Genomic DNA, 115,343 nt, shown 5'->3' on the forward strand with positions numbered 1-115,343 from the left:
AAGACCGTTTAACGCAAGCTTGTCTTAAGCTCAAAAGTAATGCTAGCGAGAATTTACATTCTCTATTTTAACACTCACTCGTTGTTCAGTTTTCAAAGGGCAATCGTTGACAAAGCCACGTCATTGCTGACTTTCCTCTTTGTCGTCTTGTGCCAACTTGTTTAGCGGCGACTTTTATAATATAACACATTCGCCCACCACATTGCAAGCATTATTTTCGAAAGTTAAAATCTTCTTTTCTTTCAATCCCGAACCTCTTTTGGCCGGAAGAACAATATAGCATGGATAAAATGAGATTGCAAGTTTTTTTCAACCTTATTTTTTCATCCGCTGCAGAACCTTTTATACTATACCCATTTTCTCAAAAAATAACAACCTCTACTTCAAAAAACCATAAGGTCCGAAGTAGAGGCTGTTGTATAACCTTACATATATCGTTTTACCCTTTAATCACAACGGCTGAAGCACTCGCAAGCTCGCTTTGGAATTCATCATGAATATGTCCATTAGAAGCTAAAATATTGCGAACACCTAAAGTATAGGGGTTTCCCTCAGTATCCGTAACCGTCCCCCCCGACTCTGCAACAAGCAATGCTCCGGCTGCTATGTCCCATGAGTTTAGACCAATTTCCCAAAATCCGCTTAAACGGCCAGATGCAACATAAGCCAAATGAAGCGCAGCTGATCCGGCTATACGAATATTTCGCACCTTGGGACACAAGGCGTTAAACCCCTGCAAATTAACTGGCAAGGCCCCGTCACGATCTGCCGGAAGGCCGGTAGCAATTAAACTTTCTATTAGCTTACTCTCGCCCGAGACGTTCATCGGCTTTCCTTTGACGTAAGCGCCTTTCCCCTTCTCAGCAACAAACAGCTCGTTCGACATCGGGTTGTAAACAACTCCAACAATGACCTCACCCTTGTAAGCCAAGGCGATAGACACGCTGAAGAACGGAAAACCATGCACAAAATTGGTCGTGCCGTCCAAAGGATCTACGATCCACAAATATTCCGCTTCCTTCAAGGCCTCCAGCGCTTTACTGGATGCCGCCGGACCCGGCTCGACCCCTTCTTCCCCAAGGATCGCGTGATGCGGGAAATGGGTTTGAATTAAATTGCGGATCATCTTCTCCGCACCTTTATCTATTTCGGTTACAAGATCCTGCGAGGAATATTTAGTATGTAAGCTGTTGAAATCCCCCAATTTACTTTGGATCCATTCCCCCGCTTTTGATGCCGTATTTATAGCTACCGCCGTGAAGCTCTTGCTTCCGACAGTAAAGGATGGATTTCTTTCATTAGACATTTCAATCAGCCCTTTTTCCTTCAAAGATTATAAATCACAATTTAATCTAAGTATATTGAATATACGTTTTAAAAGCTACAGCGTTTCACCCAAAAATAATTAGGGGTTAACACAAAAGAGCTCCCAAAGATCAAGAATCTCTGAAACGTACTCGAGTATCACAAAAAAATAACATCCACCCCTTCAAGAAGGATGAATGTCATTTAAACCTTTAACCTTTAACATTAAACACCTACAATATGATATCCGTTATCCACGTAAATAACTTCGCCAGTGATGCCTCTGGACAAGTGACTCATAAGGAACATCGCTGTGTCACCAACCTCAGCTACTTCCGTTGTGCGACGTAGAGGAGCTTTTTCTTCAACGGAACGTAAAATGGAGTTGAAATCTTTGATTCCCTTGGCTGCCAAGGTACGAATCGGACCTGCTGAGATTGCATTGACGCGAACATTAAACTGACCAAGATCATTAGCCAAATAACGCACGCTTGCTTCCAATGCAGCCTTCGCAACACCCATCACGTTGTAATTTTTCATTGCACGTTCTGCACCAAGGTAAGTCATAGTCATGATGCTGCCGCCTTCTGTCATTAGCGGATACATTCTTTGCGCCACTGCAACAAGTGAGTATGCACTGATATCTTGGGCTAAAGCAAAGCCTCCACGGGAAGTGTCTACGAATAAGCCTTCCAGCTCTTCCGTTTTTGCAAATGCAATGCTATGTACAAGACCGTGCAGCACACCGAAATGTTCTTTAACAGCCCCGGCCAATGTTTCAATCTCTTCATCAACCGTTACATTGCAAGGAAGTACAACCGAATTAGGAATAGTGTCAGCCAGCTTGCGAACCCGCTCCTCGACTCTTTCATTTTCAAATGTAAAGGCAAGGCGCGCACCTTGCGATGCTAAGGATTGTGCAATCGCCCATGCGATGCTGCGGTCGTTCGCTACACCCATTACAAGTATATTTTTACCGTTTAATAGTTGGCTCATGTAAAAATTCCCCTTCCAAAATAAAATGAGGCTTTAGCCTTCACCCTTTCTCAAGGTACCCCATTTTACCGAATATTTCAAGCAAGAATATATGCAGCTCAAAGTTCAAAGGAAGCTTGCCCTAGAACGTTTACATCAGCCTCTTCTTCCACGTCTTTCATAAGCTGGATGAGCGCCTCATCCTTCTTTTTAGCTTCAATCATAATATCGAGCCTTGGAGTCACAGACGCAATAGACCGTAAAAATCGCATAAGAACGGGAGCATCGATAAAATCGGCATGGCTTCGTACATCCTTATCGTTCTTGGGGCTTGAAACGTGAATTTTGGGAGGCAAGGGATGATCCGAATCCTGTTCCTTTTGACCTTCCCAAGTACTCAATATTCTAGGCCATAAAACTTTTAGATCCTCTTCAAGCGTCTCTTCCTCCGAATGATTAACCTGATGATGATGAATATCAAGCACCATAGGAGCCTTCACAATCTCACAAACTGCCAGCGTCTCTAGTGCTGTGAAGGTTTTATCATCATTTTCCAAAGTCAGCCTTCTGCTAATTCTGCCCGGAAGATTTCTGAACCGTTCAACAAACCGTGCCTGGGCAGTCTCTTTGTTACCATAAGCCCCGCCTATATGAATGTTACATTTAGCTGACTCATCGAGCCCCATTGCCTCCAGCATTGTGACATGCCGATCCAAATCAAGCAATGAATTTCGCAGTACTTCCTCCCGAGGTGTGCTCAGCACGGTAAAATGATCAGGATGAAAGCTAATGCGCATATTGTGCAAACGGGCATATTGTCCCAATTCAGTAAAAGCATCTTGTAGAACCGGCATCGGGTCCCAACCCTCTAGCAGCTCATGGCCCAACAGAGGAATAAGCTTGGAGGAACAGCGGTATAGTTGAATGTCATAAACCCGATTATGCTTCAGCAGCCTGAGTGTATTATTAATGTTATCAACAGCCGTCCGCTCCAGCTTACGAATCGCGGCTTCACGGTTTTCAAGCTTGGCGAAGTTAGTTGCCGTCATAGTTTTAGACGGAGAAGCATTAGCTACAAGCATCGACATTGCGACATAACCAAGACGGACAATCATCCTATCCCTTCACACTCCGCTTCCAAAGTATATGAAAATAGGTTGTCCAATGGCGTCACTAGCTATCAAGGATAAACGGTCGTTCCATTCTCCAGAAAAAGAAAAACACCTTCCCTCTACAAAAAGTAAAGGAAAGGTGATATCGATTTGTGTTATCAACGCAAAAGGCCGAAAAACATTTCATGAGCTAATGCGGTCTGAACACGCGATTCTTCTTCCGTCAATCGGCGCATCAGCTCCATCTCCACCTGGGTTACTTCTTCTCCCTGGAAGTTGATTTCTGCAATAGAAGCAATGATTTTGACAATCGCGATCGCTTTGTTCTCCGGACTGTAGGCGATGACCATTTCTCCTGTCGGGTAAACCCGGAAGCCCTTTTTAACCATTTTGCCGCGCCCATATTCCAGCAGCTCGTATAGCTCTTGCTCGGATTTAAACTTGCACACGGAATTAAATTCGGTTTGAAATCCCATACGTAGTCTCCTTTCTTATGGCACTTTTGATCATATAATTTAAGCATACGTGATGCAGCAGAAGTTCGCAAGTAGTTGGAATTAACCCAAACTATGTATTCAATAAGTGCGAGGCGGATACAACTCTGCCGCTCTTTCACACGAGTCTCATTTAAACATCAAAAGAATATTGAAGCCGCTGTTTTTCTGCATGGCGCTTGACAGCTAGTGAAATTAAGTTATCCAACAGCTCGCGGTACGGCTTGCCGGTCTCTTTCCACAACAATGGATACATGCTAAAAGGCGTAAAGCCAGGCATTGTATTGATTTCATTAATAAAAATTTTGTTATCTTCCTTTCTAAGGAAGAAGTCTACACGCGACAAGCCGGAACCATCAACAGCCAGAAAAGCTTGAATAGCCATTTCCCGAATTTCATCCGACAGCTCCTGAGGAATCTCAGCGGGAATGATCATGGATGATTTACCATCGATATATTTGGCTTTATAGTCATAGAACTCATTAGAGGATACCACCTCGCCTACCACAGAGGCTTCCGGATCATCGTTGCCGAGCACTGCCACTTCCACTTCTCGCGCGTTGATATTCTCTTCAATAATAACTTTACGATCAAACTGGAAAGCTTCCTGAATAGCTCTAATCAGCTCTTCCCGGTTTAAAGCTTTACTGATGCCCACACTGGAACCCAGATTTGCCGGTTTAACAAAACAAGGATAGCCGATAGAAACCTCAACTTCCATTAGGAAGAAAGCTTGATCCTTTTCCCATTGGGTCCGGGTGAAGTGGCGGAACACGCATTGCGGCAAGCCTTCCTGAGCAAAAACCTTCTTCATCATCACTTTATCCATTCCTACAGAGGAAGCTAGTACACCAGCTCCTACATAAGCGATATTAGCCATTTCCAACAAACCTTGAATGGTCCCATCCTCGCCAAATGTCCCGTGCAATAATGGAAATACTACATCGATCTGAGACCCAGGTGTTGAGTCCACAAGCTTCGTATCCTCTGTCTGCTGTGTATTAAAAAAGGGCTGCAGCGCAAACTTCTCTGCCGTCTGCGGTTCATTCTCAAACTTCAGTGCAGCCACGCTTCCCACAGGTCCTTGAAGCTGCTTGCCCGAACGCCACTCCCCTTGCTTGGTAATGTAAAATGGGACCACTTCATATTTGCTCATGTCAAAAGCTTTAATCACAGCGAGTGCAGTTTGCAGCGATACCTCGTGCTCACCGGATTTTCCGCCGTATACTAAACCAACTCGAATTTTGTCGTTCATAAATAACCTCCGAAAATCTATGATAGGTAAGGGCATATAAGTACTGTATAAAAAGTGTGAAGCAAGAATAAACGACCCGTGAATGGAATGACGAATAAGTTTCATACAGGGTAGTAAAGCACAGTTTTAAACTTATACCTTCTATACAACTTATAAAATTCGCAATTCAGAAAGAAAATTGAGCAGGACAAGCATAATCCAAGCGGATTGGAAGAATACTTGCAAGCGTAAGCCTAGCATTATCTCAGCTCGGTTATATGCAGGAAACGGTATATCGTACGCTCTGTCCATGCAGGCGAATCTTTATAAGCCCAATAACGATGGCGACTGTTTATTGTATGAGCATTCATCAAAGGCATACCATTGGCATCCTTGGCTGTGACAATTGCACTGTGACTAAACCGTCCGCCGCCCTCCCAGTCGTAGCTGATAACATCACCCAGCTGAAGTCGATCGGCATGATCCACAATTTCAGCATGAAGTCCGGTTCGACTGTTTAACATATATCCTTGGAGGCTATGAGCAACTGCCCAGCTGAAGCTCCAATGCTCTTGTCCGTTATATTTGCCCTTGTACCACCAACCCAAGTCTCTTTTTCCAGTATAGTTCATTGGCGCCCCGCCTGCAAAGAGGCATTGGGAAACAAAGCTGCTGCAATCCACTTCAAATTCAATGTAAGAGGGATTCGCTTTATCCCACCAGGTTTCGGCGTATTCAACAGCTTGAGCCCGATTGTAGCTGAATCTTCTTCCGGAAGATTCCAAATAGGGGACAACGTCATAATTCAAATAGGGCAATGAGGGAAGGCGTATCCCGCGGTTCACGTACGGCTCACCCGCTTCCATCTCCGCCGAACTTCCGTGATTCGGTGTATTTATAGGAAACGAATTTTCCACACCAACGAGTTCGATACGCGTTATATGCCATTTCTCATCAAATTGCTCAAGCGTTATTCTCTCGGTTTCAACACGCTGCTCTTCAAGCTCGGTATTCCCTATAGCTCCAACCGAATTGCGTTTGAGACGAATATCGGCCGTAACTTGGTGCTGCTGAACAGATGATTGTACAATGGTTAGCCGGGTTTCATTTTTAACAGGGAAATAGCGCCGGTCTTGATCCGAATGTGCAGTTCGAGCCAACCGTTTGATTTGTTCTTGCAGAAATTGTGTATCCGTTACGAACGGAAGCAATGGTTCGACGGAATAATCCATGTCCATTTGATTTTTGTGGTGAACATAATCATAGAGTGTTGTTTTCCATGACATGCGGGCTACCTCCAATTGGTTGGTTTGCAGACAGGATAAAAGGTTTCGCCGTCCCTCAGCACGAGTCGTTCACCAAAGTTATGCGAAACAAAAGAAACGAAAGCTTAACCTTCAAATTAAATAACAGATACTCCTGTCCATACGGGGCTATCGATTATTCCAATATATGAGGGAATGTGGGCAAAAATGATTGAATATAACCTTTACGAAGCGTCTCGCACGATGTATACTTAGTGTATAGTAATTATGAAATCGCGTTTCACTGTATGAAACAACCAAGATTTCAGCTGATACTACATTTTTAAGGAGGAAACGAAAACCATGGCTAACAAAGATCAGTACTCCGTACGCAAATCACTGGATGTTAACGGTAAAAACTACCATTACTACAGTTTGCCCGGACTTGAGGCGCAAGGCCTCGGAAATATTAACGCATTGCCTTTTTCCATTAAAGTCCTTTTGGAGGCGGCTGTTCGTCAATTTGACGGCAGAGCGATTACTTCCGAGCATGTAAAACAAATTGCTAACTGGACAAAAGAACGCGAAGACAAGGAAATTCCTTTTATTCCTGCGCGTATCGTTTTGCAAGATTTCACAGGTGTTCCTGTAGTTGTTGATCTTGCTGCCATGAGAGATACTATGAAGCGTTCCGGCGGCGATCCAAAGCGTATCAATCCACTCGTACCCGTGGACCTTGTTATTGACCACTCTGTAATGGTTGATGCTTTCGGATCTCCAGACGCTTTAGATATAAACATGAATTATGAATTTGAGCGTAATGAAGAGCGTTACCGTTTCCTTCGTTGGGCACAAACAGCTTTTGATAATTTCCGCGCTGTCCCTCCTGCTACCGGTATCGTTCACCAAGTTAACTTGGAGTATCTGGCGTCTGTTGCAGCTACTAAAGTTGTCGACGGCGAAACTGTAGTATATCCGGATTCATTGGTAGGTACGGATTCTCATACAACTATGATCAACGGCCTTGGTATTGTGGGCTGGGGTGTTGGCGGTATTGAAGCCGAAGCCGGTATGTTGGGTCAACCGCTTTACTTTGTAACACCGGAAGTTATCGGCTTCAAGCTGACTGGCAACCTGCCTGAAGGTTCAACTGCAACCGACTTGGCACTAACTGTTACCCAAATGCTTCGCAAAAAAGGCGTTGTAGGTAAATTCGTTGAGTTCTTCGGCCCTGGCCTTAGCAACATTAGCTTGGCTGACCGCGCTACAGTAGCTAACATGGCACCGGAATACGGCGCAACTATCGGCTTCTTCCCGGTTGATGCTGAATCTTTGAATTACATGCGCAGCACAGGTCGTGAAGAGGATCAAATCGCGCTTGTTGAAGCTTACTATAAAGCACAAGGCATGTACCGTACTGATGCAACACCAGATCCAATATTCAGTGACGTGATCGAGCTTGACATGTCATCCGTTGTACCAAGCTTGGCTGGTCCTAAACGTCCGCAAGACCGTATCGAATTAACATCAATGAAGGAATCCTTCAACTCCATCATTCGCACACCGATTGAAAAAGGCGGCTACGGCTTAAGCGACGAGAAAATTTCAGAGACGGTTGAAGTGAAGCACGCTAATGGCGATGTTAGCCAAATGGGCACAGGCGCTGTTGTTATCGCAGCTATCACAAGCTGTACTAACACATCCAACCCAAGTGTTATGATCGGTGCAGGTTTGGTAGCTAAGAAAGCGGTAGCGCTTGGTCTGAAAAAACCTGCTTATGTAAAAAGCAGCTTAACTCCAGGATCTCTAGTTGTTACTAACTACCTGAAGAATGCTAACCTGTTGGAATCTCTTGAAGCTCTGGGCTTCCACGTAGCAGGATACGGCTGTGCAACCTGTATTGGTAACTCCGGTCCACTGCCAGAGGAAGTTGGAGAAGCTATCTCTAACAACGATATGACTGTTGCCGCTGTATTGTCCGGTAACCGTAACTTTGAAGGCCGCGTTCATGCCCAAGTAAAAGCAAACTACTTGGCTTCTCCACCGCTGGTTGTTGCTTATGCATTGGCAGGAACGGTTAACATCGATTTGGCTAACGATCCAATCGGTTATGATCAAGCGAACCAACCTGTTTATTTGAAAGACATTTGGCCGACAAACGCTGAGATTCAAGAAGCGATGTCATCGGCAATGAGCCCTGATATCTACCGTGATAAATATTCCAATGTGTTCCGTGCCAATGAGCGTTGGAATGCAATCAATGTACCGGAAGGCGAGCTGTACGAGTGGGATGAAAAATCCACCTATATCGCTAACCCTCCATTCTTCGAAAACTTGGGCGCGGGCATTGCCGATATGGCCGATATCCGCGGCGCAAGAGCTATGGCATTGCTTGGAGATTCCGTAACAACGGACCATATTTCCCCTGCTGGTAACATTAAAGCAGACAGCCCTGCCGGTAAATTCTTAATCGAGCATGGTGTAAAGAAAGAAGATTTCAACTCGTACGGTTCACGTCGTGGTCATCACGATGTAATGATGCGCGGAACTTTCGCTAACATCCGTATTCGTAACCAAGTGGCTCCAGGCACTGAAGGCGGCGTAACCACTTACCTGCCAACTGGGCAAGTTGAGTCCATCTATGATGCTTCCATGAAATATCAGGAGCAAGGTACGAACCTGGTTGTTATCGCAGGTAAAGAGTACGGTACAGGCAGCTCCCGTGACTGGGCAGCAAAAGGTACATTCCTGTTGGGAGTAAAAGCCGTAATCGCAGAAAGCTTCGAGCGTATTCACCGTTCCAACCTCGTGGGAATGGGCGTTCTGCCGCTTCAATTCTCCGAAGGCTCCAGCTGGAAAACACTAGGCATTACTGGAACAGAAACTTTCGACATCACTGGCTTGACCAACGATGTTCAACCAGGTCAAAAGGTTCCTGTCACAGTTACACGTGAAGACGGAAGCAGCTTCCAGTTCGAAGCTATCGTTCGTCTGGACAGCATGGTGGATGTGGACTACTACCGTAACGGTGGAATTCTGCAAACGGTATTGCGTCAAATTATGGCTTAATTTCAATTGAAAAAGCGCCCGAGAAAGGGCGCTCTTTCATTAATTCGAAGGCAACTGAGTTAATCAGTTGTCTTTTTTTGCGATCTATTAAACGCATTAATTAAATCATCCAGCTCCATTGAGTATCTAAGACTCCCAGGGTCTGTATGACCATGTGCTTCTGCATATTTATTTAATTGCCGGCGTTTCTCATAAATGGCCTCCTCAATGAGTATGGACTCATCTTCCTCTCGGGAATAGCGCGGCTTTCGTTGCGTACTAGACAACAAACCTGTGATCATAACACTCGTCATAGGAGAAACCTTTGCCTTTAGATTATTTATCATTTCATATACACTCCTTCTCATTATGTTGATCAATCGTTGAGAAGAAGCATATATCGCGGGGGTTCACCCGGTGGCGGCCTTGACCATTGATTTATACCCGATAACTGGGATCCTCCATAATCTTTGTTCGTTACTTTCGGAGGATTCTGAAGCATGTTAACCGGAAAAAGAAATACCGGGCTTCCAGCCAGTTCCCCGCTACCAGCGCCTATTAATGCACCGCTGCCAGCTGGACCATTTCCTTTTATAAAAGTAAACGGCAACACAAACCAGCGATTCGTGAAAGCTTTACGTACGGGTGTCGGCTCTGCAGTATTGGACTCGTTCCTATTAGCCTGTAGAAATTCGCGATCCGAGAGTCGTCCCACAGGGGAGACAAGCGGTATTTCCAGTTCAGGAATCGGAGCTAGCATTCCTTCCCTACCGGCTTCAGGACTATCGGAATGATTTGCCTGAGTCGCATGGGTTGAGTAGGTAGGTTCTACCTTAATGGCTGCTATAGGAACATTTTCGTGCAAGGTGGAAGGCGGACCAGCCCCAGGGCCAGGACCCCTCTTTATAAAAGTAAACAAATCCCTAGTTTCGCTCGCTTCCTGCCAGCTATCAGCTCTGTTCCCTCCATTTCTGTTCCCTCCATTATTGAGAGGAATCTCTGTCAGGTTAACGATAATACTATCCGGTGTATTCGGCACTTGGATAACTACAACGGACGGTGCTTCAACTTGAATGGGCGGAATCACGACCGCTGGAGGCTCGACCTGGATCGGAAGAACCCCGATTGGCGACAATGGCACTTCTGCTTCAACCACAGGCGTCTGTACCTTCACGATCGGCGTGTCCACTTTTATAACAGGCAGGCTGACCGTTGCCTGCGGTATCAGATCGGATGAAACGATCATCTCAACCGAAGGGACGTCCACCTTAACCAGAGGTGCATCTAGCGAAATCGCAGGTGCCTTTAGCTCCAGATTGGGAAGTAGACCACTCTCCAAGGTCTTCCTCTCTGTGGCAGGTATCATCGCTCCCACTGGCTGAATGCTCACAGGGGCGCTTTGCACCTGTACATCTATAAGCGGCGTGTTCACTTGAACGGATGGAGTTTCAAGCTTGATTTGCGACACTTGCCCTAGCCCAGTTAGCGGCACTTCCGCTGCCGCTTCAGGCGTCTTTACCTGGACGGCAGGCTGGTCCACTTTGATAGCAGGCAAATCCACCGATGCTTGCGTCGTGCGGTCTGTCGAAACCTTCACCTCCAGCGAAGGAAGCTCTATCTTTACCAGCGGTGTGTCCAGCGAAATTGAGGGTGACTTCACCTTCAGATCGGGTAGCCGACTATCATTCCCCGCAGACGGGGAAGAAGGCTGCTGCGCATCCTGTGCCGGTGGTGACGCCGGCGCTGACGGAGCTTGCGATGCCGTGGCCGGCGATGGTGACACCGGCGATGACGGAGCTTGCGATGCCGTGGCCGGCGATGGTGACACCGGCGATGCCGACGCTGGCGATGCCACAGGAGATGTCGGTGATGCATCTACAGCTTTGGATGGAGGAGTAGACACCTTCTCCACTATGTTTGTAATTGAATTTAAAAGCCCGGCCTTCACTTCGAGGGGATGTATGATCTCCAGGATAAGCACCAGGACAAATATGATTAGTATGTTCCGAAGCTTGATCATTCCTTTTGCTCCTGCTAATTTGTTCGCCAGCATGTAAGCTTCACCTCCTTCCCAATTATCTGAGGGGGATGATATATTATTAATTACTGCATAAGTTCAACATTGAATCACATGTTATCTTATTTACCTATTGCATGCGCCATAGCATCGGCAGACCGCTCTCATCAGCGCAGGCATTCGACAATATAACAGGAAAAGCTCAAGCTAATTTCTCCAATATATGCCTTGCGGGCTCATCTAGCTGGAAAAACTCAAGTTAATCTAGCTGAATATCCCGTATGAAGACTAAACGCGCCGAAATAACAGGACTAATTCCAGATAAAACCCATACAAGGCTCAAAATAACTTAAATAGATGGAGCATTTCCTGTTACTTAATACCAGATAGACAGATACAGATAGAAATACAAATACAGATCAAATACTAATAAGGTCCCAAACTTTATTTTCAGTTTATAGCTTGTTTCTACACCAATTACTTGATAGTAGACGAAATCCGCTAAAAACACTGTCGTATTTTAGTGCAGCAGAGAAAATGATAGAACTAGTCCCAAATACCTGCGCAATTTAAATAGAATTTTGCCTTCGCCTAGGCAAAAGCAAAAAAATAAAGCCGGCTTGCACCCCTTATCGGGATGAAAACCGGCTTTATTTCAACATCTTGCCCATGCGCCGCGCCGCTTCCATCAGCACTGGCGCATGTGCCTTCATCTTCTCCAACGTCAACCGGTTGGAGGGACCGCTCACAGCAAGCGCGGCTACCAGCCGATGCGAGCCGTTCAAGATCGGCACCGCCACGGCAGCGGCGCCAGGCTCACGCTCCTCGACGCTTGTCGCGTAGCCTAGCGTCTTCGCCTCAGCGAGTTGCTGCATAAAGGAGCTGCGCTCCAGCCCCTGCGGCCAAGCCGGGCCTTCCGTCAGCACCTCCTGCACCTCCTCCTCGGCGAAGGCTACAAGGATCTTGCTCGATGCGCCAACGTACAACGGCATCCTCGCCCCAATAGGCGCAACACGTCGGATAGCCTGGTTGCTCTGTACAGCTTGTACACGGACACGCTCCAAGCCGTCTCGCACGTATAAGCTAATCGTCTCATCAAGCTGATCGCGCAGCCCCTCCATGTCCGGCAGTAAAATCTGCGCAGGATCATCACTATGAGTCAAATTAGCCGATAGCTCCCAAATACGAAAGCCCAGCCGATATTTATCCGATGAAGGATCCCTCAGAACGAATCCTTTACCCTCCAACGAAGCAAGCAGCCTATGCACTGTACTCTTATGAAGCGATACCCTTGCCGAAATTTCAGTTAAGCTTATATCTGAAGAATCGGTAAAACAAAGTAAAATATCTAAAGCGCGTTCTACCGCGCGAACCGTCAGTTTACCATCTTCCATCGACATTTCCTCCAACAATCAGTTTCACTTGATGAAACTCAGTTACATATAGTATAACTCATGCCAATAACACCGTAAAGGAATATTATTTAAAACTATCCGGCCTCTTTTGATTCTTCAACAATTATTATGTTTGGGTAGAAAATAATGGCCCAGCTGCTCCATTTATCCTTTTCTGAAACACTCTCTGTTACAGTTAGATTACAGCCAGTTTACATTTTTCGCGGAGGATTGACGCACCTGCCGCCCACATCTTACTATAGAAATAAGAACATGATTTTTATCCTTAACTAAGTCCCTCATTTTATTCATTACCTACTACCTATATATATTTTTAGACATCTAAGATCATGAGGAGGGATCCCGATGGAACCGGAACCACTTACTTCTATCCCGCTCCATACAGCACAAACCCAGATTGAAAACGTTATCATTAAACCCTCCATTGCCCGTCGCAGAATCAAACAGCTGCTTATTGCAATGATCTCATTTATGCTGCTCTGCTTCAGTCTAATCCTGGGATTTCATGCTTACATTGCCTGGACCTTAGCACGGCCGCATATTGACCCGCTTCGTTCCAACCCAGCTTTATCATTTGGAGCAGCGTATGAAAATATTCAGTTCCCAAGCTTGAATGGCAGCTCGAATCTATCCGGCTGGTTTATCCCTTCTGAAACCTTGGCTGAAAAGAGTAAAACGATTGTATTCTCACATGGCTACGGCGGAAATCGCGAAGAAATATGGGTTCCCTTATACAGTTTGGCCAAGGAATTGCATAAGCAAAACTACAATGTCCTCATGTTCGATTATGGTTATGTTCAGCCGAAGGAGAGCGTAACCGGCGGTATTCGCGAATCTCAAGAACTACTTGGCGCTATCAAATACGCGAAAGAACATGGATCAGGAGAAGTTTATGTTTGGGGTTTCTCTATGGGAGCAGGAACAGCGCTGCAAGCCGCCCTTCAAACTGAAGATATTGACGGTATGATATTAGACAGCACATTCATTCTTGAACCGGATACTCTCTACCATAACATGATTCAGGTGGCGAATTTACCTAAGTTTCCTTCCCAACCACTTGTGCATTTGTTCTTCCCGCTGCTCAATGGGGTCAGCCTGAACCAGATTCCTTATGATAAAGTAAAAGAAGCCAAATACAGCATGCCAATCTTTTTCATTCACAGTAAAAACGATGAACGCGCACCCTTCGAAATGGCACAGGAGGTATTCCGCAATCAGCCTGACAATTCCGGTTCACAGCTATGGCTGCTGACTAAGGAACGACATGAACTGATTTTTAAAGGTAATAAAAAAGACTACTTATCCTTAACGCTGGGATTTTTGAATGGATTATCTGCCACACCATCCAGCAGTATGGCACAAGCCAATTAAGCAGCCGTTCTCTCTAATGTAAACCAAGCAAAAAAAGATCACCCTTCCAAGTGGAGAGTGATCTTTTTTGCTGTTTCCAACACTTACTTCAACTTCATCGTAGGGATTAGCTCCGAGAAAAATTTGAATTGATCCTCGGCATACTTCGTATACTCGGCAGGCGCTTTGTAGGATAGTGTAAATCCACGCTCGGCTGCGAATTTTTTGAAGGCTTCCGAATTAACCGCTTCCTTCAAAGCATCAGCTAATACAGCTTTAACGTCTTCCGGTGTACCCTTTGGAAGCACAAATCCGCCCCAGCCTGCGATCTGTACATCAATTCCTTTTTCTTTCAACGTTGGAACGTCCGGAAAGTTTTTATCGCGTTGGTTGTCCATAATTGCAAGCACTTTCACTTTTTTGGACTCAATTGCACTTTTCACTTCCCCCGTGCTAACCGTTACCGCATCCAAGTGGCCACCCATCAAAGCCGTTACCGCAGGAGCCGCTCCGTCAAAAGGGATATCACTAAAAGTTACACCTGCTTTAGTTGCAAATGCTGTTGATGCCACATGCCAAATTGAACCAGCTCCGGAATTTCCTACTTTAATTTTGCCTGGATTCTTTTTGGCGAATTCGATAAACTCTTCCACCGTGTTGTAAGGAGCGTTAGCTGTAACCGTTAATGCTGCCGGAATTACGGTCGCTTGTGCCAGCATGTCAAACTTGCTCGGTTCCAGATCAGAAAGCCCCAAAGCTTTATGCATTACGAGCTCAACAGGAGCATAACTGAGTGTATATCCATCTTTTGGACTTGCTTGTACATAGGATAAGCCTACACCGCCAGTACCCCCTGATTTATTTATAACCACAACGGGCTTCTTTAATTTTTCTTCCATACCTTTAGCAATAATACGGGCTGTGCTGTCCGATGCGCCTCCAGGAGCAAATGGAACTACTAACGTAATTTCCTTCTCAGGAAATGCCGCCTTTTTCGGTTGATCTTTTGCTTGCCCGCCTGCCGCTCCTCCTGTTGCCGCTCCGCCTTGTGTGCCGCATCCTCCCAATAATAATGCCAATGATAAGCTTGCACCCAAAATTGCTTTTTTCATATTGAATTTCCCCCATCGTGAATTAAATTTAATTAAGATTTATCTTACATTTCGACATCTCCGGCAAACTTGGACTTCCTGTTCTTTATTTCCGCTGTAACACTAAAAATTAATACAATGAAAGCCAGTATCAGCAAGGTTGCAGAAATGGGGCGGGTGAAAAATTGAAGAAGATCTCCTTCAAATAGCTTGTACGATTGCAGCAAAGAGCTTTCCATCAGCTTGCTTAACACAAACGTCAACACGATTGGGGCCATCGGAATATCCAGCTTTTTCATCACATAACCTACAATACCGAATACAAACATAACTCCGACATCCCATAGATCATTATTGACGGTATAGGCACCTAACACCGATATAATAAGAATGACCGGATATAGAAGCTTTGGGGGTACCATTGCAATTTTGGCCCACATGCCCGCCATTGGCAGATTCATAAATAAGAGAAATAAATTACCTATAAACATACTGGCGATAATAGCCCAAACGAAATTCGGGTTAGTCTGGAACAGTACAGGCCCTGGAGTCAAACCATGCATAATAAATGCACCTAATAAAATGGCAATGGTCGGCGAGCTCGGAATGCCCAGGGTGAACAACGGTATAAGGGCTGAGCCGCAATAAGCGTTATTAGCCGTTTCCGGCCCCGCTACCCCCTCGATAGCACCTTTACCGAATCTCGATGGATCCTTGGCAATTTTCTTCTCCAATGAATAGGAAAGCATAGTAGGTATAACCGAATTGGTACCCGGTATCAAGCCTGTTATAAACCCAAGCACCGTTCCTCGACCGATGGAGTTGGCCGTCCCTTTCCATTCACTGCGTTCAGGCAGCAGCCCCTTCACTTTGGCCGGTCTCTCCGAGGTCGCCAGGTTCTCCATACCGATCAAAATTTCTGAAAGACCGAACAGTCCCATAGCAACGGTTACTAAATCCAAGCCATTCAATAGAAACGGTTGATCAAAAGTAAACCGGATGGCTCCTGAAACCGGGTCCATCCCGATGAGGGATAATGTCAGTCCGAGGAACGCCGCAATCATGCCTCGCACTAGCGATTTCCCCATCAAACCAATGACCATGATCAATCCAAAGGACATAAGAGAGAAAAATTCCGGCGGCCCAAACCGCAAGGCAAATTCCGCAAGGGCAGGACCAATTAACGCCAAGCCGATAATGGAAACGGTTCCCCCGATAAATGAACCAATTCCCGCCACACCGAGAGCAACACCGGCTCTCCCTTGTTTAGCCAACGGATGTCCGTCTAGGCAGGTAATAACAGAAGCCGCCTCGCCCGGAGTATTAATCAGCACCGATGTAATAGTGCCTCCGTACATACCGCCATAATAAATACCTGCAAGCATGATGATCGCGGATACTGGCTCCATCCCAAACGTGATGGGTATCAAGAGTGCGGTAGCCGTTGTAGGACCCAGCCCAGGCAGCACACCTACAAACATCCCTACGGTGACGCCAATTAAACAATAGAGTAGATTCCAAAGTGTAAGCGCTGTCTCAAATCCTGCTATAAGTTGTGAAAAAGCATCCATCGTTTACACCTCACCATCCCCACACATTTACTGGAAGCGGAATACTGAACGCTGACTTAAATATCACAAACAAGAGGATGGATACTAAAAGAGAAATGCCTAGCGCTGAATACCACTTGTACTCACGAGCAAACAACATAAACAGCAATACAGTGCCTGCGGTAATAAAGCCGACATAATTGACAATAAGCATAAATACTACAACCGAAGCCAGGACGGAGAGAACATTCCCCAGTTCTCTCCCCTTTGGAAACACATCGGCAAAACGTATAACAACCTTTTTAATCGACTGCCATATGTAGATCAATGAAAACAGCATAAGAATGGCAATCAACCATCTTGGAAACATTCCCGGCCCAGGTCCGAAATTAGTCTGATACTTCAGCGACAATGACTGCCAAAAAAGGACTGCAGCGAAAAGGAATACCGTAACACCTACCCATACCCCCGCATTTTGCTTGCCCATTCCGATTCACTTCCTTTGACGATTATGCGAATAACTCGCTTGCCTCTTCATTCAACTCTTGCAACGCTGCTCCGAGGGCTTTTACTTCTTCAGGGGTGAGATCCAACTGCGGCGCTCTCATGAACCCAGCCTCAATTCCTCTTAATTTGAGAGCTTCTTTATAATAGGACATATTGCTTCCATTTTTCAGCAGTTCACAATATTTAATCGCAATACGCTGCATCTTTCTTGCTTTGATGATGTCATTTTCTATAAATGCGTTATAAACAGCTACAAAAGGCTCCGGATATGCACATGAAACACCTGACACCACACCATCACAACCCATGGCTAATCCCGGAAGAAATAATTTATCTGCACCAGGCACAACCGAAAACTTGCCTTCATTTACTGCTAGATATTCGTTAACACGCAAATAATCAGGATAGCTGTATTTTAAGCCAATTACGTTCTTGCAACGATCTGCCACACGCTGTGCCACTTCCGGTTTAATATCATTTCCAGCTAATTGAGGGATTCCATACAAGTACATCGGAAAGTTATCCGGCACACTCGAAGCTACATTGACAAAATAAGTTTCCAGCTCCTTATCATTTGCAAGAAAGAACACAGGGGAAACCACGCCGATACCGTCTGCGCCAATTTCATAAGCATGTTTCGAGAGGGCGATTGTATCTTCCTCATTCATAGCTCCTGTATGTATGTATACGGTTACACGTTTGTTCGCTTTTTTTACAACCGCTTCAGCAACTGCTTTTCTTTCTTCCACAGACATTCTCAGCATTTCGCCCGTTGTTCCAAGCGGATATAAACAGTGTACTCCTTTTGAAATCAGAAACTCGGCGATTTGTTCAACCTTTCCCAAATCTACCTTTCCATTCTCATCGAATGGAGTCACCATAGCTGTAGTCACACCGTATAAATGTTTCATTTTCTTCATCTCCTAGTTTTAGTTAGTCTCTCTTGCGACAGCATTGTGTTCCTATTCAACTCCACTTTTTGCCTTAACCTTTGAAAATCAACGACTCTTTTAGTATAACGTTTCATTAATTAAATAAGATTATTCAATTAATAAACAACCGTAACGGGGTATATCACTACCATTCCATGCTGGATAGGAGTAACACCCATTTAATTTAGTATAACGTTTCACTACATTTGTATTATAATTTGTTTCCCCTTACATTTCAATACCAAAAATACTAAAATAGTTCAGGGGAGGTTAACGCCAGCAGTAACCAATCTACTGTTGAGGTCTTGAACATGATCCTCGAATTAGCAGCTCTGGTCTTATAACAATTTGTTTGGGTTCAAATGATTCTGTCATGATGAGCCTATTTTTAAGAATAGCCGCCGCCTCGACTCCAATTCTTAATAAAGATTGAGTAATTAAGGTTAATGGTGGCTGCACAAGCTCCCATTGCGTGCTATCACCAAATGCAATGACAGAAATTTCCTCCGGTATTTTGAGTCCTTGTTCTTGTATAGCTTTAAGCATACCTACGGTCATTGTATTATTACAGCAATAGATGGCTGTTGGTCTCTCAGGCAGCAGCAGCAATTCAATAGTTGCCTTATACGCCTCGTCGGCTTTAAATTTTCCAGCTACTATTAAAGACTTGTCTTTGGAGCATTCCAGTTTGTCTATGGCCGCGAGCGCACCTTCCAGCCTCTCTTTTCCGATTGAAATATTTTCTGTACCGTGTATGACGCCAATCCTTCTGTGACCCAAAGAATGCAAATAAGAAACAGCTTCGTACGATCCGTAATAATTATCATCAACAATAATATCACTTGTTATGCCGTCTACCTTCCTATCGACAATAACTACAGGGATCTTGTTGTTAATAACGGATTGGATCATATCGACGTTGCCGCCTGTGGGAACAAGAATCAATGCATCTACTCTCTGCTCCAATATTAGTTGAAGCACCTCACGTTCGGTAGTCACATCTTCATTATGGCTCATAATCAACATGTGATAATTCATGGATCGAACTCTATCCTCGATAACTTTGGCCAAAGACATCATATAAATATTAGAAATATCCGAAACAATAACTCCGATTTTGTTCGTCTTCAAAGCTTTTAAACTTCTTGCGTTAGCATTTACCTGATAGTTTAGCCGTTCTATCGTATCCTGCACCTTTTTCTTAACTTCGACACTGACGTAGTCTTTATTATTTAAAACTTTCGAGACTGTCCCAATGGATACTCCCGCGCTTTTAGCAACATCTACTATTGTAGTTTTTTTCATAAAAATCCTCCTGGCAATAACAAACACAATGACTAAGATTATGTTTTATTATAGTATATAGTCTTAGCATAGTTTTAGCCAAGGTTGCATCATAAAATAATAGACATACTTGTTGAAGCATGCTTTTATCCTAAATAATTAACAAAACCCTTTAAAAATAACGCTCCCACAGTAGCCCCCGGATCTTGAAGACCGATAGATCGCTCCATATATCTGCCCGCCCTACCGTGCTTGGATTGCATGGCAATTGTCTTTGTAACACCACCCTCAGCAGCCTCGTAGCCTTTGCAAATGATTTCTTTTAACGAAGCCTGTTCCCGATTTGCTAAGCTCATCGCTTCTGCAGCCGGTACTAATGCATCCAGTATCGTTTTATCGCCCATCTGCGCTTTACCTCTATCGCTTATCCCTTTAATCATAGCCTCGATAAACAGGATTAAATCCTCGCCCGATAATTCTGTCTTTCCCGATAGCGCTTTGCCGCCTCTCAATAAAGCTGTTGAGAATAGAGTGCCCATCGTTGAGGCTACCGTTTCTCCCATAACAAGTGCACTTTTAATAAACAACCCGCTAATATCCTCATCTGCAATAGCCGGAATATTGGAGACGATTGCCTTAAACCCCTTGGACATCGTCAATCCGATATCGCCATCTCCCAATGCTCCATCAAGCCTGCATAATTCGTCTTTATTGTCATCCATGATCTTGCTTATTGTTTCTAAAATTTGAATCAAATCCGCTTTCTGAAGAAGCTCTTTCATCCTTATTCTCCTTTCAACTTACTATTGCTAAACTTGTACGCGAAATGGGGTATTGAATGGAACATCAATCAGTTCTTGAAGCTCGTCATCCAGATGCAGAATTGAAACGGAAAGGCCGGCCATCTCTAAAGATGTGGCAAATTCGCCAATATATCGGCTGTAAATCTCGATTCCATATCCTTCAAGCAAGGTATGAACAGCTTTGTAAACAATGTATAATTCCTCCAGTGGAGTCGCACCCAAACCATTGATCAGTACGGATACCTTCTGTCCTTTCTCAATAGGCATGTCCTGAAGAATCGAGGAAACCAGCGTTTGAGCGATTTCGTCGGCAGATTGAATGGTTCCGCGCTGGATGCCCGGCTCACCATGAATCCCCATCCCCACTTCCATCTCGCCTTCACCTATGTGGAATGTCGGATGTCCCACTGCAGGCAATATGCACGGACTTAGCGCCACGCCCATGGTACGAACTCTCGCATTAGCCTTTTCTGCAATTCTTTTAACCTCATCCAAGTCAGCGCCTGTCTCAGCTTTGGCTGCGGCAAGCTTATACAGATAGAACATCCCAGCGACACCACGCCGCTGCTGTTCATGATTCTTAGGCATAGAGGCAACGTCATCTGTTGCGACTACGCTCTCTACACGGATATTTTCCAAGTCAGCCAGTTCGGAAGCGGTATCAAAATTCATAACATCGCCGCCGTAATTACCGTAGATATACAGAACCCCCTTGCCTCCATGGATAGCACGAGTCGCATCCAGCATCTGGTTGGGGTTGGGCGATGCAAAAATATCACCTACAGCCACTCCGTCTAACATTCCTTTTCCTACGTAGCCCAAGAACAACGGGAGGTGTCCGGAGCCGCCCCCAGTAGCAATAGCAACCTTACCTTGCACGGGTGCATCCGCTCTAACAAGTGCGCGATTATCTTTTCTAACGCTTTTTAATTGATCCGAATGAGCGAGCAGCAATCCTTCCAGCATATCATCAACTACATTCTCGGGATCATTAATAAATTTCCTCATACTACTCATTCCTTTTCCTCCGATACATTCTTGATTAGTATAACGTTTCACTAATTGGGTAAATTCCATGAGTACTCCATAGTTGTCCTAAAGCCGTACAAATCGTCTCGCTTGTTGAACTGCTGTAAGAATAACCGCTCAACCCAGCTGTCCCTCAAAGAATATCAGGTCGACCAGATTATTCTACATGAGTGGATAAAAACTCATACTTCCTTATCAACGAACAAATATGGCAGAAGGTGTAGGATAACGTTTTACTATTTTGATTATAAATTGCCGTTGTTTTTTTATCAACCTCTATTTCTTTTAAAGTATAATTTACTACTGCCACGAACCTTTTCTATAATCGAGCATTAAAAAAAGGAAGAGGAAACAGGGCTGCAGCCGCCATATCGAAGCCATGCTTTCAATGAATTGATCATTCAATAAAAACACGTCTATCATGGCGGCCCTCAACATACCCCATATCCTTTTCCTCTGAGTACACTTCCCTGTATATTCTGGATTACCGATTAAATCTTACAAAACCAGCTTCCAATCCAGTCTGATCACCAACCTCAGCCTCGGTCAATAACACTTCCTTGGCTAGTTGTGCCGGATCAACGATAAAAACTCGGATCTTGATGCAGAGTCCGTACGGAATAAACCGCGAACAGCGGATGTAACCGTCTTGCTGCCAGGCTTTTTAACTCCCCGAGCGCACATGCACAAGTGTTCACCCTCTACAACGACCATGCAGCCGTGAGGAGACAGCTCTTGATCCAGGATGTCGGCAAGCTCCGAAGTGATTCGCTCTTGCACCTGTAGCCTGCGTGTGACCGCCTCAACGAGGCGAGCAAACTTGCTAAGTCCTGCAATTTTCCCGCTCGGTATATATCCAATATGAATTTTACCGAAAAAAGGAGCCATATGATGCTCACATTGACTGTAGTAGACGATGTCTTTGACAATAACCAGTTCCTCATGCTTTTCGTCAAACGCTACGCCCAAAATATCCTTGTAGTCTGCTTCATAACCAGCAAAAATTTCTTCGTACATCCGGGTAACTCTGGCCGGTGTATCCAATAAGCCTTCCCGGTCAACATCCTCACCGATCAGCCGCAATATCTCACGCACATGTCCTTCAATTAATGCGCGGTTTGCCTCAACGCTAGTGTTCTTATATTCTTTTGCCGGCATAACTTTACCTCCTAAGAGCCTCGCTCTGGCGAAACTCACTTCGTAAGCATTTTCTTAGTTTTGGCATAAGCTAAAAGCTGTAAACTCGCATCTATTAACGGAATTTTTGTTTTTTCATCATTTGTTGAGCTTTGTTTAACTGCTGCTTGTTCATGTTGTAGCCCATTTTTTTGGCCATCTCCTGAAGCATTGCCGGGTCGCTTTGCATTTTCTCAAGCTGTTTACGCAAATAGTACACTCCTGCAAAAAAACCGCCTACTGCACCAACAATCAAAGTTATAGCCGAAGTAATATATATCCACATGTTTGGATTCCACCCCATTCAATATTTATCATTGTATCATCATAGCAAATCAACGGTCCGCATTCAAACAGGTCTTTATTCCATTTCACTACGTTAAAACGTTATCAATGAATACGGTTGTCGACTTGGCAAGATCGACTTCCTTGACCTCCAGGTCAGTCCCCGACTCCGCCTTTACAATTCGAACTACCGGACGGCCCGGAAGCCCTCTGTGCTGTCCAACCACCACACCGGTTTCCTTAGTGGATAACCGAACTGAAGCACCCGTTGGATAAACAGATACGGTTCTCAAGAAGTGAATTACAATCTCCCGATCCAATTGTGTACCGGCCAGAGCCGTCATATGCTCGCAAGCTTCATGAGGGAGCATGCGCCGGCCAAGCGATAAATCGAACAGCAGGTTATCGTAAGTATTGGCAACCGCTGTGATCTTGGCATACAGGTGGATCTGATCCCCCTGCATCCCCCTTGGAAGCCCGGTGCCATCTACACACTCATGATGCTGAAAAGCTACGTGAGCGATCAGCAAGCTGAGCTCGCGTTTATTTTTCAGTACCTCAAATCCGCGCCAAGTATGATGCAGCTTAATATCCTCTGCTTCGTCATCTGTGATTTTCTCAACTTTGCCTATATCATGCAGCATAGCCCCTATCGCCAGCTCGCGCAATTGGGTAGCGGGGAGTTCCATCTGAATACCAATCATCACCGACATCATGCTTACATTAAGAGCATGGACATACATTTCGTTATCCTTGGTTCTAATGTCGGATAGCTGAACCAATACATCCTTGTTTCTCATAACTTCTTCCAGCAGACTGTCTATGCTGACATTCAGATTCTTGGTGTTAAAGTCCTTGCCAGAGCGAATAGAATCGAAAGTGTCGCCCATACGCTGTATTACAGCACGCTTCGTCTCTTCAGAAATGATATCGATAATTTCAATATCCTCAAAAAGCGGGTCCTTAATATAAACCATTGTAACCCCGATGCGTTTTAATGTTGTGATCATATAAACCGTTAGCTGAACCCCTTCCGACAACAATATGGCGCCGTTACCGGAAAAAATCGTCCTTCCCAAATGCTGCCCCTGCTCGACATTATCAACGTGTACGTACCTCATCGGGTCCTCTCCTTAGAGCTTCTTTAGTCTAGATCTTGTAGCCTTCATGCTGCAGTAAAAAAGTTTTGACATTCAGTCCCCCGCCATACCCTACCAAGGACCCGTTTGCCCCTATAACACGATGGCAGGGCACAATAATCGGGACAGGATTTTGGTTGTTAGCACCGCCAACAGCTCGAACAGCCTTAACGGAATCAACCGCTTGCCCAATGTCCTTATAAGAACATACGACGCCATAAGGGATACGGCTCAACGCCTGCCACACCTTTACCTGAAAAGGAGTCCCTCTTAAATCCAGCTCCAGCTCAAACTGTGTTCGATCCCCAGCAAAATATTGCTGCAGCTGCTCCATTGCTTCCCTTAGCAGCGGCATGTCCAACTGCCACTCAAGCGTTTGGAACCAACGTTCAGACCACTTTTGAAGCTTGGTCTCCACATCGGCAAATCGTCCAAACTCAACATGACAAAGCCCTTTCTCGGTGGCACCAAGTACAAGCGGGCCAATAGGTGATTCCACTTCAGTGTAGCTCATATGTGCCATAGGCCTTCTCCATCTCCTTACGCACGACCACGTCCTGCTCTACCGCTAACCGCTCATTAAGCGCAGCCGTTGCCAGTTCGCCCCCGATTCTTCCTAACGCCCATGAAGCTGCCGCACGAATCTCCGGCCGTTCATCCCGTTCCAAAAGCCTGATCAACGCGGATACTGCGCTCTCATCTCGAAAATGTCCCAGAGCCAATATAGCATTGCGCTGAATCGGCTTTCTCCCCCTCCAAGCCGCAGAGCTTGAGCCAAACCGCTCCTTAAATTCACGATTGCTCATCTCAAGAAGGGGAAGGAGCAGAGGCTTGGCCTGCTCAGGATCAGGCTGCAGCTCAGGCTGATGCGTCCAGTTCTTCCCTTTATTCTTTGGACATACGATTTGGCATGTATCACAGCCATATAGCCGATTGCCAATCTTCTCTTTCATTATATCATCTTCGATATGACCTTTGGTTTGCGTAATGAATGAAATACAGAGCTGGGCATTAAGCTGTCCGGGACCTACCAGAGCTCCCGTCGGACAAGCGTCAATACATAATGTACAATCGCCGCAGCTTTCCGTTACTGGCGTATCGGGCTTTAGAGGGAGATTGGTAACCATTTCCCCCAAGTAAACCCAGGAGCCGTACTCTGGTGTAATGATGGAGCAATTCTTGCCGCTCCAGCCAATGCCCGCTCTCTCAGCAACAGCCCTGTCTACTAAAGCGCCGGTATCTACCATGCTTTCCATGCGAGCATCGGGAAGCCGCTCGCGTATCCAAGCCTCCAGCCGCTGCAGTCTGTTTCTAAGCACATGGTGGTAGTCCATCCCCCAGGCCGACCTTGATAGAATGCCGCGGTAAGCCCCCTTCTCCGAACGCGGCGCGTCCTTAAGCTTGGACGGATAGGCTATAGCGATCGAGATGATAGACCTAGGTTCAGGCAAGCTAAGCGCAGGGTCCGTCCTTTTGTCCAGATCGGGCTCCTCGAAGCCCGACTCAAAGCCCCGCTCACGGTGGCGAAGCAGTATATGCTTCAGTTCACCGAAAGGGTCAGCACTGGAGATCCCAATCTTATCGATGCCTAAATCTGCGGCGGCCTTCTGCATATCAACCTTCAACTGATCCCAATCTATGCTGCGCCATTCTGCTGCAGTCTCCGGCATTGCAAGTATCACCTCGCCTGTTTATAGCTCTCTAAAGTTTTTCAGCGGCCAGACGATCAAGTCGGCCCGCCCTTCCACCTGCTCCACCGACACAGCGCCGAAACTACGGCTGTCATAGCTGGCCAGGCGATGTCTGTTATCCCCCATAACAAACAAGCAGCCCTGCTGAACGGTATAAGGATCGAAGCGCCCGTCCTCAATCAGAGAATCCGTGTAGGCCTCCTGTATTTCATCGCCGTTGATGAACAATTTTCCCTGCCGTATCGTCACTTCATCCCCTGCAATTGCAACGACACGCTTCACCAGATAAGGGTGATCCGTCTCAATTCCTTCAGGCTCTTTTACAACAATAACATCCCCCCGCTGGGGAGGCCCTGTAAAACGTGCAGCCTTATTAATAAACAGCCACTCCCCTTCCTCCAAGGTAGGCTTCATGGAAGACCCCTTCACGGTGGAAAGATGGAAACCGTATTGATGAATGAGGATAACAATGAAAAGGGCTATCACTATCGATTTCATCCAATCCCATACCTCCGCCAAAAATCCGGTAGAGCTATCATCCATCACTTTTTCCTTGGCCAGCTCTTCATTCGATTTCCTCGGAGCAAAAAAATTCATGCTACGCCTCCGTCCCTCGACCTTTCCACTTTTCCCATTCACGAAAGTAGTAATGGATCAATTCCTCATGAAAGGGCGCGCTATTCTTCTCAATTCGTTTCAACAAGTCCCTTAAACCTTGCTTCACCTTACTATCAACGATGCCGGGGTAGTGGTAACTTTGCTTGTGCCTCTCGTATTCCTCTTGATCAACGATGTGCACATCCCCGCTTGGCATCCGAATTACGTCCAAATCATAATCGATATAGGTCAGAACATTGCCTGTAACATAAGGCGGAGAAGCAATATTGCAATAATAACGCACTCCGGATTCCTCCAGAAGCGCAACGACATTAAACCATTGCTTTGGAATGAAAAAAGAAATCCCCGGGATTCGGCTAACCCATTCTTTTCCATCTGCTTCTACAATTTTAGTCTGACAGTTGATGAAAACTTTCATCGCTTCAAATTTATGCGTTTCATGCAGCAGCGTATCGGGAACAAGTGCATTTTCGAGCCACATTCTATGCAGATGTCCATCATGCTTGAAGCTTTTTATTATATAGGAAGAAAAAGTCGACATAGAGGTCCAAACCCTTCTATTTTAACATGCCCACGTACTGCAATCACTGATTGGCAGTTTTTACCGATAGCAGCAAACGACAGACGCGTCTTCATTAAAAGGCCTGGATAAAGAAGCCCGTTCATACTAGCATAAACTTATGCAGGACGGCTTTCAAGAGCCAAGACAATTCGATAAAACAAAAATTCCATGGATACGAAAAAACGAGGGCCAATCTCTACACAAATTAATATTCATTGAATAACAAAAAAGCACAGCCTCTGCATGTGCGAGTTGGCTATGCTAGTCTAAGCACCTTATTCCGTATAGTCTTGCTGCAGCTGTTAGCCGTTTACGATACTCAGGCGATGAGCCGTACGTGAAAAATCGGTAGCTTGATACCCAGCCGACTCATACACCGGTAAAATCATCTCGTTATGTACATCTACTGTAATCATAATCCGGCGTACTTTTCTTTGCACAAAACGTTGTCTCATGGACTCAATTAATGCTTTGCCGATCCCTCTGCGTTGAAATTGCTCGCTTACGGCAATGCGATAATAATAACCTTCGTGGTTGTCGATCGTTCCTACGATAACACCTACGATTTGTTCGTTTTCGATAGCGATAAGTACAAGCTCACTATCCCAGGAAAGTTGTCTTGCAAAAGCTTCCATAGTTTCCTCATAACAGGCCTCAGTCAACACATTGTTGAATAGCTCTGTAACGGAAACATAATCGGACAATTGGAAGGAACGAACAAGCATCTTCTGCATTCTCCCCGCAACTATAATTTTTATGCATTAAAATAAAATACGACAAATATCGCTATATTCCTGCTCAATTGTCTAAAAAAGTGTGAAAAACTTAACAATAATTTAAAATGCTCATGAAAGCGCTCTATATTAAGCGTTTACATTCATTTGTAGAAGGCTTTTTTGCTGTATTTCTTATATTTTTAACATCAGCAGAGTAATTCCTAGGTATTTATACTTATTTTCATTTAGAAGGAACTGTTTTGCATAAAAATATCCAAGTAGTGATATTTTACTATAGGAGGTTGTCCACACAAAGTCCCTTGTACTATTTAGAGAGATGGCGGATACAGCAGGCGGCACTCTATGAAGCCCGCTTCAACTAATGCTGACACTTAAGGAGGTATATTTAAATGGCCAATGCAACAATCGACTCCGACATTCGGCGTATTCACGAGCTAAATGATGTAGAGTCCTCTGCCTGGACGAACGAGGAGCTTCACTATCACCAACGCGTAATGAGCGATCTGTCCCCTTGGCTTAATGCACAGGGAACAGCTATGCTGAGCCAGATCATTCAAGAAATTGTAAAAAGAGATTGAGCATTGAAGCTGCTTTGAAACATGATCAATCGGACACTTTATATACATACATGTTGCTTTTATATCAAAAATAAGGGATAATATGTATTGCAATTACATATCCATTAGGAGGGATTTACGAATGGCACATCAATTACCAGCTCTGCCTTATGCAAACAACGCTTTGGAACCTCACATCGACGAAACAACGATGATGATCCACCACGATCGTCACCACAACGCATATGTTACAAACCTGAATGCAGCATTGGAAGCTTATCCTGAGCTTCAAGCTAAAAGCATCGAAGATTTGATCGCAGATCTTAACAGTATACCGGAAGGTATTCGTGCAGCTGTTCGTAACAATGGTGGCGGTCATGCTAACCACTCCTTGTTCTGGGAAATTATCGGACCTAACGGCGGCGGCGCACCAACAGGCGCTTTAGCTGATGCTATTGCTAGCGAGCTTGGCGGTTTTGACAAATTTAAAGAAGATTTGGCTAAAGCAGGCGCTACTCGTTTCGGAAGCGGCTGGGCTTGGCTTTCTGTAACTCCAGAAGGCAAACTTGTTGTAAGCAGCACTCCAAACCAAGACAGCCCGATTTCGGAAGGCAACACACCGATCCTCGGTTTGGACGTTTGGGAGCATGCCTACTACCTGAAATATCAAAACAAACGCCCTGACTACATTTCAGCGTTCTGGAACGTTGTAAATTGGTCTGAAGTTGGCAAACGTTACGATGCAGCTGTAAGCAAATAAGTTAAGAATTAGTAAAAACCAGAAACCCGGGATCCTTTGATCCCGGGTTTTTTTTGCCTAAAAATTAATTTACTTGCCCAAAATTTAACTAAAATGACGAAAATGGTCTTTTTTTATCCAAAAATGTTTCGAAAATCACAGAAATAAGTCCTATACTGTGAAACAATGGGAAGTATGCTCACATGACTTATGGCTCATAGCTTGTGACATAATAACTAGAGTGTAAAGGCGGTTTGGTTCGATGAGACTAATTCCAATTTCGTTGATACGTCCTGGCATGCGGCTCGGCAAGCCAATTATGTCAGAGGAAGGGCGAACATTGCTCGGCTATCAGGTTGAGCTTTCTCAGGGCCTGATTAATAAATTAAAGCAGATGGGCTACCAGCAGCTATATATTGAAGACAACCGGACCGATGATATTTATATCGAGGATGCTATCCGTGAAGAAACAAGAGCTGTTGTAAGAAGCCAATTGATCCGTACTTTCCAAATGCTGCAAAGCTCCAGAGCACTGACGGCAGGCGACAGAAATGCGCTTTCCAAAACTGCGCTGCAATGCATCGGGCAGGTTAATGATGATCTACGGCTGCATACTCGCCCATCGGATGACACCATTATGCTCATGCTGATGAATCGGAGCAGCTTCTCTATCTTCGAGCATTTTTTCCAGAATGCGCTCAATGTGTGCGTCTATGCCTCGAGAATCGGAATGATCGAAGGGTATAACCGGGAAGATTTGGAAGCGCTAAGTTTGGGTGCTATGCTTCACGATATCGGCAACACTCAAGTGCCTCAAAATCTTCTGCTCAAAGCATCCGCACTCACAACTGTGGAGTTCGAAGAAGTAAAGAAGCATACCGAGCACGGCTTCAATCTATTGAAAGAAACCCCTGGCGTTCCGCTGCTTTCGGCTCATTGCGCCTTACAGCATCATGAGAAAATCAACGGTACAGGTTATCCTTTCGGACTGTCTGGAACCGGCGTACATCCCTTTGCCCAATGGGTTGGATTGTTGGATGCGTACGACGCCATGACGAATCCTCGGCCTTATCGTGCATCATTACCTCCAGATCAAGCTATTGAAGTCCTTTTCACAGGAGCCGGTACGTTGTATGATATGAGTAAGGTGGAATTTTTCCGAAATAAGGTGGCTATTTATCCGGTCGGCCTCAGCGTTCGCTTAAGTACCGGCCAGTTGGGCATTGTGTCCAAAATCAACCCGACGTTCAAACAACGGCCTGTGGTTCGGATTTTGACAAATGAGCATGGCATGGACTTACGGCATCCGGAAGAGATTGATCTCTCGAAACACCTTCACATCATGATTTTTCGCATTGGGGAAGATGCACTGGTTCAATAAGTCCGGAAAAGAGATGAAGCTTTATGCGTAACCTTGTACCTTTATTACAGAATGTCCCGATTTTTCAAGATTTAACAACTGGTGAGTTGGAAGCCATTGCCCCATTGTTCGTAGAACGCACTTTCAAGAAAGGCACGATCTTATTTTTTGAAGCCGACTTGGGGGATGAGTTTTTTCTGATTGAATCAGGTGTCGTCAAAATTTATCGAATCGATTATGCAAAAGAAATTATTCTTGCTTTGTTCCGTGATGGTGATTTTTTCGGTGAGATGTCCCTGATCCAAAAAGGATTAACTCGTTCAGCCACTGCTGAAACTCTTGAGACAAGTACAATCTACACCTTGGTCCGCTCAGAATTTTACCAATTTCTGGAACGAACACCCAAGCTTAGCCTGAGACTGCTCGAAGCAACTATGGAACGACTGCGCAAAGCCAATGAGCAAATCTACGACCTAACCTTTCTCGATGTCAGGATGCGTATCATTAAAGTCGTTCACCGATTGGCTGAGGAGCACGGTGTTATCAAGCAGGGCAATTTGATGATCAACATGAAGCTGACCCACCAACAGTTGGCTAACCTGGCCGGAACCGTTAGAGAATCAGTTACCAAGGTACTGCAGGAGCTGCAGGAGGATCAGATCATTACGATTCAGAAAAAGATGATTTACATTAATAATCTGGAAGCAATGAGAAAGCTGTTCCCCCCTCCTACCTCATGACATTTGCTTTTCTTGAAAATAACGGTTTAACAGCTTTAAGAACACGTTAGGAAAAGCAAACTGCTCCATCATCGACGAATCCACCCATTGATAACGAGAAGGCATAAGCATGCCTGAGCCTGTAGACAACACGGACGGCTCCAGGCTGCAAACAACGACCTGCATATCCCAGTGTATGTGACTGAATGTGTGCTCGGCCTTCATAAACAAGCGTTCCGGGCACACACCTATCGTTTCTTCTGCCAGCTGATCCGTCAACAAGCTTATGGATGCCGGTATGGCTTGCAGAACGGTCTGCTCCTGGGCTTCATAAGTAAAAGGTACCTCTGCATGAGGCAGTTCCCACATTCGGGCAAGAAGCCCCTCCTGCGGCCGCTGCCGGATTAACACTTTACCTGCATTGTCACCGTTGCCTTCAATAATAGCTGCTATCCGGTATTCCGGACGAGGGGGCTTGGCCTTTTTCTTCACAGGCAGTTCTTCTTCCATACCTGCGTCTCTAGCCGAGCAATGCTCCATTACCGGACAGGTCAGGCAGTGAGGCGAACGAGGCGTACAGACCATTGCGCCCAGCTCCATCAGGGCCTGGTTGAAATCACCCGCTGCCCCTTCAGGAATAAGCTCCTTAGCCAGCTTTTCCATAATACTCCGTGTCTTGGGCTTCATAATATCTTCTTCGATGAGAAAGTAGCGCGACAGCACACGCATAACATTGCCGTCTACAGCCGGCTCCGGTTTGTTATAGGCTATACTTAGAACGGCTCCAGCCGTATAAGGGCCAACTCCCTTTAGCGTTGAAATTTCCTCAAGCGTGTCTGGAACCTTACCGGCATACCGCTCCTGTACTTCCCGAATCGCCCCTTGCAGATTGCGGGCCCGCGAATAATAGCCAAGTCCCTCCCACAGCTTCAGCACATCTTCTTCAGGCGCATCAGCCAATGACTCCATAGTCGGAAACCGTTCAATAAACCGGTGAAAATAAGGGATTACCGTATCAACACGCGTTTGCTGCAGCATCACTTCAGATATCCAAATATAGTAAGGGTTACGGCTGCGGCGCCAAGGCAAATCCCGGCGATGGCGGCGGTACCAGGCAAGCAGATGGGTTGAAAAGTAATGTTTTTGAATTGAGGTGTCCATTTGTTCTCCTTCATATGATAAAATAATCTGAAATTAACCCTCGAGGAGTGAGTCGAATGTTAACTCCCGGTGAGCTGGCGGCAAGATTGAATAAACTGGTTATTTCCATCCTGCTTGTCGGTCATCAAAAATGCAGCCCACAGTGGCATCAGATTCCTAGAGCGATTCAACATCATTCCATATGGCTAATCATCAAAGGTAAAGGTACATTTACAATAAACGGTACGCTTTACCCTGCTGAGCCTGGGAAGTTCTTTTGCTTCAGCCCGGGAATGGTAGTTGAGCGTCAGACCGATCCTGAGCAGCCTCTCGAATACTACTTCCTCCGCTTTCATTATACGGAAACTTATGAAGAGAAGGAACAGTGGATTTATCGCAGCTCTGCGGACTCCCCGTTCCCGCTTGATGGAATGTACACCGTAACGAATACCCCGCAGCTGATTTATTTATTCGAGCAGCTCGACCTGCTGTGGAAGCGCAGAGGCCATATGACCGTTATGCGGCGAAAAATATTGCTTCTGGAATTTTTCATGACCTTGATTCAAGATTTCCGGACGCAAAAAATATCGGGAGACACAACGGCTGCCATCGAGCAGACTCAAGACTATATGATCGGACATTATCAAGAGTCGCTGACACTAGAAGGTCTGGCGCAATCAGCAGGTTTGAGCGTGAGCCATTATTCCAGACTGTTCAAAAAACACATTGGCTACAGCCCGATTGATTATTTGACACATCTGCGTGTAGACCGTGCCAAGGAGCTGCTTGTGCTATCCGATTACCGCTTAAAATCTATTGCAGGCAGCGTCGGATACGCCGATGAATTTTACTTCAGCCGAATCTTCAAAAAGGTGACCGGAGTCTCACCGCGTGATTATGCCAAAAAGCATCGCTTCTCGCCTGTCGCGGACCATCATTAGCCTCTGCAAAGTTTGACTTGTCCGGCTCAAAAATGCTACGCTACCAAGTGATAAAACGTGAGCGGCTTAGCAGTTTCGCGCGGATGAGGTGATCGTTATATGAAAACTGGACAAGCGTCTGGACATCAGTTATTACAGCTGAACAATATAAGCTGGGGACTGCCCTACACCGTGTTTCTTTATATATGGGGCACCCAGTGGGTGCTTTCTTCATGCATTGGCTTTTGGGGTCAATGGCAGGACGTTGAGCTCTGGCAGCAGCTTACTGTCTGGTTGGCTTTGGCCGCCAGCCTGTATGCTCTAATTGCCAGCCTTCGTTCTGGCAAATGGCGACAGCTTGCCGACCAGGGCGGCAAGGCAGCGCTGCCCTTGCTTATGAGTATAGGAGCCGTCAGCGTGCTCCAGTATGTACAAGCGGTGGATCCGTTTTTTGCACCGCTGTTAAGATCATTCGTTCTGGCAATCGCCTATGCCCAGCTGGCCATTTGGCTCGGCAAGCCGCTTATCTACATGAGCCTATGGTTATTCCTGCTTACATCCGTGGTAGCGGTTTGGTATCTCGGTTTTGCCTCGATGCTGCTTGGCGGCTTCGGTGGACTGAGCATGATTGCCGTGGCTTGGATGATACGCAGCTGGAATCGAAACTCCAGAACCCGGGAGGTATCTAAATGACAATCAGCCAAGCTGGAATACGCGCTGCTGCAGCCCTGCTGCTTATTGCAGCTATTGCCGGGTGCGGCAGTGTTGATAAAAACGCCGAGCAGCCGTTCGGAGGAGCTAAGAATAACATGGCGAGCGGCCAAGCGGAGGCATTCGCAGGGGCCTCTGAGCAGGTGCAGTCGGTGTATAAGCAGAGCTGCCTATCCTGCCATGGCAATAGTCTGGAAGGAAGAGTTGGACCGAAAACCAATCTTCAGAAGGCTGGAGGCCATCTGACCAAGGATCAAATCACCAAACAGATTACTGGCGGCGGCAATGGGATGCCGGGCTTTGGTGGTAAGCTGAAGCCTGAGGAAATAGATGCCTTGGCCAGTTGGCTGGCTGAGAAGAAGTAATAAGAAAAGCTTCTATTCGAAGCCCTTTCGATGAAGATACATTCGTGTCTAAGCGGTAGCTTTTCTTGCAATAACAGACTTCTTCAGCTTCGCTGAAAACTTATAAGTCTGATATTATAAGAAAAGCTTCTGATCGAAGCCCTTTCAAGGAAGATACATTCGTGTATTTATTGTAGCTTTTCTTGCAATATCAGACTTCTTCAGCTTCGCTGAAAACTTATAAGTCTGATATTATAAAAAAAACATCCGAGCAACCATGCATTTCAGTGCAGGTTCAGGATGTTTTTTTCTATACAAATTAGCCTTAAGCTTCAAAAATCATGCGCGCTTCCCAATCGCTCTTAATTCCACTACTGCATAGGCCATAGCAATAGACTCCGTATGAGTAATACTAAGATGGATGACTGTGGTTTCCAGCTCTAGCTCTAAACGGTGTAATGCCTCAGCGCTAACACGGCAAATTGGCTTGCCTAGCCGGTCTGGAATGATTTCAATATCCTGCAGCGACACTTGCTTGCCAATGCCACAGCCTAACGCTTTACTGACCGCCTCTTTCGCGGCAAATCGGCCTGCTACAAATTCAGCTATTCGTCCCTGACGTTTCTTCGCTAGCTCCTGCTCTTCAGGCGTAAGCACACGGGCGGCAAACCTGTCACCGGACGTACCCTCCATAATCTTCTTCACTCTTGCAATCTCTAGCAAATCAGTTCCGACCCCGATGATCATAACGATTGCGCAACCTCGTTTCTATACCGTTAAATATAGTTACATCCTAGCGAATTCAGCTGTGGAACGCAACCTTTCCCGCATCAATCTATTGATTGATACGACAAAAAATCAGCCGCCTTCCCTAGCGCGGCTGATTATTATGGGTTTATTGCACGTCGTCTGAGAGCTTGCTCTTCCAAGTCTCGCTTCCATCTGCATTACGGACCGCTTCATGTGAAGAGGTTGCTTCCTGCACATCTCCAAAGCCCCAGTGGCTTTCCGTAACATCCGGGAACAATGCTTCAATTCCTTTCAATGGACCGCGGTACAGCATGCGGTTGATCATGGTTACTGCTTCGACTCTGCGAATGCTGTCTTGAGGCTTGAACGTTCCGTCCGGATAACCGGAGAGGAACTTGCCGCGGTACAGCTCTTCAATTGCGTCACCAGCCCAATGGCCTTGAGTATCTGTGAAATGCAATTGGCCCGACCCGCTCACGTTCAATCTCAAGAAACGAGTCATAACAGCTGCCAATTCCCCTCTGGATACTTGAGCCTCTGGACGGAAGCTTCCATCTTCAAACCCGCTGAAATAGCCATACTTGGTTGCAATCTTAACGTAATTTGCGGCCCAATGTCCCTCATTAATATCACTATAAGTGAGAGCATCGCTTACTTTAACATTCTCCGTCAATCTCGCCACGATAGCAGCGAGCTCGGCACGGGTCAATGAGTTATCCGGTTGGAATTTGCCGTTCGGATAACCGAGTATATAACGTTGATGCTTCAAATTATCGAAACGGTCTGAAAACACTTGGACTTTCACTGCTGAATCAACCTTCACAGCATTGGCAGCATTGCCATTAGCTATGAATTGTCCCGGGATGTCATAATTCGCATCTGATGCTGCCAGAAGCCCCCATTTCACATCAACCTTAAAGCTTCCTACTTGTCCAGCAGATAGATTATTGACGTTCCAGGAAATCGTTCTACCGTCAACTGTTCCGCCATTTGCGTTCACCAGCTCCGCTCCAGCAGGAAGCGTAATGGAGATTACGCCGGTTTCCAAAGTCGAGCTGGATTGATTTTTGTAATCAACCGTAATGATCGATTGACCGCCTTCTTTTACAATGTTTTTATCAACGGAAAGATTCAAGGTTACGTCCGGTGAAACCGGTACGTAAGAGGATCCTCCGGACCTGCTGGATGATCTTCGAATCGGGTCAAGCTCCGCATCGTATTTGACTAACTCAGAATCAACTTTGATTGTATCGCTTGTTTTCGCCAAATAACCGTCTTTGGTTATAACCAAATAATAATCCGTTTCCGGGTATACCATGTAGGCATAAAAGCCTGTTGCATCGGTGAGCTGTTCAGGGCTCTTATTGTCATTCGGTGCAAAACCCGAAAGTGGCGGCAGCACAACACCTGTGTGTGGAGTTTTACCGTTATCCTTGTTTCTTTGCGTGTCCGCATAATACAGCGTTACTTTGGCCCCTGGTATAACCTCCTTCGTTACTGCATCTGTGATCACTCCATAAGGATCGACCAGCTCTTGGGAAATATTCATTTCACCCGATGCCGTAACTTGTACCGTACTCCGTTTAATGACAATTTGCTGGCCTGGCTCAATTTCATAACGGATTTCCAAGCTGTAGACCATGCCTTTGCTTAATCCGAAAGCATTGAATACGCCTTGACCTTGTAGTTCAAATCCTTTTGGACTACCGTCTCCTTCAGAAATATAGTTTCCTTGAGCATCCTTCAAATAGACCTTCATTTTATGGGTCAGATCCGTATTGAACAGGCTTGGTTGACCATTCTGCTTTTTGAATAGAACAATACCTGTTACGGTTTCTTCGGAATCGAAGTTGTCATGCCCATCGCCGTTCACGCTTCCAACCGCCGCTTTCTGCGTATAGGTTACTGGAGTTTCCACGCCACCGATATTTACGGTTTGGGTGAATTCAAGCGTGTACTCTCTGTCCCCTTCAGGAACCGGTAAGGAATAAGATCCGTCAGCTTGAGTTACAATCGTCTGATCAAAATCGACCCCTGGCTCAATCTTGCCGTCCCCGTTAATATCCAACGTCACTCTAACCGTTGCTCCAGCGACAGCCTGATGCGAATCTCCTTTTGTGATCACACCGCTGATTGTAGGAGGCAAGAAGGTTATTGCAATTTGATCGTGCGCATATACGGCCTTCGGTATATCAAGCACATTCGCTTTAACTGGAATCTGCCGCTCAGCTACACCACTGATCTTATCGGATTTAAAGGTAACTATGGCGATACCTTGACTGTCTGTAAGAACATGATCGGGACCAACAATAGATCCCCCGGCTGTTGCGCTAAATACAACCTCTGAGTTGGCAATAGGGTTCCCCTGCACATCCGTTAGAACTGCAGTTAACTTTGTTGTCGACTTCCCATCACCCAAAATTTTCTCCGGATCTGCTTTCAGCTTAAGAACTGCCGGCTCTGCAGCCTTGAATTTATTATCTGCCAGCCTGGAGCCAGGCTCTGCAGGAAGTACTGTATGATCTGCAGCTGCTGCTGTGAAGCTTACCGTATATTCGCCCGGAGTTGTTCCTTCAGGCAGTGTGTATGCAGCCGTACCCCATTTTTTGAAGCCGTCGCTTGCAGAAGTGGCCGGGTTCAGAAGGGTCAGGGCTACAGGTTTTCCATTAACAGTTGCTGTAACCTCAGCTGCTTTGAGCGAGCTTACGGCTGACAACTGAAGCAGCTGCCCAGGTATAACTTTGACAACGGTCGGATCTCCCTGATTTTTGTTGCCTGCCCATCCGTCAAGCGATTTGTTCACTTCTATTTGCACAGTTGCCGGCAGGCTTGTTTGTCCATTGCCGTCCGTCACTGTATAAGTGAAGCTGTCTGTTCCTGTAAAGGTCGGATTCGGTGTATAAATCCATTTGTCCCCATCCGGATTGTTCACGGTTGCCTTAACAAGTGTGCCTTTAGCCGGATTCGACTGAATCCCGTAAACAAGGCCGGTAACCGTCTCTAAATCGGAACCCTTCAGAATAATTGTAATCGGTTGAGTTCCCTCTTCCGCGCTGATCTCCACAGCAGAGGCAACAGGAACGCCGTTATAGGCGATTTTCACAAGGGCAGATGCTGCTGCAAATACCTTGCCATCATTCCCATTCCAGTCAAATGTGACTGTACTGCCGTTCGGCAGGCTTGCCGATGGTTGAAACTTCAGTGTGCTCAGCTGACTTTTGGTGATAGTTACTGTAGAGCCCTGAGCGATATAGACTGCGCTGGAAACAGGTGTATACCACAGCTTACCCTTAGTATCGAAATTACTAGGCAATGTAAGCTTCACTTGTGCCAAGTCATCATTATCTGCATCCAAGTAGGCTGGGGGGACTGAAAAATCAGCTGCGCTAAAATGAATGACCGCTCCCGCGAGACCTGTTTTAGTTACATCTGCCACGACGGGCGGGTTGTTGATCAGAATGTTAACTGTTTTCGGCTCATGAGCGTACTGGACTCCATCTGAAGCGTTCCAGTCAAAAGCGACTGTTCCAGTAATTCCCGGCTCAGGAATGAATTTTAGTTTACCTAGATCTGTAGCAGGGATTGGTTGATAAGCAGCAACCGTTACCGGTATGCCTCCGTTATCAAGCACTACCTTCCCTTTCGCAGGATCCGGTAAAGTCACGAGTATAATAGTATTCAGAGCTTCCGTATCAACATATTTGCCTGTAAAATCGGTTGGTGCAAAGCTGATTGTATCGCCTTTATTTGCAGTTTTTGTAATATTCCCAAGTGTTGGTGCTAAATTGGGAGTAATATTCACATTGGCATCGAAAGTGGCATATTGAGTTCCGTCGAATCCATTCCAGAGGAAGGTTGCTTTACTAGTAAAAGCGCCACTCACCGGGATGAATTTAAGATTAGGCAGCTCGCTGGCTACATTGAGCTCCTGATCAGCCGTGATATCCTGAGGCGGGTTAGTGCCGTCATCGAGCACAAGCTTCCCTTTTGCAGGGTCTGGCAAAGATTTGATTTGAACCTTCGTCAGATTATCTCCGTTAGGGGCATTGTTAAGCTTGGAAAACTTATTCTTAAAGTCATTCGCTGTAAATACTACGGGTTCGTACTGAGGGAGCCCCGTCTTCGTAATATCCGCTACCTGCGGATCGAATGTAGATACTCTGTATATATGCTGTGCTTTCCCAGGATCAATAGGAATGTTAGTATTATTATTATCCTTCGTAGCACCACGATCATCGAACAGTAAAATATTAATAAAATATTCTTTATTTGGATCAAGGCCTGTCCCAAGCGAAATACCTGTCCAAGGCTTTGCTACATCCTTCACAGAGCCATTAAACCGTTGGACGGCCGTATCCAAATTCTGTTCAACTTCTTCTCCGTCAATGATTTCTTTTCGAATCAAGCTGACTTCCATAGCAAAGTTGCCGGACACTTTGGGCATAAATTCTGTATTAATTTTCATGACGCCGTTCACGATCTGAAAGTTGCCCTTGGTTATTTCACCATTCTCCCGGACACCGCCGTCAATAACAAGCTGGCCCCAGTCAATTTGAACAACCCACCCGCTATTAAAGCTATTAGTAGCCTTATAATAATGATGGGTGGAGATTCCGGCAAAGTATTCGGTGTGATCCGCTGTTATTGTTGCAGGATCTACACTGAGTACAGTAGTATTCCATGTATCGTTATTGCCGGATAACGCTCCGATATAGGCCGATTGTTTAAATTCCTTTTTATAGTTGGCCGTAGCGTTATTCCAACCATTACCGCTGGTAGGCCATGCCGTGTAAGGAGCGCCTAATTGGATATCCGCAGGGTTCGAGGAAAAATAAACTCGGTCCCATTCCCCGGTACTGGCGCTGCTGGTGCCGTCATATTCATCCACATCAAGAGCGCGGACGAGGAAATAGGCGCTTTTCTGCGGCTGTTTGTTAACACCTGTTACTTTAAACTCGATAGGATACTTGGCATCCCCATTTTTTATTTTGCTGCCGCCTACATCCAAATCTTCTTCACTAGGAGTTGGCACCCCATCGCCTGTAATATTTCCGTTCCAGTTATCCGTATCTTGGAAGTATGTATCTCCTTGTATGCCTACAGCTGATCCGCCGGCAGCAAATACAGGAGTTACCAGATTAAATACAATAAATATAGATAATACAAATGACAAAAGACTACTTTTTCTCCACTTCTTCCTCAAAACATTCTCTCCTTTCAAACTTTACACTGTCAGTTAGTGTCGTACTACCTTGAACGAAATTTATGGTAGCAAATGATTCTGAACAATAATTGAACAAATCGGGCTGTTAGTCATCTTCCTCCATTTGATCTGCTTGAATCCCCGTTTCCTCTTGGTACACATAATACTGATCTCTACCCAGTCCTTTAGCTCTATACATAGCAATATCCGCTGCTTTTAACAGTATCGAGTGGTCGCTGCCTTGAACAGAGCCAATGCTGATGCCGATACTTCCCGTAATAGTCAGCTCATTTCCTTCGAGAAAGTACGGCTCCTTTATTTTCTGAAAAATCTGCTTCGCTAGTAGTTCCGCTCCATCTTGAAGGCAGTCTATGGAAATGATTAAAAATTCATCTCCGCCTATTCGAAAAACCTGTTGTTTTCCGGTTATAAAGCTATGCAAACGGCTTCCCACTGCTTTAACCAGCAAATCGCCTATGTTGTGTCCCAGCGTGTCATTTATCGCCTTAAATTGGTCCAAGTCAAGAAATAAGATAGCAATGCTTTCTTTTCCATTCTGCTTGTCAAAAAAACGTTTCATCTCATTACGGTTCGCCAAGCCGCTCATAGCATCCGTATACGCCATTTTTTCAAGCTTATTACATTTTAACGCCAGGAAAGAGGCTATAATTGCAATTACGACCGTAAGAGCGATGAGATAATAATTGTAATTTCCTTCAAACGGCAATTACTTTTACAGCTCCTTTCCGAAACAGCCTTGATATTACAATAAGACCGGATCGTTATTTTAAAAGTTAGATGAGTATGCGTTCAATATGACATGAGGATTGTTTGCTTAAGTCCAGAAAGCCTGAACTCATGCTTACCAAGGGATGAAGAGGATCATGGGGATTAACCATTACAATGGTTCCTGTTCTTCCGTCTGTTAGTAAAACTTCATTGCCAATAATGGACTGCATAATTTTATCTATAAACAAACGTATAATTTGGGGGTCCAGAACGCCAAAAGCATTATCATGCATTTGTTTTAATGTTTCGTAAAAAGGTGCTGCGTTTCTATAGGCCCGCTTAGAGGTCATTGCATGAAAAACATCGGCAACCGCAACAATTCGGCTAAAGAACGAAATCTCATCACCCTTAATTCCCAACGGATATCCGCTGCCATCCTGTCTCTCATGATGCTGATAGGCAACAAGCGCCTCTCTTTGGTTTGTCCCTACTGTATTCTTAATCATTTCATAACCAAAAAAAGCATGCTGTTTCATAAGCTCGAATTCCTCGGTTGTTAATTTATCGGGCTTATTGAGTATCTCAAGCGGTATTTTCAGCTTACCCACATCGTGGAGAGTTGCCGCTATCGTTAGTTGAGACAACACATTTTCTTTCAACTCAAGCCACCTGCCGATAAGGGTTGCAATAACTCCCACACCAATGTTGTGACGAAACGTATAGTCATCTTTGGATTGTAGGCAGGCGAAGAGACCGAACAGGTTAGGCTGCTCCGTAGTATGGTAAATCATTGGAAATATCTGCTTTCGAATAGTTAACAAAGGAATTTGTTTCGTGTAACGTATTTCTTGAAAAATTTCCTCAATTATCAAGACACTTTCATCGACAAGTGCACTATGATCGGTTCTCTCGGTTCCTTCGTTGACATCGTGCTCATCCAATGAAATCCCATGCTGGTTTAAAACCTGCAATTGTTCCAAACCAAGCAGTGTCCTAGCCGGCACTATGAGAATACCGGAATGGTTGAATTTATCCTGCTTCAATTGCTTACCGTAAAACATCTCATTACTCGTGATCATTCGCCTCCCCCTCCTGTGCTCTTACCGCAGCTTCATCGAATACAATGATTAATACACATAGGATTCCGATAATACATTAGCGCTCTGAACAATTATTGAACATAATCGAATCCACGGTTATCAACATCCATTAGCTGCGTATTCTTATCCGATAGACAACAACAAAAAATCCAAACCCGCAAAACCGGTTTCGGAAAATATTTGGAAAAAATCTGGATTCCGTGAAATATTTAACGTTTTTATTACTGTCAATATACGATAATACCTAAAGGAAACGAATCTGATTCATACAAGTTTTATCCATATGATCCTATAGCCCTATTCTCCTATGGTCCTATGATCCTATATTCTTATATTAATGTACTCCTGATACAACAAGGGAGTAATTGCAGGCCGTTCCTACTCTCTTTTATGGAGGTACAAATAGATGAAAGCCATACTCGTTGACGATGAGAAATTAGCGCTTCGCGATCTGGAGAGGCAGCTCAATAAAACCAACCAAATTGAAATCATTGGCTCCTACCAAACTAGCCGAGCAGCTCTCGATGCAGCTTTTGACGAAGAGCCTGATGTCGTATTTCTCGATATTGATATGCCTGAACTAAGCGGGATTGAAGTTGCCGAGCAGCTGCAAAACAGACTGCCATTCATAAATATTGTTTTCGTTACTGCCTACGAAGAATTTGCAGTCAAAGCGTTCGAGCTTAATGCAATCGATTATATTCTTAAACCGGTCATGCAAGATAGACTGTCACGCACACTCGGGCGTCTTATAAGCCTCACAGCAGCTCCCGCTGCCAAAACTAACGATTCACAAGGTACGATCCGGTGCTTTCAATATCTTCAGATCGATATCGACCAGCCCAAATCTATTCAATGGCGTACAACGAAAGCCCAGGAGCTGTTCGCATATTTGGTTCACCGCCGCTTCCATCCTGTGCGAAAAGATGTACTGATTGAGCTGCTGTGGCCTGATACAGACGCTCAGAAGGGTTATACCCAGCTGTATACCGCTATTTATCAAATTCGCAAAACACTGCGTGACTTGGGGCTTGACGCTCGCATTCTAAGTTCGGATAAGGGCTACCGGATTGAGCTTAATGGTATGAAGCTAGATACCGATGAATGGGAATCCACTCTGCAAGCGGCTGTTCCGATTACACCCGATACACTTGCCTATCATCTGGATTTACTTGACCAATACCGCGGGGATTACTTGATCGACTATGATTACCTATGGGCGGAAGGAGAACGCGAGAGGCTGCGGATCCTTTGGTATCAACATGCCCTTGAAGTCGGTCACCATTTGATAGACCAAGGAAGGTTAGCTGAGGCCATCATCCTGTATAACCGAATTCAATACTTGTTTCCGCATGTGGAAGAAATATATTTTATTCTGATGAAATTATATGACCAATGTATGGAATGGACTGCTGTAGAAAAGCAGTTTATCGCCTTGAACAAAATGATTCACGAGGAGTTTGAAACGGAGCCGCAACCTCATATTTCAACTTGGTATGCTAATTGGAAGGCATCAAAAACCTCCGATTCCACCATTTGATCCTTGAAAATTCCAAAGAGCAAGAGAAACCGATTGTTTAGAGATAACTAATAAATTGACGTAAAAAAAACAGACCGTGCGGCCGCACGGTCTGTTTCTCACTTAAATTCCTGGAATCGGCTCACGCTTGTGCGCCGTTTTTAAGTATTGCTTCTCCAGCTTCTCTTGTTCCTTAGGATCAATGGTCTTACCTTCCAAATAAGCGCTGTTAGCTCCATAAGTAATACCAAGCTCAGCTTCATCCGTTTGACCTTCCCACAGCCCTGCGGTCGGCGCTTTGTCCAACACGCTCTGTGGTACTCCCAGCTTGGCTGCAAGCTCCCTAACCTGGCGCTTGTTCAAAGTGCTTAACGGTGTAATGTCAACAGCCCCATCGCCATATTTCGTGAAGAACCCGGTGATTGCTTCTGATCCATGATCAGTTCCTACGACCAGCAAATTCAGTTCAAATGCCAATGCATATTGCAGCACCATCCGGGTTCTCGCCTTCACATTGCCTTTGCCGCCGCGGCTCAAATGGCGGGAATCGCCGATGGATTTCAAGCCGAACTCAGCTTCTAATGCAATCTCATTGACTGCTTCTTCAATATTCGTTTCGATCTTGTATTTCAAGTTAAAAGCTTCCGCTACAGCATAGCTATCCGAGATATCCACCTGTTCGCCATACGGCTGGAATACTCCGACTGTTTTATATTCCTTACCTTTTTCCTCGGTCAATTCATTGGTCGCTTGGATGCACAGCCCTGTTGCCACGGCACTGTCAATTCCTCCGCTTATGGCAATAAGCAGCCCGTTTACACCTGATTTCAGCACATAGTCCTTTAAAAAATCAACTCTTTTGCGAATTTCTTCATCTACATTGATTTCTGGCTTCACGCCAAGCTTAGCGATAATTTCCTGCTGCAGGCTCATCTTAAACGCACCTCTCCCACTCGTTTTCCTTTTAGTATAATCCAGACGAAAAAGATTGCAAAGTTATGTGTGAAAAACGACTGCCCTCCGTATAGAAAAAAACTCCCAGTCTAACCGATAATATCGGCTGAAGACGGGAGTCTTGGTTTCAATAAGCTAAAGCTTATTTGCAGTAGTTTTCGAATGCTCCGACCAGATCAGCAGCAATCATGTCCGCAGAACGGTCTTCGATTTGGTGGCGTTGAATGAAATGTACCAACTGTCCATCCTTAAACAAAGCGATAGACGGAGAAGACGGCGGATATGGAGCCAAGTATTCGCGGGCTTTAGCCGTTGCTTCTTTATCCTGACCGGCAAATACTGTAAACAGCTGATCCGGTTTCACATCATTCTGCAAAGCTTTGGCAACGCCTGGTCTGCACTGGCCTGCAGCACAACCACAGACGGAATTAACAATAACCAAGGTGGTTCCTTTGGAACCCTCCAAATTCTCAACAACTTCTTCCGGTGTGCGAAGCTCGGTAACTCCAATCCGAGTCAAATCATCGCGCATCGGTTGAACCATATCCTTCATGTATGACTCAAATGACATAGACATTATACTTTCACTCCTTTTACCTACATATGGGTTTACAAAATATCATATGTTCTTATTATACAACGGTAAGAGATGAAAGCAAAGTAGCCATTTCCTATGAGCGCCTTTTAATCTTTTGCAGCCTTGTTAGTTTTAGCCGCGGCCTTGGCTGGAGCTTCATCACCTGCGCTGCCATCCGCCTCATTATTGTAGGCTGGGTAGGCGACGTCTTTATCAGGGTGCATAAAAATGCCGCTCTGAGGTGGAATGCCCTCCTCAAAAATATCGCGATTCTCCGCGGTATGGAACCCCACATCCTTAAAAGGATGCACCCACTCATCGCCAGCCATAACGACAGGATCCGTTTCTTTGCTCCACTGCTCCAGCGGCGAATTTTCCGATTGATACATATGATCCCCGATAACTACGCCTTGCGAATTGACAAACGGCTCCCTAGGCCCCCGACCCTCCAAAAATTGCGGCAGGAAATTAATTTCAAACGGATCCAGTTCATTCTGGTCCTCACTGCTTGCTTTGTTACCAGGTGTGGATTTATCCTTCTCATTGCGGTCCATCCAGCATCACTCCTTTTATTCCATAAGTTGAACGACCTCTTAAACAGAGGGGCGGTTCGGTCCATCCAGCTTTTTATCCGTCACCGTGTCTGCCTTTGCCGAGGCAGCTTGTTTATTTTTTTGAGCCTGCTGCTCCTGCTCTTTGGAGTTTGATGTTTGATTGGTTCCCATGGTTTTTAACTCCCTTCGCTTAAAAGTAGTTTTAATAGTCCAACGTTATTATGTGTACCCTAGAAAAAATTCAATCAAGGCTTCAAAAATTGGTATGTAAATGAGTTTTTCCTCAATACATCAAACCTGTATCCTTGGTTTTTTAAATGAGTGATGACGGCAGGCAATGCCGCTACGGTGGTAGTTTTTAAATCCATATCATGCATGAGTACAATAATCTTCGATTTGCCTGCACTGTTGCTTATTACAGAGTCTATAATAGATTGTTTGTCCTGCACTGGCGCAGCTGCGTCCGTAGAGCTTACATTCCAGTCAAAGTATGAAATCCCAAGTTTCGACATTTCCCGGGTAATAGTTTTCATCACATTTCGACCTCCTGCACGCCAGCTTAGCTGATTATTCGACCCTCCAGGGTAGCGCAGAACCTCGGGCTTAACACCTACTGTTTCCTCCAAAAAGCGGTCCAGCCTATCGACATCTGCTTTGAATGCTTCTGCGGATTTGTAAATTTGATTGTAATTATGTGTAAAAGTATGGTTGCCTAGCGCATGACCTTGATTGACAATATTTTTGAGCTGCCGCTTGCTTTCCTCCGAGGTTTTGCCTATTACAAAAAAAGTCGCCTTAACTTCATACTCGTTTAAAATTTGTAAAATTCGAGGTGTGCTTTGTGAGGGACCGTCATCAAATGTCAGGTAAGCTACTTTCCCCTCAACTGGACTAGTTGTATTGGGGGTGACAATCTGTTCGTAATCCAATTCCCGAGTATCGGGTAGTTGAGGACCCATAATTGCCGTTTCCTCTGGAGCAAGAGCAGTTGTAAGCTGAAGCTGAGTTAGAACTGTTTCAAGATTGGCATCATCCGTATCTGCTGCAGCTGCGGGGTGAACGTTATTATTTGTTTCATAATGCTGAAATCCCGCACTCTGTCCTTGTAATCCAGCAGATGAATCGGTGGCTCGCTGCTCTGATTTATCCGGTTTAAACAATGAAAAACAAAGGATCAAACCCGCACAGACAACAGCTAACGCCCATAGAAGCGGCTTATTCATGGCAGTCCTCCCATTGGCCGGAATAGTACCATTATTATGGCTTCGGAACCTGCTGCAGCATCTGTAGGAATACTGGTTGCGCTGGGAGAAATATGAAGAGCCGCTGCAAATTGCCTACAGCTTATAAAAACGATAAAATGTACAGTACAGTACAATCAATCGGCAAAACGCACAGGTAAGCAAGGAACCTCTTTTATTACCTTTTGTTTTCTGTAAAGGAGCTTTATTCATGTACGATATTATTATTATTGGCGGCGGTTCTGCAGGACTTATGGCAAGCATAGCTGCAAGCGAACACGGGGCAAAGGTTTTATTGCTGGACAAAGGAGACAAGCTGGGTCGTAAGCTGGGTATTTCCGGCGGGGGGCGTTGCAATGTTACGAACAACAAGGAGCTGGATGAATTAATAAAACACATTCCTGGAAACGGCCGTTTTCTGTACAGCTCATTCGCTAACTTTAGCAACAAAGATATTATTGCCTTTTTTGAAGGTATGGGAATTAAGCTCAAGGAAGAGGATCGCGGAAGAATGTTTCCGGTAACGGACAAAGCCAAAACGGTTGTAGATGCATTAATAAACAAGGTTCGAAGTCAAGGGGTTCACATCAGAGGAAATAGCCCTGTTCAAGAGGTGCTGTACAGGGATGAGCGGACTGCCGGAGTCCGTTTGAAATCGGGAGAAGTCATCAGCAGCACGTCGGTAATTGTGGCAACCGGGGGTAAATCCGTGCCCCACACCGGTTCAACAGGCGACGGCTACGCATGGGCCGAAAGAGCGGGGCATACCATATCCGAGCTTTATCCGACCGAAGTCCCCCTTACCTCCAACGAGCCATTTATTAGAAGTAAAGAGCTGCAAGGACTCTCTCTAAGAGATATTACGTTGTCCGTTTGGAACCCCAAGGGCAAGAAGCTTATCGAACATGAGGGAGATATGATTTTTACCCACTTTGGCATCTCGGGTCCGGCCACCTTGCGCTGCAGTCAATTTGTCGTAAAAGCATTAAAACAATTTAATGTGCCCACTATCGCTGTAACTTTGGACATGATACCTGACATGAACCTTCAGGAAGTATTCGATCACACATTGGGTCTAGCCAAAACCAATCCTAAAAAAGCCATCAAAAATTTACTGAAAACCGTTCTGCCGGATCGGATGATACCTCTCATTCTACATAAAGCTGGGCTAAAAGAAGATATTACGTACGACAACATCCCCAAACAGCAATGGATGGAGATGTGTAAGCTTATCAAGGCATTTACTATAGCTGCCAATGGCTCACTTTCCATTGAAGAAGCCTTTGTAACAGGCGGCGGCATTAACCTTAAGGAAGTAGACCCCACCACAATGGAATCCAAGCTAACCGGCGGCTTGTATTTTTGCGGAGAAATACTGGATATACACGGTTATACAGGCGGCTATAATATATCGGCTGCTTTCTCAACCGGTTATACTGCTGGGAAAAGCGCTGCCCTGTCACTAGAAGAATAATCCTTAGCCGCTGCTCCTATTTAAGGATACTTTCTCATGCAATTGAAACCGTAGGGGAGAAACAATCTCCCATTGTTCTTGCTCTACTTGGATATGATAATGAAACTCTTTTCCCTGGAATTGGACATTAACCACTTCACCTTGAATCCCCTGGCGGGTTGTCGGGCTCAATTCAAATTGATCCGGCCTTAGCGGATACAGCCCGCTTGCTTTGAAATCGCGGGCCACATCTCGGCCCTGCCATACCCAGGTACCATCCGATCCTTGAGGCACGAAAACATCGTCATTCCATCGGCCACGGATAAGGTTAGCTTTCGAGACGAATTTGGCGACAAATTCGGTTTGCGGGCGCAAGTAGATTTCTTCCGGCGTTCCGACTTGCTCAACATATCCGTTTTTCATTACCACAATACGGTCTGCCATAGCCAGAGCTTCCCCCTGATCATGCGTCACATAGACGATTGCCGACCCCGTTTGCCTGTGGATGGACTGAATTTCTCTCCGCATATCCATTCGCAGCATAGCATCCAGACTGCTCAACGGCTCATCCATCAATAGAAGCGATGGTTCCGCTGCGATGGCTCTTGCAAGAGCCACCCTCTGCTTTTGTCCCCCTGATAATTCATGAGGCATGCGTTTTCCCAGCTCAGACAGTCCTACCATATCTAGCACCTTGGAAATTCGTTCTTTTTCATTGGCACGAATGGCATTCGGTGTTTCATTATGATGACGAATAGGAAAACGGACATGCTCCCAGACATTCATATGAGGCCATAAGGCGAAAGCCTGAAACACCATTCCGATCCTTCTCTTTTCCGGTGGCAGTGCGAAGCCCTGCTTGGCTACAGGTACCTTTTTCATATGAATCTCGCCAGATGTAGGCTGCTCAAATCCCGCCAATAGCCTCAGTAAGGTTGTTTTCCCACAGCCGGAAGGACCCAAAATGGCCACAAATTCTCCGTCCTCTATAGTTAGATTCACTGAAGATAATGCTTCAAAGCTTCCGAACTTTTTGCTCACCTGAATCAATTCAATGCTCATAATTGAACTCCTTTTTTCATTTGGACTTTTTGCACGATATGCAAAACTCCCATTCCTGCAGCAATCAAAACAACAATCAACGAGGATAACGCAGTGGAATACACCGTATCTCCCGCCTGTTCAAAGTTAAATATGGTAACACCTATCGTTTGGGATCCCGATGACCAGAGAAGAGCTGACACCGTTAGCTCTGTGAGAGCCGTCAAAAAGACGAGGAAAGCACCGCTGAGCAATCCTGGCAGCAGCAGCGGCAGCAGGACAAACGCCCATTTTCTCCACCCGTTAGCTCCAAAAATATGGGCTGCTTCCTCCATAGAAACATCAATCTGCATGAAAGCGGTGATGCTCGCCCGAACCTGCAAAATGAGGAAACGGCACACATAGGCGATAAATAAAATACGTATAGAACCATAAATACCAGGGTTCCATCCGGGAATAGGCTCCATCCAGGTAAAGATCATCGATAAACCGAATACAATCCCAGGCAAAGCGAAGGGAATCCCAATGATGATTTCAGCCGTTTTGGTAAACCAGGAAGGCCGGCGAACCCGTAAATAGGCAAGCAGCGTGCCTAGCACTAAACAAATTACAAGTGTCGTAACAGACAGCGTGAGGCTATTTTGAATCGATTTCCATACCTTTGGATTCTCCAGCAGGATGTAGCTATAGTGAGAAAATGTTAAATTACTTAATTTAAAAGGCAATCCATAAGCTTTCTTAAGAGAAGTTACTACCATCGAGAACAAGGGGATGACCGTAACTAGCGTCAATAAAGACCATAGGAGCGCACTTACCCACTTGCGAAATCGACCTAAATGATAGCGAGGAAGCTCGTCGACCTGTACCGTATCCGTTGCTTTGATTTTTCTGATTGAAAGCCACTGAAGAAGTGTGCCCATTACGGCAACTACACCTAAAATTACGGATAAAGAAGCCCCCCTGGCAAATGCCGTCGGGCCGAATCCGATTATTTCTTCATAAATTAGAGTGCTTAGCACAGAAATATTAGCTGGAATACCCAGAAAAGCCGGGATCCCGAAATTGTCCAATCCAGCCAGGAATGCAAGGAGTCCCCCGCTCGCCAAGCCCGGTAATGCCATCGGAAGAGTGATTAATGCAAAGGTTTTAATCCTGCCGGCCCCACTTGCTTTGGAAGCCCACTCCAAATCCCTGGGAATTTTCTTGAGCACACCAACCGTTAGCATATATACAAGCGGGAAATGATGGAGCCCCATAACAAAAATGATGCCGCCATAGCTGTACATACTCCAAGGCTTGGCCGCTGGATTGAATAAATGGAGGATATACGCCATTAAACCTTGAGAACCCATAAACGAGGACCATGACAAGGTTAATACATAGGAAGGCAGGATAAAGGGAATCAGCATCGCCATGTGCAGCACTTTTTTGTGTAAAAGATCCGTATAGGCCATCAAACAGGCAGTGATTACACCTAAGAGCACGGACACAAGCGTAGAACCTGCCACAATAATAAAAGTATCCTTGAACGACTTCCACGTTCGGGCTTGCTGGAGAATCTCCATATAATTTCCTAAAGAAAATCCCGCTTTAATCTGGATGCTTAAATAAAGTAATTTACCTATCGGTACAAGGAAGAAAATGATAAGAAATATGATACCTAACAAGCTCCAGGCTTTCTTGCCGACAAAAAAAGAAGAGAACAGAAGATCGAATTTGATCTCCCGTCTGCTTCCCTTCGTCTCATTATTAGGTGAGTTAGAATTAATCATTGGGGTTTCGCTCCACTTCTTACTGTCCGAACAAATGGATGAATTCCTTTTTATCCGCCTCGCGAGCTTCAGTCAGCTTGGAAATATCGGATGAAAGCACTTTGAATTCGGAGCTCGATTTTAATCCTTTTGGCGCCGCAATGCCTTCCCTTATCGGGGTATAACCGATGTCAGAAGCCACTTTTTGCCCTTCGTCAGACAGAACGAAATCGACAAAAGATTTGGCCGCTTTATCATTAGCCGACTTTTTCATAATACCAATCGGCTCTGTGATAACCGGCACTCCTTCGGAAGGATACACCAGCTCAACGGGTGAGCCTTTGGCTTTCTCACGTGCAACCAGGTAGTCGACCACCATGGCATAGGATTTCTCGCCCTTTGCTACCGACTGCAGAACCGCTCCGTTTCCTTTAACAACCGATATGTTATTAGCCTTCAACCCTTTTAAGTAATCCCATCCGAAGCCATCCGTGCGTGAAAATACACCCACATTATAGGCAGCAGCTCCAGAATAAAGCGGACTCGGCATGATACTATTATCTTTGCTCTCAGCAGAGCTCAGCACCTTCCAGCTAGTCGGAACGGTTTTAACCTTCTCCGTATTAATTGCCAAGGCTGTCGCTATGATTTTAGTTCCGGCATACAGGCCGTCCGGGTCCACTAACGACTTGGGAATCTTATTTAATTCAGGCGATTTGTAAGCAAGCAGCAGGTCCTGCTTTTTCAAGCCTTCGAAGGTTACAGCGTCTGCCACCAAAAGGACATCCGCTTGAATTTTGCCTGCTTGATTTTCCGCCTGTACTTTAGCTACAACTTCTTCCGTACCGGAACGGAAAGTTTCAACCTTCACATTAGGGTATTTCTTGTTATAGGCAGCCAGTAATTTCGTTACATCCTCTTCCGGCTGAGACGTATAGAACGATAGGGACCCTGCTACTGTGTCGGCTGCAGGTTTATTCACGTTTGTTTGTTCTGATCCTTGTGTTGGTGCAGGTGCAGGTGTTGGTTGGTCTTTTGTACCGCATCCACCAGCTATCATTAATACTGCCAACCCCATCATCAATCCGCTTTTTTTAAACAAATGGTTTCTCTCCCTTAAAATTGTTTTATCTTTCTACTATTATGAGCAGCATTTGTTAAGAGATTATCAACTGGAGGTTTTCGGTTTGTAAGAATATTAGTTTAATAGCACAATAAGGACCCACCACAAGGTCAATTCAGACATTTGCCTCTGATGCTAGAACAAATACGCCGTATGCAAAAGGAGTTACCGTTCTTACTTGACTTGAACGTACTACGTATCGCGATTTTCAAAAAAGCAACTGCACAACTGTGATTCTCATGGTAGACGTTCAGGCATATTCAGCAGCATGTGGAGATGCAACACAGTCGACGATGTGGGGTTCAGCCGACCGTCGCTATGCCGCAACGCGCGTCCGGGATTCGCGAGCGTTAGTTATCAGGAAAATGTCCTGTTAGTTACCCCGTTAAGAGAGCATCGCTATCCTATAACTGGAAATTATCATGCTAATTCTTCTCATTTGGCCCATATACCCAAATATCACCTTGTTTAGATGGAGGATTTCCAGCTAAATTGATTTCTTCGGTTTTTGGAGCCAAATTAGCGGTAGGATTTCCAGCTATCGCATATCCTTCTGCAGCTACCACCGATATTTTAGGCTACCATCCGGTATTCTTAGCCGTATTCCCTACTGTGGTTTTCCATATGTTACTCTCACAGTTAAAGGGGTGGCATGTCTTTATATGCCTTCATGTGCCTTCATGTGCCTTCATGTGCCTTCATGTGCCTTCATGCCCTCATGTCTTCATTCCCTTTAGCGCTTCAAATCAATTGCTTAGAAGGAAGTGCGGAAGTGAGGTGCGCTATTTCATTGTTTTAACGGTATTTTTCAAGTGAAACGGAACTAGGATCTCTTATTTGTTTAAAATATCGCATTCCTGACTATTAAAGTCGAAATAACGCACTGTAGTTCCGCGACTTCATGAAATGGGGGGATTTTCAAACAAATAGAGTATTGACGTTCCGTTAGTCAGCGGAATTCATGTTATCCCGATACCGCAACGTAAAAAAACCTAGCGGAACTATCACCGCTAGGTTCTATATTAAAATCTTAGAGTAAACTCACACCCTTGTGCTGATTAGGGGATCAAGTATCAATAAGATTATTTTGTTTTGGTTGCTCCGTTAGCTCCATTAGCTCTGTCACCGGATTTCCCGCCACCAAAGCCGGGACCTCTGTCTCCTTTTTCAGCGCGGTTTTTCTCCATCTCCGCTTTCAGCTCATCGACAGTAATGCCCTTCTCTGCAGCTAGCTTCTCCAGCTTCGCTTGGCGCTCCTGTTCCAGTTGGGTTTTCAGCGCCTCTACAGTGATGCCTTTCTCTGCGGCTTGTGCTTCCAGGCTCTTACCGCCTCCGAAACCAGCGCCTCTATCTCCTTTTTCACCGCGATTTTTCTCCATCTCCGCTTTCAACTCATCGACGGTAATACCTTTCTCTGCAGCCAGCTTCTCCAGCTTCGCTTGGCGCTCCTGCTCCATTTGAGCTTTCAGCTCATCGACAGTGATGCCTTTCTCTGCAGCCTGTGCTTCCAGACTTTTACCACCTCCGAAGCCAGCGCCTCTGCCTCCTTTTTCACCGTGATTTTTCTCCATCTCCGCTTTCAACTCATCAACAGTAATGCCCTTCTCTGCTGCCAGCTTCTCCAGCTTCGCCTGACGTTCCTGCTCCATTTGTGCTTTTAGTGCATCAACAGTAATGCCCTTCTCTGCCGCTAGCTTCTCCAGCTTCGCTTGGCGCTCCTGCTCCATTTGAGCTTTCAGCTCATCGACAGTGATGCCTTTCTCTGCCGCTTGTGCTTCCAGGCTCTTACCGCCTCCAAAGCCAGCGCCTCTGCCTCCTTTTTCACCGCGGTTTTTCTCCATCTCCGCTTTCAGCTCATCGACAGTAATGCCCTTCTCTGCCGCTAGCTTCTCCAGCTTCGCTTGGCGCTCCTGCTCCAGTTGAGCTTTCAGCTCGTCTACAGTGATGCCTTTCTCTGCGGCTTGTGCTTCCAGACTCTTACCGCCTACGAAGCCAAATCCACCTTTATTGCCACGCTCTTGCTTGTTTGTAAAATATTTAGAAGATCCTTGATTGTCTGTTGTTTGAGCAGCGTCTGCGGCGAATGCATATCCAAAAGAATTTAGTGCTAATACGGCTCCCAATGCTGTTACGATCAATTTCTTGTTCAATTTTTTCATAGTATGATTCCTCCAAAGTTTTTATTTTTTTTGTTTGCTGCTTACAAATACATCTTAGCCCACCTCCCTGAAAATACACTGAGCGCCAACTTTAAACTTCCTGAATTTTCTTTTATTTGGATTCTACTTAACCTCAAGGGAAAAACAGAGCCTTTTTTAACGCAATTTCGCCATAAGAAAAACTTCTATTCGAGGCTGTTTCGGTGATGATACATTCGTGTTTAAGAGGTCGCTTTTCTTGCTATATCAGACTTGTTCAACAACTCCATAGAAAACTTATTAAGTCTGACATTATAAGAAAAGCTTCTATCCGGTTCAAACTTATACTTCTAACATCATAAAAAAAGCCACAGCCAGGTAATGTACCTGCTACAGCTATGCGGACCGCTATGTTTTAATTTCGGAGACCCTGTTTGGTTGTTTTAATTGGAATATGGCTCAATATGCACATGAACATTGTCGATCTTGTGCTGCTTATGCATCCTTTGTTCAATGTCGTCACTGATAAAGTGGCTCTGCTCAACGCTAAGCTCGGCGCTGACCTCGACCACAACATCCAACAGCACGTTGCTGCCATGAACGCGGGCACGAATATCCCGGATTCGCTTAACACCCGGAGTTTCACTTACGGTTTCTTTAAACACCCGCAGCTTCTGGTCATCGAAACCATCCGTCAACGCATGTGTAGCATCAGAGAATATATCCCACGCTGTCTTGCAGATGACAATACCTACAATAAAAGCGGCAATCACGTCGAGCAACGGGAAGCCGAGGCTGGCACCAATGATCCCTACTGCTGCACCTATACTGACAAAGGCATCGGAACGGTTATCTTTGGCCGCAGCCATCAGAGCCTGGTTGTTAATTCGGTGTGCCAGCTTGCTATTGTATTTGTACACAATCCACATACATACAGCTGAAAACAGCGCAATCCATGCCGCCAACAGATTTGGTGCCTTTATATCGCCTGCCATAAAGCTTTGAGCCGCCTCGATTATAACTTGAATACCCGCGGCAAACATAATAAAGGAAGCAACCAGCGAAGCTACCGTTTCAGCTCTCATGTGACCATAGGGATGGTCATGGTCAGGCGGCTTGCGGGATATGCGCAGACCAATTAGAACAGCAAGGGAAACGATTATATCCGTAGTATTGTTAATACCGTCTGCAGTTAATGCTGCCGAGCCCGTGATATAGCCCATAGTGATCTTGAATGCAGACAAAAAAATATAGGCCGCTATACTTACCCATGCACCCTTCTCGCCCTGCTTCAGATTGTCGTATGTGTCCACGTGTGGCTCTCCTCCAGCTCCATGTCGAACATGCTCGATTTATTTTCGACCTCATCATATCAAACGAACCTTGTGTGGGTCTAGAGAAACAGTTTTTTCCTTGCAACGAAAATTAGGGATGGCACAACTTTGTTTTCCATGGCAAATCTTTTTTTCCTCAGGTAAAAAGAAGCAGCGGCCCGCTTCCACGGATACACGCTGCCCACTACCGAGTCCAACCTGCTGTCACTTACAAATGCACCCCTGCATCGAAATGGTTATAATCCTGCTCGGATGGATCGAACATCTCCTCACCTTTACCGGAGCCAGATTCTTCAGTGCTATCAGCTGCCGAATGATCTACATTTGCATTAGTCGCATAGTCATCCGTCCAATCCTCGTTCACGACATGGGCAGGAATAGAAATGAGATTTTCATTATTATACGCTTGTGTATAGGCATCTATCTCCCTGGCTCCTTGTCCATGCTCTATCAGACGGCCTCCGTGAGCTTGAGCAATCTCAAGTGCGGAAGTTAATTCAGTATGGTTGATTTGGATGTGCAGCGTTGGGCTGCTTAGCTCGGAGTGAACGCCTGATTTATATCCAAGCTCCTCCAATGTGCTCTGGGCCAGCTCTGCGGATGCTACGCTATCAAATTCGAAAAAAATGGCTTCAGCATTCATTCGGACAGCTCCCTTTCTTATCGCAAAATAGTCTGGTTTAGCGTTTCCATGAGCAGCCCAGCTTATTCCTAATGAAGCATGATTATTTCTATTGGAACTATTGTTATTCCATAGACATACAGTACGCTGGCAGCGCATAGGATGGTTACAAAGCTGAATTATCGTTACATACATTACATACATACCATTCTGATGAAAGAGGTGGATACTTTGTCTTCAATTCCGGAAAACAATTCTCCCGGTCAGTCCAACAGTACTCTGACAGCTGATCCCGCCGATGTGAATGCTAACAAATGGATTGGAGTATTGGCGTACATCCTGTTTTTCCTGCCGCTGCTTGCCGCTAAGGAATCCAGGTTCGCTATGTACCATGCCAATCAGGGACTCGTTCTGCTCATTCTTGGAATTGCCTGCAACATTGTGCTCGGACTTATCCCGGTAATTGGCTGGATTCTGCTGCCGCTTGCCAATTTGGCGACATTAGTTCTAGCCATACTCGGTATCATCCAAGCCGCTAACGGCCAACTGAAGCCACTCCCTCTTATCGGAGGCATAACTATCATCAAAACTCCTTGAGTGGAGCTACAACGTAATAGCAGCAGCAAACAGCCGGCTCTTCTTGAGCGGCTGTTTTTTTATTATCCTAATGGAAACACTAATAGCGACAGCATTTGACAAAAACCATTTATTTTCGTTGACAAAACTAGGGGTGGTATGTGATTATAAGTTAAGCGAAAATGATTTACTGCTTAAAAGCGCAGAAGCGTAGAAGCACAAAAGCCGAAAAGCTTTAAAGTGCCTTATATAAATCGGTAATGGCCGAGAATTTGCGGACTAGTGCCGTATAGCTGGAAGGAGCTAATTCAAATGACAAAAGATTACACCCACAAAATCGTAGATTGTACCATTCGTGACGGAGGACTCGTTAATAACTGGGATTTTAGCGTAAAGATGGTTCAGGATATGTACGCAGGCTTGAGCGAAGCTGGCGTTGAATATATGGAAATCGGTTATAAAAACTCCGCTAAATTGCTGAAGGGTGCAGAAGCGGGTCCGTGGCGCTTTTTGAACGAAGATTTCTTGAAGGAAGTTATTAAAACCAAGACCGATACTAAGCTGTCCGCATTAGTTGATATCGGCCGCGTTGACGAGAATGATATTTTGCCGCGCGAGCAAAGCCACCTGGATTTAATTCGTGTAGCTACATACATTAAAGATGTAGATAAAGCGTTAGAGCTTGTAGAGAAATTTAACGGCTACGGGTACGAGACAAGCATTAACATTATGGCGCTGTCTCACGTTATGGAGAACGAGCTTACCGAAGCACTTGAAGAAATCGGCAAAAGCCCTGTAGACGTTGTATATGTAGTCGATTCTTACGGCAGCATGGATCACAAAGATGTAGATTACATGGTATCTAAGTTCCAACGTTTGCTTCCTGAGAAAAAGCTGGGTGTACATATGCATAACAATATGCAGCTGGCATTCTCCAATACGATTCTGGGCGCAGGCAAAGGAGTTCAATTCCTGGATTCCTCCGTATACGGCATGGGCCGCGCTGCAGGCAACTGCCCTACTGAGCTGCTTGTCAGCTACTTGAAAAATACTAGATACGAATTGCGTCCGGTGCTTGATCTGGTCGAAAGACATCTAGTACCTATCCGTCAAAAAGTTGAATGGGGCTACGTCATTCCTTACATGATCGCAGGCGTGCTTAACGAGCATCCACGTTCAGGTATGGCGCTGCGTGCCAGCGATGACAGAGATAAGTTTGTTGAATTTTATGACAAACTAACTTCTCCGGAAGCTATGCCAACAAACCACCATTCCGATTAATCATACAATCAGGGAACGAACCCCGATATAGAACCAACTAGAAGTGTAATGCGATGCCAGGCATCTGCGTTACACTTTTTGCTGTTTTGGCGCCTTGGCCGACTACAAAAACAAGATAAAGTCCATACTCCTTACTGAAGGAGGTGATTCTTGTGTCAGAAGTTCATGTAACGACCGATGTGAAAATAACGGTAGCAGATAACGGTCCTCTCATTGTTAACGGAGGGATTGATCTGCTCGACGGCGAGGGTAAGGAGCTTGCTACCAAAGAAGCTACATACCTGTGCCGCTGTGGTCTCTCCAGTAACAAGCCGTTTTGTACCGGGGCCCATAAGGGCAAGTTCGAAAGCGTAGTCAGAGCTTAAACTATATTAAAAAAGCCGGAACCGAAAGTAGAGCCTTTACAGGTTCTACTTTTTTTACTCAATCGTCTTTTGGCATCTCACTTGAGCTAATTCTTTGCCTCTATTAATCAACCTCTCTGCCCCGTCAAATACAAAACCTAAACGCTCGTAAAAGCTTATGGCATTAATATTTTCCTTAAGCACCCACAGGGAAGCTTTTACATACCCAAACTCCTTTAGTCTATCTATCCCCCAGTTTATAAACACCTTACCTAAACCCTTCCCCCTATGCGCATCCAACAAATAAATGGCCTCAATTTCACCGTATTTTTCGTCTAAATCATCGTCATGGCATTTTCCGACTATCATGCAGCCAGCAGCCTGATTATCGACAACCAGAAGCGCTATTTTTTCAATACCTTCACTTAACGATTTTTGATAATACTCCTCTCGCTTTGCAACTGTAAATCGTTCTAGAAAATAATCCGGAATGATGCCACTATATGCATTTCGATACGACTCCGAATGAACATGAGCCAATACCTTCCAATCTGTATATTCAGCCCATCGAATTTCAACTTCACTCATGCAACGTTCTCCTTTGAGGCAGCTGGACACTTGGTCACGGGACAACTACCTTAGAAATTAGATATACTATAAAGTATACATTATACGCGTTTATGAAAAACCGGAAAATGAAAAGAGGGGCACAGATGAAAATTAAAGTCCAATTGTCTATTGGTGATCAAATGGTAAAAGAAGACAATCTTTTGATCGCGGAAACCAAGCTGGGGGAGCTTACGGATGAAGAGATTGAACAAGCTATCGAAATAAACATCCGTGCATGGGCGGACAAGATGATCCGCATTCATTGGGAAGTAGCGGAGGAAGACTAAGCATACTAACACCCCTCCGGGTTACCACTGTGCTCGGAGGTATTGCATGTTCAAAATAGGTTTGACAATTCTGCACGACTATATTATCTTGAATTTAGTTAAGTTCTTAACTATATGAAGAAGAACAGGTGACAGTATGACCGATTTGCAAAAATATGTTCTCAACCCGCCCTTGCATACGCAGGCTTTTTTTTCTCTAGTTGAAGCAACAGCCCATTTAGTTGGCATTTCGGAGAAATATTGGCAATCCAAGGGACTAAATGGTGCTAGAATCCGTATTTTAGTCGAGATTTCTAAGGAAGGGGGTACCATTCTTCCCTCCGTACTTGCCCAAAAAATTGGAGTTACGAAGCCCAATATTAGTTTATTGCTGGTACCTTTAGAAAACGAAGGATGGATTCGTCGGGCCAACCATCCGAAGGATGGTAGAAAAACGGTAATCTCTATTACAAGCGAAGGTCAGAGCCTGCTACTTAGCCATTTACCGGGAAATCGCCAAAGCATTGAGGAACAAATGAAAGGCTTAGAAGAGCAAGAGCTGAACCAATTGATTGTTTTGTTAAACAAATTAACCAGGTCCATACACAAGTGACCTGTTTTTTTAAAAACATGTAGTTAAGTACTTAACTAAATCCATAGATAGAAAGGATACAACCTGATGTCGATTATTATTACAGGTGCTAACGGTAAATTAGGCAGCTTAATTATTAAGCATCTTCTGGAGAAAATACCTGCACAACAAATCATTGCTTGCGTCCGCCACCCTGAGAAGGCTTCTGAGTATTTAGCGCAAGGAATTGAAGTACGTTATGGTGATTACGATCAACCTGAGTCCCTTGATAAAGCCTTTACTGGCGCTTCCAAGCTTTTGCTCATTTCCAGTTCTAACAACGATGATACGATTCGAGTACGTCAGCACGCCCATGTCATAGAGGCAGCAAAAAAAGCGAAGGTTGAACATATCCTTTTCACCAGCTTTGCTTTTCTGGGAACGGGCAATATGTCGCCTTCGCATCAATATTTGGCCACAGAGCATGCCATTCTTACATCCGGTATCCCTCATACTTTTCTCCGCAACGCTTTGTATACGGACTTTGTCGGAGTTCTCGGCTTAAAGGAAGCTATATCGAAAGGTGAATTGGTCACTTACCCCGGAGATTGGCTATTTAATACGGTGACACGAAATGATCTCGCCTTAGGTATCGCAGCCGTGCTGGCCTCACCCGATCACAAGAACAAGACATATGAGCTTACCGCTTCGCGAGCATGGAGCTTTGAGGAACTAGCGAATATTCTGTCTGAGCTCTCTGGTAAGCCCATCACTCACCGACAGGACCCACAGGTCCAGAACTGGATCTATGGGTTCCTGGGCAAGCTTGATACTTCTTCCACTTCTCTGGATTTGGAACAATTAATTGGCGGACCTGTTGCTACACTAAAGGAAAGCATACAGCCCTTTATAGCACCTTAATTAGTTAAATTTATATGCTTAAAGTTTAATACGCTGAAGTCTTAGTGCATTTAATACTACGGATACTGAGCTAAGAGCCATAGCAGCCCCTGCGAGCCACGGAGCCAGAAAGCCTAAGGCAGCAATCGGAATACCTATCACATTATAGGCCAGAGCCCAAAACAGATTCTGTTTAATGTTTGCCATTGTCTTTTTGCTCATAAATATAGCATCTGGAATGCTGTTCAGATCGCCGCGCATTAAGGTTACATCTGCTGCCTCCATGGCTACGTCTGTGCCGGTTCCCACCGCCATACCGATATCCGCCGTTGCCAATGCGGGAGCATCATTAATTCCATCCCCTACCATGGCTACTTTTTGTCCGGCTGCCTGGAGCTTTTTAACCTCGGCAGCTTTGCCTTCCGGCAATACCTCGGCCAATACATGATCAATACCCGCCTGAGCAGCGATCGCTTTGGCTGTACGTTCATTATCCCCGGTGATCATGATAACCTCGATTCCGAGGTTTTTCAGACGCTCCACCGCTTCTTTGGATGTATCCTTGATCGTATCGGCTACAGCAACCATTCCAGCATATACACCATCGATGGCTACTAGCATGGACGTTTTTCCCGCTTCTTCCAAACGGTTCATTGTTTCAAAAGCAGCTTCTGCATTCACTTCATATTTGGCCATTAGCTTTCTTGTTCCGACCAACAGCTCCTTACCTTCAACTACAGCACGTATACCAAAGCCTGGAATAGCCTCAAACTGTTCCGCTTCCGGAAGCTCGATTCCTCTTTCCTTAATCCCATTCACAATAGCCTCAGCTAACGGGTGCTCTGAATTTTTCTCAGCTGCACCTACGAATCGTAAGAAGTTATCCTCGCTCACCTCTTCAGTTGCCATAATGTCTGTAAGTTCAGGCTTGCCATTGGTTACCGTACCGGTTTTGTCTAAAATAATAGCATTTATACGATGGGTGGCCTCCAGATGCTCTCCGCCTTTAAACAGAATGCCTAATTCCGCCGCCCGCCCCGAACCGGCCATAATAGACGTAGGAGTAGCAAGCCCCAACGCACAAGGACAAGCAATGACAAGGACTGCAATCGCCTTTTCTAAGGCACTTGAAAAACTGCCCGGCTCCACACCGAAATACCAAACAAAGAAAGTCAACAAGGCGATCCCGACCACTATAGGAACAAAAATACCGGAAATGGCATCAGCTACTCTTTGAATTGGTGCTTTGGAACCTTGGGCTTCCTCTACTACTTTGATGATTTGGGCAAGGGCGGTTTCCTTACCTACTTTTGTGGCTTTAATTCTAAGCATCCCATTTTTATTGATAGTGGCTCCTATTACCGGATCTCCAATTCGCTTATCCACCGGGATGCTTTCGCCAGTTAACATCGATTCGTCGACCGAGGATGCACCTTGAATAACTTCTCCATCCACCGGAATTTTTTCACCGGGCTTAACAATAACCACATCTTCTACCACAACTTCCTCAATGGGTACACTAATCTCGCTGCCATCACGAATAACGGTGGCTGTTTTAGCCTGAAGTCCCATAAGTGTTTTAATAGCCTCAGAGGTTCTGCCTTTAGCTAATATCTCAAAGAGCTTTCCAAGCAAAATCAATGTAATCAGAACAGCGCTTGTTTCATAGTATAAAGCCACTTCATGACCATGACTGTTTATTGATTGAATCGTTTGGTACAGGCTATAAAAGTAAGCTGCAGAGGTTCCCAGAGCAACCAGGACATCCATATTCGCACTGCCGTTCCGAAGCGCTTTATAGGCGCCTACATAGAACTGTCTTCCTATAATGAATTGAACAGGTGTAGCCAGAGCTAATTGGAACCACGGGTTCATGAACAAATCCGGCAACCAGATGAACGAAGTAAAAGAAAAGTGACTGACCATAGCCCAAAGTAGAGGCAAAGACAGGACCGCTGAAGTAATCAGTTTGATTTTATGGTTTCTAAGTTCCTTTTGCCGATGATCACCAGTCTCCTGTTGTTCCTGTTTAACGGTTCCATAGCCCAAGGCTTCGATCTTTTGCTCCATCTGTTCCAAATTCGCTTTAGTTGGATCGAATGTAACCGAAGCTTTCTCCAAAGCAAAATTGACGTTCGCACCGGACACACCTTCCAGCTTGTTCAGTCCTTTTTCTATGCGGTTTGCACACGCGGCGCAAGTCATTCCGGTAATTTGCAATGTCGTTTGTTGCTCCTGTATTGCTTGCTGCTTTTCCATAGCCTGCTTCCTCCTAATACCGCCTCAATACCTATGGGGGGTATATTTAATTGAAAAAAAATAGTACTCAAGCACAACGAGTCTATCTCCCGCTGTGCTCTCTTTCTTATACTACATCGTATCCTTGTTCCTCAATTGTTTCTTTGATTGTCTCCAATGTGAGCTTATTTTCATCGAATTGAACCTTTACGGTTTTAGTTGCAAGCTCTACTTGCCCCTTAGCTCCAATATTCTTAAGTGCGCCTTCAACCGAATTTACACAATGTCCACAAGTCATACCTTCTACTTCTAATGTTACGTTTTGCATATCCATTCCTCCATTATTTTTAATATTATTTCATTAACTTATTAACAGTAATCAAAAGTTCATCGATAACTTCATGTTCCCCAGCCTTTATGCGATCAATCACACAGCTTTTCATATGACCTTCCAGCAGCAGCTTACCGACACCATTTAATGCCGCTTGAATTGCAGCAATCTGGTTTAATACATCGTCACAGTAAGTGTCCTTCTCTATTAAACCTTTGACGCCACGAATCTGGCCCTCAATACGGTTAAGTCGTGTAATCAAATTTGCTTTTGTTTTATCGGAATGATGACTTTGTCTATTTGAGCTGCAATTGGGAGCCTCTTCGAGATCTGCATTAGTTGCTTTAAGAGTATCCATTTTGTTAGCCTCCTATTCTCCATGGATCAATCATACTATACCCCCCATGGGTAAGTCAACTGTTTTATAGCTTGTTCATTTGAACAAAAGAGCAAGCCCCAGTAATGCACAATTTCAATATTCAGTTTAAACTTGTAAGGTGGTTGATATAATTGATGAGGTAGAATGAAACATTCCCATCTCGACCGATTGATATTGATAATGCCCAACCGCATTCCCGACAAAGTGCAGAAGCTGCTTACTGCCAGCCAAGTTTCCTAATACGTAGTAAGTACAGTCCCATGTGAATAATTGACCTATAAATATATAAAAAAGGAGCGAATATCCATGCAGCCAATCGTATCCCGTAAAACACCCAAGCAACTGCTAAACCCTGCCAGTGGTTATTTAACCGGCTACAGCCACACGCTTAACCCATATACCGGTTGTTCATTTTCCTGCTCCTACTGCTATGTTAGGGAAATGCCTGTGGCCAAATTCCGCCGCGAAGCCTGGGGAACATGGGTCGATGTAAAGGAAGGCGCCTCCGAGCTGCTGCATAAAGAATTAGTCAAAGCGAAGAAGAAGGGCCCTGTTACAATCTTCATGTCGTCCGCCACAGATCCCTACCAGCCTCTAGAATACCGAGAAAGGCTAACACGCTCCCTGCTGGAGACGATGGCGCAGGAGCAGCCCGACTTCCTACTTGTGCAGACCCGCAGTCCGCTCGTAACGCGTGATACGGATGTGCTGCTGCAGATGAAGGACCGGGTTCGCATAAGCGTCACAGTCGAAACCGATCTGGAGTCGGTACGTAAGGCTTTCACCCCGGGTGCCCCTCCAATTGCAGCTAGGCTGCGTACTCTGGATAAGCTCAGCTCCGCAGGGCTTGACGTACAAGCGGCGGTCTCTCCGCTGCTGCCATGCTCCGAGCAGTTTGCCGCCAGCCTGGCGTCCGTCGTCAATCGAGTATGCCTCGATGATTTCTTCATGGGCGATGGAAGTCTCGGCAAGCGTACAGAAAGGCTCGGCATACGCCGAATTTATGAGGATATGGGTATGAACCAGTGGTATAACCGCAACGCTTATCTGCATGTACAAGAACAGATGAAGGAGCATTTCGCAAAAGACCGGATTTTTATAAGCCAAGCGGGCTTTTTGCCGTAAGCTTTCAAAGAATCTTCTGCTTTATAAAATCATTAGCTTCACCGCGACGAACCTGATTGTGCTCCTCGAAATAATTCCGCCGCGTCTGGAGCCCCGATCTTGCACACCCTAAACCTCAACGTGGGCGCTGGATATTCTTTTGCATACTATCCCGTTGTCTCAGGATGGGCGTTGGATACTCTTATGTGCACTATTCCTTTGCCTCATTGTGAGTGCTGGGTACTCATATGTGCACTATCCCATCGCCTCAGCATGGGTGCTGGATACTCTTATGTGCACTATCCCATTGCCTCAGCATGGGTGCTGGATACTCTTTTGCATACTATTCCATTGCCTTAGTGTGAGTGCTGATACCTTTTGTGCACTATCCCTTTGCCTCAGCTTGGAGGGAGGATACTCTTATGTGTACTATCTCATTGTCTCAGTATGGGTGCTGGATACTCTTTTGCATACTATCCCTTTGCCTCAGATATAATTCCTGAGCAATGGGGATAGCGGCCATAAGCGAAATTTTAATAATTGCTGTAACTTCATAACCGCTAACCACATTCCTCCATTACTGCTCAATACGAAGAAAATAGACCGGATCTACTTTTTTCCCCAACCTATACTCATTCGGTGTAGCCCCGACAAAGCTCCGAAACACTTTTATAAAATAGTTCGTATACTCAAAGCCCGTCTCCTTAGCGACAGCTTCGACTGTTTTCTCAGTATGCCTCAGCAGCCAAGCGGCCTGCTCGACGCGGATTTTACGCAAATATTGATTGGGCTTCAGCCCCGTTTTCTTCAAGAACTGCCGGCAAAAGTGATACTTCGTCAATCCGGCCGCACCCGCCATATCATCCACCGATAAATCTTGCGCATATTGAGATTTCAGCAGTTTAATAGCCGCACGGATCGAAGCTGGCATGTCCTCCGTTGCACGTATGATGTCCCGCCCTTCTGCTAGCTGGTGCAGGCTCATCAGAAGCTCATACAGTACAGCGGATACTGCAAACTTATCCAACTGAGGGTTATGGAATACTTCAGCATATAGTTTACTCAATATCGTCAATGGCTCCGAGTGATCCTTGAACGAAATGACCGTCCCCAGCTTTTTCTGAATTTCTGTAAAATGATTTACGGCATCCGCACCGTTCACAACTACATAAAGAAACTCCCATTCATCGGAATCCTCCGGCAAATAGTACTCCGTATCACTAGGTATAACAGTAATAAACGCACTATCCTTCACCAAGGAATATAAGGCTGCCCCATCGCGTAAAGCGCCTTTCCCCGATAGTGTATATTGAAAAATTACAAAACCTCCCCCACGCTTCAAACCGTTCCAACGGTAGTCTGCTGAAACGACCCTATCCCACCCTATATTAATGAGCCGAATAGGCAATGCAGCCGGACTCAGATATTTAAACCCGAAGCTTGTTTTCTCACAAACCTCATGCGGTAACAGCAATATAGTCTCATCCTTTCGAAAATATGTTATCATTGTACGCCCTGTCTTTTTGTTTTATCATGAAACTGTTCAATTGGGAAGTCAACGGAATGATATTATTTTTATTTATTAAAATGGAGCAGGAGGGCTATTTCTCATGTTAAAAATCGCAATGATCGGGGCAGGAAGTATCGGCTTCACACGCCGTCTCGTAATGGATATTCTATCTATCCAAGAATTTCAGAATGCGCAATTTCGTTTCATGGATATCAATGAGGAGAGTCTGAATATGGCAGCCGATCTATGCCGGAATATGATTCAGAAGAACGGCTTGCCCGCCACCATCCAAGCTACTACGAACCAGAGAGAAGCGATTGCCGATGCTGATTATGTGTTCTGTACCGCTCGTGTAGGCGGCCTGGAAGCATTCCGCCACGATATCGAAATCCCGCTCCGCTATGGAGTCGATCAGTGCGTAGGCGATACACTGGGGCCAGGCGGCGTATTCTTCGCGCTGCGTACGATCCCGGTTCTGCTGGATATTGCCCGCGACATGCGCGAGCTCGCACCGGATGCGCTGCTGCTCAACTACTCCAACCCCATGGCAATGAATACATGGGCTGTACGTCGCGCTGGCGGTGTTCGTGTAGTCGGTCTGTGCCATGGGGTTCAGCACAGCCACTCCTTGATCTCGCAAGCTCTTGGCCTTCCTAAGGCTGAAGTTGATTTCACCGCAGCCGGCATTAACCATCAGACCTGGTTCGTTCAGGTTGCCCATCAAGGTAAAGACATGCTTCCTCATATTCTCGAAAGCATGGAGAAGCATCCCGATATTTCACGCAAAGAGCCCTGCCGGATCGATGTACTGCGTCGTTTCGGGTATTTTTCAACAGAATCGAACGGTCATCTGAGCGAATATTTACCTTGGTACCGCAAACGTAAGGGTGAAACGGATTCATGGATCTGTCCGGATACGTGGATCGGCGGAGTAACCGGCGGCTACTTGAATCATTGCCTAAGCCGGGGGGATGAGTACAAGGAGAATTATCCGAAATGGATGAGCGGTGAGTTGAAATTCATTAAGCTTGGCGAGCGCTCTGAAGAACACGGCTCGTATATCCTTGAGGCGTTGGAAACCGGCCGAGTTTACCGCGGGCATTTCAACATTGAGAATCAAGGCTTGATCACCAACCTGCCTGATAAATCAACGATTGAAATTCCTTGTTATGTGGATCGTAACGGCATACAGCCGACGTTCATCGGTCAACTGCCGCTAGCCTGCGCCGCTACATGCAAGGTTAGCATCAACGTGCAGGAAATGGCTGTAGAAGCAGCGCTCACCGGCAATCGTGAGCTAGTTAAGCAAGCCGTTCTGCATGATCCGTTGACTGCTGCCGTCTGCACTACCGATGAAGTATGGCGGATGTGCGACGAGATGTTCGATGCTCTTGGCCCTTGGCTGCCGCAGTTCAACGGGGAGAACCGAACGTGGAATGATATACCTCAGGCGAATAACGGCAAGCTGTCGTTTATTCGTTAGTCAATGGAAACTGGCGGTTCGGACAGTTAACCGGTATTCTTATCCATCAATCCCTATAATACAATTTGGGTGTATCCCTCCAACTAAGCCTCCTGAGTATTCTAAGCGAAATGAGGTGAGGGATTCATTATCTAGTCAGTTAAAAAACGCTAAATCCCCTATTCGGGATTTAGCGTTCTGCAATAATAATAGAACTATAGTCGGTATGAGTCCTCATGAAAAAGCGATTCGTTCCAAACGATCCTTCCCGAGTTCAACTTAACGGAAATCCGGCGGAATCCTTCTTGCTACTCCAGTACGGATTGCAGCTTCGATAACAGCATGGCGCACCTTATCAACTACATGCTCATTAAATATACTCGGAATGATATATAATTCATTCAACTCATCATCGCTAACAACAGAGGCAATAGCCCTTGCTACCGCAAGCTTCATCTCCTCGTTAATACGATTGGCACGGCAATCCAGAGCCCCGCGGAAAATTCCCGGGAAGCACAGCACGTTGTTAATCTGGTTCGGGTAATCACTCCGTCCGGTTGCAAGCACCTTCACATACGGTTCGGCAAGATCAGGATCTATCTCGGGCTGCGGATTGGCCAGTGCAAATACAATGGGGTCTTTTGCCATTGCCTTAACATGCTCAACCTTCAATAAGCCAGCTCTGGACACGCCTATAAATACATCGGCACCTGCAATTACCTGATCCAAGCCACCTGCCGTTGCCTCTACCTGTGATTGCTCAGCAAGCCACTGCCACATCGGCTGTGAATAAGTCTCCCCGCGAACGATTGCCCCATCGCGGTCCACAGGCACAAGCCGCTTCACACCAGCGGCAAGCAGCATCTTGCACACGGACACGCCCGCTGCCCCGATCCCGTTCACCACTACACGGATTGAGTCGATCGGTTTCCCAACGACCTTCAGTGCGTTCAAGAGCCCTGCAAGCATGACTACAGCCGTTCCGTGCTGATCATCATGGAACACAGGAATATCTAGTTCCGCTTCGAGCCTCGACTCAATCTCAAAGCAGCGCGGCGAGCTGATATCCTCCAGATTAATACCGCCGAATATAGGGCTGATCGCCTTAACTGTACGAATAATCTCCTCTGTATCCTTTGTATCCAAGCAGATTGGGAACGCATCCACTCCTGCCAGCTGTTTAAACAGCATCGCTTTTCCTTCCATCACCGGTGCAGCTGCCTGAGGTCCAATGTCACCCAATCCAAGAACCGCTGTGCCATCCGAAATTACGGCTACCGTATTTCTTTTGATAGTTAATGAATAAGCTTTCTGCGGGTCTTCATGAATAGCCGTGCATACGCGTGCCACACCAGGTGTATAAACACGTGACAAATCATCCCGGTTCTTGATAGGCATATTCGGCTGCATGGAAATCTTTCCACCCAAATGCGCCAAGAACGTACGGTCAGATACGTTGATCAAGGTTATTCCTTTAAGCTGTTTAATGGCCGTAACGACCTCAACCTCCAAAGAATCCTGCACATCAACGGTAATATCACGCACTGAAGATTCCTTGCCTACACGTATAACGTCAATCGACGATACATCGCCGCCCGCGCGGCTTATCACAGAAGCAACATCTCCGAACGAAACTTGATCATGAGCCAACTCTACACGCAAAATAATACTTGTATTAGCCATTAAAACCACTCCTAAAATTAGTTTTCTGATCGTTTATTTTTTGAAAATTCATGAAGTTACCTCACTGCCTTTTTCAGTGAATCTTCGTTCATCGGGCCCTGCACCTTTTTTCGAATGATACCTTGCTCGTCGACCAAATAGGTTACAGGATAAGCAGCGACTTTGTAGATTTTCCCCACATCACCTAGCGCATCCAACACAATTGGAAATGTTAACCCCCATTGATTAACGTAAGCATTAACTACAACCTTGCTTGCTTCCGTCTGCGTTGCATTAACCGATAAAATAACAACATCCCGATCCTTATACTCACTGTAAAACCGCTGCATATGCGGCATCTCTACCCTACAGGGAGGACACCAGGTTGCCCAGAAATTAATTAGCACCTTTTTGCCACGGTAATCCGACAGCTTGATCTGACCACCTCCTAAAGCTTCTAGTTCAAAGTCAGGGGCTCTCTCACCTACACGGGTTCCAGTTGCAACTCCGGCTTCTGCAAACGCCAAATCGCTTCCTAATCCCGCTTTTTCCCAAGTATTTGAGGCCACCACACTTATCACGGCATGTCCAAGTACAAAGACAAGGAACAGCTGCTGTAGTTTCTTTCGTCCTTCCTTAACCCTCCCCTTCCACAATAGAATCACTATCACGGCACTCAGACTTAGAAGTAAACCATTTGTGGCAATATTTACCTCTTCAAATAATATTTTGAAAAACCGATAAACCATGTACCCCACCAAAAGGGAGACAAGCCACGAATCTATATATAGGGGCCACCTAGGCGATTTATGGTCTCTCAACCATACATAACCACCTGCGACTGCTGCAGCTATCCACGCTCCTTGTTCTCCACCGCTGAAATACAGCAGGGATAACGGGCTTTCTATTACACTTTGTGGATCCAATAACAGCACACTCAGCTTCCAGGTAAACAACCAGATGAGCAATGCTTCAAATGCCCGGTCATAGCTTTTATTATCTAAATCCGATTCGCGGCGCAAGCGCAGCTTCATAACTGCAAAGCCTGCCAAGATCGCAACCGCTATGAGCAGCACGCTTTTTTGTAACACCAGCGGTCCAAGCACCCATGCGTCCAATTGGTTTCTCCTTCCAGCGATTTTCCAGAGTTTAGACCGTAAGCACTTACTTAGCCTTCTGAGGGAGAGCTTGCATCTCTTGACTACATTGTGGCTTGAGGGCAGTGACAAGTCAAATTAACGTTTTTAATAACCGTACCATGTATTTTTTATAGATTCTCTCATGCAAGCCTTTGCTAACGGCCTAGAAAGCCGAAAGCAATTCATATAAAAGGTTTGAAAACTCATCTTAGACCAACGGAGGTACTACCATTTATGAAGAAATTCCTTGCTACATTGCTGATTGCCGCAACTGTCACTACAGGCGCAAGTCTTATTGCTCCTACTGAAGCACATGCCGCCCCGGAAGCAACTATTGTTAGCAGTGTTAACTTCAGAAGTGCTCCTAACACCAGCGCATCATCCCTACGTTTATTGAAAACCGGAGAGAAAATTCAAATTATTTCCAAGGTAAATGACTATTGGTACTATGTTCAAACTACCCAAGGCCAACTAGGTTACATTTCTACCAGCAGCAAATATGTAAAATATGCAGGCGCAGGCTCATCAACTGGCGGCGGAAGCGGAAGTGGAAGCGGCTCGTCCAGCAACACTGTTAACAAAATCATCAGCGCAGGCAAAAAATATTTGGGTACACCTTACGAATTCGGATCTGACCGCTCCAATACACGCACTTTCGACTGCTCTGACTTTGTCCGTCAAGCCTTCAAGGATGGCGCAGGTGTTACATTGCCAAGCGATTCCAGAGGACAAGGCAGCTATGTCAAAAGCCTGGGGAATTCCACATCAAATTGGCGCAACCTCAAGGCTGGCGATCTGATGTTCTTTATGGATTACAAAGGTACTAGCAAGTCTGCATACCCAAGCAACACATCGAATCAGACCATCAGTCACGTAGGTATCTATCTTGGAAATGGACAGATTCTGCATACATATTCCAAGGACTCCGGTGGTGTTAGAATAGATAGCATCGCAGGAAAACATTGGGAATACCGCTTTATGTTTGGCGGTAGCGCGTTGAAATAAAGCATCACAAATAACCCGAATCCACAGGTTTATCACCTGGGGTTCGGGTTTTTGTATGGAAATTGGGGCGAATGTGCAGCATATGCTATAATTAGCATACATAAATATTTCATCCAAACTATACGGAGGCATCGCATCCATGCTGACTTTTCAAGAAAAATTAACTATTATTGAATCATTCCCCGAATTACAGCGCCATAATGTATCACTTGGACGGGTTAATTTCCATTATGAAAATAGCTGCTATGATAAAAAAAATGTCGTCTACCACCTGCACCCTAACGGTAACGGCTTTGTTTATGCGGGATTTCTAAAAGGCTATCAGAAAGATGATAAAGACATGGTTAATATACGGGAGTACTCAGCAGAGGCTCTACATGAGCTAATTCAAGCATCTATCCAGTCACTTACGGCAGATCCTGCTGCGCTAAATGCAGAGGCCCCCAAGCCTGCCCCTGAGAAACAGACTTCTCAGCGTTGGATCAGCAGTGACAATCAAATCCTCACTCTAATTCTTGAGGAAGATCTTTGGAATCTATATTTCGGCATTAATCTGGAATTCGCGTTTGAAACCTATGAGGAAGCTGAGGAATACTTACTGGAAGAGGGCTTTACCCGTATGTAGAGGGTAAAAACTTCTGACCAAAGCCCTTTCGATGAAGATACCTCCGCGTCTTAACGGTTACTTTCCTAGAATGAATTAGTCCAAGCGCATTAGCGGAAGTAATTCGTCCGCTATCGCATGGAAAGCACAAAAAACAGAGAGATAGCGGAAGATCTGCTTCCGTTAGCTCTCTGTTTTGGTTCATTCAGCCCCTATTTGCCCCGAATAGCGGAAATCCGACTTCCGCTATCGTCCTAAATTGGAGGCCGTAGATTAAATAACGGAATTTTCAGTTCCGTTCAGGATCTTTAGAGCACATAGCTACTTCTCCGCTATCCGAATATAAAAAAGTCCATACGGAAAGCTCGTCACCCTTGTGGGCTCGAATGGAAATAAGCTCCATTGGAGATTAGGTCAAGATGGTTAAACTAGCCGTTTGGCATAGCAGTGCCGTAGATGGCCTTCATACATCGGACGGGTAAACTGAATTGTAAACCCCGCGGCCTCCAGGTTTCGCCTACTCACGTGGTTCTCTGGATGAACCGTTGAGAAGAGATGCAGGCAGCCATAAACCCGTGCGCGTTCTTCCCTTAGCTCGTGAAACTGACGCTGCAGCCCATGACCTCGTGCAGTCTCATGAACCACCGTCGCATCAAGAACAGCCACACGGAGCAGTTCTGCCTTCGGCACGCCGAACTCCCGCCCCAAATTACTTGCGCCGACACCTGGAAATGCAAGGACTGTAAAAGCAACAAGCCGTTCCTCTAGAAAAGCACCATATATCTCACCATGGTCTTGAACACGAGTATACAGATAGTCTGTACTATCCATCGAGAACAGCGCACTGGAGGGAAGCCTGGAAACTACATCAACCATCAACCTATGTACCTCCTGAACCTCCTCATGCCCTATACGACGGATATCCATCCGATAGCCTCCCTGCATTAAACTGATCGGGCGGACAAAAATTACTATCCTTGCCCAGCCCAGCCTTTACCCGCCTCAACTTCATTCCAACGCGCTCTAATCGCCTGCATTTGTTGGTCAGTTAGCGATCCCTTGTCAGCAAGCACGGCGTTCTGCACCCAGCGGTCCGGATTGGCTGTCCCTACAATAGCTGTAGCCACTCCCGGCTGACTGAGCGTAAATCGCAGCGCTGTTTCTACCGCCTTTGACGGGTCACCCTTCAAGAAATCATACTCCAACTGCTGCAGACGCTCCCAATAGGTATGATGGTAAGCAGACGCCGGCTTCTCTGCGCCGGAACGCCATGCTACATTAGCTATTGGACGTTTGGCAACCACGCCTACTTGTCTGACCACTGCTTCAGGCAGAGTCAGCTGAACCGCTTGTTGATCCGCAATATTGATAGAGGTTTGCAGCGAGTCGAATGCCCCGCAATGTATAGCATACAAGGCTGCATTGCCGTCACCGCTGTATCCGATATAGCGAGTTTTCCCTGCCTCCTGAGCTTTCTTCAGCACGGCAATAACCTCTCCATCCCGCAGCAGCTCCTCCTTGCAGCTATGCAGATGAATCAGGTCCACATAATCGGTTTTCAGTCGCTTTAAGCTGCGATCTATGCTATCAGCCAGCATCTTGGGATCCCAATCCGGAGCATCGAAACCCGATGCATGACCACATTTAGTGAACAAATAGTAATCGTTCCTGCGGTGCCCTACCGCTTGGCCTATCAGTTCTTCACTCGTTTTATAGCATTCTGCTGTATCGATAACATTAAGACCTGCATCCAACGCGCTTCCAAGAAGCCTTTCCACCTCAGACAAAGAGGCGTTCTCGTAACCAATTTCGGAACCGCCGAAGCCCAGAACACTTACAAGCAAATCCGTTTTGCCTAACCTTCTCTTTTCCATACGTGTCAACTCCTTCGTTAAAGTGTACGCCTTTTCCTTTTCTTTTCAGCTGCCAAGCTTAACTTTTTGCCATGTTCTCAAGCGGCTTGACTTGAATCAATCGGTAGGCTAACCATGCTGAAACGCAGCCGAGTATTCCAACAATGACAAAACCTTGCTGAAGCGTCAGCAAATCCCCTGCAATTCCCATAAACAAAGGCCCCATAAACATCCCTAGCCCATAGATTGCCTGATAAAAACCCATTGCTGTCGCACGTTTACCTGAATCCATGTGTTTAATGCTAAGCGACATCAGAATCGGTGTTGACAAGCCCCTTCCAAATCCGGCTATCGCCTGTGTCAATATTAATAGTCCCAAATGAGAGGTCATTGGGATTATTGCCGTAAAAATACCACTTAGAATGAATCCACCGATAATTACATTCTTCTCACCAAGCTTCGCAGACAAATGCCTTCCTCCCACCCATGCAGCTACTGCAGTCGGAAAGGTTGAAAAAAACGTGAGCAGCCCCATATCCAGCTTAGTCGCCCCTAATGCTTGGGCATATACCGGCGTAAAGCCAAATACAGTGGCAAATGTCAGCAGCTGAAACAAAATAGCTAAGAACGATACAACAATCAGCATTCGATCCCGAGCTACCTCGACAACGCCGTGCATCGTAATTTTCTGGGCGTTATTATCAAACTTCTCTACCAGGAAGAAGGATCCCGCAAAACCAATCGTCCCTACAACAGCCCCTATTAGAAAGGATGACTCCCAACCATACATATCCGCAAACCAGCCGCCGGTTAAAATACCAAGCATTTGCCCTAAAGAGTTGTATACGGTAATCGTCCCAATAGCTTTTGTTGTTTCTTCCTTGCGATAATAACTTGTAAAAAGAATCGTAAAATCAACCCATGTAGCTGCCGCGGCACCTGCCAAAGCCCGAAGAATGAGGATCCAGGTCACACTCTGTGAAACCAGTATCCCTGCCCCTGCCAACGTCGTGAACAGCATGCCAAACACAATAAATAGTCTCCGCTTGTGAAATCGGTCTGACATAATGCCAACCGGAATACGCAGCAGCATTTGGCTAAACCCATACATGCCTACAATTAACCCAGCCATTTTGTGGGAGGCTCCCAATGATTCAACATACGCGGTTAATATGGGCACACAAGTGTACATAGAGAACCAGAACAATAGTGTAACAACGCAAAACAAAGGAATGCGGTACTGGGATGAAGCCGCTTTTGATGTCATAAAATCTCCTTCCAGCAGGCTGAAATTCAGAAACGGTTTTCCATTTATGTATGAAATCGTTTACTATGCTATCTCGAATGATACAGCTTTAATTGAGATATTGTAAGAGCTGAAGTTAACACCAGTTAGTTACTTTTTTGTGGCAAGTTACGAAGAAGTAAGTATAAATCCGGTACCTAAAAGTAACCATAACAAACCATATTAAATAAATGATCATCATGAATTTTCCATATCTTAGCAACATTATACTGTCCTGCACCGTTAATTTGTAGAAGACTTGTCAAACTAAATCGGTCTTAATAAATCAAGCTATGGAGGGCTACAAAGTGCGGTATTTGATGATATTAACTGTTTTAGCCGCTTGTATTTCCGGATGTTCATCGAGCAAGGAGTCCCCAGCGCCATCTAAACAGGAGGTTTGGAACTATAAGGAAGGCTATATAATTTCCAAATCCGATCATAAGGTACTAGTCGTCAAAAACACTAAAGCTGAAGATATTAGCAAAAAATCCGTTCAACAGCTCCTGGATGAAGTTAAGCCGGATGCAGCTTGGATTACAGTTAAGAACAACGGCGAATACGATTCTCTGGCTATCGGGGATAAAGTTAGCATAGTAAATGATGGCATGATTAATCAATCCTACCCTGCCCAAGCAACCGCTTTGAAAATTAGTCGGATCAATACCAAATAATTAAATGGGTATATACAAAAAAGCCACCTTCATTGCAATGTCCTTCACATCAACAGGACCTGCAACAAATGTGACTCAAGTAACGCATGATCAAAAACTCTATAAGCCTAATATGGCATCTATCATCGGCTTCGTTTCGCCGCCTGGATACATCAGATATAGGAGCACATAGACAACAACACCCGTTGGAGCTGTAAGGAGCCAGACGACTGCCGTTATGCGGCCTATCTTTTTGTGCTTGGCAAAACGCTTGTTGAAGGCATGCAGCAATGTAACGATACCGAATACTGCAGCCGATGTCGCCAATGCGATATGGAAAAATAAAAACAGATGGTACGCCAGCTTCAGCTCTTCCGGGCCGCCAAAGCTCGTATTTCCGACAAAGATTGTCCGTGATGCGTAAACCAGAAAGAAGGCTAGAGCGAATCCGGCCCCCCATAACATCAGCTTCTGATGCGTCTCACGGTTTCCCTTCACAATATGATACCAACCGAAGGCTACAAAAATAGCACTGATAACAATAAATAGCGTGCTAACCGTAGGCAATATTTGCATTCGTATTCCCACCTAATAAATAAATAATTTAAGCCCGGTTCATATTGGCATGCGGCTGAACATAGCCTTCAAGCGCCAACTCTTCCTCTTCCTCCTGTTTGCGTTCCTTACGGTACCAACGGAAGAAGGTATAGCCTAATGCAATGGCGTAGACAATCTCTTGAATAATTTTCATTATAACCCCGCCAAGCTGCTGATCATTCAATACGGACATATATAGAAACTGCTCGGATATGCCTTTGTAAGAAGCATAGATCGGTTCTTCCGCAAAAATAATTAGAGCGCAGGCAGGAGTCAGTAAAATCCCATTAACAAAAATATAAGCCATTCTGCGCAGCTCATTCATCCGGTTGTACTCAGGCAGCGGGCAGAATACGGGAAACCACATTTGGAAGGCAGCCAACATAAAAATTGCGGTGTAAATCGTATGCGCCAACGGGTTCGCCATTAAATAATCCATAATAATCGGAATATGATAAAGGGAGAAAATAAGGTTAAACAGGAATAACGAAATCAATGGGGACGTGAACCCTTTCATTAGCAAATGAGCCACATTTCTTCGAAACATCGGTCTTAACAGCCATCCTGGCAAGCCTAGCAGGATCAGCGGCGGCATTACCAAATACGATATGGATTGCTGCAGCATGTGTGCGCTAAAGCTGTAATGGTGACCATAATAATATAAGGGACTCCCCTCAGCTACGTAAAACAGCAGCAAACCTGTATAGAAATAAAGCTGCTGGCCTATTCTTACAGGAGAAGAATCTTCAAATTGCTGCCTCCAACGACCAACGGCCATTGCATACAACCAACCTACAATGATAACAACGAGGATCCAGCCAGGACTCCATAGGGCAGCAAATTCTGAAAATGCACCGCTTCCTGTGTGTCCCATATGCCCCATTTGACTTGTATCCATGTCAACCTCTCCTTCCTTTTACAGACTATTTCCTACTTGTTACTAATTTGTGAAAAATAGTGCAAAGTTTTGTAAAAAAAAGAGGGGCTCATTCTTCAAGCCACCTCTTAATTTTTTACCACCAAACCCAGTATACCGCCATAGCTACTCCAGTCAAAGCAACGAAAAATCCGAACAACAATCCGACAATCGGAAGAAAATGTCCCTTATCTTTCATATGCATCCAATAAGCTAGCTGGAAGACGGCCTGCACTAAACCTAAGCCTACCAGGAAAATGATAAGAAACGAATGGTCCAAGCCTCCGTATAACACGGCCGCGAAGGCCAGCATAGTTAACACAATCGAAACAATGTAGGACAAGTAGTGATTTCTTGGGCCTTCTAACTTATGCCGCTTGCCAGCGTCTGATGTGTGCTGATGGCTGCTCATTTATGGTCCCACCTTCCCTAACAAGTACACTACGGTGAAGATAAACACCCAAACTACGTCGATAAAGTGCCAATACAGACCGGCAACATAATATTTCGGCGCCGTTACGACTGTAAGACCTTTTTTGATAGATGAAATGACCAACAACGAAATCCACAATACCCCGAAAGCTACGTGCGCTCCGTGAAAGCCTACTAGTGTATAGAACGAAGTAGCAAAAGCACTTCTCGAGAATATATGGCCTTCATGCACATAGTGAACAAATTCATAAATCTCTAAGCCCAAGAAGCCCAAGCCAAGCAATACGGTAATGATCATCCAGAAATTCAGCATTTTCAAATTACCGCGGTGCAATGCCATAGTTCCAAATACACTGGTCAATGAGCTTGTCAACAAGATAAATGTCGATAAAGCTACAATGCTTAATTGAAAAATTTCCTGGCCAGTCGGTCCATCCGGTACTTGATTGCGCAATGCTATGAAGGATGCAAACAGCATACCGAACAATACGCATTCTCCGCCAAGGAAGAGCCAGAAGCCCATTACTTTATTCTTGCCTTCCAAAGTTGCGGTTTCCGCATGAGGTGGCAGAGCACCACCTACTTCATGATGTACACTCATGCTTTAACCCCCTTATCTTCCAGCTCTTCAGGCTCAATATGGTATCCTTTGTCATCGTATACGGATCTTAGGAACATGCTTCCCAACATGATAACAGCCCCAATAGCAACTACAACATAATTGTGGTACATGAATCCAAAGCCTAAAATAAAGAATCCGATTGAGAAGGTAAGCGGCAGTATAGATGGTGAAGGCATATGGATCGAGCCGATCGGTTCTGCCGGCGTCATCTCTTTGTTGCCTGCCATTTTCTCTTTCCAGAAAGCATCCAATCCACGTACAAGTGGAGTTTGTTTAAAATTGTACTCTGGCGGAGGTGACGGAATTGCCCATTCCAAGGAACGGCCATCCCACGGATCCGCTGGAGCGTTCTGTGGCGAACGCGCTGTTGCAATTGCATTGATTAAGAAAACGATAGTTCCGATACCCATCAAGAAGGCGCCGAATGTACTGATCAAGTTGCCTTCTTCCAAACCAACGCCAGGCTGATATGTAAATACGCGGCGCGGCATCCCCATCAATCCTAAGAAATGCTGAGGGAAGAATGTCAGATGGAAGCCGATAAAGAAGGTCCAGAAATGAACTTTCCCCAATTTCTCGTTAAGCATACGTCCGAACATTTTTGGCCACCAGTAGTACATACCTGCAAACAAGCCTAGGACAAGTCCGCCAACGATAACATAGTGGAAATGCGCTACGACGAAGTAGGTGTCATGGTATTGAAAGTCAGCCGCTGGAACCGCAAGCATAACCCCTGTAGTACCACCCATAACGAACGTCGGGATAAAAGCTGTAGCAAATATATTAGCCGTGGAGAACGTAATTTGTCCTCCCCAAAGGGTAAACAGCCAGTTAAAGATTTTAACACCGGTAGGAACCGCGATTGCCATTGTTGCAATAGCGAAGATAGCATTACCTACAGGCCCAATCCCTGTTGTAAACATATGATGGACCCAAACCATGAAGCCTAAAAATCCGATCAACGCTGTAGCGAATACCATGGAGCTGTATCCGAACAAACGCTTTTTGGAAAATGTACTTACGATATCTGAAATAATACCGAATGCAGGTAGAATCAGGATATAAACTTCCGGATGACCGAAGATCCAGAATATATGCTCCCAGAGTACTGAATTACCGCCTCGACTGGCATCAAAGAATGCACCGTCGAACAGGCGCTCAAACATTAACTGAACCAAGCCTACTGTAATAGCAGGGAAAGCGAACAAGATAAGCGCAGAAGTAATGAACGCCGTCCAAGTAAACAAAGGCATTCTCATATAGGTCATACCAGGTGCACGCATATTAATGATCGTTACAAGGAAGTTAATACCCCCGATCAGCGTACCCAAACCGGCAATCTGCAAACCTAGTACATAGAAGTCAACCCCATGATAAGACGAGGTGGTGTCAACGATGGTTGATAGTGGTGCATAAGCCGTCCAGCCTGCAGCAGGTGCGCCGCCCAAGAACCAACTCACGTTCAACATAATACCACCCAAGAAGAACAACCATAAGCCAAGTGCATTTACGAAAGGAAACGCTACGTCGCGTGCACCAATTTGAAGCGGCACTACCGCATTCATAAATGCAAAGATAATCGGCATAGCCGCGAAGAAAATCATCGTCGTACCGTGCATGGTAGTTAACGCATTGAACGTATCGCCGATAAATATTTTGTTATCCGGAAACATCAACTGAATCCGAATCAGAACAGCTTCAAGACCGCCGAGCAGGAAAAAAAATCCCCCGAAAATCAAGTACAGAATACCGATTTTCTTATGGTCAACCGTAGTCAACCAGTCCATTAAACCGGTGTACTGTTTTCTAGTGTGAGAGTGATCCAACGTATTTACCTCCTTTTTACCAAGATGTTCTTTATCTCAATGCATTCAAGTATTTAATCAAATCATTAATTTGCTGTTCTTGCAGCGGTTTAGAACCAGTAGGACCAAACGCAGGCATTTTATTACCTGGCTTCACTTCTTGAGGATTACTGATCCAATCATGCAAGCTCTTATCATTAGCAGTACCTTTAGGAAGGACACCTGCAATCATTTCACGTGATGCAAACCCGTTCAAGTTAGGTCCGAAACCAAGTCCTTGCGCGTTAACCGCGTGACAGGATAGGCAATTGTCTTTAAACACTTGCTCACCGGCTTTGGCGTCCGCAGGAATTACCGCCGGCTGCTTCATTTTATCCACCCATTTAGAGAAATCCGCTTCGTTCTTGGAAACAACCTTGAAGTCCATCAATGCATGCGAAGCTCCGCACAATTCGGCACATTTCCCTAAGAAGACAGCAGCGTCATCCGCTTCGAAATACATAATGTTGGTCATGCCAACGTTAGTATCTTGTTTACCCGCAAGTGACGGTACCCAGAAGGAGTGAATCACGTCTGCTGAGGTAATTTCCAGTGCAATCTTCTTGCCTGCTGGAATAACCATATCTTGGGCTGTTGCAATTCCCAGCTCCGGATAATCGAACTGCCACCAGAATTGATGCGCTGTTACCTTAACATGAATCGCATCTTTATTCTGAATATTGTTCTCAGCCAGCTTAACCGTATAACTGACCGTAGGTACAGCCAAAATGAGCAATAAAATGATAGGGACAACTGTCCAAATGATTTCAAGCGTGTGACTGCCTTCAACCTGCTTTGGAATGATATCTTTATCGCCCTTTTTCTTACGAAAGCGCACTAACACGTACAAGTAGATCGCGAAAACAACCAGAACTACCACGATCATGATACCTAAGCTCAGCTTCATTAAGAACAGCTGGTCTCTGGCTACTGGTCCTCTAGGTCTCAAGGCTGAAATCGTATCGCTTCCACACCCCGTCAAAAGCAACATCATCAACCCGAAAAGAGGGATGAAACGCCACAGATTTTGCCATCGATTCATCTTATCAATCCCACCTCTAAAGCTAATATTTTTCGAACAAAAGGTCATATATTGTCAATGAACCTATTCACCATTATTAACTATAAATACGTACCCCTTTTTTGTCAATGAATCTGGAGAAGTTCACAAATTGTTCTCAATCCTGCGCCCCCATTGGTTTTTTCAATTATGCCTCTCGTATTTTATTTCCATAAACAAAGAGTTTTATGCAAGAAAATGTGATTTGACATCTATGTATAATTACCTTGATTTGATGAATCCTACATATAGAATTCAATGCCCGCAAAAGCTGTTTTCCAAGGGAGATATTGTATATGAAGTACATTCGATGAAAAAGGTAAGGAGGCCCTTTTATGCGGTTTAACCGGATTTTTCTAGGAATTGTTTGTTCAAGTTCATTATTCGGCTTATGCGGATGCTACAGTTGGTATGATTACAACAGTGCAAGCAATTATGGAAGCCAGCGTGATGAACACCGTCAGGATACTTCAAGAGCCTATCAGACTGCGCAGCAATATACAACGGTATCGCACAATCACACCCGTCTCGAAATGAATCAGTTTTTGTCGGATCAGGTCGCTGCAATGAATGGGGTTAATAGTGCTATTGTGATGATGGCGGATAATACGGCATATGTTGCCATTATCATAGACAGTACGGCATCCGGCACAAAAAGCAGTACCCGGGAAACGAACAATGGAGGAACAGTACGCGGTTTGTACAACCCTGCCACTCCTTTTAATGACTATGCGGATCCCAACAAGCTGGCTACGGGCACAAATTCCTACGAAACCGTTCAGCATCATGAGCAAATCTCCCATTTATTCAAGCAAAAAATTGCTGAGAAAATCCGTTCTTTGCAGCCAACAGTCGTTGATGTATATATATCTGCACACCGGGATTATATCAATGAGCTAAACAGACTTGCACAAGAATCCTGGAAGGGCAACGATCTAACCCCTTATGTTAAAGAGTTCGATGCCATTTCCGACTATATCTTTGGAACCCAGCCTACTATCCCTACCCAATCGGAAGGCTAGTCCTAATCTATTGGAAGACAGATTCATTAAACATTAAGCTTATTGTTCACCCCCTCTCATGCTGCTCAATCTCCGTTATTGAACATACAAAGCAGCAATAGAATGGGATTCCTGCTCCCCTCTGTTTTCCTTCATATTATATATGAAGAAACGCAGAGGGTTTTGCTGCGAATCGACTGGTTTCTTTTTCCCACGGGTTCCTGTAGAATGCAGTTAGAACCTGAATATTCTTAAGTGAGTAGGATGGAAAATGAACGTGAGTTTTATTCATGCATTGTATGGAATGGAATGAACGGTAAATAAGGAGATTAAATGAATGAAAAATGTATTTGCCAATCTTGGCATTAGCAGCGAATTGACGGAGGCGTTAAGCCAGCAGGGGTATACAGAGCCTACTCCAATCCAAAAAGAAGCTATCCCAGTAGTTTTATCCGGAGATGATGTCATCGCCCAGGCACAAACGGGCACAGGTAAGACATTGGCTTTCGTGCTGCCTATATTGGAAAAACTGGATCCCAAGAAGAGTTACACTCAAGCGCTTATTTTGACACCTACTCGTGAACTAGCTATACAAATAACTAGCGAGGTTCAAAGATGGGCTCCAATTAAAGGAATAAGTGTACTTGCAGCATACGGCGGACAAGATGTAGAGCGGCAGCTTAAAAAGCTAGAGGGAAGCATTCACTTGATTATCGCAACACCCGGTCGCCTGCTTGATCATTTGCGTAGAGGCACCGTGCAACTTCAGCGTATATCTACGCTAGTACTGGATGAAGCGGATCAAATGCTGCATATGGGTTTTCTAAAGGACGTTGAGGAAATCATTATTCAAACCTCTCCAAAAAGACAAACCTTGTTATTCTCAGCAACAATGCCGGGACCGATCCGCAACTTAGCCAAAGGCTACATGAAATCGCCACAGGAAATCAAAGTAAAAACCAAGCAGGTTACATTGACCGAGATCGAACAAATTGCTATTAAAACAACGGACCGCGGTAAGCAGGAAGCTTTAGTTCGTTTGATCGACGAATACAACCCTTATTTGGCTATGATCTTCTGTCGAACCAAGCTGAGAGCAGCCAAGCTGAATGAAGCTCTTCGTGAAATGGGCTACTCATCCGATGAACTGCACGGCGATTTGACCCAGGCTAAACGCGAACAAGTTATGAAACGTTTCCGGGATGCTAAAATTCAACTTCTGGTAGCCACTGAAATTGCGGCCCGCGGATTGGATATCGAAGGTATTACTCATGTATTCAATTATGATATGCCTCATGACGTTGAAAGCTACATCCACAGAATTGGCCGGACAGGACGTGCCGGACAGCGCGGAATGGCTGTTACCATGGTTACTCAGCACGACCTGGGCACACTTGAGGCTATCGAGCAAGGAATCAATGCAGAATTGCCTCGACGGACTGTCAAAGCTGATGGTGAGCTTAGCGAAGTTCGGACCAGCGGACGCGGAAACGTCGTGGGACGCAGGTCATCTGACAAAGACGACAGGGTTGATATGAGTACACGAGGTGATCGTGATTCCGCTCAACGAGGAAGACGCGGCGCAGCTCGTGGCGGTGACTCCAACTCTCGACGTGAAGGTGGACGTGGACGCGGCGGAGCAAGTACTGGGCGCGGCGCTAGTTTCGGCCGCGGAGCAAATGCGGGTGCTGGACGCGGGGCGGCTGCGGCGCGAAGCGAAGTTCCGACTTCGCCTTGGACCAAAGCCAGAACTGAGCGCGCGGCAGCTGAACGCGAAGGCGCAGGCGAATTCGGCGGCGCTAACGCTGGCCGCGCACGCGGTGCCAGTGCCGGTGGACGCGGAGCGGCGAGCTCTCGCGGCGCAGCCGGGGCGACTCCTTGGCGCAACGCCGGTGGCGAGCGCGACGGCGCAGGCGAATTCGGCGGCGCTAACGCTGGCCGCACACGCGGGGCCAGTAGTGCCGGCGGGCGTGGCGCAGCTAGCTCTCGCGGCGCAGCTGGAGCGACTCCTTGGCGCAACGCCGGTGGCGACCGCGATGGCGCAGGCGAATTCGGCGGCGCTAACGCTGGCCGCACACGCGGGGCCAGTGCTGGCGGACGCGGCGCGGCGAGCTCTCGCGGCGCAGCCGGAGCGACTCCTTGGCGCAACGCCGGTGGCGAGCGCGATGGCGCTGGCGACTTTGGCGGCGCTAACGCTGGCCGCACACGCGGGGCTAGTGCCGGCGGACGCGGCGCGGCAGGCGCGGCATCACGCGGTCCTGCCAACGCAGGGCGTGGGCGCGATGCCGGGGCGTGGACTACGAAGCATGAAGCACAGCGGAACGCTAACGCGGCGGCAGGACGTGGTCGCGGCGACAGCCCTGCTTCCGGCGGAGGCGCAGCCGGTCGGGGACGAGACAGCCAGCGCGGCCAAGGGCCAAGCGGCGGCAAGCCTCGTACAGGACGCAACGATGGCGGTCCACGCGGAACAAGAAAACGCTAAGCTGCTCCGCTAACGGAACCACACTAAGTTCTTCATAATTAAGCCGCTTTATAGTTTTCTTTATTTAGATCACATATTTTACCCATTTCAATGGAAATACTCTAGTGTGGTAATCCTGTAAATGTCCTTTACCTATCGAATCAAAACAGGTAAAATAAAGTACACGCCACTTTTTGTATCAAACTTCCAAAACCAAGGAGGGGTATCCATGTACGAGTTAAAAGAAGAAGATGTTATTTTTATTTTTACCGGACCCAATGGCGCAGGCCGCAAGACGGTAGCCCAGATGTCAGGCGACACGTTGGGAATGAAGCAGGTAATTTCGTACACGACAAGAGCTCCCCGATCGGCGGAAGTAGATGGTCAGGACTATCATTTTGTAACCCATGAGGTTTTTTCCAACGGTCAAAAGAACAACGAATTTATCGAGGTTATCGAAATTGACGGTAATCTTTATGGGGTTAAAGGGCAAGATATTGTAAACACACTGCAAAAGCACGGAGCTGTTTACTTAATCCTCAACCGTTTTGGTGCTGAAGCCGTAAAAAAGCTGTATGATACAAAAGCAGTCCGCGTCTTTATTTATGCTGACAAGCAGATCATCCTTAAGCGTGAAGAAGATCGTGGAGACTCACCGGAATTAATTGAACGGTACATGTCTCATTTCGAAGATGAAATGGCGTATAAGGATCAATGCGAGCATATATTTGAAAACCTGGACTTAGCGCATACCGTATTTGATCTCACCAAAACACTTGATGAGAATTACCTTCATCGCAACCTGATCGACAAAGACTAAGTTTTTCAACATAGTATACGAAAAGAAGACCGAAACCGGCATTGCCGAGCTAACCGGTCTTTTTTTCATAGGAAAGGAACGATCTTAAATGAAAATTGTATCCATAGAGCCCACTCCCAGTCCCAATACAATGAAAGTCCAGCTGAACGAACGGCTCTCCGATGGAATCCGAACTACTTACTCGCCAGAGCAGGCAGCTTCAGCTAAAACACCTCTTTTCATTCAAAAGCTGTTGAACATTGAAGGCGTAAAAAGCATTTATCATGCAGCCGATTTTATTGCGGTCGATCGCACGGCCAAAGCCGATTGGCAGTACATTCTCGCACAGGTGCGCGAAATACTGGGCGGAGATGCTGCCGGTATGGAAGCTGCTTTATCTGGAGCAGATGCGGATAGCGACACCGATGCAGCCTTCGGCGAGGTTCAAGTGCTGCTGCAGCATTTCCGCGGCATTCCGCTGCAGGTGCGCGTACAAAGCGGTGCCGAGCAGCAGCGCACCGCTCTGCCCGAACGCTTCAGCCAAGCCGCCGTCCAGGCGGCAGCGGCATCCCCCAATCTCATCAAAGAGCGTTCGCTCGAAGATTGGGGAATCCGCTACGGCGAGCTGAAGGAAGTGCTTGAAGAGGTGGCGCAAGAAATTGATGCCACCTACGATGAGGCGCGCCTGCAGCAGCTTATAGAGCAGGCGCAGCAGCAGCTTAGCGGCGACTCTATCGAGGGCGCCGCTGCTGTAAGGTCGGCAGGGCGCGCGACGCTGAGCCCTGAGGAGCTGCTGCGGCAGCTGGCTGACCCTGACTGGAAGCAGCGCTATGCTGCGCTCCAGCAGGTAAAACCGTCCGCCGAGACGCTGCCACTATTGATTCAGGCACTCGATGATGAGAAATCATCGATTCGAAGGCTGGCCACCGTATACCTCGGGGACCTGAAGGAGCCACAAGTACTACCCTATTTATACCGCGCGCTGGAGGATTCGTCGGCATCAGTACGGCGAACAGCGGGCGATACATTATCCGACATCGGCGACCCTGCTGCCGCTCCAGCTATGATCCAAGCGCTGAAGGACCCGAACAAGCTGGTCCGTTGGCGTGCGGCCCGGTTTCTCTATGAAGTCGGCGATGATCAAGCCCTTGCCGCCCTGCATGAAGTAGAAAATGATGCTGAGTTTGAAATTCGCATGCAAATCAAAATGGCCATAGAGCGAATAGAAGGCGGTCATGCGGCCGAAGGCTCTGTCTGGCAGCAGATGACACGCAGATCTCAATAAGCTGTTGATCCTTTCACCCCTCAACTCACAAACAAACCTCCGAAGCTCGTTCTACAAACGGCATCGGAGGTTTGTTATATATTATCATTTTCATTGTCACACGACCTACAGGATCAATGTTTCCCCCAGCAAAAGAATTTTTAATTCTGCTTCATCTAGCTTCTGCCTCTTCCACTCCGCTTTAAGCCGTAATAAAGCTTCCTCGGGCGTGTCATCAGCCAGCTTGAAGGTTCCATAATGCATAGGGATAAATGAAGCTGCCTTTAAGTCGATAAAGGACTTCACTGCTTCTTCCGGACTCATGTGAGCTATTTTCATGATGGATACCGGTTCATAAGCTCCTATTGGCAGCAGCGCATAATCAATAGTAAATCTTTTTCCAATCAATTCAAATCCTTTAAAATAACCGCTATCCCCGGCAAAATAAACCGTTTCTCCACTTGCCCCATTCTTCATGACCCATCCTCCCCAATGAGAGGTATTTGTATCGAAAAGTGTCCTGCGGGTCCAGTGCTGTGCCGGAACAAACGTAAATTCAATGCCATTTAATCGCTTGCTATCCCACCATGCCAACTCTGTGGAGTGATGGTATTGTTTGCGTTCAAACAGTGATTTAAGACCGATGGGAAGTAAATACTGAGCATTTCGTCCGATTCTTTTAATTGTAGGAAAATCCAAATGATCATAATGAGCATGAGAGATAAGGACAATGTCTATTGGAGGAAGCTCGGTGAATGGAATTCCCGGCTTGGTCAGCCTTTTCCGAATACCCATAGTATTAGCGTATACAGGGTCAGTTATAATATTAGTTTTACCCATCTGGATGAGGAACGTTGAGTGACCTATCCAGGTAATCGTCGTCTTTGAATTGTTTTCACGCAAAAAATGTTTATCGATATCTGAATGATGTTGGATATAATAAGATCTCGACATTTTCTTCTTCTTTTTCATCCACTTGTAAACTTGCATGATCGACTGTTTATTAGTTACATTATCTAAATTGCTATATCTTATCTTCATTTTCCCCTCCGCTTGACCTTATCCTTCGATAAAGCTTTTCTGTAAGTTTGCCCTTCAATCCTCCCTAATATCTATTTCCCCATTATTCAAAAAATCAAACACCGCTGCCTGGAAAGAAAAAAGGGCAGAAAGACCGTTCACTCCCCAATTAGAGTGGAATGAAAGGTCTCCTATCCCAATACACTTCGTTTTTTGAATACCTGAAACTTAAGGTAACTCGGCTACAAAACCATCCTGTTCACACCGTCCGCTTGGCAAACTGGCTCTCGCCGCCCTTTTGCAGCTGGTACATTTGATAGTAGCGACCCTGCTGCTCCATTAACTGGTTATGGGAGCCACGCTCTACGATCTCTCCGCGATTAAGGACAAGAATTAAATCAGCGTCACGAATCGTCGACAAACGGTGGGCTATAATGAAGGTTGTTCTTCCTTTGCTTACTACTTTAAGGGCTTGCTGAATCAATCCCTCTGTCTCGCTGTCGATACTGGCTGTCGCTTCATCAAGGATCAGTATGGCCGGATCAAAAGCCAGAGCCCGTGCAAAGGAAATCAACTGCCTCTGTCCAGCCGATAGCGTGCTCCCGCGTTCCACAACCGGTTCATCGTAGCCTCCTGGCAGCTTCTCAATAAATGAGGATGCACCAACATCTCTTAACGCTTGCTTGATCTTCGTCTCATCGATCTCTTTGTTATACAAGCTCACATTAAACTTGATATCCCCCGCAAACAGAAAAGGGTCCTGCAGCACGATGCCCATATGCTTACGCAGTGCTTGCTTTGACTTTCCCGCTATACTGCGGCCATCAATTCTAATTTCACCACTAGATGGCTCGTAAAAGCCCAGCAGAAGGTTCATAATCGAGCTTTTACCTGAGCCTGTATGCCCGACAAGCGCTATAGTTTCACCCTTGTTCGCTTCGAAGGAAATGCCGCGAAGCACAGGCTCACCCTCTTTATATGCGAAGGTCACATTATCAAAAGCCACATGTCCTTCCGGCCTCGCAATGCCAACGGCATCTTCAAGCTCCTGTCCCTCCAGATCAAGCAAATAAAACACCTTTTCCGCTGAAACCACAGCCCGCTGCGCATTCATAAGCTGATCGAAAATACCGATAATAGGCTGAAAGAAGCGGCCCGAATAATCGATAAAAGCATAAAATACACCGAAGGATATAGCTGTTTGCAGCGATTGCCCGCCAAAGTACCAGATCGTGCCTGCGGTAAATAATGACCCTACAAGCCCGGAGAAATTACGGGATGACAACGAAAACACCCGGAACTGCTTCACATTGCTGCGGTACCGATCGTTATTAAGCACCTCGAATTCAGACAGCCGCGCTTTCTCCTGACGGAATGCTTGAAGAATCGGCATAACGGCAATCGATTCGCTGATCATTGCGTTCATATCACTGAGTCGTGCCCGCATTATAGTAATATACTTTTTGGAAAATTTTAAATGAACCCACATTACTGCGGCAAAGAGCGGAATGAATACTAATGTAACTAACGCAAGTCGGACATCCAATAAAAACAAAGCCACATAGATTCCCAAAATATTAATTGAACTAACCACGAATGTGGCCATAAAGCTCATAAACAAATCACGGATAGCCTCTGTATCATTAGCAATCCGGGAGACAACCTGGCCTATCGGCGTGCTGTCAAAGAAACGGATCGGAATTCGTTGGATGTGCCGCATAAGATCCATTCTCATCCGTTGAATAATTCGCAGCGCAGTAGACTGCAGCGTATACGCCTGCAAATAGTGCAGCACACTGGCAGCTAGCAGCAGAGCGATGAACAGCCCCAACCATTGTATAATAGCTCCCACTTCGTACTGGTATAACGCTCCTGCTTCGGCAACACTAAGCCGTTTGGCTGGAAAGAGCTCAGTTGTTGTGGCGTTTCGTTTCACCATAACGGTAGCCTGATTTCCTTCTGCCGCTCGCTGTCCTGTTGTTGTATTGTCGGTAGACAACGACCAATTTCCTTCAAATTGCGGCGTGGAGTCAATTAAGTACATTCCGCCTTCAAGCTGCATAAAGCGTACTTCCTTCCATGCTGCTAGAAGAGAAGCCTTGTCCCCTGCCGATTGCGAGGATATCCAATCGCTTCTTACGTAGGTTTTCCCGGCTATCCCTATCGATTTCATGCCCGTTGGAGGCTGTTTGTCGGCACTCGCCTCATACCAAGGAAGTTGTACGCTGCTAATATGTTTATCGATAATAGTTTTGGCGATGAAAGGCCCCGCCAGCTCCGCTCCTACAGCACAGCATAATACCAATAACGCTGCTGCAATTCGAAGCTTATACAGCATGGCATAAGCCGTTAATCGACTGGCTACTGTTTGTTTTCCCTTCATGGTTCACTTCCTTTCAAGCTGCTCTTGACTCTATACTCCGTCCAGGCTGGCCTCCATCTGCTGGCGGTCAAATTGCTCCTTATACCAGCCGCCTAGAAGCATCAGCTGCTCATGAGTGCCTTCCTCTATGATTGCACCATCATCCAACACTAGAATCCAATCGGCATGTACTACGGCGGAGAGCCTGTGCGTTGCAATAAAGGTTGTTTTGCCCAATCTCTCTCTACGCAGATTGGACAATATAGCACTCTCAGTCCGGGCATCAACCGCCGATAACGAATCATCCAGAATCAATATCTCAGGATCAGTCATAAGAGCACGTGCGATACTCACCCGCTGCTTCTGCCCCCCTGACAGCATAACTCCGTTCTCGCCTACTATGGTCTCCAACCCATCCGGCAAATGATCGATGTCCTTAGTAAAGGATGCCATTTCAATTGCCTTCCACACGGCTTCATCCGATGCCCCAGGCAATCCGAGGGCAATGTTATCACGTATGGATTTGGACAACAGCAGATGCTCCTGCGGCACATAGCCAATCCAGCCGCGTACCTGCGACAGCGCAATCTGTTCGACAGGCACCTGCGAAATGAACAGCCGATCCGGTTCAACCGGATACTGCCGCAGCAATTGCTTGAGCAAAGTGCTCTTGCCGCTCCCTGTGCGTCCTACAATGCCAAGCGTCTGCCCCCGCCCTAGTTGAAGCGATATGTTCCTCAAGCTATCGTGTACTGCACCAGGATAACGGAAACTCAAGCGATCCATCGTGATCTGCCCCGGCACCTCTACTGGAATCGTCATATCCGCATCCTGCACATCGGCTTGCTGTTCGAAGCCCTTCGTCAACCGATCTACAGAGGCATTTCCCCGCTGTAAAATATTAATAAATTCGCCGAACGCAATCATCGGCCAAATCAGCATGCCAAGATAAATATTGAACGAAACCAGCTGTCCAAGCGAAATTTGGTTATGGAACACCATATAAGCTCCGTACCCGATACCAATTGCATAGCTAAGACCAACTATAAGTGCAATAGAAGGATGGAAGAGCGCATTGACAGCCGCTACTTTCCTGTTCTTGTTCATAACGTCCTTAGTCACTTGATCAAATGCGGCTATATCATGCTCCTCTTGCACATAAGAGCGAATGACACGCATTCCCGAAATTGATTCCAATGCTTGATCATTCATCTTGCCGAAAGCCGTTTGCGCAGCTATAAAATGTTTACGGGTCTTCTTGCCAAGCACGTTAATAACCAGCGCAAGAAACGGCATGGGGATGAGCGCGGCGAGCATCAGCTTGTAGCTGATCAATGAAACCATCGTAATAAGGACTACCGCTGTACCTACTAATGTATTAACAAGCGTCATCACTCCGTACCCGGCCGTCTGGCTGACCGCCAGCACATCATTGGTCGCAAGCGCCATCAGTTCTCCTGTGCTGTTCCTCTGAAAAAAGGATGGCGACATCCGTGTCAAATGCTGCAGCAGCCGTCCTCTCAGCAGCTTTTCAAGCAAAATCGAATTTCCGAACAATGTGGTTACCCATATGTATACCATGATATAAATCAGCACAGCCAAGCCAACAAGCAGCAGGACATTGTTCCTAAGCGCTTCCGCTGAAAGTCCTCCTATTCGAATCTGGTCAATTACATTACCAATCATCTTCGGCGGTATGATACCTAATATGTTTACAGTAGCCATCAGTATAATAGCCAATGCGTATTTTCCCCACTGCTGTTGGAAAAACCACGACAACCTTCCAATAAAAGACACAGTCAAACCCTCCTGAAAGCTTCCGCGCGGAAAGCTCGTTTAATAAGCATACGCCAACATTTTCAAATAAATGGCAGGATGTAGTTCCTAAAGCAAGATACCATATTTGGGGGATTACAGCACAGGAATTTATGATTAAAACAATTCTTTCATACGTTATCATATGGAAAAAACAACCAATGACCATTTCAATTATAGCACATACGTTCTCGTTTTACCATACAAGAAAAGCCGTTCCAACCCCTCACTTACGTGACGAATATTTACGGCAGCTTCGTCCCCTCCCTGAGAGGTCCTTTGTTTCTAAACTCGTGCACATTCTACCTGTTCACCACCACGAGGATGCCCAATGGACGATAGGTACGCCTAGAGCAGCTATCAAAAGGGATGGCAGCAAATTGGCTACGTGAATTTTGCGTATTTCCAATAAATTTAAACCAAGCCCCATTATTAATACGCCGCCTACCGCTGTTAGTTGAGTTATGATTTCGTTAAGCAAGGTTTGCTCGATAAGCTCTGTAATCCCGGATGCCGCAAGTGCAATCATCCCTTGGTACAAGAACACCGGAATAGCGGAAAACAAGACGCCGACTCCTAATGTCGATGCAAAAATAATGGATAAAAATCCGTCTAACATCGCCTTCGTATACAAAATGTCGTGCTGGCCGCGAAGTCCACCGTCGAGCGCACCCAAAATAGCCATAGCGCCTACGCAATAAATCAGTGTAGTATTGACAAAACCTACGGCAATTCGTCCTCGCATCTTTTCCTCACTCTTGCCCATGGTCGTCGCTGAGCTTAACAGCGTATCCGCTCTCTTTTGCCAAAGCCCCGAAACTTTTTTAACACCATGCTCCAATTGACCACCAAGACGCTCGAGCCCCCGTTCCACCTGCAGCAGCTCCCCTATTATTCCGCCAATCACAAGACTCGCGACAACAAGCAGGAAGTCCGTTGATTTCAATGCCATGGATACTCCCAGCACTAAAAGTGCCAAGCCTATCCCCTGTATAACGGTTGTCCGTATGCCCTCACTCATCCGATGAAGCACCAGTCCCAGCAGCCCCCCGACAATGATTGCAGCCGCATTAACTATCGTTCCCCACAATGCCATTTTGTTCTATTTCTCCCATCCGCATCAACACATTCCGTCTATAATTTCCTATTTAGTATACTCTTTTTGAACATTAAAGAAAGTGCAGATTTATCACCAAGCCTCCTCCTCCCTCATAGTTCCATGGAAGTCGGGCATACTATCCCTTGATATAAATATAAGGAGGTTTAGTTCATCATATGGCAGACAATAAAAGCATGCAGCCGGTTTCCGGTGAAGAAGTTGAAACGACCGGAATCTATGAAAATGAGTGGGGCCGTGAGGAAACGCTAAAACGCGGCGATGAATTCCCCTTTGACCCGACTAACGGGCAAACAGAGTGGACCCTTGTCAGTCTTCCTCTGGAAAGCCAAGAGCAAGAAATCTACAAAGACACAACATCCAATACAGAGCCTCGTCTACATATCGACCGCCACGATAAATAATTAGAGGCCAAGTATAACCTATACTTTCAACCTAAAAAGGCAACCTCATCCCAACTAGGGTTACGAGGCTGCCTTTTTTTGAGCTTGTAATTTTTAATGTGAAGAATAACCGGAAAATCCTACCTGATCCATCATTCGTTGGCTCTCCTTGTTCAGTCCAGTTATCGAGACCGTTTTCTCTAATCCGGCATACTTCTGAATTACTTTAGAAATAGCGGTTATGGCAGAGTGGTCCCACACATGAGATGCGCTAAGATCAATCACGATATGCTCCGGATCTGCGTGGTGATCGAACAATTCAATAAAATGCATCATCGTCCCAAAAAAGAGCTGGCCTGAGATACGGTAAACTTTACGTCCCTGCTCATCCCTATGGTCCTGACAGCGCAAGCTTGCCATCTTCCAGCCAAAATCTAACGCGCTTAATATTACGCCCGACACAACTCCAATCGCCAAATCAGAGGTCACAACAACAATAACAACGGTCAATACCATAACAACAGCATCACCACGTGGAATTGTACCCAACGTTCGTATGGAGCCCCAATCAAACGTACCGATACATACCATGAACATAACTCCTACCAATGCAGCCATTGGAATCTGCTTCACGATATCTCCCAGCACCAGGATCAGGAATAAGAGAAACAGACCTGCAACTAAGGTGGACAGGCGCGTTCTTCCGCCCGATTTAACATTGATAACCGTCTGCCCTATCATCGCACAACCGGCCATACCGCCGAAGAATCCGGTAATTATATTAGCGATTCCTTGTCCGCGTACCTCGCGGTTTTTGTTGCTTTTCGTCTCCGTCATCTCATCCACGATGGTTGCCGTCAGCAGCGATTCCGTCAAACCTACAACAGCCAGCGCCAAACAATAAGGAAGCAGAATGAATAGCGTCTCCCATGTCCAAGCAATTTGTGGTATATGAAAAAACGGCAGCGCCTGCTTAATCTCCCCCATATCCCCAACTGTGCGGACATCTGAGCCTGTTGCAATTGCAATAACTGTAATTACAATGATGGCCGTTAACGCAGAAGGTATCGCTTTGGTTATTAATGGAAGCAGATAAATAATCGCAAGCGTCCCTGCTACCATAAGATACATAGGCCAAGACTCCCCAATAAAATTAGGAAGCTGAGCCATAAAAACAATAATAGCCAGAGCATTAACAAACCCTATAATGACGGAATGAGGAACAAATGTAATGAAGCGCCCCACTTTAAAAATCCCAAGTATCCATTGCAGAAGTCCAGTCAATACCGTTGCCGCAAACAAATAATCTAACCCATACTTGGCAATTATGGGACCCATCAGGGAGGCCATCGCCCCCGTCGCTGCCGAGATCATGCCCGGCCTGCCCCCAACAATAGAAATGGTTACAGCGATTGTAAATGACGCGTACAGCCCCACCATCGGGTCAACACCCGCCATAATTGAAAAAGCAATAGCTTCTGGTATTAGTGCTAGAGCAACCGTAATTCCTGATAAAACATCGTTACGGACATTGCCAAAGTAGCCTCGTTTAATGTACTGCAAAAACAAGAAAAACCCTCTCCTATTCTGTTGTCTGTTTAGCTCTCCACTCTCAGGATTGCCGGGTCCGATGCTCACTGTCATCGATTATAAACGAGTTCAGACTATTTTTCATGCCTTATATTGTTATTCTAAGCCGTATAGGCAAGTATTTTCAGAGGAATTCTTCAGATTTCATCCAAATGCTGCGTTTCTCTTAGGTGCATTATCGAAAACTGAGTTTATAGCTGAATGGAATGGGTACTTATGCCATGAATCTACGCAAGTTACTTAAACAAATAAAGCTGCCGCGATCGCGACAGCCCGAAATATTGAAAATGTGCATTTTAAGACTTATTCGGTTCCGTGGGTAGCCTGGGATTGACTTCGGCATTGTCCGTTACGTTTGACTCCGATTCTTTAGCCAGCGATCCGGCTGCCTTAGTGGAATTGCCATGAGCCAAAAAGATTAACGAAATGACTAAAAAGGCGACGCCGATGATTTTCGAACCGTTGATAGGAAACTTGGCACCGTTGAACCAACCGAAATGATCGACTAGCATACTCATCAAAATTTGCCCGCAGATCACTGAAATGATCGACACACCGACCCCAATTTTAGGTACGGCGAAGGTGAGAATGGCGATGTAAGCGGCGCCAATCAGACCGCCGACCAATTGCCATTTGGGAACAGTGAACAGCAGCAGCACGTTGCCTTTTCCAAAAAACAAAATGAATAAAAACAAGACGATCGTCCCCACCAGAAAGGAAATGAATGTGGCTTCAAGCGCACCGACCGTTTTGCCTAAGCCGCCGTTGATGGCAGCCTGAGAGCTGAGACCGATGCCAGCGACAATAAACAGCAATATAAATACTTTTTCCATGAAAGACCTCATTCCAGATTAAAAAATATGAATGGCCAATTAGACCTCTACTCTATTCAAAATGCGGTCGAACTCAAAAAATCGACCGTTTCAGAGCGAAGTGGAATGGAGATCTGCGCTCCGTGTCTGGAAACGGTCAAAGCAGCAGCAGCCGTGGCAAATCGCAGCCGTTCTTCCACCTCCATATCAGTGCAGCTTGCCGCAGCAAAGGCACCGATAAACGTATCGCCGGCGGCTGTAGTATCCACGGTAGGGACAGAAAAAGCTTTTGTCCGGATCAATCGGCCCTCTCCGTTATAATAAAGGGAACCTTCGCCCCCCATCGTCAAAATGACCTCATTGACACCCAGTGCCGCGATTTCCTTCACAGCCTCTTCTGCCTGAACATAGCTATCGATTTGACGGTTTGTAATCGCTGCGATTTCCGTTTCGTTCAGAATCAACGTATTCAATTGTCGAAGCATCTCAGGTGCAATGTTTAAAGCCGGGGCAGGATTAAAAACCGTATTGATGCCCAGCCGTCTAGCCGTTTGGATCAAATAGGCATTAAGCTCCCAAGGGATCTCGTTTTGCAGCAGCAACATTCGGACTCCATGAAAGGCAGCTGTGTCGGAAAACGCCATTTCCAAATCTTGTATTGTGAGCTCGGCATTCGCCCCTGACGATAAAACAATTTGATTTTCACCCGCTTTGTCAACTGTAATGAAAGCCATTCCCGATAAACCGGCTTTCTCGCATATATGATCGGTAGAAAACCCGCCTTGCTGGAGCTCCTGCAGCAGCGATTTCCCCGTAGCATCGTTTCCGACCGCACCGATCATTGTAACCGAAGCCCCGGACCGTAATGCCGCCATGGCCTGGTTCGCTCCTTTTCCTCCTGCATGATGTTCCGTCCGCAGCGCCTGAACGGTTTCGCCTGGAACGGCATGCTTATCGACATAACTAACAATATCCATATTTATACTGCCTGCTACCAAAATACTCATCAGGCTCACCTCTCAAACTGCTGGTTTTTATTTGGTTGTTGTCGCTCTTTGTATCAGTTTAACTTCGAATTCATCCATAATATTCGAATTTATTCCGAAACGGTTTTCTTTGCCGTTAATGAGGTCGATTAATACAGAAACTGCGGCGTTGCCGATATCGTAAATCGGTATCGCTATCGTACTGATCTCAGGCTCGAACATCTGCAGCAGTTGAATACCGTCGTAGCCGATCAGCGCGACTTGATCGGGAACCTTTTTCCCTTGGCGCTGCAATGCTTTAAGGCTTCCTATCGCCATAAGATCGTTGGCGGCGAATATGCCGTCGATCTCGGGATGCTTGTCCAGAAGACGAAGGGTCGCCTCCACGCCGCTTTCCATCGAAAAATCGCCGTTCTCCACATAGGACGGATTGAAGTCTCCCGTCTTTTCCAGAGCATCCTGGTAGCCGCGGAATCGTTCACGGGCGGGAAAAAGCTTCTCCGGGCCGCGGATATGCGCAATGTGTCGGCAGCCGATCGTCTGCAAGTGCTCTACTGCCATGGTGGCGCCCATAAAATTGCGGTTTTTTGCCGAGAAAATCTGATTGTTGTCCAAAGCTTTGTCGATCACGAACGTCGGAATTTCAATTTTGTCGATTTCACTTAAATCTTTTGAATCGAATTGATGTGAAGCGAATATTAACACTCCGTCCACAAACCGGTTTTTGAAGATATGAATGTATTGAAGGGCGTTCTCTTCGTTATTGTAGGAATTCCCGAGCAGCAAAGTATATCCGTAACGGTTGGCGGCGTCCTCGACAGCTTGCACAAGCTCCGGAAAAAACGGATTTGTGATGTTCGGTATGATCAGCGCAATCGAGTCCGTTTTTTTATTGGCCAACCCTCTTGCCAATGTATTGGGAGTATATTGCAATTCGCGCATGCTCTTCATTATTTTGTCTTCCGTCTGCTTGTTGACGTAACCGCTTTGATTAATCACCCTTGAAACGGTCGCCACCGACACGCCTGCCAGCTTTGCCACATCGCGAATAGTTGCCATAATTTCGATCCATTCCTCTCTATAATAAACGGGAGCCCTTACTCTTTAATGCCTGTGCCGGTAACGCCCTGCACGAAGTATTTTTGCAGCGGCAGCAACACAAGTACGGGAACGAGAACTGCGAGTGTACATGCCGCAAACATTTCGTTCCAAAAAGTAGCATGTTCTGTCACAAAATCGCTCATAGCCACTTGAATGACTTTATATTGCTTCGAACGTGTTGCAATAACGGGCCACAAAAACGATTCCCATTGAAAAAGGAATAGCAGCAAACCCGCGCTGATCGTAACAGGCTTGCTCAGCGGCATTACGATCTTAGTATATATAGTCGACCAGGAAGCGCCATCTAAATGAGCCGATTCAAGGAGCATCGTAGGCATATCCATGAAAAATTGCCTGAACAGAAAAATGACCAAGCCGTTGGCGAGTCCGGGAACAATAAGTCCCCAATACGTATCGATCCAGCCCAAATGGTCAACTAAATTGTATAACGGAATGGCAATGACTTCAAACGGAATCATGAACGTCACCAGAACAAGCAAAAACAGCGTGTTTTTGCCGCGAAATTCGAATTTGGAAAACGCAAACGCCGCCATCGAGTTGATGAGAACTCCGACAATCACGGTGACGAATGTAACAAGAAAGGTGTTTAGGAATATCCTCCCAAAACCTCTTGCCGTAAACAAACTCGTATAGGCGTCAAATGTAAGCTCTGTTGGGATGAAGGTCCTCCAAGAAAATGGCGAAACGTACCGAAAAATTTCGGTTAATGGCCGAAATGAGGAGACTAAGGCAAACAATAACGGCAGCAGTACCAAACATGCAATGATGAGATGAATGCAGAAAAAAAACGCAGAGTTGGATTTTCCCTTAGACATTTTCTTAGTCCCCTTTAATGTTCCGCTTTAAGAAACTTGAACTGCAGCAAAATAATCACTGCGAGCATGAGCAGAAGCAGAATAATGATCGCGGAAGCTTTGCCCATATCCGAATAGACGAACGCCAGGTTAAAGCTTTCATTCATGAGGACGTTAGTGCTGTTCTCCGGACCTCCTCTAGTGAGGATGTACATCGGGGCAAAGAGCAAAAAGTTGGCCACTGTATCAGCAACCGTAACAAAGGTCAACGTACGTTTCAGCATGGGAAAAGTTACGTTTCGGAATTGCTGGGCTTTTCCCGCGCCGTCTATGGAAGCCGATTCGTACAGCGAAGGCGAAATTTCCTGCAAGCCGGCCAGCAAAAATATCGACCAATATCCTACTCCCTTCCAAGTGGCAATCAAAATAATCGTCCATAAAGCTTGATTTTTGCTCGCTAAAAAGGGCTGGGGGTCGAAACCGATCCAAACAAGTATCGTATTGACCAGACCCTGCTCGGGATTCAGCATAATCGCCCATAATATGCACGCAATCGGGACGGAGACGGATATCGGAACGATATGAATACCGCGGAAAATACCGATTCCTTTGAGTTTGCGGTTTAGAAGCAATGCAAGCAGGAAAGCAAGCGCAATTTGCAGAGGATTTATGACGACGTTCAGCAATAGCGTCACCTTCACGGAATTCCAAAAAACAGAATCGGTTAAAAGCTCCATATAGTTGCGCAAACCGATAAACTGCTTGACATCGGCAAGAAAAGTCGGTGCGTAAAAACTCTGGATCAAGGCATCCGTAATCGGATACAGCTTAAAAACAAGCAAACCTAGAATTGCCGGAAAAAGAAAAACATACGGTACGAGTTTATTTCGGAGCATGCTGACAGCCACCTTTGAAGAGAGATATAATGCCTGTTCCGTGGGAGGAAAAGAGGAGCTCAGCGAATGGTCCGCTCCTCTTTGTCCGTTTACCGCGACATCACTTGACAAGCGACTCGTATTTTTTTAATAAACCGTCGATTTGTTTGGATGCCGTGTCCAATGTTGATTTGGGCTCGGCCCCGTTTTTCATGTCTTCAAACGACTTTCCTAATACCGATTCCCATTCCAAATATCCCGGAGTTGAAGGCCGCGGAACCCCCGTATTTTTCGCTTCATATGCGGCTATGCGCATAACTTGATTTGGGAACGCGTTATATTTCGGATCTTTTTCAATTTCATTCAATATATCTAAATAAGCCGGGACGTCATGGTGCTTGTCGTTCCATATTTTCGCGCCTTCACCGAAAGTCAAATATTGAATGAATTTGGCGGCTGCCTCTTTTTTGGCGGAGTATTTGGAAATACCTGCATGCCAGCTTCCAGTCGGTGTAGCGACTTTTTTCCCTTGAAAATAAGGATGCGGGGCGATGCCAAAATTAAGATTCGCATTTTTAAACTTCTCGGCGTTATAAGGTCCGCCGATAAACATTGCGACTTTGCCTGTCATAAAAAATTCGACCGATAAGTCCGAAGAAATTTTGGGACTGACCTTCCACGTGTTGAACAAATCGAAATAAAATTTGCCTGCTTCACTCATCTGCGATGAGTTCGTATAACCTGTTGCCGTAATTCCGTTGGCACTTATTACTTGGGCACCTAGGCTTTGTGGCAGAGCTAATAGCTGGTAAGGGCGATCAATCTGCTCGAAGCTGAAACCGAAGACGTCAGGTTGATTGCCTCCGTTTTTATTAAAGGTCAGCTTTTTGGCTGAATCAACGAGCTGCTCCCAGGTCCATCTTTTGTCGATATCCGGGCTTGGGGGAACGATGCCTCTTTCGTTTAAAATATCTTTGTTGTAATACAACACCTGACTGGATGTATTGATGGGAGCGGCCATCAGCGCACCGTTGTAAGTTCCTGCGTCCAGCGAAGATTTGATCCATTTGTCCTTGAAGTTCACATCTTTAAACAATGGCTCCAGCGGTTCAAGATAACCTTTTACGGTATAATTCGCAACCAACGGAGCGTCAACCGAGAGGATATCGATATCTTTTGATTTAGAGCCCATTTTTACTTCTACCGTTTCCAGCAATTGGCGGTATGGGTACATTTCCAGTCTGACTTTGATGTCGGGATTGGCTTTTTCAAAATGATTGATCACTTCGTTGTATCCGTCATTATCCCGACCGTTAAGAGTAACAAAAGTCAGCTCTATAGGCGTATTCGGCTTTGGCGCAACGTTCGCTTGGTTAGCCGACGAACATGCCGAAACTGTCAGCAGGAGGCTGAGGAAACAACTCATTTTGAAAACCGGTTTTTTCATGTAAATCTCCCCTTTGTACTTTTAATTTGCAAGAAGTCTCCGCATTAGCTGATTCATAAACTTATCCGTTTCTACCTCCAGGCCGACGTGAATTGTAGACTGTGCGTCTGCAACAGCGACCGTTTGACCGGAAGGATGACGATGATCGTATTCGACCTGAACATCCATTTTACGGAACTTGACGAGAGAAGGGTCAAAAAGGAGCGATACGGCGAGGGGATCGTGCATGGCGCACCAATCCTTGCCCGAAAGCCGCTGCCACCTGGTGATCAGCTTCGCCAACTCTCGATTCAGAGGCTGATCTGAGCCCGCTAGAAGTTCTTGTTCTTTTTCCGTCAGCTTCACTTTCGTCGTGACATCCAATCCCACCATATAAATCGGCGCCTTGCTGGAAAAAACGACGGAGGCTGATTCCGGATCGCATTTTACGTTATACTCCAAGACAGGCAATTCAACCCCGTTATCGCCTAATCGGGTCACGCCTCCCATGAGGACGATTTGTTTGACAAGCTCGGCAACTTTAGGTTCCCTGATGATCGCTGCCGCTATATTGGTCATCGGTGCGATGCAGACCAACGTAATTTGATGTGGATTTTTCAACACTGTATCAATAATAAAATCAACGGCATGCATGGATTCGTAATTATAACGCTCGTCAGTCAGCATTTCCTCGTCCACTTCATGGCCGTAACCGATCAATTGCCGTTTACGGAGTAAAGTCGCTCCAATTCCGGCATATACCTTGACGTCCTCTCGGTCACACAGCCGCAATAGCTTTCTGGCCACTCGCGCGCGATAATCTACATGCCCGTAAGCGGTAGTTACTCCTTTAAGCATGATCTCCTCGGATTTCAAGGCCAATGCCAACGCCAAAGCATCGTCCACATCTGTTCCAATATCTGTATCCAAAATCATTTGTTCCACCGATGCAGCCTCCTCCGAAATAATAAATATCTCTATATGTAACCGTTACCGCATATCTTATAAATAAAAGCTTCTGATTGAAGCCCTCTCGACAAACATAACTCCAATGTGTAACCGTTACCACATTATTTACAAAAAGTCATTAAGTCTTTAAATGTAAACAAAGCGGACAGTTGCAGTCCGTTGGCCAGAAGATGCTCTTGAGCGGCCTCTTCCCTTCGGATTACGCAGATGGCATGAGACACTTTCGCCCCCAATCCCCTCATATCGTTTGCACTAAGCACAATCTGCCCTCCTGTCGTCACGACATCCTCAATGATGCAAACATTTTTACCGGATAGCGGCATCCCTTCCGCAAGCTTGCATGTTCCGTATTCCTTCGCTTTTTTGCGGACGAAAAGCGCAGGTATGCCCGTTTTCAAAGATAATGCGGTCGCGATGGGAACGCCTCCAAGTTCCAAGCCTGCAAGCAATTCCGTGTTATCCGGAATTTTGGCAATTAACTGATCCGTTATTCGATTCAAAAGATTTGGTTCCGACTCGAATAAATACTTGTCAAAATAATCGTTCGATATTCGTCCTGACCTGAGCTGAAAAGTGCCCGTCAAATGGGCGGTCTGGTATATTTCTTGTGCCAGTAATGTATCCATCGTTGTCTCCCTTTTCTAAATTAAGCGAGCAATAGTGCTCTCAGCTGGCTCACTGAATGTACGAAATAGGTCGGCTGCACTTTTTCCAATTCTTGAAGTGTACCGTATCCGTACGAGACAGCTGCGGATTTGATTCCATTGTCATGGGCCGCGACGATATCGTGCTTGCGGTCTCCGACCATAACGACCTTTCGACTCTCTCCAGTAGTGAATTGTTTAAGAGCAAAATCAATAATTTCCGATTTTGAAGCCCGGGTACCGTCTAGGTCGCTCCCTGCTACCATCTTAAAAAAGGAGCGAAGACGAAAATGCTGCAAAATGCTTTTGGCAATCGGTGCAGATTTTGAAGTGGCCACTAGCATTTGCGTGCCTGCTTGTTGCAGTTCATCAAGCATCTGAGGAATCCCCGTAAAGACTGTATTTTCGTACATGCCTTTCCTTGTGTAGTAATCGCGGTAATACATTTCTGCCTGCCTAGCTTTTTGTTCGTCAAACCTGTAATAAGTCCGGAATGTGTCCAGAAGCGGCGGTCCAATCCACTGTATCAACCGCTCCTTGCTTTCTTCCCGCATGCCAAACTTGGAAAGTGCGTATTGGATACCATTTGCAATCCCCTCGCTGGAATCGGTTAACGTACCATCCAAATCAAACAAAACCAAATCAAAATTGCCCAACCTTACAAACACCCCCTTAAAATAATAGTATGACAGATCATCATGTGTATTCCGCAACCTATATGTAACCGGTACCACATGATAAATATATCACCAATTGTTACTGTTGGCAAGATATAATCCACAAAATGAAAGCCTTTTCTTAAAATTCTAATTTATAAATGTCCGGCATCGTTATCGACTCCCAAAACTCAAAGCCAAACGTATGATCAAAATAATTCGTCATCAATGTCATGATATCTCCGTGAGTTCCTATTACAATTCTCTATCCTTTAAATTCTTCAATAATCTTCTTAAATACATTAAGAGGTTGTTCAAAAAGTCTCCTTTTGATCACGAAGCAACTCAGGAAGCTTATTCGACATCGAATCATGCTTTCCCCTTCGAAGTCCAGTGCTCATTTAGGTTGCCCCTAAACTACGCTCCTCCTCCTTCTTCAGGTTCCTGCAACCTTCTCGGTGCTGAAAAGTTGACTTTTTGAACACGCACTTATAGCCCTTTCTTGTGCCTGATTAGTCGATTCTCCGCCTGGAAACTAATCATTACAGTCTTCATATACTTTTCCCAGCTAAATGGGGTTCCTCCCCTTATAACGATATTAAGACCGGCCTCTCAACAAAAGACAATGATAAAAGCCAAACTACCACCCGAGTCCTTATTTTCTGCCGTAGTCGGCCTTAATCTCGCCCCAAGCTTTCGTGTCCCACTTGATAATTTTATTGCTGTAGGTGTTATTGTGCAGCCAAGCTAAAGCACGGTCGACCAGCGTCCATATCTCTTCCGTTGATGCATCTCGCGGCAGATTGGTGGATACCTCTTTCTTGCGTATCCAGCTCATCGCTGTAACCGAATCGCTATAGATGGTCATTGAACTGCCCTTCTGCTTCAAATAGGCTAATGCATGAACAACGGCCAGAAACTCGCCCAAGTTGTTCGTACCCTTCGAAATCGGAGGATGCTGAAAGATGATCTCTCCGGTCCGGGTATCCACGCCCTTGTATTCAACGATGCCGGGATTTCCCTTGCTGCCCACATCGACGGAAATGCTGTCGAGTACGACTTCAGAGGGAAGCGCGCCATTAAGGCCAGCAGCGGATTTCCCTGCGGCTCCTTTGGCCGCTCCGCTTTTGGCAGAGCCGCCGCCCGCGCTTGAGGATGCGGCCGATTTGGCTGCTCCAGCGAAGGAGGCTTTCCAGCCGCGCGATAGTGCGGCCTTGGCTTCCGCTTCGCTTTCATAAGCTTTAAACCGCGCCTGCGGGTAGCCGTTCGTCTGCACCTGGCATTCTGCCCATGAGGTATAGATTCCGGGTACCTTCCCTTCCCATACCACGTAATATTTCTGCTTCGCCACAGTCCTTCACCTCTACTCTACCCGTTATAGTTTTTGAAAAACTCGATGAAGTAAGCTCCGTACTTGAAAAACTTCGCTTCCCCGACACCCTTGATCTTGAGCATCGCCGCCGGATTGGTCGGCTTGATCCCGCACATATCCCGCAGCGTGCTGTCCGGGAACACTATATACGGCGGTATGCCCTCGCGCTTAGCGATCTCCATGCGCAGCCTGCGCAGCTCATCGAACAGCTCCGCTTCGACCTCGCGGGCCGCCGGCTCGGGTTTGATGCGCAGCTTCTGCACCACGCGCTCGCTGCCTGCGAGCACCGCCTGGGCTTTGGCCTGCAGCCGCAGCACCGGATATTTGCCGTCGGTGATCAGCAGGTAGCCTTCGGCGACCAACAATTGAATCAGGTCGACAATCTCCTTCTCCGTACGGTCCTTAAGCAGACCGTAAGTTGTCAGTTCATCGAAGCCCATCTCCAGCACCTTCTTGTTGCGGGAGCCCTTGAGCACCGACGCCACGGTCGTTGCTCCGAATCTCTCCCGCATTCGTCGTACGCAGGAGAAGATCTTCTGCGCCTCCAAAGTGATGTCCGTCAGCTGCCGCTCGGTACTGCAGCTGCTGCAGCGAGTGCAATCCTCGACGTCATCGCCGAAATAACGCACAATGTAGCGCTGCAGGCACTGCGACGTATGGCAATAATCCGCCATCTGCTGAAGGCGTCTGTACTCCTGGGCTTGGCGTTCGGTGTCACCAATGGACTGCTCAATAAGAAATTTCTGAATATGAATATCCTGCGGGCTGAACAGCAGCATACATTCACTTGGCTCGCCATCCCGCCCTGCACGGCCCGCTTCTTGATAATAAGCTTCCATATTTTTGGGCATATTGTAATGGATGACATATCGTACGTTGGATTTATCGATACCCATGCCAAAGGCGTTGCTCGCTACCATGACACGAATTTCGTCAAACAGAAATTTCTCCTGCGCCTCAGCCCGCTCCTTATCGGTCATGCCTGCGTGATACTTGCCTACAGGCACCTTCTGTTTGCGCAACAGCTCATACAGGTTGTCCACTTCCTTGCGGGTGGCTGCGTATACGATGCCTACCTCGTCTTGATGCTCGCGGATGTAATCGAGCATCACATCCCGTTTGTTCTCGCCTTTGATTACCGAAAAGGCGAGATTGTCGCGCGCGAAGCCTGTCACAAACATCTGCGGCTCTCTGAGCCTCAGATGCTTGACGATATCCTCGCGCACCTGATCCGTTGCTGTGGCTGTGAACGCAGCCACGATAGGCCGCGTCGGCAAGCTTTCCACGAGCCGGCTGATGGCCAGGTAGCTTGGGCGGAAGTCATGGCCCCACTGTGATACGCAGTGAGCCTCGTCCACCGCCACCATCGGCACGGCCAGATTCGTCAGCAGGTCTACGAATCGCTCCGACTCCAGCCGCTCAGGCGCAACGTAGAGCAGCTTGTATTCGCCCTGACTTGCCTTGCGGATGCGCTGCTCCACCTGCGCATAGGACAGCGAGCTGTTGATGTAGGTCGCCGGCACTCCGATACTATCGAGCCCATCCACCTGGTCCTTCATCAGCGAAATGAGCGGAGAAACGACAATTGTCGTACCGTTCAACAGCATCGCCGGCACCTGATAGCAGATCGATTTCCCCCCGCCTGTTGGCATAATGCCAAGCGTATCCTGCTGCTCCAACACACTGGCGATTACTTTCTTTTGCCCATCCCGAAATGTTCCGTAGCCATAGTACTTCTTCAGCAAAGCTTCCGCCTGCTCTATCGTGCCAACCAAAATAATACGTCCCCCTTAACAGCCATTCTAAATCAATCTATGTGCCCGATCCTCGTCCTCTATTCCGCTTGTTCCTGCTTACTCGCAAGCCTCGATACAATGGGCTCTCCATCCCACACGATTTCTGTTACCGCCTTGCGGTTTCTGACTTCAGGCTCCTCCAGAAGCACGAAGAAATTTTTCGTAGGCAATTCACCAAGTCCATGCTTAGCTGACAGCTTGTCCAAATAGGGCCTCATGTCCTCATGCTGTCCCGACATATTACCACCTTGCTGGGAAAAAGCATACAACGCGCTGGCTACCGGTACCCGCTTCACCCTGAAATGATCAACTGCACGAAGGAAGAAGTCCCAATCCCAGTAGTGGTACATTTGCGTATCGAACGGTCCCAATCGGTCGTGCAGTTCCCTCCTATACAAGCAGCCCGAGGAGACGAATGTCGAAAACCTTCTCATCGCTGCCTCATCATGCTCATAGGCAAAGACGAAACGCTTCGTCGCCCTGCGCGTACTATCTTGTAGAATGTAGTCGAATATCTCAACATCCGAATAAACCAAGTCAGCGTCGGCAATTTCCTTGAGCATCCGTTCAATATGAGTCGGTACCAGCAGATCATCGTCATCGCACAGCAGAATATAATCGCCCTTTACAAGCTCCAGACCCCGGTTCCTTGCATGGACATGCTTTAAATTCTGATTCATATTAACGATCGTTATATCCAGCTCGGGGTACAGCTCTTTTACTGCATCAACCGGTTCGCCGGCATCATTAACCACAATGATTTGCAAATGGCGGTAGGTCTGCCTCCATAATGACTCAATCAACTCAGAGATATAACCCAGCCTGTTATACGTAGGAATGATGATCGATATTAAAGACGCTGCCATCCCTTGATGCCCCTTTCGTTTACTGTATTTGCTTTTTGCATTACCGTGCAAGTGCAAGCTGCTATTGACAAGATACCAAAAAAACGGCAAAAGGGAAACCGTCAACAATTCCCGACTGTCCAAACCCATGGTATATTTTGTAAGGTTTTAAATAAAAGGATTTCGCGCTTCTCTGTTGAATTGCTTACTTTGGCCCTTATTTGCATTACATGGAGGAATTATTTAGATGGCTTGGATTACGATGTATGAAACTGATGCTCTTACGCTCGTTGTCGATGATGAGAAACAAACTGCTATGCTCGAAGTGAACAGTGGAGGCTACCGCCCCAGGTACATCACTCTTCATTGGAATGAACAGGAGCTGGCGGAGGTAATTAAAGCATTGCAGTCGGCACATCAATCATTGACCCGTACAAGTTCTTAGAATTCTTTTAATAGATTCAGGCAAATTAACTTACGAAGTAACTTTGCTTAAAGCAAAGCTCCCAGGAGGAATGGCTTACATGCATGGAATAAAAAAGATTCGTTTAGCCTCAATTACTCTTATTTTTTCTATGTTGATAGCGATCATTCCTGCGCAAGTCAGTGCTCAGGAAACTTCAAAGATTCATGTATATATACAGCAGGAATTGCAGCAGTGGGATCCATCCCCATTTATTAAGGATGGAAGCACCATGGTTCCAATGCGGGCCTTATTCGAGAAATTGGGCTTTCTGGTAACATGGGACGCGGACAAGCAAACAGCAAAAGCCGTTCGCGGCGGTTTAAGCATTTCTTTATCTATCAATCGTGGAACCGCAATGGTGAATGAGACGGTATATTATCTGGATGTAACGCCTTCATTGGAGAATGGAAGCACCTTTATCCCGCTTCGCTTTGTAAGCGAAGCCGCCGGTGCCGATGTTGCCTGGAATGAATCCAATCGGTCGGTCCAAGTACAATTCGAAACCGACCCGCAAAAACGAATTCATCGACTTATCGACAATGTCACTCACAGCGGCAGCTTTATTCAAGCGGCCATGTCCATCACTAGCGGTGACGGCATCAAAAACAATGGCATAATTGTAAAAGAAATCACCATGGATGCTTCCGGAGCGACAGCCAAGGTCAAGTTTACCGCTGATATTACGGTTTCCAAAGCTGTAAAAAACGATCGGGGCGTCACAATTTCACCTGTGGAATCGGTCGTTTATGAAATCACCTGTGATGTCTACAAGGATGCGTTCGATCAATGGCTCCTTCAAACGGAGCCCTCCAAGATGAATTATGTCCTTAGAGAGAAAAAGCCCTTTATGAATAACCAATAGAAAATGGTTCAAACAAAAGGCATCCGACCATGTTATTGACATGACGGATGCCTTTTGTTTTTTTGTTCTAGCAAGCTCTACAGCGGCAGCAAACGAACGGGTTCACTGACCTTCAACTGCTCTATCATCTTGTACCATTGCTCAGGCTTATTAGGCAGAACCTCATAATATCTTTCAAGGAAGTTAGTAATGGTGCCTGCAACAATAGTTTCCACATCAAATGCGCCTTCGCCGAACGGCATGAAGCACAGATCAAGCTCTTGTACAGCTGAGCCGTCATTATGCCAGGATGGATGAACGTACGGAAAATCCAGCTTGCGATAACCCAGATGAGCAAGCACTTCACGCCGTACGAACGGGTCCATCGCCTTAACCCCTCCAAAGCTGTAGTCCTGTGCCAAGTAGGGATTATAGATCTCAGCAAACATGCCAAGCAAAACTCCGCTCCCCGCATTTACCAAAAGATTAATATCATCAGTCCGATTTTTCACTAAAAACGGCCCAATTCCAAGACCCTCGCGGCCAATTATGGTAAAGTCGGTCATCGCCACTCTCATATCATCATAGTAACGGTATTCGGTCGCGCCGACGACTTCACCCTTATGTACGGCCACGAATACACGAATGCTCGGATCGTTCAATGGCTCCGCCCATAGATCGTATTCCAGCACTTCCTCAGATGGAAAAACCGATTTCATCAGATCATGCATTTGTCTGAAGTACGGATCATTAATTCCTGTAACGCGGATATAGTCCATCTATTATTCCCCCATTCCTTATCTTCTGTCCAAACCTAAGTATACCAAGTGCTCGTAGTTATTTCCAAGCCTCCGCATGTATTCCTGACCTTTTTTACCCGAATATTATTGGAATGAACCTTATTGACTTCTGTATAACCACATGCTATATTTAGCTCAAGAATTTTAATTGTGTACAATTTAATTTCACACAATTTTTAATCGTAATTTTAAAATCTTTATATAATTAGGAGGTTCTACCATGTCCGTTTATGATTATACGGTTCAAACCATTTCTTCAGAAGAAAAAGCTCTTTCCGACTACAAAGGAGACATCCTCCTCATAGTGAATACGGCAAGCGGCTGCGGACTTACTCCGCAATATAAAGGTTTACAGCATATCTATGACACTTACAAGGATTCAGGAGTTAAGGTATTAGGTTTTCCAAGCAATCAGTTTAAAAATCAAGAACCAGGGACCAATGAAGAAATTAAGAGCTTCTGCGAGCTGAACTATAACGTTAGCTTCCCTCTTTTTGCCAAAATTGATGTAAAAGGCGAGCATGCGCATCCGCTGTTTGATTATTTGGTTAACAACGTACCCGCTCCGCATCATACAGGGGATATTGAATGGAATTTCGTTAAATTCCTGGTTAATAAGGAAGGTCAAGTAGTCAAGCAGTATCCTGCAAGGATGGAACCCGAAGCCATTGAGGAAGATATTCAAAAATTGGTGAATGGCGAATCATTACAATGAATTCGGAAGAATTGCTTAAGCTAGAGAATCAGCTTTGTTTTTCCATTTATGCCTGCTCAAGAGAAATCACCAGCTTATACAGGCCATTGCTTAATGAGTTGGGGATTACGTATCCGCAATATTTGGCTCTTATGGTTTTATGGGAGAAACAAACGTGTACGATCAAGGAACTTGGGGAACTCTTATATTTGGACTCGGGGACATTGACACCTATGTTAAAAAGGATGGAGGATTCCGGTTTAGTAACCCGGCAACGCTCCAAATCTGATGAACGTGTGGTGTTTATTGAACTGACAGAAGCAGGTCACAAGCTCAAAGAAAAAGCCATTTGTATTCCCGAGACTTGTATCCCGCATTTTAATCTGTCGAACGAACAATATAAACAATTGCTGCAGCAAATGAATCAATTAATTCAGAACCTGCAGCGAAGTCTCTAAATTAAATAGCAGAGGGCAGCTTCTATATAAAGCTTCTAATCCATACTATTTCAAGGAATTCAAAAGGCAGGCTCTATGGCCTGCCTCTTCACTATTCTCCGCTATTTGAACTCTTGTTGGGCAGCTCCGGTTCTCGCCTGCTCCTTGCGGAATTCCGATGGCGTACAGCTATTCCATTTCTTAAACGTATTACTAAAATACGCCACATCCGCGTAACCAACTCGATCCGCTACCTCATTGATCCGAAGAGAAGTGCAGCACAGCAGCCTTTTAGCCGCCTCCATCCGTACCTCGACGATATAATCAACAAAATTACGGTTTAACTGCTGCTTAAAAAGTTGACTTAAATAGCTGGGATTCAAATGAACTCGCGCGGCTGCCTCGGTCAGTGTAATTTCTCCTGCCAAATGAGCCTGAATGTACTCTTTCACTTGCTCTATAGGCGATTTATGCAATCTGTCGTCATTCGTTGCCTTGTTGTTAGCCATTGACCTTTCGAGCTGTTGGCCCTGTTTGTGCTCCATCCATTTAACCAGACATCGCTTCATGTCTTCTATTTCAACCGGCTTAAGCAAATAATCAATGACCCCAAGCCTAAGTGCCTGCTGTACATATTGAAAATCATCATATCCGCTGACTAAAATAACTTGCTGCCCGCTATCCTGCTTCCGCACCTCCTGTACAAATGCCAATCCTTCCATAACCGGCATCCGCACATCCGTCAGAATGAGATCCGCCTTATTATCCGCCAGCCAATCCAACGCCTCAAGACCGTTTGAAGCTTCCTTCGTTACGGAAAAAGGCAGCTCTGTTTTCTCAAGCACCCGCTTCAACGAGGTACGCACCCACCGTTCGTCATCCACCAGCATCACTTGATACATGGCACCGCTCCACCTCCTTTAGTCCGTTTTAAGCTAATGCTTGACTCATTATGGGCAATTTTAGAACAGGGCACGGCTGTTTTCGTCCAATGTTATGGGAACCGCCTTGCCGCTCTCCTCCAGAAAAGGAATCCGGATACGTACCGCCGTCCCTTTGCCAGGAATACTGTTTAAGGTGACCCCGTATTCCTTGCCGTACAAGTAGGCAATACGCCTATGAACATTAACGATCCCAATGTGATCGCCTCCTGCCAGTACATCCTTGCCCTCCAAATCTTGATGAATATGTCTCAGCTGCTCTTCAGACATGCCAACCCCCGTATCCCTTACAGCCACGAAGAAGGTCCCCTCCGTATCTCTTACAGCCGTTATGCGGATTTGCATAAGACCGATCCCGGGCTCTATGCCATGGATCATGCTGTTCTCCACGATAGGCTGAAGCGAAAACTTAACAATATTTTGGTCCAACGCCCATTCGGGCACATCCAGCTCATATTCCAATCTTTCCTCAAACCGGAACTTCTGAATCCGCAAATAGACTTCGCAGAAACGAAGTTCTTCCCGAAGGCTGACTGTCGGGGAATCATTCTTCAAATTATAGCGCAGCAGCTTGGCTAACGAAGCCGACATTTCAGCAATGTCGTCCATATCCTGATCCAATGCCATACCGCGCAGCGTTTCCAGAGAATTGTATAGAAAATGAGGGTTCATCTGGGACTGCAGCACCTTAAGCTCCGTTTCCTTTTGCCGCAAGGAAGCCTCTGTTTCTCGCAACCGCGTAAAGTAAATTTCCTCTAGCAGCCCTTCAAGCTTCTCAACCATTTTATTAAATCCGTGCGTTAGCAGCCCCAGCTCATCCTTGGAGCGCACCTCAAGCTTCCCCGAGAAATCTCCGACTTCGACCTTTTTCATAAAATGATGCAGCTTTCGAATTGGCTGCAGCAAGCTGGCTGCGAACCCTATTCCCAGCAAATAGGCCACAATCAGTGTCACCAATAGCGTCCAAAAGATGGTGTGACCGATATAATTGGCTCCGTTGGTCAGCTCTTTGTAAGGAATAGAGGTCACTAATCGCCAGCCCAGATAAGGAGATAAGCTGTAGGTGAGGAAATTACTCGGCTCTTCCATGGTGATCATCGAGCCGCTGTCGTTTTGCAGCATGTAGCCGATATTGATATCACTCGCCCGCTTGCCGACCTGCTGCATATCCGGATGATATACGTAATGATTCTGCGCATCGAGAATATACAGGAAACCTGTTCGTCCAATGCTCACCTTCTCTGTAATTTCTTGAATTCGTTTAAAATTGACGTCCATGATCATGACACCAATAGGATCGAGAGTATGAGGGCTAATCAAACGGCGCACGATAGAAATAACCTGCTCCTGACGATCAGGCCATTGGATGACTCGACTGATCAATCTTGGAGAGCCATCCAGTGGAATATTGGGATACCAATACTCCTTTTCCAATTCCTCTGCAGGAGTTGGACTGTTAAATTCCGTTGCATCCACAACCTGCACATCGTTCAAAATGACCGTTATATTCGATATATCCGACCTTGAATAAGTCGCATTTTTCAATACCTGCTCAATCTCATCCCGTATCCCGCTCTGCTGTACCTCTTCTAGCGTTCTCATTCTTAAAAATTGAACCATATCGGGATGGTTAATAATTCGCAGCGTATTGATCTCAAAGTCACGCACATAGTACTCGACATGCGTCTTTACTTGTTCGATAATCTGCCAGCTGTACTGCCCTGCCTCCCGCTCCAATACCTCAGACGAGCGTTCATAGGATATCAAGCCGACCAGCAGCATCGGAAATACGACAATCAGCGCGGAGTAGAAAAACATTTTGCTGGTGAGCGGCAGATTTCGAAGTAAAATATAGCGTTGGAACCAGTCCGCCGCTCGTTTCCATGCTTGCATGAGTGTCGCCTCCGGAGGGGGCGTGATTAAAGTCAATAGCTTTCCGGCCATCACCGATTACAGGCATTAGCCAGGTTTCTCCGATCGCTGTTGTTATTTTGTTGTTTCAATTAGTAGTTCAGTATGGTTACAACAAAATAACAAAGGCGAACACTATCGTTTCTCCGAAACCTGCTAAGCCTTCCATCTCTACAGCCGAATAAATTTATCCCGTCTTTAAACACGCCTGGATAAATAGAAAGAATAATGGATTCAAATTTACGAATCCATACCAAATTGTACATAATAGACCAAATGAAAGCTTATACAAGTATAGTAACAGAAGTAAAATAGCGTGTCCCCTGAAAATAACAGGGGCACGCTAGGAGGTGCCAAGAAATTATTTTTTGCGAGCTGCGTCAATTTGTTCCAGCACTTCTTTGTATTCAGCGCGGTACTTATCGATAACCGGTTTAACCGCATCCTGCCAAGGCTTAACATCCTTAACTTCCGTGATCTTAACGCCGGCGGCACGCACTTTGTCCTCGGCTTCCTTCTCATATTTATCCCAAGACTCGCGTTGGGTTTTGACGGAATCCAACGCCGCTTGCTTAATAATTTTGCGATCGTCCTCAGACAGCTTATTCCAAGCCGCTTGGCTGATCAATAGCACTTCCGGCACACGCTGATGACCGTCAAGAATCAAATTTTTGGCTACTTCAAAGTGATTGGACGATTGGAAGCTCGGATAATTGTTCTCAGCAGCGTCAATAACGCCTGTTTGTAATGCACTAAATACTTCTCCGTAAGCCATTGGTGTAGCGTTAGCACCAAGTGCGCTCATCAAATCAATGTTGATTTTATTTTGAATGACACGGATTTTTTGCCCTTTTACATCAGCCAAGCTAGTTAATGGCTTACGGGAGTAGAAATTACGCGCTCCTGAGCTGTAGTAGGCCAAGCCTTTCATTTTGGAGCTTTCCAAGCTGTCCAGCAACTTACTAGCGGGATCGCTCTCAAGGAATTTCCACAAATGCTGATCATTATCGAATACATAGGGCAAGCTGAACACACCATAGTTTTTATTGAATTCAGCCAAAGGTCCGCTGCTTACACGAGTGAACTCAATAGCACCCAGCTGTACCTGTTCCAGAACTGCTTTCTCTTCTCCAAGCTGGGATGCTGGAAACACATCGATTTTGATGCGCCCCTTCGTCCGTTCGTTAACAAGATCAGCAAACTTTTTATCCCCAATGACCGTCGGGTAATCGGCAGGATGTGTATCAGCCAACCGAAAGGTATACTTCTTTCCTTCGTCTTTCTTCTCTCCTCCGGCGGCATTCGAAGATGCATCTTTACTCCCGCAGCCTGCAAGCAAACCTCCTGCTATGACCAAGCTGGAAATGATGCTTACGGTTCTTGTTAACGTTTTCATTGTTTATATTACCCCTTTACTTTGTAGTTTTTTTCCTACATAGGGGGTCAAGAGTCCTCTTAACCCCAGCCTTGCCGACTCAATAGTCAATGTTTCATCATATTAGGCAGCCACATTACCAAATCAGGTATGTATGTCAGTACTAGCAAGACCACGCACATCACATAGAAAAACGGCATCATTGCTTTCGTACCCTGGCTAATTGATATTTTACCTATTGCACAGCCTACGAACAGCACCGTCCCTACAGGAGGAGTAAGCAACCCTATCCCCAGGTTCAACATCATAATTATTCCGAAGTGCACTGGATCCATTCCCAGATGAGTAA

General features: G+C 45.9%; 109 protein-coding genes and 1 pseudogene (1 of these 110 running past the window's edge). 31 read left to right on the forward strand and 79 right to left on the reverse strand.

Features of this window, described 5'->3' with window-relative positions; translation table 11 throughout:
• Positions 1-439: 439 nt before the first annotated feature.
• The 6 genes from ACFQ0C_RS07680 to ACFQ0C_RS07705 all read right to left on the reverse strand — a co-directional run bounded on the left by ACFQ0C_RS07680 (position 440) and on the right by ACFQ0C_RS07705 (position 6,406).
• Positions 440-1,306, reverse strand: a complete 867-nt coding sequence (locus ACFQ0C_RS07680; protein ID WP_379365541.1) for an inositol monophosphatase family protein — start codon at positions 1,304-1,306, stop codon at positions 440-442.
• A 224-nt stretch (positions 1,307-1,530) separates the two neighbouring features.
• Positions 1,531-2,301, reverse strand: coding sequence for an enoyl-ACP reductase FabI (fabI, locus tag ACFQ0C_RS07685; protein ID WP_171651708.1), 771 nt, complete (start codon positions 2,299-2,301; stop codon positions 1,531-1,533).
• Between the two features lie 98 nt (positions 2,302-2,399).
• Entirely contained in the window at positions 2,400-3,395 is a 996-nt protein-coding gene (gene uvsE / locus ACFQ0C_RS07690) for a UV DNA damage repair endonuclease UvsE (protein WP_379365544.1), read from the reverse strand.
• A 155-nt stretch (positions 3,396-3,550) separates the two neighbouring features.
• Positions 3,551-3,868, reverse strand: coding sequence for a hypothetical protein (locus tag ACFQ0C_RS07695; protein WP_379365546.1), 318 nt, complete (start codon positions 3,866-3,868; stop codon positions 3,551-3,553).
• A gap of 151 nt (positions 3,869-4,019) precedes the next feature.
• Positions 4,020-5,141 carry a D-alanine--D-alanine ligase gene (locus tag ACFQ0C_RS07700; RefSeq protein WP_379365548.1) on the reverse strand — a complete coding sequence of 374 codons (1,122 nt, stop codon included), beginning with the start codon at positions 5,139-5,141 and terminating at the stop codon, positions 4,020-4,022.
• Between the two features lie 239 nt (positions 5,142-5,380).
• Complete coding sequence (locus ACFQ0C_RS07705; RefSeq protein WP_379365550.1) at positions 5,381-6,406, reverse strand: amidase domain-containing protein; 1,026 nt, start codon at positions 6,404-6,406, stop codon at positions 5,381-5,383.
• Between the two features lie 321 nt (positions 6,407-6,727).
• Here ACFQ0C_RS07705 and acnA point away from each other — a divergent pair, with 321 nt between their 5' ends.
• Positions 6,728-9,433 carry an aconitate hydratase AcnA gene (gene acnA / locus ACFQ0C_RS07710; RefSeq protein ID WP_379365552.1) on the forward strand — a complete coding sequence of 902 codons (2,706 nt, stop codon included), beginning with the start codon at positions 6,728-6,730 and terminating at the stop codon, positions 9,431-9,433.
• A gap of 59 nt (positions 9,434-9,492) precedes the next feature.
• Here the strand turns inward: acnA and ACFQ0C_RS07715 are convergent, their stop codons facing one another.
• From ACFQ0C_RS07715 to ACFQ0C_RS07725, 3 genes are all read right to left on the reverse strand, one after another.
• Positions 9,493-9,759, reverse strand: coding sequence for a Spo0E family sporulation regulatory protein-aspartic acid phosphatase (locus ACFQ0C_RS07715; protein WP_379365554.1), 267 nt, complete (start codon positions 9,757-9,759; stop codon positions 9,493-9,495).
• A 29-nt stretch (positions 9,760-9,788) separates the two neighbouring features.
• A complete protein-coding gene (locus ACFQ0C_RS07720) occupies positions 9,789-11,465 on the reverse strand; it encodes a hypothetical protein (RefSeq protein ID WP_379365556.1) in 1,677 nt (558 codons plus the stop codon).
• 614 nt (positions 11,466-12,079) lie between these two features.
• The gene (locus ACFQ0C_RS07725) at positions 12,080-12,823 is read right to left on the reverse strand and encodes an IclR family transcriptional regulator (RefSeq protein WP_379365558.1); all 744 of its coding nucleotides are present in this window, start codon (positions 12,821-12,823) and stop codon (positions 12,080-12,082) included.
• 366 nt (positions 12,824-13,189) lie between these two features.
• Between ACFQ0C_RS07725 and ACFQ0C_RS07730 the strand changes: the two genes are divergently transcribed.
• Positions 13,190-14,215 carry an alpha/beta hydrolase gene (locus ACFQ0C_RS07730; RefSeq protein WP_379365560.1) on the forward strand — a complete coding sequence of 342 codons (1,026 nt, stop codon included), beginning with the start codon at positions 13,190-13,192 and terminating at the stop codon, positions 14,213-14,215.
• 83 nt (positions 14,216-14,298) lie between these two features.
• Here the strand turns inward: ACFQ0C_RS07730 and ACFQ0C_RS07735 are convergent, their stop codons facing one another.
• The 15 genes from ACFQ0C_RS07735 to ACFQ0C_RS07805 all read right to left on the reverse strand — a co-directional run bounded on the left by ACFQ0C_RS07735 (position 14,299) and on the right by ACFQ0C_RS07805 (position 27,586).
• Positions 14,299-15,306, reverse strand: coding sequence for a tripartite tricarboxylate transporter substrate binding protein (locus ACFQ0C_RS07735; RefSeq protein WP_379365562.1), 1,008 nt, complete (start codon positions 15,304-15,306; stop codon positions 14,299-14,301).
• A 44-nt stretch (positions 15,307-15,350) separates the two neighbouring features.
• Positions 15,351-16,856 carry a tripartite tricarboxylate transporter permease gene (locus ACFQ0C_RS07740; protein ID WP_258217846.1) on the reverse strand — a complete coding sequence of 502 codons (1,506 nt, stop codon included), beginning with the start codon at positions 16,854-16,856 and terminating at the stop codon, positions 15,351-15,353.
• 10 nt (positions 16,857-16,866) lie between these two features.
• Positions 16,867-17,322 carry a tripartite tricarboxylate transporter TctB family protein gene (locus tag ACFQ0C_RS07745; protein ID WP_258217847.1) on the reverse strand — a complete coding sequence of 152 codons (456 nt, stop codon included), beginning with the start codon at positions 17,320-17,322 and terminating at the stop codon, positions 16,867-16,869.
• Between the two features lie 22 nt (positions 17,323-17,344).
• Entirely contained in the window at positions 17,345-18,253 is a 909-nt protein-coding gene (locus ACFQ0C_RS07750) for a dihydrodipicolinate synthase family protein (protein ID WP_379365565.1), read from the reverse strand.
• A gap of 312 nt (positions 18,254-18,565) precedes the next feature.
• Complete coding sequence (locus ACFQ0C_RS07755) at positions 18,566-19,579, reverse strand: LacI family DNA-binding transcriptional regulator (RefSeq protein WP_258217849.1); 1,014 nt, start codon at positions 19,577-19,579, stop codon at positions 18,566-18,568.
• Positions 19,580-19,704: 125 nt separating this feature from the next.
• On the reverse strand, positions 19,705-20,340 hold the full coding sequence (dhaL, locus tag ACFQ0C_RS07760; RefSeq protein ID WP_379365568.1) for a dihydroxyacetone kinase subunit DhaL: 636 nt from the start codon (positions 20,338-20,340) through the stop codon (positions 19,705-19,707).
• A 27-nt stretch (positions 20,341-20,367) separates the two neighbouring features.
• The gene (locus ACFQ0C_RS07765) at positions 20,368-21,369 is read right to left on the reverse strand and encodes a dihydroxyacetone kinase subunit DhaK (protein WP_379365981.1); all 1,002 of its coding nucleotides are present in this window, start codon (positions 21,367-21,369) and stop codon (positions 20,368-20,370) included.
• Positions 21,370-21,954: 585 nt separating this feature from the next.
• Complete coding sequence (gene folE, locus ACFQ0C_RS07770) at positions 21,955-22,548, reverse strand: GTP cyclohydrolase I FolE (protein ID WP_258217851.1); 594 nt, start codon at positions 22,546-22,548, stop codon at positions 21,955-21,957.
• A gap of 94 nt (positions 22,549-22,642) precedes the next feature.
• A complete protein-coding gene (locus ACFQ0C_RS07775) occupies positions 22,643-22,852 on the reverse strand; it encodes a YneF family protein (RefSeq protein WP_171651726.1) in 210 nt (69 codons plus the stop codon).
• 88 nt (positions 22,853-22,940) lie between these two features.
• Positions 22,941-23,972 (reverse strand): HD-GYP domain-containing protein, encoded by a 1,032-nt coding sequence (locus ACFQ0C_RS07780; protein WP_379365571.1) that lies wholly within the window; start codon positions 23,970-23,972, stop codon positions 22,941-22,943.
• 28 nt (positions 23,973-24,000) lie between these two features.
• A complete protein-coding gene (locus ACFQ0C_RS07785; RefSeq protein ID WP_379365573.1) occupies positions 24,001-24,513 on the reverse strand; it encodes a methylated-DNA--[protein]-cysteine S-methyltransferase in 513 nt (170 codons plus the stop codon).
• A complete protein-coding gene (gene queG, locus ACFQ0C_RS07790) occupies positions 24,491-25,603 on the reverse strand; it encodes a tRNA epoxyqueuosine(34) reductase QueG (protein WP_379365983.1) in 1,113 nt (370 codons plus the stop codon). Before queG ends, ACFQ0C_RS07785 begins: the two co-directional genes overlap by 23 nt.
• 78 nt (positions 25,604-25,681) lie before the next feature.
• A complete protein-coding gene (gene lepB / locus ACFQ0C_RS07795; RefSeq protein ID WP_379365575.1) occupies positions 25,682-26,278 on the reverse strand; it encodes a signal peptidase I in 597 nt (198 codons plus the stop codon).
• Position 26,279: 1 nt separating this feature from the next.
• Positions 26,280-26,840, reverse strand: a complete 561-nt coding sequence (locus ACFQ0C_RS07800) for a DUF402 domain-containing protein (protein ID WP_379365577.1) — start codon at positions 26,838-26,840, stop codon at positions 26,280-26,282.
• 323 nt (positions 26,841-27,163) lie between these two features.
• Positions 27,164-27,586: a GNAT family N-acetyltransferase gene (locus ACFQ0C_RS07805; protein ID WP_258217857.1), complete on the reverse strand. Its 423-nt coding sequence runs from the start codon at positions 27,584-27,586 to the stop codon at positions 27,164-27,166.
• Positions 27,587-27,987: 401 nt separating this feature from the next.
• Between ACFQ0C_RS07805 and ACFQ0C_RS07810 the strand changes: the two genes are divergently transcribed.
• The 4 genes from ACFQ0C_RS07810 (at position 27,988) to ACFQ0C_RS07825 (ending at position 30,994) form a co-directional block, all read left to right on the forward strand.
• Positions 27,988-28,176: a hypothetical protein gene (locus ACFQ0C_RS07810; protein WP_258217858.1), complete on the forward strand. Its 189-nt coding sequence runs from the start codon at positions 27,988-27,990 to the stop codon at positions 28,174-28,176.
• Positions 28,177-28,297: 121 nt separating this feature from the next.
• Positions 28,298-28,915 carry a superoxide dismutase gene (locus ACFQ0C_RS07815; RefSeq protein ID WP_258217859.1) on the forward strand — a complete coding sequence of 206 codons (618 nt, stop codon included), beginning with the start codon at positions 28,298-28,300 and terminating at the stop codon, positions 28,913-28,915.
• Between the two features lie 241 nt (positions 28,916-29,156).
• A complete protein-coding gene (locus tag ACFQ0C_RS07820) occupies positions 29,157-30,275 on the forward strand; it encodes an HD-GYP domain-containing protein (RefSeq protein ID WP_379365580.1) in 1,119 nt (372 codons plus the stop codon).
• 23 nt (positions 30,276-30,298) lie between these two features.
• The gene (locus ACFQ0C_RS07825; protein WP_258217861.1) at positions 30,299-30,994 is read left to right on the forward strand and encodes a Crp/Fnr family transcriptional regulator; all 696 of its coding nucleotides are present in this window, start codon (positions 30,299-30,301) and stop codon (positions 30,992-30,994) included.
• On the opposite strand, the gene mutY is transcribed toward ACFQ0C_RS07825, so the two are convergent.
• Positions 30,989-32,134 carry an A/G-specific adenine glycosylase gene (gene mutY / locus ACFQ0C_RS07830; RefSeq protein ID WP_379365583.1) on the reverse strand — a complete coding sequence of 382 codons (1,146 nt, stop codon included), beginning with the start codon at positions 32,132-32,134 and terminating at the stop codon, positions 30,989-30,991. The genes ACFQ0C_RS07825 and mutY overlap by 6 nt on opposite strands.
• A 56-nt stretch (positions 32,135-32,190) precedes the next feature.
• Here mutY and ACFQ0C_RS07835 point away from each other — a divergent pair, with 56 nt between their 5' ends.
• The 3 genes from ACFQ0C_RS07835 to ACFQ0C_RS07845 all read left to right on the forward strand — a co-directional run bounded on the left by ACFQ0C_RS07835 (position 32,191) and on the right by ACFQ0C_RS07845 (position 34,109).
• Entirely contained in the window at positions 32,191-33,054 is an 864-nt protein-coding gene (locus tag ACFQ0C_RS07835; protein ID WP_379365585.1) for a helix-turn-helix domain-containing protein, read from the forward strand.
• Positions 33,055-33,153: 99 nt separating this feature from the next.
• The gene (locus ACFQ0C_RS07840) at positions 33,154-33,726 is read left to right on the forward strand and encodes a hypothetical protein (RefSeq protein ID WP_379365588.1); all 573 of its coding nucleotides are present in this window, start codon (positions 33,154-33,156) and stop codon (positions 33,724-33,726) included.
• The gene (locus ACFQ0C_RS07845; protein WP_379365590.1) at positions 33,723-34,109 is read left to right on the forward strand and encodes a c-type cytochrome; all 387 of its coding nucleotides are present in this window, start codon (positions 33,723-33,725) and stop codon (positions 34,107-34,109) included. Before ACFQ0C_RS07840 ends, ACFQ0C_RS07845 begins: the two co-directional genes overlap by 4 nt.
• Before the next feature lie 318 nt (positions 34,110-34,427).
• Here ACFQ0C_RS07845 and acpS read toward each other — a convergent pair whose 3' ends face one another.
• The 4 genes from acpS to ACFQ0C_RS07865 form a co-directional block, all read right to left on the reverse strand.
• Positions 34,428-34,835, reverse strand: a complete 408-nt coding sequence (acpS, locus tag ACFQ0C_RS07850; RefSeq protein WP_379365592.1) for a holo-ACP synthase — start codon at positions 34,833-34,835, stop codon at positions 34,428-34,430.
• A gap of 148 nt (positions 34,836-34,983) precedes the next feature.
• Entirely contained in the window at positions 34,984-40,041 is a 5,058-nt protein-coding gene (locus tag ACFQ0C_RS07855) for an S-layer homology domain-containing protein (RefSeq protein WP_379365594.1), read from the reverse strand.
• A gap of 106 nt (positions 40,042-40,147) precedes the next feature.
• Positions 40,148-40,768: a diguanylate cyclase domain-containing protein gene (locus ACFQ0C_RS07860; protein ID WP_379365597.1), complete on the reverse strand. Its 621-nt coding sequence runs from the start codon at positions 40,766-40,768 to the stop codon at positions 40,148-40,150.
• Positions 40,769-40,835: 67 nt separating this feature from the next.
• Positions 40,836-41,849 carry an HD-GYP domain-containing protein gene (locus ACFQ0C_RS07865; protein WP_379365599.1) on the reverse strand — a complete coding sequence of 338 codons (1,014 nt, stop codon included), beginning with the start codon at positions 41,847-41,849 and terminating at the stop codon, positions 40,836-40,838.
• A 427-nt stretch (positions 41,850-42,276) separates the two neighbouring features.
• Here ACFQ0C_RS07865 and ACFQ0C_RS07870 point away from each other — a divergent pair, with 427 nt between their 5' ends.
• Entirely contained in the window at positions 42,277-43,410 is a 1,134-nt protein-coding gene (locus tag ACFQ0C_RS07870; RefSeq protein WP_379365601.1) for a response regulator, read from the forward strand.
• Between the two features lie 102 nt (positions 43,411-43,512).
• Here the strand turns inward: ACFQ0C_RS07870 and nadE are convergent, their stop codons facing one another.
• From nadE to ACFQ0C_RS07895, 5 genes are all read right to left on the reverse strand, one after another.
• Positions 43,513-44,322 carry an ammonia-dependent NAD(+) synthetase gene (gene nadE / locus ACFQ0C_RS07875; RefSeq protein WP_379365603.1) on the reverse strand — a complete coding sequence of 270 codons (810 nt, stop codon included), beginning with the start codon at positions 44,320-44,322 and terminating at the stop codon, positions 43,513-43,515.
• Between the two features lie 163 nt (positions 44,323-44,485).
• A complete protein-coding gene (locus ACFQ0C_RS07880; protein ID WP_379365605.1) occupies positions 44,486-44,920 on the reverse strand; it encodes a BrxA/BrxB family bacilliredoxin in 435 nt (144 codons plus the stop codon).
• 107 nt (positions 44,921-45,027) lie between these two features.
• Positions 45,028-45,474, reverse strand: a complete 447-nt coding sequence (locus tag ACFQ0C_RS07885; protein ID WP_379365607.1) for a DUF3905 domain-containing protein — start codon at positions 45,472-45,474, stop codon at positions 45,028-45,030.
• A 39-nt stretch (positions 45,475-45,513) separates the two neighbouring features.
• A complete protein-coding gene (locus ACFQ0C_RS07890; protein ID WP_258217875.1) occupies positions 45,514-45,645 on the reverse strand; it encodes a hypothetical protein in 132 nt (43 codons plus the stop codon).
• A gap of 74 nt (positions 45,646-45,719) precedes the next feature.
• Entirely contained in the window at positions 45,720-46,697 is a 978-nt protein-coding gene (locus ACFQ0C_RS07895; protein ID WP_379365609.1) for a polysaccharide deacetylase family protein, read from the reverse strand.
• A 229-nt stretch (positions 46,698-46,926) separates the two neighbouring features.
• Between ACFQ0C_RS07895 and ACFQ0C_RS07900 the strand changes: the two genes are divergently transcribed.
• On the forward strand, positions 46,927-48,189 hold the full coding sequence (locus tag ACFQ0C_RS07900; protein ID WP_379365611.1) for a BaiN/RdsA family NAD(P)/FAD-dependent oxidoreductase: 1,263 nt from the start codon (positions 46,927-46,929) through the stop codon (positions 48,187-48,189).
• Between the two features lie 3 nt (positions 48,190-48,192).
• On the opposite strand, the gene ACFQ0C_RS07905 is transcribed toward ACFQ0C_RS07900, so the two are convergent.
• The 6 genes from ACFQ0C_RS07905 to ACFQ0C_RS07930 all read right to left on the reverse strand — a co-directional run bounded on the left by ACFQ0C_RS07905 (position 48,193) and on the right by ACFQ0C_RS07930 (position 56,198).
• Positions 48,193-49,230, reverse strand: a complete 1,038-nt coding sequence (locus ACFQ0C_RS07905) for an ABC transporter ATP-binding protein (protein ID WP_379365613.1) — start codon at positions 49,228-49,230, stop codon at positions 48,193-48,195.
• Positions 49,227-50,981 carry an ABC transporter permease gene (locus ACFQ0C_RS07910; protein WP_379365615.1) on the reverse strand — a complete coding sequence of 585 codons (1,755 nt, stop codon included), beginning with the start codon at positions 50,979-50,981 and terminating at the stop codon, positions 49,227-49,229. Before ACFQ0C_RS07910 ends, ACFQ0C_RS07905 begins: the two co-directional genes overlap by 4 nt.
• A 19-nt stretch (positions 50,982-51,000) precedes the next feature.
• A complete protein-coding gene (locus tag ACFQ0C_RS07915) occupies positions 51,001-52,041 on the reverse strand; it encodes an ABC transporter substrate-binding protein (protein ID WP_379365985.1) in 1,041 nt (346 codons plus the stop codon).
• Positions 52,042-53,165: 1,124 nt separating this feature from the next.
• Positions 53,166-54,242: a hypothetical protein gene (locus ACFQ0C_RS07920; protein WP_379365617.1), complete on the reverse strand. Its 1,077-nt coding sequence runs from the start codon at positions 54,240-54,242 to the stop codon at positions 53,166-53,168.
• 422 nt (positions 54,243-54,664) lie between these two features.
• A complete protein-coding gene (locus ACFQ0C_RS07925; protein WP_258217881.1) occupies positions 54,665-55,534 on the reverse strand; it encodes a cation diffusion facilitator family transporter in 870 nt (289 codons plus the stop codon).
• Positions 55,535-55,763: 229 nt separating this feature from the next.
• Positions 55,764-56,198: a hypothetical protein gene (locus ACFQ0C_RS07930; protein WP_379365620.1), complete on the reverse strand. Its 435-nt coding sequence runs from the start codon at positions 56,196-56,198 to the stop codon at positions 55,764-55,766.
• A gap of 141 nt (positions 56,199-56,339) precedes the next feature.
• On the opposite strand from ACFQ0C_RS07930, the gene ACFQ0C_RS07935 reads away from it, so the two are divergent.
• From ACFQ0C_RS07935 to ACFQ0C_RS07945, 3 genes are all read left to right on the forward strand, one after another.
• The gene (locus tag ACFQ0C_RS07935) at positions 56,340-56,774 is read left to right on the forward strand and encodes a DUF4870 domain-containing protein (RefSeq protein ID WP_308862417.1); all 435 of its coding nucleotides are present in this window, start codon (positions 56,340-56,342) and stop codon (positions 56,772-56,774) included.
• Positions 56,775-57,065: 291 nt separating this feature from the next.
• Positions 57,066-58,034: an aldolase catalytic domain-containing protein gene (locus tag ACFQ0C_RS07940; protein WP_258217883.1), complete on the forward strand. Its 969-nt coding sequence runs from the start codon at positions 57,066-57,068 to the stop codon at positions 58,032-58,034.
• A gap of 152 nt (positions 58,035-58,186) precedes the next feature.
• Complete coding sequence (locus ACFQ0C_RS07945; protein WP_258217884.1) at positions 58,187-58,399, forward strand: CDGSH iron-sulfur domain-containing protein; 213 nt, start codon at positions 58,187-58,189, stop codon at positions 58,397-58,399.
• A 54-nt stretch (positions 58,400-58,453) separates the two neighbouring features.
• On the opposite strand, the gene ACFQ0C_RS07950 is transcribed toward ACFQ0C_RS07945, so the two are convergent.
• Positions 58,454-58,966, reverse strand: a complete 513-nt coding sequence (locus tag ACFQ0C_RS07950) for a GNAT family N-acetyltransferase (RefSeq protein WP_379365623.1) — start codon at positions 58,964-58,966, stop codon at positions 58,454-58,456.
• A 125-nt stretch (positions 58,967-59,091) separates the two neighbouring features.
• Here ACFQ0C_RS07950 and ACFQ0C_RS07955 point away from each other — a divergent pair, with 125 nt between their 5' ends.
• From ACFQ0C_RS07955 to ACFQ0C_RS07965, 3 genes are all read left to right on the forward strand, one after another.
• A complete protein-coding gene (locus ACFQ0C_RS07955) occupies positions 59,092-59,274 on the forward strand; it encodes a hypothetical protein (RefSeq protein WP_379365625.1) in 183 nt (60 codons plus the stop codon).
• A 136-nt stretch (positions 59,275-59,410) separates the two neighbouring features.
• A complete protein-coding gene (locus ACFQ0C_RS07960; protein WP_379365627.1) occupies positions 59,411-59,866 on the forward strand; it encodes a MarR family winged helix-turn-helix transcriptional regulator in 456 nt (151 codons plus the stop codon).
• A 66-nt stretch (positions 59,867-59,932) separates the two neighbouring features.
• Positions 59,933-60,745 carry an SDR family oxidoreductase gene (locus ACFQ0C_RS07965; protein WP_379365629.1) on the forward strand — a complete coding sequence of 271 codons (813 nt, stop codon included), beginning with the start codon at positions 59,933-59,935 and terminating at the stop codon, positions 60,743-60,745.
• A gap of 18 nt (positions 60,746-60,763) precedes the next feature.
• On the opposite strand, the gene ACFQ0C_RS07970 is transcribed toward ACFQ0C_RS07965, so the two are convergent.
• The 3 genes from ACFQ0C_RS07970 to ACFQ0C_RS07980 all read right to left on the reverse strand — a co-directional run bounded on the left by ACFQ0C_RS07970 (position 60,764) and on the right by ACFQ0C_RS07980 (position 63,651).
• A complete protein-coding gene (locus tag ACFQ0C_RS07970) occupies positions 60,764-62,983 on the reverse strand; it encodes a heavy metal translocating P-type ATPase (protein WP_379365631.1) in 2,220 nt (739 codons plus the stop codon).
• 106 nt (positions 62,984-63,089) lie between these two features.
• The gene (locus ACFQ0C_RS07975; protein ID WP_258217889.1) at positions 63,090-63,290 is read right to left on the reverse strand and encodes a cation transporter; all 201 of its coding nucleotides are present in this window, start codon (positions 63,288-63,290) and stop codon (positions 63,090-63,092) included.
• Between the two features lie 25 nt (positions 63,291-63,315).
• Positions 63,316-63,651, reverse strand: coding sequence for a metal-sensitive transcriptional regulator (locus tag ACFQ0C_RS07980; RefSeq protein WP_379365633.1), 336 nt, complete (start codon positions 63,649-63,651; stop codon positions 63,316-63,318).
• Positions 63,652-63,978: 327 nt separating this feature from the next.
• Between ACFQ0C_RS07980 and ACFQ0C_RS07985 the strand changes: the two genes are divergently transcribed.
• The gene (locus ACFQ0C_RS07985) at positions 63,979-64,797 is read left to right on the forward strand and encodes an SPL family radical SAM protein (RefSeq protein WP_379365635.1); all 819 of its coding nucleotides are present in this window, start codon (positions 63,979-63,981) and stop codon (positions 64,795-64,797) included.
• A 556-nt stretch (positions 64,798-65,353) separates the two neighbouring features.
• On the opposite strand, the gene ACFQ0C_RS07990 is transcribed toward ACFQ0C_RS07985, so the two are convergent.
• The gene (locus ACFQ0C_RS07990; protein WP_379365637.1) at positions 65,354-66,250 is read right to left on the reverse strand and encodes a helix-turn-helix domain-containing protein; all 897 of its coding nucleotides are present in this window, start codon (positions 66,248-66,250) and stop codon (positions 65,354-65,356) included.
• A 136-nt stretch (positions 66,251-66,386) separates the two neighbouring features.
• Here ACFQ0C_RS07990 and melA point away from each other — a divergent pair, with 136 nt between their 5' ends.
• Positions 66,387-67,769, forward strand: a complete 1,383-nt coding sequence (melA, locus tag ACFQ0C_RS07995; protein ID WP_379365639.1) for an alpha-glucosidase/alpha-galactosidase — start codon at positions 66,387-66,389, stop codon at positions 67,767-67,769.
• A gap of 258 nt (positions 67,770-68,027) precedes the next feature.
• On the opposite strand, the gene ACFQ0C_RS08000 is transcribed toward melA, so the two are convergent.
• Both ACFQ0C_RS08000 and ACFQ0C_RS08005 read right to left on the reverse strand, forming a co-directional pair.
• Positions 68,028-69,431, reverse strand: a complete 1,404-nt coding sequence (locus ACFQ0C_RS08000) for an NAD-dependent malic enzyme (RefSeq protein WP_379365641.1) — start codon at positions 69,429-69,431, stop codon at positions 68,028-68,030.
• A gap of 56 nt (positions 69,432-69,487) precedes the next feature.
• The gene (locus tag ACFQ0C_RS08005) at positions 69,488-70,528 is read right to left on the reverse strand and encodes a redoxin domain-containing protein (RefSeq protein ID WP_379365643.1); all 1,041 of its coding nucleotides are present in this window, start codon (positions 70,526-70,528) and stop codon (positions 69,488-69,490) included.
• A gap of 255 nt (positions 70,529-70,783) precedes the next feature.
• On the opposite strand from ACFQ0C_RS08005, the gene ACFQ0C_RS08010 reads away from it, so the two are divergent.
• On the forward strand, positions 70,784-71,554 hold the full coding sequence (locus tag ACFQ0C_RS08010) for a C40 family peptidase (protein ID WP_379365645.1): 771 nt from the start codon (positions 70,784-70,786) through the stop codon (positions 71,552-71,554).
• A gap of 139 nt (positions 71,555-71,693) precedes the next feature.
• On the forward strand, positions 71,694-72,179 hold the full coding sequence (locus ACFQ0C_RS08015; protein ID WP_379365647.1) for a hypothetical protein: 486 nt from the start codon (positions 71,694-71,696) through the stop codon (positions 72,177-72,179).
• Positions 72,180-72,581: 402 nt separating this feature from the next.
• On the opposite strand, the gene ACFQ0C_RS08020 is transcribed toward ACFQ0C_RS08015, so the two are convergent.
• From ACFQ0C_RS08020 to ACFQ0C_RS08030, 3 genes are read right to left on the reverse strand one after another with little or no spacing between them, the layout of a single operon-like run.
• Entirely contained in the window at positions 72,582-73,085 is a 504-nt protein-coding gene (locus ACFQ0C_RS08020; RefSeq protein WP_379365649.1) for a GNAT family N-acetyltransferase, read from the reverse strand.
• A 44-nt stretch (positions 73,086-73,129) separates the two neighbouring features.
• Positions 73,130-74,032: an aldo/keto reductase gene (locus ACFQ0C_RS08025; protein WP_379365651.1), complete on the reverse strand. Its 903-nt coding sequence runs from the start codon at positions 74,030-74,032 to the stop codon at positions 73,130-73,132.
• Between the two features lie 58 nt (positions 74,033-74,090).
• Positions 74,091-75,278 (reverse strand): MFS transporter, encoded by a 1,188-nt coding sequence (locus ACFQ0C_RS08030; protein WP_258215424.1) that lies wholly within the window; start codon positions 75,276-75,278, stop codon positions 74,091-74,093.
• Between the two features lie 326 nt (positions 75,279-75,604).
• Here ACFQ0C_RS08030 and ACFQ0C_RS08035 point away from each other — a divergent pair, with 326 nt between their 5' ends.
• Positions 75,605-75,970 carry a DUF3221 domain-containing protein gene (locus tag ACFQ0C_RS08035; RefSeq protein WP_379365653.1) on the forward strand — a complete coding sequence of 122 codons (366 nt, stop codon included), beginning with the start codon at positions 75,605-75,607 and terminating at the stop codon, positions 75,968-75,970.
• 99 nt (positions 75,971-76,069) lie between these two features.
• On the opposite strand, the gene ACFQ0C_RS08040 is transcribed toward ACFQ0C_RS08035, so the two are convergent.
• The 6 genes from ACFQ0C_RS08040 to coxB all read right to left on the reverse strand — a co-directional run bounded on the left by ACFQ0C_RS08040 (position 76,070) and on the right by coxB (position 81,402).
• On the reverse strand, positions 76,070-76,525 hold the full coding sequence (locus ACFQ0C_RS08040; RefSeq protein WP_258215422.1) for a DUF420 domain-containing protein: 456 nt from the start codon (positions 76,523-76,525) through the stop codon (positions 76,070-76,072).
• 28 nt (positions 76,526-76,553) lie between these two features.
• Positions 76,554-77,444: a cytochrome c oxidase assembly protein gene (locus ACFQ0C_RS08045; RefSeq protein WP_379365655.1), complete on the reverse strand. Its 891-nt coding sequence runs from the start codon at positions 77,442-77,444 to the stop codon at positions 76,554-76,556.
• A 115-nt stretch (positions 77,445-77,559) separates the two neighbouring features.
• Entirely contained in the window at positions 77,560-77,874 is a 315-nt protein-coding gene (locus ACFQ0C_RS08050; protein ID WP_379365657.1) for a cytochrome C oxidase subunit IV family protein, read from the reverse strand.
• The gene (locus ACFQ0C_RS08055) at positions 77,875-78,495 is read right to left on the reverse strand and encodes a cytochrome c oxidase subunit 3 (protein ID WP_258215419.1); all 621 of its coding nucleotides are present in this window, start codon (positions 78,493-78,495) and stop codon (positions 77,875-77,877) included.
• Positions 78,492-80,303 carry a cytochrome c oxidase subunit I gene (ctaD, locus tag ACFQ0C_RS08060; RefSeq protein WP_379365987.1) on the reverse strand — a complete coding sequence of 604 codons (1,812 nt, stop codon included), beginning with the start codon at positions 80,301-80,303 and terminating at the stop codon, positions 78,492-78,494. The genes ACFQ0C_RS08055 and ctaD overlap by 4 nt, the downstream gene beginning before the upstream one ends.
• A 70-nt stretch (positions 80,304-80,373) precedes the next feature.
• Positions 80,374-81,402: a cytochrome c oxidase subunit II gene (coxB, locus tag ACFQ0C_RS08065; RefSeq protein ID WP_379365659.1), complete on the reverse strand. Its 1,029-nt coding sequence runs from the start codon at positions 81,400-81,402 to the stop codon at positions 80,374-80,376.
• A 353-nt stretch (positions 81,403-81,755) separates the two neighbouring features.
• On the opposite strand from coxB, the gene ACFQ0C_RS08070 reads away from it, so the two are divergent.
• The 4 genes from ACFQ0C_RS08070 (at position 81,756) to ACFQ0C_RS08085 (ending at position 86,966) form a co-directional block, all read left to right on the forward strand.
• A complete protein-coding gene (locus ACFQ0C_RS08070) occupies positions 81,756-82,442 on the forward strand; it encodes a YhcN/YlaJ family sporulation lipoprotein (protein WP_379365661.1) in 687 nt (228 codons plus the stop codon).
• Positions 82,443-82,758: 316 nt separating this feature from the next.
• Entirely contained in the window at positions 82,759-84,903 is a 2,145-nt protein-coding gene (locus ACFQ0C_RS08075; RefSeq protein ID WP_379365663.1) for a DEAD/DEAH box helicase, read from the forward strand.
• Positions 84,904-85,111: 208 nt separating this feature from the next.
• On the forward strand, positions 85,112-85,702 hold the full coding sequence (locus ACFQ0C_RS08080) for a guanylate kinase (RefSeq protein WP_258215416.1): 591 nt from the start codon (positions 85,112-85,114) through the stop codon (positions 85,700-85,702).
• Between the two features lie 88 nt (positions 85,703-85,790).
• On the forward strand, positions 85,791-86,966 hold the full coding sequence (locus tag ACFQ0C_RS08085) for a conserved virulence factor C family protein (RefSeq protein WP_379365666.1): 1,176 nt from the start codon (positions 85,791-85,793) through the stop codon (positions 86,964-86,966).
• 105 nt (positions 86,967-87,071) lie between these two features.
• Here ACFQ0C_RS08085 and ACFQ0C_RS08090 read toward each other — a convergent pair whose 3' ends face one another.
• The 4 genes from ACFQ0C_RS08090 to ACFQ0C_RS08105 all read right to left on the reverse strand — a co-directional run bounded on the left by ACFQ0C_RS08090 (position 87,072) and on the right by ACFQ0C_RS08105 (position 93,238).
• Complete coding sequence (locus tag ACFQ0C_RS08090; RefSeq protein ID WP_379365668.1) at positions 87,072-87,986, reverse strand: MBL fold metallo-hydrolase; 915 nt, start codon at positions 87,984-87,986, stop codon at positions 87,072-87,074.
• Positions 87,987-88,224: 238 nt separating this feature from the next.
• Positions 88,225-90,348 carry an ABC transporter ATP-binding protein gene (locus ACFQ0C_RS08095; protein ID WP_379365669.1) on the reverse strand — a complete coding sequence of 708 codons (2,124 nt, stop codon included), beginning with the start codon at positions 90,346-90,348 and terminating at the stop codon, positions 88,225-88,227.
• 30 nt (positions 90,349-90,378) lie between these two features.
• Entirely contained in the window at positions 90,379-92,124 is a 1,746-nt protein-coding gene (locus ACFQ0C_RS08100) for an ABC transporter ATP-binding protein (protein ID WP_379365672.1), read from the reverse strand.
• Between the two features lie 328 nt (positions 92,125-92,452).
• Positions 92,453-93,238 carry a DUF554 domain-containing protein gene (locus ACFQ0C_RS08105; protein WP_379365674.1) on the reverse strand — a complete coding sequence of 262 codons (786 nt, stop codon included), beginning with the start codon at positions 93,236-93,238 and terminating at the stop codon, positions 92,453-92,455.
• A 179-nt stretch (positions 93,239-93,417) separates the two neighbouring features.
• On the opposite strand from ACFQ0C_RS08105, the gene ACFQ0C_RS08110 reads away from it, so the two are divergent.
• The gene (locus ACFQ0C_RS08110; RefSeq protein ID WP_171651786.1) at positions 93,418-93,663 is read left to right on the forward strand and encodes a hypothetical protein; all 246 of its coding nucleotides are present in this window, start codon (positions 93,418-93,420) and stop codon (positions 93,661-93,663) included.
• A gap of 93 nt (positions 93,664-93,756) precedes the next feature.
• Here ACFQ0C_RS08110 and ACFQ0C_RS08115 read toward each other — a convergent pair whose 3' ends face one another.
• The 14 genes and pseudogenes from ACFQ0C_RS08115 to ACFQ0C_RS08180 all read right to left on the reverse strand — a co-directional run bounded on the left by ACFQ0C_RS08115 (position 93,757) and on the right by ACFQ0C_RS08180 (position 107,550).
• On the reverse strand, positions 93,757-95,211 hold the full coding sequence (locus ACFQ0C_RS08115) for a SulP family inorganic anion transporter (protein WP_379365677.1): 1,455 nt from the start codon (positions 95,209-95,211) through the stop codon (positions 93,757-93,759).
• A 317-nt stretch (positions 95,212-95,528) separates the two neighbouring features.
• Positions 95,529-96,065 (reverse strand): DMT family transporter, encoded by a 537-nt coding sequence (locus ACFQ0C_RS08120; protein ID WP_379365679.1) that lies wholly within the window; start codon positions 96,063-96,065, stop codon positions 95,529-95,531.
• Positions 96,066-96,121: 56 nt separating this feature from the next.
• Positions 96,122-97,051 carry a ribokinase gene (locus ACFQ0C_RS08125; protein ID WP_379365681.1) on the reverse strand — a complete coding sequence of 310 codons (930 nt, stop codon included), beginning with the start codon at positions 97,049-97,051 and terminating at the stop codon, positions 96,122-96,124.
• Between the two features lie 27 nt (positions 97,052-97,078).
• Entirely contained in the window at positions 97,079-98,089 is a 1,011-nt protein-coding gene (locus ACFQ0C_RS08130; RefSeq protein ID WP_379365683.1) for a LacI family DNA-binding transcriptional regulator, read from the reverse strand.
• 38 nt (positions 98,090-98,127) lie between these two features.
• A complete protein-coding gene (locus ACFQ0C_RS08135; protein WP_379365685.1) occupies positions 98,128-98,967 on the reverse strand; it encodes a carbohydrate ABC transporter permease in 840 nt (279 codons plus the stop codon).
• 14 nt (positions 98,968-98,981) lie between these two features.
• A complete protein-coding gene (locus tag ACFQ0C_RS08140; protein ID WP_379365687.1) occupies positions 98,982-99,842 on the reverse strand; it encodes a carbohydrate ABC transporter permease in 861 nt (286 codons plus the stop codon).
• 100 nt (positions 99,843-99,942) lie between these two features.
• Entirely contained in the window at positions 99,943-101,268 is a 1,326-nt protein-coding gene (locus ACFQ0C_RS08145) for a sugar ABC transporter substrate-binding protein (protein WP_379365689.1), read from the reverse strand.
• A gap of 21 nt (positions 101,269-101,289) precedes the next feature.
• Positions 101,290-102,183 carry a nucleoside hydrolase gene (locus ACFQ0C_RS08150; RefSeq protein WP_379365989.1) on the reverse strand — a complete coding sequence of 298 codons (894 nt, stop codon included), beginning with the start codon at positions 102,181-102,183 and terminating at the stop codon, positions 101,290-101,292.
• A gap of 134 nt (positions 102,184-102,317) precedes the next feature.
• The gene (pyrE, locus tag ACFQ0C_RS08155) at positions 102,318-102,842 is read right to left on the reverse strand and encodes an orotate phosphoribosyltransferase (protein ID WP_379365691.1); all 525 of its coding nucleotides are present in this window, start codon (positions 102,840-102,842) and stop codon (positions 102,318-102,320) included.
• Positions 102,843-102,862: 20 nt separating this feature from the next.
• A complete protein-coding gene (locus ACFQ0C_RS08160) occupies positions 102,863-103,516 on the reverse strand; it encodes an HAD hydrolase-like protein (RefSeq protein ID WP_379365693.1) in 654 nt (217 codons plus the stop codon).
• A gap of 142 nt (positions 103,517-103,658) precedes the next feature.
• Positions 103,659-103,778, reverse strand: a pseudogene (locus tag ACFQ0C_RS08165) (histidine phosphatase family protein); the annotation flags it as partial.
• 393 nt (positions 103,779-104,171) lie between these two features.
• Positions 104,172-104,867 (reverse strand): ribonuclease H, encoded by a 696-nt coding sequence (gene rnhA / locus ACFQ0C_RS08170; RefSeq protein WP_258215402.1) that lies wholly within the window; start codon positions 104,865-104,867, stop codon positions 104,172-104,174.
• A 17-nt stretch (positions 104,868-104,884) separates the two neighbouring features.
• Positions 104,885-106,663: a DNA helicase RecQ gene (gene recQ / locus ACFQ0C_RS08175; RefSeq protein ID WP_379365696.1), complete on the reverse strand. Its 1,779-nt coding sequence runs from the start codon at positions 106,661-106,663 to the stop codon at positions 104,885-104,887.
• A 59-nt stretch (positions 106,664-106,722) separates the two neighbouring features.
• Positions 106,723-107,550, reverse strand: a complete 828-nt coding sequence (locus ACFQ0C_RS08180; protein ID WP_379365698.1) for a glycosyltransferase family 2 protein — start codon at positions 107,548-107,550, stop codon at positions 106,723-106,725.
• A 226-nt stretch (positions 107,551-107,776) separates the two neighbouring features.
• Here ACFQ0C_RS08180 and ACFQ0C_RS08185 point away from each other — a divergent pair, with 226 nt between their 5' ends.
• Positions 107,777-107,974 carry a hypothetical protein gene (locus tag ACFQ0C_RS08185; protein WP_258215399.1) on the forward strand — a complete coding sequence of 66 codons (198 nt, stop codon included), beginning with the start codon at positions 107,777-107,779 and terminating at the stop codon, positions 107,972-107,974.
• Positions 107,975-108,053: 79 nt separating this feature from the next.
• On the forward strand, positions 108,054-108,857 hold the full coding sequence (locus tag ACFQ0C_RS08190) for a copper amine oxidase N-terminal domain-containing protein (protein WP_379365700.1): 804 nt from the start codon (positions 108,054-108,056) through the stop codon (positions 108,855-108,857).
• A 77-nt stretch (positions 108,858-108,934) separates the two neighbouring features.
• Here ACFQ0C_RS08190 and ACFQ0C_RS08195 read toward each other — a convergent pair whose 3' ends face one another.
• Positions 108,935-109,615, reverse strand: a complete 681-nt coding sequence (locus ACFQ0C_RS08195) for a GNAT family N-acetyltransferase (RefSeq protein WP_379365702.1) — start codon at positions 109,613-109,615, stop codon at positions 108,935-108,937.
• A gap of 241 nt (positions 109,616-109,856) precedes the next feature.
• On the opposite strand from ACFQ0C_RS08195, the gene ACFQ0C_RS08200 reads away from it, so the two are divergent.
• A complete protein-coding gene (locus ACFQ0C_RS08200; RefSeq protein ID WP_258215396.1) occupies positions 109,857-110,351 on the forward strand; it encodes a glutathione peroxidase in 495 nt (164 codons plus the stop codon).
• The gene (locus ACFQ0C_RS08205; protein WP_379365704.1) at positions 110,348-110,788 is read left to right on the forward strand and encodes a MarR family winged helix-turn-helix transcriptional regulator; all 441 of its coding nucleotides are present in this window, start codon (positions 110,348-110,350) and stop codon (positions 110,786-110,788) included. The genes ACFQ0C_RS08200 and ACFQ0C_RS08205 overlap by 4 nt, the downstream gene beginning before the upstream one ends.
• A 101-nt stretch (positions 110,789-110,889) precedes the next feature.
• On the opposite strand, the gene ACFQ0C_RS08210 is transcribed toward ACFQ0C_RS08205, so the two are convergent.
• The 4 genes from ACFQ0C_RS08210 to ACFQ0C_RS08225 all read right to left on the reverse strand — a co-directional run.
• Positions 110,890-111,669, reverse strand: coding sequence for a response regulator transcription factor (locus ACFQ0C_RS08210; RefSeq protein ID WP_379365706.1), 780 nt, complete (start codon positions 111,667-111,669; stop codon positions 110,890-110,892).
• Between the two features lie 60 nt (positions 111,670-111,729).
• Positions 111,730-113,601: a sensor histidine kinase gene (locus tag ACFQ0C_RS08215; protein WP_379365708.1), complete on the reverse strand. Its 1,872-nt coding sequence runs from the start codon at positions 113,599-113,601 to the stop codon at positions 111,730-111,732.
• Between the two features lie 379 nt (positions 113,602-113,980).
• Positions 113,981-115,015 (reverse strand): TRAP transporter substrate-binding protein, encoded by a 1,035-nt coding sequence (locus tag ACFQ0C_RS08220; protein ID WP_258215391.1) that lies wholly within the window; start codon positions 115,013-115,015, stop codon positions 113,981-113,983.
• A gap of 86 nt (positions 115,016-115,101) precedes the next feature.
• A protein-coding gene (locus ACFQ0C_RS08225) for a TRAP transporter large permease (protein ID WP_379365710.1) crosses the window boundary here: on the reverse strand, positions 115,102-115,343 show its 3' end. 1,057 nt of this gene lie beyond the right edge of the window; the window shows 242 of its 1,299 coding nt (coding positions 1,058-1,299); the start codon falls outside the window, past its right edge; the stop codon is at positions 115,102-115,104.

Origin of the sequence: Paenibacillus sp. GCM10027630, assembly GCF_042676305.1 — a bacterium.
Taxonomy (GTDB): Bacteria; Bacillota; Bacilli; order Paenibacillales; family NBRC-103111; genus Paenibacillus_S.

Coding starts and splice junctions, on each gene's coding strand:
- ACFQ0C_RS07845 (WP_379365590.1), top strand. CDS start 33,723: ATGACAATCAGCCAAGCTGGAATACGCGCTGCTGCAGCCCTGCTGCTT.
- ACFQ0C_RS08185 (WP_258215399.1), top strand. CDS start 107,777: ATGGCTTGGATTACGATGTATGAAACTGATGCTCTTACGCTCGTTGTC.
- ACFQ0C_RS08080 (WP_258215416.1), top strand. CDS start 85,112: ATGTACGAGTTAAAAGAAGAAGATGTTATTTTTATTTTTACCGGACCC.
- ACFQ0C_RS07715 (WP_379365554.1), bottom strand. CDS start 9,759: ATGATAAATAATCTAAAGGCAAAGGTTTCTCCTATGACGAGTGTTATG.
- ACFQ0C_RS07840 (WP_379365588.1), top strand. CDS start 33,154: ATGAAAACTGGACAAGCGTCTGGACATCAGTTATTACAGCTGAACAAT.
- ACFQ0C_RS07735 (WP_379365562.1), bottom strand. CDS start 15,306: ATGAAAAAAGCAATTTTGGGTGCAAGCTTATCATTGGCATTATTATTG.
- ACFQ0C_RS08210 (WP_379365706.1), bottom strand. CDS start 111,669: ATGTATCAAGTGATGCTGGTGGATGACGAACGGTGGGTGCGTACCTCG.
- ACFQ0C_RS07885 (WP_379365607.1), bottom strand. CDS start 45,474: ATGGACCGCAATGAGAAGGATAAATCCACACCTGGTAACAAAGCAAGC.
- ACFQ0C_RS07915 (WP_379365985.1), bottom strand. CDS start 52,041: ATGATGGGGTTGGCAGTATTAATGATAGCTGGTGGATGCGGTACAAAA.
- ACFQ0C_RS08045 (WP_379365655.1), bottom strand. CDS start 77,444: ATGGATACAAGTCAAATGGGGCATATGGGACACACAGGAAGCGGTGCA.
- mutY (WP_379365583.1), bottom strand. CDS start 32,134: ATGGACACCTCAATTCAAAAACATTACTTTTCAACCCATCTGCTTGCC.
- dhaL (WP_379365568.1), bottom strand. CDS start 20,340: ATGAAAGAGCTTCTTCAGAAAGCGGATTTGATTCAAATTTTAGAAACA.
- ACFQ0C_RS08180 (WP_379365698.1), bottom strand. CDS start 107,550: ATGGCAGCGTCTTTAATATCGATCATCATTCCTACGTATAACAGGCTG.
- ACFQ0C_RS07910 (WP_379365615.1), bottom strand. CDS start 50,981: ATGATTAATTCTAACTCACCTAATAATGAGACGAAGGGAAGCAGACGG.
- ACFQ0C_RS07835 (WP_379365585.1), top strand. CDS start 32,191: ATGTTAACTCCCGGTGAGCTGGCGGCAAGATTGAATAAACTGGTTATT.
- ACFQ0C_RS08215 (WP_379365708.1), bottom strand. CDS start 113,601: ATGCAAGCATGGAAACGAGCGGCGGACTGGTTCCAACGCTATATTTTA.
- pyrE (WP_379365691.1), bottom strand. CDS start 102,842: ATGGATACATTACTGGCACAAGAAATATACCAGACCGCCCATTTGACG.
- acpS (WP_379365592.1), bottom strand. CDS start 34,835: ATGATCATCGGGGTCGGAACTGATTTGCTAGAGATTGCAAGAGTGAAG.
- ACFQ0C_RS07935 (WP_308862417.1), top strand. CDS start 56,340: ATGGTTACAAAGCTGAATTATCGTTACATACATTACATACATACCATT.
- ACFQ0C_RS08040 (WP_258215422.1), bottom strand. CDS start 76,525: ATGCAAATATTGCCTACGGTTAGCACGCTATTTATTGTTATCAGTGCT.
- ACFQ0C_RS07955 (WP_379365625.1), top strand. CDS start 59,092: ATGAAAATTAAAGTCCAATTGTCTATTGGTGATCAAATGGTAAAAGAA.
- ACFQ0C_RS08150 (WP_379365989.1), bottom strand. CDS start 102,183: ATGATTTTGGATACAGATATTGGAACAGATGTGGACGATGCTTTGGCG.
- ACFQ0C_RS07700 (WP_379365548.1), bottom strand. CDS start 5,141: ATGAACGACAAAATTCGAGTTGGTTTAGTATACGGCGGAAAATCCGGT.
- ACFQ0C_RS07740 (WP_258217846.1), bottom strand. CDS start 16,856: ATGGATGCTTTTTCACAACTTATAGCAGGATTTGAGACAGCGCTTACA.
- ACFQ0C_RS07800 (WP_379365577.1), bottom strand. CDS start 26,840: ATGTCGACTTTTTCTTCCTATATAATAAAAAGCTTCAAGCATGATGGA.
- ACFQ0C_RS07965 (WP_379365629.1), top strand. CDS start 59,933: ATGTCGATTATTATTACAGGTGCTAACGGTAAATTAGGCAGCTTAATT.
- ACFQ0C_RS07900 (WP_379365611.1), top strand. CDS start 46,927: ATGTACGATATTATTATTATTGGCGGCGGTTCTGCAGGACTTATGGCA.
- ACFQ0C_RS08195 (WP_379365702.1), bottom strand. CDS start 109,615: ATGGACTATATCCGCGTTACAGGAATTAATGATCCGTACTTCAGACAA.
- ACFQ0C_RS08070 (WP_379365661.1), top strand. CDS start 81,756: ATGCGGTTTAACCGGATTTTTCTAGGAATTGTTTGTTCAAGTTCATTA.
- ACFQ0C_RS07825 (WP_258217861.1), top strand. CDS start 30,299: ATGCGTAACCTTGTACCTTTATTACAGAATGTCCCGATTTTTCAAGAT.
- melA (WP_379365639.1), top strand. CDS start 66,387: ATGTTAAAAATCGCAATGATCGGGGCAGGAAGTATCGGCTTCACACGC.
- lepB (WP_379365575.1), bottom strand. CDS start 26,278: ATGAATTTTTTTGCTCCGAGGAAATCGAATGAAGAGCTGGCCAAGGAA.
- ACFQ0C_RS08125 (WP_379365681.1), bottom strand. CDS start 97,051: ATGAGTATTTTGGTAGCAGGCAGTATAAATATGGATATTGTTAGTTAT.
- ACFQ0C_RS08110 (WP_171651786.1), top strand. CDS start 93,418: ATGGCAGACAATAAAAGCATGCAGCCGGTTTCCGGTGAAGAAGTTGAA.
- ACFQ0C_RS07895 (WP_379365609.1), bottom strand. CDS start 46,697: ATGAATAAGCCGCTTCTATGGGCGTTAGCTGTTGTCTGTGCGGGTTTG.
- ACFQ0C_RS07725 (WP_379365558.1), bottom strand. CDS start 12,823: ATGGAAGATGGTAAACTGACGGTTCGCGCGGTAGAACGCGCTTTAGAT.
- ACFQ0C_RS07905 (WP_379365613.1), bottom strand. CDS start 49,230: ATGAGCATTGAATTGATTCAGGTGAGCAAAAAGTTCGGAAGCTTTGAA.
- coxB (WP_379365659.1), bottom strand. CDS start 81,402: ATGAATCGATGGCAAAATCTGTGGCGTTTCATCCCTCTTTTCGGGTTG.
- ACFQ0C_RS07820 (WP_379365580.1), top strand. CDS start 29,157: ATGAGACTAATTCCAATTTCGTTGATACGTCCTGGCATGCGGCTCGGC.
- ACFQ0C_RS07890 (WP_258217875.1), bottom strand. CDS start 45,645: ATGGGAACCAATCAAACATCAAACTCCAAAGAGCAGGAGCAGCAGGCT.
- ACFQ0C_RS07975 (WP_258217889.1), bottom strand. CDS start 63,290: ATGCAAAACGTAACATTAGAAGTAGAAGGTATGACTTGTGGACATTGT.
- ACFQ0C_RS08085 (WP_379365666.1), top strand. CDS start 85,791: ATGAAAATTGTATCCATAGAGCCCACTCCCAGTCCCAATACAATGAAA.
- ACFQ0C_RS07930 (WP_379365620.1), bottom strand. CDS start 56,198: ATGAATGCTGAAGCCATTTTTTTCGAATTTGATAGCGTAGCATCCGCA.
- ACFQ0C_RS07720 (WP_379365556.1), bottom strand. CDS start 11,465: ATGCTGGCGAACAAATTAGCAGGAGCAAAAGGAATGATCAAGCTTCGG.
- ACFQ0C_RS08140 (WP_379365687.1), bottom strand. CDS start 99,842: ATGCTCCGAAATAAACTCGTACCGTATGTTTTTCTTTTTCCGGCAATT.
- ACFQ0C_RS08030 (WP_258215424.1), bottom strand. CDS start 75,278: ATGACATCAAAAGCGGCTTCATCCCAGTACCGCATTCCTTTGTTTTGC.
- ACFQ0C_RS08120 (WP_379365679.1), bottom strand. CDS start 96,065: ATGGAAAAAGTATTTATATTGCTGTTTATTGTCGCTGGCATCGGTCTC.
- ACFQ0C_RS08220 (WP_258215391.1), bottom strand. CDS start 115,015: ATGAAAACGTTAACAAGAACCGTAAGCATCATTTCCAGCTTGGTCATA.
- ACFQ0C_RS08145 (WP_379365689.1), bottom strand. CDS start 101,268: ATGAAAAAACCGGTTTTCAAAATGAGTTGTTTCCTCAGCCTCCTGCTG.
- ACFQ0C_RS07985 (WP_379365635.1), top strand. CDS start 63,979: ATGCAGCCAATCGTATCCCGTAAAACACCCAAGCAACTGCTAAACCCT.
- ACFQ0C_RS07785 (WP_379365573.1), bottom strand. CDS start 24,513: ATGGCACATATGAGCTACACTGAAGTGGAATCACCTATTGGCCCGCTT.
- ACFQ0C_RS08010 (WP_379365645.1), top strand. CDS start 70,784: ATGAAGAAATTCCTTGCTACATTGCTGATTGCCGCAACTGTCACTACA.
- ACFQ0C_RS07805 (WP_258217857.1), bottom strand. CDS start 27,586: ATGCTTGTTCGTTCCTTCCAATTGTCCGATTATGTTTCCGTTACAGAG.
- acnA (WP_379365552.1), top strand. CDS start 6,728: ATGGCTAACAAAGATCAGTACTCCGTACGCAAATCACTGGATGTTAAC.
- ACFQ0C_RS07750 (WP_379365565.1), bottom strand. CDS start 18,253: ATGAAACATTTATACGGTGTGACTACAGCTATGGTGACTCCATTCGAT.
- ACFQ0C_RS08205 (WP_379365704.1), top strand. CDS start 110,348: ATGAATTCGGAAGAATTGCTTAAGCTAGAGAATCAGCTTTGTTTTTCC.
- fabI (WP_171651708.1), bottom strand. CDS start 2,301: ATGAGCCAACTATTAAACGGTAAAAATATACTTGTAATGGGTGTAGCG.
- ACFQ0C_RS07970 (WP_379365631.1), bottom strand. CDS start 62,983: ATGGAAAAGCAGCAAGCAATACAGGAGCAACAAACGACATTGCAAATT.
- folE (WP_258217851.1), bottom strand. CDS start 22,548: ATGCCGGCAAAAGAATATAAGAACACTAGCGTTGAGGCAAACCGCGCA.
- ACFQ0C_RS07765 (WP_379365981.1), bottom strand. CDS start 21,369: ATGAGGAAATTTATTAATGATCCCGAGAATGTAGTTGATGATATGCTG.
- ACFQ0C_RS08015 (WP_379365647.1), top strand. CDS start 71,694: ATGCTGACTTTTCAAGAAAAATTAACTATTATTGAATCATTCCCCGAA.
- ACFQ0C_RS07950 (WP_379365623.1), bottom strand. CDS start 58,966: ATGAGTGAAGTTGAAATTCGATGGGCTGAATATACAGATTGGAAGGTA.
- ACFQ0C_RS07730 (WP_379365560.1), top strand. CDS start 13,190: ATGGAACCGGAACCACTTACTTCTATCCCGCTCCATACAGCACAAACC.
- ACFQ0C_RS07960 (WP_379365627.1), top strand. CDS start 59,411: ATGACCGATTTGCAAAAATATGTTCTCAACCCGCCCTTGCATACGCAG.
- ACFQ0C_RS07680 (WP_379365541.1), bottom strand. CDS start 1,306: ATGTCTAATGAAAGAAATCCATCCTTTACTGTCGGAAGCAAGAGCTTC.
- ACFQ0C_RS07780 (WP_379365571.1), bottom strand. CDS start 23,972: ATGAGGTACGTACACGTTGATAATGTCGAGCAGGGGCAGCATTTGGGA.
- ACFQ0C_RS07920 (WP_379365617.1), bottom strand. CDS start 54,242: ATGAAAAAATTGAACAAGAAATTGATCGTAACAGCATTGGGAGCCGTA.
- ACFQ0C_RS07695 (WP_379365546.1), bottom strand. CDS start 3,868: ATGGGATTTCAAACCGAATTTAATTCCGTGTGCAAGTTTAAATCCGAG.
- ACFQ0C_RS07880 (WP_379365605.1), bottom strand. CDS start 44,920: ATGTCTATGTCATTTGAGTCATACATGAAGGATATGGTTCAACCGATG.
- uvsE (WP_379365544.1), bottom strand. CDS start 3,395: ATGATTGTCCGTCTTGGTTATGTCGCAATGTCGATGCTTGTAGCTAAT.
- ACFQ0C_RS08095 (WP_379365669.1), bottom strand. CDS start 90,348: ATGAAGGGAAAACAAACAGTAGCCAGTCGATTAACGGCTTATGCCATG.
- ACFQ0C_RS07775 (WP_171651726.1), bottom strand. CDS start 22,852: ATGTGGATATATATTACTTCGGCTATAACTTTGATTGTTGGTGCAGTA.
- ACFQ0C_RS07745 (WP_258217847.1), bottom strand. CDS start 17,322: ATGGGCAAGCAAAATGCGGGGGTATGGGTAGGTGTTACGGTATTCCTT.
- ACFQ0C_RS08090 (WP_379365668.1), bottom strand. CDS start 87,986: ATGAAGATAAGATATAGCAATTTAGATAATGTAACTAATAAACAGTCG.
- ACFQ0C_RS08135 (WP_379365685.1), bottom strand. CDS start 98,967: ATGTCTAAGGGAAAATCCAACTCTGCGTTTTTTTTCTGCATTCATCTC.
- ACFQ0C_RS07980 (WP_379365633.1), bottom strand. CDS start 63,651: ATGGATACTCTTAAAGCAACTAATGCAGATCTCGAAGAGGCTCCCAAT.
- ACFQ0C_RS08105 (WP_379365674.1), bottom strand. CDS start 93,238: ATGGCATTGTGGGGAACGATAGTTAATGCGGCTGCAATCATTGTCGGG.
- ACFQ0C_RS07755 (WP_258217849.1), bottom strand. CDS start 19,579: ATGAAAAAAACTACAATAGTAGATGTTGCTAAAAGCGCGGGAGTATCC.
- ACFQ0C_RS07815 (WP_258217859.1), top strand. CDS start 28,298: ATGGCACATCAATTACCAGCTCTGCCTTATGCAAACAACGCTTTGGAA.
- ctaD (WP_379365987.1), bottom strand. CDS start 80,303: ATGGACTGGTTGACTACGGTTGACCATAAGAAAATCGGTATTCTGTAC.
- ACFQ0C_RS08130 (WP_379365683.1), bottom strand. CDS start 98,089: ATGGCAACTATTCGCGATGTGGCAAAGCTGGCAGGCGTGTCGGTGGCG.
- ACFQ0C_RS08050 (WP_379365657.1), bottom strand. CDS start 77,874: ATGAGCAGCCATCAGCACACATCAGACGCTGGCAAGCGGCATAAGTTA.
- ACFQ0C_RS08055 (WP_258215419.1), bottom strand. CDS start 78,495: ATGAGTGTACATCATGAAGTAGGTGGTGCTCTGCCACCTCATGCGGAA.
- ACFQ0C_RS08020 (WP_379365649.1), bottom strand. CDS start 73,085: ATGGATATCCGTCGTATAGGGCATGAGGAGGTTCAGGAGGTACATAGG.
- ACFQ0C_RS08075 (WP_379365663.1), top strand. CDS start 82,759: ATGAAAAATGTATTTGCCAATCTTGGCATTAGCAGCGAATTGACGGAG.
- ACFQ0C_RS07810 (WP_258217858.1), top strand. CDS start 27,988: ATGGCCAATGCAACAATCGACTCCGACATTCGGCGTATTCACGAGCTA.
- ACFQ0C_RS07940 (WP_258217883.1), top strand. CDS start 57,066: ATGACAAAAGATTACACCCACAAAATCGTAGATTGTACCATTCGTGAC.
- ACFQ0C_RS08000 (WP_379365641.1), bottom strand. CDS start 69,431: ATGGCTAATACAAGTATTATTTTGCGTGTAGAGTTGGCTCATGATCAA.
- ACFQ0C_RS07870 (WP_379365601.1), top strand. CDS start 42,277: ATGAAAGCCATACTCGTTGACGATGAGAAATTAGCGCTTCGCGATCTG.
- ACFQ0C_RS08200 (WP_258215396.1), top strand. CDS start 109,857: ATGTCCGTTTATGATTATACGGTTCAAACCATTTCTTCAGAAGAAAAA.
- ACFQ0C_RS08025 (WP_379365651.1), bottom strand. CDS start 74,032: ATGGAAAAGAGAAGGTTAGGCAAAACGGATTTGCTTGTAAGTGTTCTG.
- queG (WP_379365983.1), bottom strand. CDS start 25,603: ATGCAGAAGGCCGCCGCAGATTTAGGCATCGATAAGATTGGGATCTCC.
- ACFQ0C_RS07705 (WP_379365550.1), bottom strand. CDS start 6,406: ATGTCATGGAAAACAACACTCTATGATTATGTTCACCACAAAAATCAA.
- ACFQ0C_RS07865 (WP_379365599.1), bottom strand. CDS start 41,849: ATGATCACGAGTAATGAGATGTTTTACGGTAAGCAATTGAAGCAGGAT.
- ACFQ0C_RS08190 (WP_379365700.1), top strand. CDS start 108,054: ATGCATGGAATAAAAAAGATTCGTTTAGCCTCAATTACTCTTATTTTT.
- nadE (WP_379365603.1), bottom strand. CDS start 44,322: ATGAGCCTGCAGCAGGAAATTATCGCTAAGCTTGGCGTGAAGCCAGAA.